This is a genomic window from Chryseobacterium sp. JV558, from assembly GCF_033712365.1.
Lineage (GTDB): Bacteria > Bacteroidota > Bacteroidia > Flavobacteriales > Weeksellaceae > Chryseobacterium.
On sequence record NZ_WJHU01000005.1, the window covers coordinates 57,672 to 173,014 of the forward strand.

The window sequence follows — 115,343 nt, forward strand, 5'->3', positions numbered from 1 at the left end:
AGGATGGAGAAACGAAAGAGATCCATGCAAAGTTTGTTATTGATTCCAGTGGGTACGGAAGAGTACTGCCTCGTCTGCTGGACCTTGAAAAACCTTCAAAATTATCTCCTCATTCTGCTATTTTTTCTCATGTAAATGATAGCAACAGAGAACCGGGAGAGGAAGGGACTTTAATTTCTTTTGACATCATTGAAACAGAAGTATGGCTTTGGGTAATTCCTTTTTCCAATGGAAATACAAGCTTAGGAATTGTAGGCCCTACTGAATATATTGACAAATTATCTGAAAACGGAGATACAGCCGAAGCTTTAAGAAAAGCTATTTCTCTTTCTGATTATTATGTAAAACGTTTTGGAGATGTAGAATTCCTTTTTGAGCCTAAACATCTGAAAGATTACTCTTGTTCGGTAAAAAGTTTATTTGGAGATGGATTTGCTTTAACGGGAAATGCATCAGAATTCCTTGACCCGGTATTCTCTTCGGGAATGGCTTTTGCCACAGAATCCGGAATGCTGGCCGCAAAACTGGCGTTAAGACAATTAAACGGAGAAACAATCAACTGGCAGACAGAATACACTGATTATATTTTATACGGAGTAGATGTCTTTACCACATATGTAAAAGAATGGTATACCGGAAATCTTCAGGAGCTCTTCTTTCACCAGCCGGAAAATCCGGACGTAAAGAAAAAGATCTGTGCTGTTTTAGCAGGGTATGTCTGGAATAAAGACAATCCTTTTGTAAAAAAGCACGATACAGTGATTAAAAACCTTGCCAACCTGATCAAACTAGAAAAACAGGAACAGCAAAACCAAGCATAAAAAAACGGTCTGAATTTTCAGACCGTTTTTTATTATTTCATAGATTTTTTGATTTCTTTTCCCAGATATCTTCCCGCGGATTCGTATACGGTAGCAATTCTTCCATATTCCATAACCTCTTCCTTACTCTGAATAAATTTATCAAATTGGTTCAGCTCCACTTCAGCCAAAACGACCGATGGATTACCGGCTTCCACCAATTTTATGGTTCCGCTTACTTGTGCTTCCATTACGATCATTCCGCCATGCCATCCGGGGGAAAGCCATTTTGTGTCTACAATTAAAGTATATTGAGCAGAACCATCTTTTTTAAATGTAACATCTTTATAGTATTTGCCTAACCCTTTTGTAAAGTAGTTGATATATTCTTCTTTTTTATATCGTTCCCATTCTCCAATCCATTTTTTCCATCCTTCTTTTCCTCTTTTCGGATTGGCAAGAACATCTTCTTTTCTATTTTCCAGATATTGAGCTTCCGTAAAGTTTTCTTTCATAAACAGTACATTGTCAAATCTAAGTTCTACATTCACTTCTTTCTGATCTTTTAAGGCTTTAAAATCTCCTGAAGTGAGTTTCATTTTCTCCTGTCCGAAAGCCATTGTCATCATGATCAACAACGTAATCAATAATAATTTTTTCATGTGTATTAGTTTTACTATTTAAGTACTCAAAGATATTTACTTTTATTAATTATTGACCACAAAAAAACGGTCTGAATTTCTCAGACCGTTTTTTGTTTTATTTTAAAGCACTTTTAATAGCTTTTCCTAATTCTTTTCCTGTTTTTTCATATGCTGCAGATATTCTTCCATATTCCATATGATAACTAACTTTACTTCCTATCCCCTCAATCTTATCACCTTGAATTTTAGCTAACACTTTAGATGGGTTTTCAGTTTCAACAAATATCAATTCTGAGGATAATTTAGCGGGCTGTGTTACAAATCCTGTCCATCCGGCATAGATCCACTTTGTATCTAGTATTAATGTGTACTTTGCCGTAACACCTTTACTGAATTTTATTTTTTTCGCTTTGCCGTTTAGTCCTTGAATAAATCTATCTAAAAAAACAGATTCTTTATGCTTTTGCCACTCTTCATCCCATTCTTTCCAGGATTCCTCGCCTTTCTTAGCCAACGTCTCTGCCTTTCTTCTTTCAAGATATTGGGCTTCAGTATAATTATCTGCCTGAAAAAGTGGCTTTTCAAATTTAAACTGAACATTTACCTCAGTCTGATCTTTCAGAAAGTCAAAATTCCCGGATTCAATATTAATTTTATTTTGGGCGAATGTTGTCGTTGCAATAGCTACAAAAAGTAGCAATAATAATTTTTTCATAGTGTATTAGCTCTAATATTTAAGCGACCAAAGATATATAAAAATGCAGATCTAGGTCTTTTTTCAGGTTTAATTTTATCTTAAATCAATAAAAGTAATTGGCTTTCTGCTGTTTGGATTAAAAACAGTTTTGGATAGAATATTAAAATCAATGATTTCAATTTTCGGGCTTACTCTCAATTTTGCCCGGAAGTGGTCTCTCACCTCATTCACAAAGCTGTCGTGTTCTTCTGTACTTAGTTTAATGATAATTTCGTCAAGACCTATTTCATTAGCCTGAATGACAATCTGATAGCATAAAATATTATTGAAGTCATTCAGAATATCATTCATTGCCGGCGGATACAGTGTTGTTCCTTTATATTTGATCATCTGCTGTTTCCTCCCTACTACAGGCCCTAATCTCATTGTATTTCTCCCACACTGGCACGGCTCATAGTGAGCTTTTACAATATCTCCGGTTTTAAATCTTAGCAAAGGGATTGCTTCAACGCCTAAAGTTGTGATTGTAAGTTCTCCACTTTCTCCTTCTTTAACCGGATTTCCGTTATCATCCAGAATTTCTGTGATAATTAATTCCGGGTGGTGATGTCCTCCGATCTGGAATTCACATTCAGTAAAGGCGGTACTCATTTCGGTAGAAGCATAGGTGGAAAAAAGTTTTATATTCCACTTTTCTTTGATCTTCTGTGAGAGAATATTATCCGTAAAATCTTGATTTTTGATACTTTCCCCAATACACACAGCTCCATACACGCTGGAATTTTTATAATCCAATCCGTGCTTTTCAGCATAATCAATCATTTTCAACAGAAAAGAAGGAACGGTAATCAAATATTTAGGTTTGTATCTGAAAATAGAATCCCATTGCAGTTCAGGAATTCCAGGACCCATTCTCACTACGCTTGCCCCCATTTTTCTTAAACCTAAAAAATAAGCAAGTCCTGCCATAAACCTTTTGTCTATGGTAGTAATCATCTGAACAACGTCTCCTTTCTGAATTCCTGCGCAGGCAAAAGAGATCGCTTCATTATAAGCAAGCCTTTCAAGATCATTATCGGAAAGCCCGAAAGTAACCGGATCTCCCAACGTTCCGGAAGTGGTACTGTAATCGACAATTTTATCTGGTGTTATGCAGAAGAAATCATGATTGTATTGCTGCAGATCATTCTTTGTAGTGGTAGGAATTCTCTGAAGATCCTCCAAAGTACGAATGTCAGCAATATGAATATTGTTTTCTTTGAACAGTTTCTGATAAAAAGGGGAATGAGTTTCAAGATAAATCAAAAGCTCATGAAGTTTTTCTTCCTGAAATAGTTTGATTTCCTGAATACCTGCTTTCTCGATTGACGGATGAAATTCCAATGATTTTAATTTTTAAAGAGCAAATTTATTTAATTAAAATTAAAAGATTTAAGTATTAAAAGATTATTTATCTCTGGAAGGTAAAGGTTTGTATGTTTGTATTTCCAGCGGTATTTATGGTTGTTACTTTTAAAGTATGAGCACCAGAACCTTTTGTACATTTTTCATCAAAAGTATAGACAAAATTATCTTTTACCCGGGCAAAGCGAAGCCATTTTCCATTCAGTTCAGCCCGGAATGAAATAATATCTCCCACTTTCGCTGTTCCTTTTAACAATAAAGAGCCACTGTTTACCAATGCCCCTTCAGCCCAACCTGATGAAACAGACGGCTGGGTATTATCTATCAATAATTTTGCTGTACCTAATCTATTGAACTGCCCTTCTGCCCTGTCACCATTCCATTTTGCTTTTACCACATTCTTATCACTGCCGTAATCAAGGAGGATAACGGCTTTATCTTTTTCTGCGGCAGTTAATTTTCTATTGGGTTTTATTTTCAAAGTATATTCGTCCTGAACCGGAATATACGGACTATGCAAAACGATACTATTTGAAACAGCATTGGGATCGGCATCCGGTTTTTCATAAGCATTGAAATTTACCGCATCATAGACTGCATTTTTGCTGAAATTAATCTCTGTATTTTCTGTGGAAATTGTTTTTCCTTCGTTAGGCATTACTGCTTTCCCTGTAGAAGATATTTTGTCTGAAGTTTTATTTAACTGAACTTTTGTTGTTAACCGACTTGCATTTCCTCTCGTATCTTTCAGTACTATTTCAATGTTATGAACTTCCTCATCCTGAAGATTGATTATCCCTGTCAAATTTGGAGTGCTGTAATTCTGAAGTTTCATCCCCGGTAAATCAGCCAAGTGCTGAATTCCCATTTTATCCCTGATGAATTTAGTATAATCTATACAGCCGTTAATATATCGGGTATCATCATAGTGTATCTTATCAATTTTAAAACTATAAATCACCTTTCCATCCATCAATAGTTCAGCATGATAAATCCCCAGATTAAAACCTTGATTGGCCTTATCTACAGCTTTAATAGCAAAACTTATTTCCGGAGAATTAACCTGAATGAGGTTAGAAGTATAAACATTTCCAGCTTTTTTCACTGCAATTCCATTCGCGCCAGGTTCATAAGTACTGAAACGTCTGTCATACCAATACAGGCCGCTGATAATAGGTGCAACAGTATCAGGAATAGCAAAACCGAAAAGTAGAGGATTAAGGCATTCTTCTGTTTTGGTATCTCTTATTTCAAAATGCAAATGCGGTCCTGCTGATCCTCCTGTATTTCCACTCAATGCAATTTGCTGTCCTTTCTCTACCGGAAACTGTCCGGGTTGAAAACTTATATCCTGCTCCCACTTTTCATCTTTGTATTGTCTTTCCTTTACATATTCATCAAGCTTATTGAAGTATTTGTTCAGATGGGCATACACGGTAGTATAACCATTGGGATGAGTAACATACACAGCATTTCCAAATCCGTAACGCTCTACTTTTATCCTGCTTACATACCCTTCTGCAGCTGCTAAAACCGGCAAATTTTCCTGGCTATTGGTTCTCAGATCCAGTCCCATGTGAAAGTGATTTGTCCTTACAGCTCCAAAATTGGCTGCCAACTGCATGGGAATATTGAGTGGATTTCTGAAATAATTCTGAGGGTAATTATTTTGAGCCTGTACAATGCTTGAGTTGATAAAGCAGACAAAAAGCATCAGTTGATAAAAGGTTTTCATACAGCATTTGGTTTTATAGGTCTATTTAAATGTACGAATTTTTAAGAGATGGTTCTATTTTTTTTCAGATTCTCACATAGAATTATGGGAAATAATTGCTAGAATTTGTTTTTAAGTTTGGGCTAAAACCAACGGAGCATTTTCGCCATTCCCAAACGAGCTAAAGCCCATTTCTATTGAACAATTTGCATAAAATTTCACATAAAAAACAGCCGGAAAAATTCACTTATTGATCATTCACCATTTGCTTTTTATCACCTCTCCCATTTATATTTCTGAAATTGAACTTTTTAATAGAATATATCGAAATAAAACATATATTATAAACCGACAAAATTTAGTAAATTTGCAGACTTAATTAATCAACGATATTGAGATATTTACAATGAGCCAATTTAAAGAATACAAAAACCTCAACCTTATTGACGTAGCAGAGAATGTAGCGGAATTTTGGAAACAAAATAAAACTTTCAATAAGAGTGTTGAGATTCGTCAGGGAAATCCTGAGTTTGTTTTTTATGAAGGTCCACCTTCAGCAAACGGTATGCCTGGAATTCACCACGTAATGGCAAGAGCATTGAAAGATATTTTCTGCCGTTACCAGACGCAGAACGGGAAACAGGTTTTCCGTAAAGCAGGCTGGGATACGCATGGTCTTCCTGTGGAACTGGGTGTAGAAAAGGAATTAGGAATTACTAAAGAAGATATTGGCAAAAAAATATCTATTGAAGATTATAACAGAGCTTGCCGTGAAGCGGTAATGCGCTATACAGACGTATGGAATACCCTTACGGAGAAAATTGGATATTGGGTAGACCTTGATGATCCGTACATCACGTACAAGTCAAAATATATGGAAACGGTTTGGTGGTTGTTGAAACAGTTATACGACAAAAGCTTGTTGTATAAAGGGTACACCATCCAGCCTTACTCTCCGAAAGCAGGAACAGGACTTTCTTCTCACGAGCTGAATCAGCCTGGAACCTACCGTGATGTTTCAGATACTACGGTTGTAGCTCAGTTCAAAGTAAAGAAAGACTCTTCAGCATTATTCAATGATGTTGACGGAGATGTTCATATCCTTGCATGGACGACGACTCCATGGACATTGCCATCCAATACCGCTCTTACTGTAGGTAGAGATATTGAATATGTTGTAGTTAAAACTTTTAATCAATATACATTTGAGCCTGTAACTGTTGTTTTATCAAGAGTCCTTTTACCTAAGGTTTTCGGTAAAAAATTTACAGAAGGTACAGATGAAGATTTTGCCAACTATACTCCGGAAACTAAAGTAATTCCTTTCAAGGTTTTAAAAGAGTTTACAGGAGAAAAATTTGTTGACACAAGATACGAGCAATTAGTTCCTTGGTTTACGCCAAACGATAATGCTGAAAATGCATTCAGAGTAATCCTTGGAGATTTTGTAACAACAGAAGACGGTACAGGTGTTGTTCATACTGCCCCTACTTTCGGTGCTGATGATGCGAGAGTTGCTAAAATGGCTCAACCTGAGATCCCGCCAATGTTGGTGAAGGATGAAAATGACAATCTTGTACCATTGGTAGATTTACAGGGTAAATTCATCAAAGGAGAGAATGTTCCTGAGGTATTCTCCGGAACCTATATCAAAAATGAATATTACGATGAAGGAACTGCTCCTGAGAAATCTTGGGATGTAGAACTTGCAATCCTTTTGAAAACGGAAAACAAGGCTTTCAAAGTAGAAAAATATGTCCACTCTTATCCACACTGCTGGAGAACAGACAAACCGGTATTGTATTATCCGCTGGATTCATGGTTTGTGAAAATGACCGCTGTAAAAGACAGACTGGTTAATTTGAACAAAGAAATCAACTGGAAGCCAAAAGCTACCGGAGAAGGACGTTTTGCCAACTGGTTGGAGAATGTGAACGACTGGAATCTTTCCCGTTCAAGATATTGGGGTATTCCGTTGCCTATATGGAGAACAGAAGACCTGAAAGAAGAAAAGATCATCGGTTCTGTAGAAGAATTATACAATGAAATCGAGAAATCAATTGCAACTGGACTGATGACTGAAAACCCATTCAAAGGTTTCATCATCGGAAATATGGCTGAGTCTAACTATGAGCTTGTGGATCTTCACAAAAATGTAGTAGACAAAGTAATATTGGTTTCTGATTCAGGAAAAGCAATGAAGCGTGAAAGCGACTTGATCGACGTTTGGTTTGATTCAGGTTCTATGCCTTATGCTCAACTGCATTATCCTTTTGAAAATAAAGAATTAATCGACAACAATAAAGCATTCCCTGCTGATTTCATCGCAGAAGGTGTTGACCAGACTCGTGGATGGTTCTATACGCTTCACGCAATCGGAACTGCTGTTTTTGATTCTGTTGCTTATAAAAATGTAATGAGTAACGGTCTTGTTCTGGATAAGAACGGACAGAAGATGTCAAAACGTTTAGGAAATGCTGTAGATCCGTTCGAAACCCTTTCTGTGTACGGACCAGATGCTACCCGTTGGTATATGATCTCGAATGCAAACCCATGGGAAAACCTGAAGTTTGACATTGAAGGAATTGACGAAGTAAGAAGAAAGTTCTTTGGAACACTTTATAATACCTATTCATTCTTTGCTTTATATGCGAATGTGGATGGCTTCAACTATTCAGAAAAAGAAGTGGAAAACCGTCCTGAAATTGACAGATGGGTTCTTTCTGAACTGAATCTTCTGATCAAAGAAGTGAAAGCTTTCTATGAAGACTATGAACCTACAAGAGTAGCAAGAGCGATCAGTAACTTTGTGAACGATAATTTAAGTAACTGGTATGTAAGATTATGCAGAAGACGTTTCTGGAAAGGAGATTATTCTGATGACAAGATCTCTGCTTATCAGACTTTATACACTTGTCTTGAGACGGTTGCAAAACTATCTGCTCCTATTGCTCCATTCTTTATGGATCAATTATATCAGGATTTAAATAAAGTAACAGGGAAAGAAAACTGTGAATCTGTACACTTAACAGACTTCCCAGTAGCTGATGAAAGTCTAATTGATCAGGATCTGGTTGAAAAAACGCATTTGGCTCAGAACATTACAAGTATGGTTTTCTCATTGAGAAAGAAAGAAAATGTAAAAGTTCGTCAGCCGTTACAAAAAGTATTGGTTCCTGTATTGGATAAGAAAACTGAAGAGCAGATTCTTGCCGTAGCAGAACTGATCAAACAGGAAGTAAACGTAAAAGAACTACAGTTAATCAATGCTGAAGAAGCATCTCACTTAATTGTAAAACAGATAAAACCAAACTTCAAAGCGCTTGGTCCTAAATTAGGAAAAGACATGAAGGTGGTAGGTGCCGAAATTAGCAATCTTACTGCAGAACAGATTTCCAGTCTGGAAAAAGAAGGAAAGATAGACGTTCAGGGATATGAGATCACTCTTGATGATGTAGAAATCTCTACAAAAGATATCCCGGGATGGACGGTAACTTCTGATGGTAAAACAACTGTGGCATTAGATTTGACATTAACCGATGAGTTAAAATCTGAAGGAATTGCAAGAGAATTCATCAACAGAATTCAAAACTTGCGAAAAGAGAAGGACTTTGAACTGACAGACAGAATTTCAATCACATTAGAAGAAAGCTCTCCTTTCCTGAGTGATATTAAGAAAAATGAGGAATATATTTCTTCCGAAGTCTTGTCAAATAAAATAGAAATTGTATCTTCACTTTCAAATTTTAACGAAATCGAAATAGATGAAGTTAATTTTAAGATAAATGTTGAAAAAAATTAACATGTAGTTATTATATTTCAAATTCCATTTCATAATTTTATTAAAAAAGAGAAAGAATATGTCAGACGAAAGAGTTAGATACAGCGATGCTGATTTACAGGAATTTAAAGCGATCATTAAAGAAAAAATAGAAAAAGCAGAAAAAGATCTTCAGCTTATCAGAGAAAGTTTTATCAACGACCAGAATAATGGAACCGATGATACCTCTCCTACCTTCAAAGCTTTTGAAGAAGGGGCAGAAACTCTGAGCAAAGAGCAGAACTCTATTTTGGCAGGAAGACAGGAAAAATTCGTTCGTGACCTTAAAAACGCTTTAATCAGAATCGAAAATAAAACGTATGGTGTTTGCAGAGTAACCGGAAAATTGATTCCTAAGGAAAGACTTTTAGCCGTTCCTCACGCTACGCTGAGCATCGAAGCGAAAAACATGCAAAAATAACCGTAAGGTTTGTAAAATACTATTGGGTTTATATTGTATTCACGGATACTTTATAAACCTAATTTTTAATGTATACCCATGAGCGAATTATTAATTTTGGGAGCTATTGTTGTAATAATATTATTGTTTTTCAACAGAGACCGGATCAAAAACAGATTCTTTCCTGAACCACAGAAAAACTATACTATTGATGACAAGTTCAATTCTGATAAACGCGACCGGGAAAAAGAGATCGACAGACTTTTAAGCAAAATGGGCAAAAACGGAGTCAATGATTTATCAGAAAAAGACAGAAAACGACTCGACGAATTATCCAAAATGTAAAAATTAAATACAAGAAATGGAATCTATTATAGTACATCCAAAAAATGCAATGGAGCTTAGTGCACTGAAAAGTGTTCTGAAAGAAATGAACATTAAGTTTGAAAAAGCTCATGTCAAAAGTTCATATAACGGACAGAAAGTGGTCAAGAAAGCCAGCGATAATAAAAATATAAAACCTGCTGCAAAACCTTCAAAACCTAAAGGACAGTAATGAAAAAGATATTAGCGATAACATTTTTAGTGTTGTTGATTGACCAGGCTTCAAAAATTTATATCAAAACTCATTTTGAACTGAATGAAAGTATTCCTGTGGTAAACGGTTTCTTTAACAAGACTTTTGTTGAAAACCCGGGAATGGCTTATGGATTTCATTTCGGAGGAATCATCGGAAAGTACTTTCTGGTAATCCTAAGAGTTTTCCTGATTGGAGGAATGGTATATATGTTTAAAAAATGGTTAAAAGATGGAGCTTCCAATTATCTTTTGATTCCTATGGCTATCATTTTCGCCGGAGCAATCGGAAATCTTATTGACGGAATGTTTTATGGGATGATCTTTGATACCGGAACTGTGTATGATGCCAGTACCGACCGATGGATTGGCTATGGAGGAATCTCTAAGCTTGTTCCTTTCGGACATGGATATTCTACCTTTATGAAAGGCTGTGTAGTAGATATGCTTCACTTCCCGGTAGTAGACTGGTACGTTCCTGAAAGCTGGCCTGTAATAGGAGGAAAACATATTGAATTCTTCAAATATATTTTCAATGTTGCCGACTCTGCCATTACGGTAGGTGCAGCATTCTTGTTAATATTCAGAAAAAAAGCATTCCCGAATGGGCTTGAGTTTTAAAAGATATATTTTCGAATGAAAAAAATAATCAAAAATATTTTTAAAATTTTCCTGCTTCTTCTGGTTGCAGGAATTATTTTTATTGCCTGGGCAAATTACAGCATCAAAAAGGACAGTGAACCTTTCGTTTCCTACAATATCGCTGATCTACCGGAAGCAAAAACGGGTCTGTTACTGGGAACCGGAAAACTTCTGAGCAACGGAATCCCGAATGCTTATTTCTATAACAGAATTGAAGCAGCTGCCAACTTATACAAAAACGGAAAAATACAATACATCATCGTAAGTGGTGATAACAGTACCAAAGACTATAATGAACCTGAAGATATGCAGCTGGCACTGATGCAGCAGGGAGTTCCACAGGATAAAATCATTTTAGACCATGCCGGATTCAGAACACTGGATTCTGTAGTAAGGGCAAAAGATATTTTCAGCCAGAAAAAGCTGGTGATCATTTCTCAGAAATTCCATAATGAAAGAGCCGTTTTTCTAGCCAGAAAAAATGGAATGGAAGCCTTTGGATATAATGCTGCTGATGTGAATAAATATGCAGGGTTAAAGACTAATATGAGAGAGTATGCTGCTAAAGCTAAAGCCTATTGGGATCTTCTTTTCGGGGTAGAACCTAAATTTGGTGGGGAGAAAATTGTGATTCCTTAATTTTTTTAGCCACAGATTACACGGATTTTCACCAATGATTGATGAGAAGATGTTAAAAGGTTGGTGAGTGGGTAGGTTTGGATGGGTTCTCCATTTAAAATGGCTAGGCTAAAGACCACCTCTATTGAATCAAGATATTTAAAGGTAACATCTTTTATCTTTTATCTTTTATCTTTTATCTTTTATCTTTTATCTTTTATCTTTCGTTATTCCCGGCAAACCTCGTAAATTTGCTATTCATTAATTTTTTAATATAAATTTTAAACAAATGTCAAGAATTCTTACCGGCATTCAAGCCACCGGAACACCCCATCTTGGAAATTTATTAGGGGCCATTATTCCTGCTATCGAACTATCCAAGCAGGAAGGAAATGAATCATTTCTATTTATTGCGAATCTTCACACGCTTACCCAGATAAAAGATGCGCAGATTTTAAGACAAAATACCTACGAGATTGCTGCGGCTTGGCTTGCTTGTGGATTAGATACTGAAAAAACATTTTTCTACAGACAAAGTGATATCGCTGAAACCTGTGAACTTTCTTGGCATTTATCATGTTTTTTTCCTTATCAAAGATTAACATTGGCCCATTCATTCAAGGATAAGGCTGACAGACTTCAGGATGTGAATGCAGGTCTCTTTACTTACCCTATTCTGATGGCTGCAGATATTTTACTGTATGATGCAGAGATTGTTCCTGTAGGAAAGGATCAGCTTCAGCATTTGGAAATTGCAAGAGATGTAGCTTCCAGATTCAACAACCAAATGGGAGAAGTTCTTGTTTTACCACAAGCTGAACTTCAGCAGGACACAAAATATGTTCCGGGAACTGATGGGCGTAAAATGTCTAAATCTATGGGAAATATCATCAATATTTTCTTACCTGAAAAAGAGCTGAAAAAACAGATCATGAGCATTGAGTCCGATTCTAAATCTTTGGAAGATCCTAAAGATCCTGAAACGGATAAAACCTTCCAGATCTATGAACTTATTGCTACTCCTGAACAAACAGAAGAGCTAAGAAATAAATATCTTGCCGGAAACTTCGGATACGGACATGCTAAAAAAGAATTGCTTGATCTTATCCTTGTACGTTTTGAGAAGGAAAGAGAAACGTTCGCTTATTATATGAATAATCTTGACGAGCTGGAAGCAAAACTACAGCAAGGTGCTGAGAAAACCAGACCTATCGCACTGGAGACTCTTAAAAGAGTAAGAACAAGCTTAGGGTTTTAATCCTGAGTTATTAATATAAGAAAGCCTTTCGTTTGAAAGGCTTTTTCTATTTATTGTCGTTTTCTGAATACTATTTTCCGTTATTCTTTGTCAGGATAAAGTAATGCATCTGATCTCCAAATTCGTAAGCAATATCCCAGCCAGAGTATTGTTTTATAATGGTTTTAATGATGGACAATCCTAATCCGGTAGACGTATGATCTGACCCCTGTTTATAGAAACGGTTAAAGATCCTGGATTTATCCAAAGGAATAGATGATCCGCTGTTTTGGAATGTTATCCGGCTATTTTCAACGATAATATTCAAAGTTCCTTCTTCATTGTTATATTTAACTGCATTTTTAAGAAGGTTAGACAATAGAATATCAGCAAGATCATGATTAAAATCTGCAACGAATTTTCCTTTCTCTACAACATTGACCTCTACTTTTTTAAATGCAATAAAATCATCATAATTCTGAACTAATTGAGCAATCATTCCATTAAAATCAATGTCTGACGTTTTATTGAACTGACTGTTTTCAATTTTGGAAAGCATTAATAAAGATTTGTTTAAGCCTACCATTCTTCTCAGATCATTTTTAACTTCAGTAAGAAAGGTCAGACTCTTTTTATCAAGGTCATCATTCTGAATCAGAAGATCAATTTTATTAATCACAATAGCCAAGGGAGTCTGAAGTTCGTGGGATGCATTTTCAATAAACTGTTTCTGTTGATAAAAAACAAGCTCGTTACGCTCAATCATTTCATTGATTTCCACATTCAATTCTTCAAACTCAGTGATCTTGTAAATCTGTTTTTCCTGTGAAAAAGGGATTCCGAACTGATATTTTTTAAGTTTATCCAAAATCAGGTAGAACGGTCTCATTGCTTTGTTCAACAGATATCCATTAACAACCACAATACTGATCACCAAAAGGATATAGAGAACACTTAATGCCGTTGTAAGATCATAAATCAATTCGTCCTCTTCTACAGTAGAAGTTCTTATGACAAGTCTCTGCTGATTTTTGAACTGATCAATAAAGTCTGCCTCAAGAACTCTGTAAGGCTGGTCTTTATCATCGTATTCCATATAATACATCTTATTGTAAAGCCTGCTTTTATTCTGGTAATCTTTAGCTTCAATGGGATTGATTTTAAATTCATTGAATCCAAAATCATTATTCTTCAGCAGCTGAGGATTCAGGTAAACAGCTTTTATGATCTGGATCTTTCTATTCTTCAATCCGTCATCCACATTGTCATGCACTTCATCCAGAATGTAAGCATAAAACAACCCTGCCCAAACTGCAATAATAAACAGCAGGATCATGATCAGGTATTTTATGGTATAATATTTTAAAGAGACTTTCATCAGATGAATTTATATCCTATTCCGTACACCGCCTGGAAATCAGCTTCTGCATTGAGTGTTTTTAATTTTTTACGAAGATTTTTAATTTGAGAATAAATAAAATCCAGACTGTCCGCCTGATCGATATAATCTCCCCAGATAGCTTCTGCCAGTGTAGTTTTCTGTAACGTTTTTTCTGGATGGATGACAAAATAATACAGCAAATCATATTCTTTACGGTTAAGAATAAGTTCTTCACTCCCAACTTTCACAGTTCTGTTCTCCGGATCGATGCTTATATTTTTATATCGGATAATATTCTCACCATCCTGATTTTTTCTTCTGATTACAGACTTGATTCTCGCCATTAACTCTGCAAGATGAAAAGGTTTGGCAAGATAATCATCAGCCCCAATTTCCAATCCGGTTACCTTATCATCTACTGAGTCTTTGGCAGAAAGGATGATCACCGGATCTTTCTTGTGCATTTTTTTGATTTCCTTTAGCAGATCAATTCCATTTCCGTCAGGAAGCATGATATCAAGTAAAATACAGTCATATTCATAAGAAATAATTTTCTCCAGCCCGTTGCTGTAATTTTCTGCATATTCCACAATGAAATGTTCTGCCTCCAGAAATTTCTGTACCGTATCTTTCAGTTCGGGCTCATCTTCTACTATTAAAATCTTCATACCTCTGGGTCTATATGCTGCGCGATTAACTTATATCAAATATAGGAAATTATAAGGAGGGAAGCCGGAGATAGGGATACACATCCGAAAGTCTACGAGAATATGATCAGTATAAGGGTTATATGATAAATTACCGATAAGATGTCTACAAAATGGAAATACTCCCTACCTTCTTTCCTCAGGTCCTTTTTCATGGATAATCTAATTTGATTTCACATTACGGCCGTCTGCATCAAAAACAAGACATAGACCGTTCATCAAATGAATTTTGTAAGCGTTATATTTTCTTTCAATAGATTCAATTACGCTGCAAGAATGGTTTCTTGTTATAAATGAAACCATATTCTTTCTAATCTGCGCAGAAGAAATCTTTCTGCCGTTGCTGTTTATTAAATTCCAGTTGACCATACTATTAAAATTTAGTGTTTATATTACTTCTGAATTAATCGTCAATTCTTTTAAAATTTCCGTTTCTGTCAAATTCAAGCTCCAATCCGTTGGAAAGTTCTGCTTTATAAGACCATCTTTTCTTTTCAATCTTGATGATGTAAGTATTGGGAAAGTTTTTCGCACTGTAATTTCTGATTGATGCCGGGATGAAACCATAGGGTAGTTTCTGATGTTTCCCATCCACTTCCTTCCAGTCTCCATTGCTGTCGAACTCCATTTTCATTCCATTGGTCAGATATACTTTATATTCGTCTACTCCATAAATCTCTCTGTCTTCTATGGCTGAGTTTACAGGTATTCCTTTAAAATGACTCCCAAGAAAGTTTTTGGCTGTTCTGGGTAACTGATTTGCATTGATCGCTCTATCCTGAGCAGAAACCAAACCTCCCATTAATAAAAACATGATCATCAATACTCCTGTGATTTCTTTTACATTTTTCATAACATTTAATTTTTCTGTCATTATTATGGAGCAAAGTTGCCAATCAATTTGGGAAAGAATTAGGAACAATTATTTCAGTAAAAAATAAGCAGACTTATGATTTCAAATACTTGGGTTTATTTCTCAATCTATAAAAACAGAAAAACCACTAAGATGATCTTAGTGGTCAATATTATATGTTGGACTTTATGGTCTTACATCTTATAAGTATTCTTTAATCTGCTGAAGATGGGTAATCGCTTTTAACCCTTCCTTCTGCTTATCTTCTTTATAAACATCAAAGAAGATGGCATCCATTCCGAAGTCTGTAGCTCCCATGGCATCTGCAATCCAGTCATCTCCAATCAGAATACTTTCTTCTTTTCTGGCTTCAGAAAGTCCCAAAGAGTACTCAAAAATCCTGGGATTAGGTTTTCTTACTCCCACGGCATCTGCACTGGTAATTGTCTTAAAATAAGGTGCAATTCCGGACAGAGTGCATTTTCTTTCCGTTACATCCTGAAATCCATTGGAAATAATGTGTAATGTATAATTCTTAGCTTTCAGATATTCCAAAACATCTTCAGCTCCTTCTACCAGTTCATTATGACTCACAATATTATCAAGGAAATTTTCTTCAAAATAAAGGGCAAGCTCTTTATTTTCTACTCCAAAATGTTTAAATGAATCATAAAAACGGTGTTCTCTCAAGTACTCCTTGCCAATAATCCCATCTCTGATTTTTTCCCATAAATCTTCGTTGATATCATGGTAAACAGAGTGAAACTCTTCAAAGTCAATATGATACTTTGAAGTAATTTCCTGTTTTTCAAAAAGTTCTTTGATGGTGAGATAGGCATTTCTGCGGTGATCCCAGAGCGTATTATCCAGGTCAAAAAAAACATGCTGCATTTTCATACAGCACAAAGTTAATCATTTTAATTTTTTAAAATTGGATAATTTTTGCTCTTACTTTTCACAATCTCAAGACTTTTAGAAAAATTAAGCAAAAAATCAATGGTTTGTTTCTTAGGTTTCAAAGTTTTCACTTTTAAAGAATCATTTTTTTTCATAGGCGAAGTATGTTTTCTTTAAAACGTGAAATTTTCCAAAATATTATCTATCTGGTTAATATTATATTATTTTCATCCATGATTTTTCTCAGGTTTATCAATGCATATCTTACTCTGCCTAAAGTAGTATTAATGCTCATATCCGTATGATCTGCAATTTCCTTGAAACTCAGCCCGTCAAAAAACCTAAGTTTGATTACTTCTTGCTGATTTTGCGGTAAAAACTGCAGCATCTTTAAAAGATCTTCCTGAATCTGATTCGTCACAAGCTGATCTTCGATATTTTCAGAAGGCTCTCTGATCAAATCAAAGATAGAGTATTCGTCAGTTTCAAAAGTAGTTTCTGAAACTTTGATATTCTTTGCTTTTGATCTGAAATGATCGATGATTAAATTGTAGGAAATCCTTTTCGCCCAAAGAATAAATTTACCTTCTTCGTTATAGCGCCCTTCTTTCAGCATAACAATAATCTTCATGAATGTATCCTGAAAGATATCGTTGGCTAAATCTTGATCATTAATTTTGTAAAAAATGAATGTAAACAGTTCTCTCTGATGTCGGTGAATAAGGGTTGACAATGCACCCTCGTCTCCTTTCTGGTAAAGGGAAATTAGTAAACTATCCGATTTTGATTTCATAACTCTTCTCAATATAAATATTTGTAGACAGGCATTCTACCAGATATTTCATCTGGCTTTTGCTGCATAAACAAAACAGTTCTAGAGTAGAGTCTCTTCTATAGGCGGTAGTACAATTATTATGATGTAAATATAATAATTTTTTAATAACTGTTAACCTATTATTAAATTTTCGAAAGAAAAATTTAATAAAAATCACTTAAACATGTCATGAATGAATACAGTAGGGATATTTAATGTAAAATTAATATTCAGACCTTTCATTTCTTTTCCATTCAATCGGGTGTCTCCGATAGGAAAAGCATAGCCTCCGGTAAGGTCCAGCATACCAAATAAAGTAACTCCTATTTTTGGGGCAATATATTTATTGGTTCCTTCTACTCCTGCTAAAAAGTAATAGGAGTGATAGAAGTCTACATTTTTTTCAAAATTTAGAAGAACATCTGCCTGCAGCTTCGGCATAATAGCAAACTTAGAATCCGCAACTCCCATCAGGGCAGATCCTCCCAATCTGTAAATCACATCATCATTTTTAAGAAAAAGCAACTTCCCTCCTACTTCACCAAAACTTTGATTTTGGTAAGTATACCCCACACTGATCATTTTATGCATGGTATATTGTGCCTTTGCTAATGTACTTAGCAAAAACAGGGAAAGGACAGCAACTACAGTTCGAAAATTCATCATCTTTCTATATTATTAAGGTGTAAAATTAAAAAAAACTGCCTTATCCAAAGATAAAGCAGCCCATTTATTATTTTTTAAAAGGAAAATTAAATTCCGAAAGCGGTTTTAATTTCCTCTACTTTGTCTAATTTCTCCCAAGTAAAGAACTCAAGATCTTTTAAAGTAAGCTCATTTTTCTGTCCTTTATTGAACGTTTTATCAGCTACATAGTGCTCTTTACCCATATGTCCGTAAGAAGCTGTTTCCTGATAAACAGGATTTCTTAATTTTAGGTTCTGCTCAATAGCATAAGGTCTTAAATCAAAAATTGCAGAAACTTTTTTAGCGATCTCACCATCATGAAGGTCTATTTTTGCTGTTCCGTAAGTGTTGATGTATAAACCACAAGGCTCAGCTACCCCAATAGCATAAGAAACCTGTACTAAAACTTCATCAGCTACTCCTGCAGCAACTAAGTTTTTAGCAATATGTCTTGTTGCATAGGCTGCGCTTCTGTCTACTTTAGAAGGATCTTTTCCTGAGAAAGCTCCTCCACCGTGAGCTCCTTTACCACCGTAGGTATCAACAATGATTTTTCTACCTGTAAGGCCTGTATCTCCATGAGGTCCTCCGATTACGAATTTCCCTGTAGGATTGATGTGATATTTAATCTGATCGTTGAATAAAGCTTTGATTTCTTCCGTCTGTTGTGCAACAACTCTTGGAACCAGAATGTTTTTAATATCTTCACGGATTTTGTTCAGCATTTCCTCTTCAGCGGCGAAGTCATCATGCTGAGTAGAAACTACAATAGAATCAATTCTGATAGGTCTGTGGTCATCAGAATATTCAATAGTTACCTGACTTTTTGCATCCGGACGAAGATAAGTGATTTCCTTATTTTCTCTTCTGATGGCAGAAAGTTCTTTCAAAATTGTGTGAGCAAGGTCTAATGCAAGAGGCATATAGTTAGCCGTTTCATTGGTAGCATACCCAAACATCATTCCCTGGTCTCCTGCTCCCTGTGCATTTGCTTTCGCTTCAAAAGATCCATCATTTACAGCTCTGTCAACTCCCTGGTTGATATCAGGTGACTGCTCATGGATAGCAGAGATTACTCCACAAGAATCTCCATTGAACATATATTCACCTTTTGTATACCCAATTCCGTTGATTACTTCTCTGGCAATGGTCTGTACATCAAGATAAGCATCAGATTTTACTTCTCCTGCCAATACCACCTGTCCGGTAGTTACAAGAGTTTCACATGCTACTTTTGAGTTTTTATCGTATGCTAAAAAATGGTCGATTAATGCATCGGAGATTTGATCGGCAATTTTATCCGGATGTCCTTCTGAAACTGATTCAGACGTAAATAAATAAGACATATAATTCTTTTGTTTTTAAAGATTTAAAAAAATAATGTTTGCGAAAAATATGAAATAAATTGCCCAGAAAAAAAGAATACTGTTTTAGCATATTTTTATAGAGGTTGCAATCAGGTCAAATTTTTCCTCGTAATAAACGTCAGCAAATTTAAGTACTATTTTCGTAATACTCAAAAATTTTGTTTATTAATTATAATTTTATTTAAATTGATGATTTCTATCACTTTAAAGCATTACCATTACTGAGGCTTAATGCTTACAAATTCTTTTGGACTTTCGTGATAATTCAGCTTAAGTTCTAAAGAAGTTTTGATAGAATGTGACAATTCATCAATTATTTTTTGCTTAAAAGTTGGCTTATAATAAATAATACTGATTTCTCGGTAAGGGAAAGGTTTTTTGAATCTGAAAACATTTTTCTTCTGTTCTTCTGAAAGCTGGCTCAGTGCAAGCTCCGGCAGAATACTGATTCCTCCTACTTTATCCACCATGTGTACCAAAGTCTGGATATTGGAAGCCAGGAAGTCTAAATTTTTAGGCTTCAATGTATTTTCCTTAAGGTGACAGATATTTTCAAACTGATTTCTAAGACAGTTTCCTTCTTCAAGCAGCCATACTTTCTCTACATTCAAATCCTCCGGAATGATGTAAGAATTCTTTTTGTTGGCTTCTGTATTGGAACTGTAAATCATCAGCTCTTCATTGAATAAGAAATCCTGATAAAACTCGTCAGCTGTATCATAAGGAGTTGAGATAATTCCCGCATCCAGTTCTCCGGCTTTTAGAGCTTTAATAATATTATCAGTTGTCATTTCTTTTACATTCATCTGGATCTTTGGATTATCTTCAAGGAATTTGAAAATTTCCGTAGGCAGAATGAAAGAAGAAACAGTAGGAATAATTCCCAGATTAAGAGTTCCTCCTAAAATATTATTCAAAAGGTTCGCTTTGTTTCTCAGCTCATTGACAGATTCTATAATTACTTTTGCCTGATCAATAATCTGCAGCCCTACATCTGTGGTACGAATTGGGTGGGTAGTTCTGTCGAAAACCTTTACATCCAGTTCATCCTCAAATTTCTGTATCATGGCACTTAACGTAGGTTGTGTAATAAAACATGCCTGGGCTGCTTTACCAAAATGTTTATACTTATCAACAGCGATAAGATACTCCAGTTGCTGAATGTTCATTTGATTAATATTATCTATTACAAAGATATAACGTTTTTGTTATTAGCAATTAAAAATTCAAGTAAATTTGATATTCATTACCTTTACACTTCGATTTAGAAAAAAGAAAAAGAATTATTCAAATCATCAATTATATGGATTCTAAAAAATTAACGTTAAGCAACGGCGCACCTTACTTTGAGCATCAGGATTCACAGACGGTAGGACCAAGAGGCCCGGTATTGCTGCAAGACTTTATTCTTCAGGAAAATCTTGCCCATTTCGTTAGGGAAAGAATTCCTGAAAGAATAGTGCACGCCAAAGGAAGCGGAGCATACGGAACCTTTACCGTAACCCATGATATCAGCCAGTACACAAAAGCAAAGCTGTTTTCGAAAGTAGGAAATTCATGCAGAATGTTTGCACGATTCTCTACTGTAGGAGGAGAAAAAGGAAGCGCAGATACCGCAAGAGACCCTAGAGGTTTTGCTTTAAAATTTTATACAGAAGATGGGAACTGGGATCTTGTAGGAAATAATACTCCGGTATTCTTTATTAAGGATGCAAAAAAATTTCCGGATTTTATTCATACCCAAAAAAGGCTTCCAAAAACCAATTTAAAAAGCGCCACCATGATGTGGGATTTCTGGAGTTTAAATCCTGAATCACTTCATCAGGTTCTTATACTAATGTCAGACAGAGGAACGCCATACGGATACAGACATATGCATGGATTTGGGTCTCATACTTTCTCTATGATCAATGATAATAATGAAAGAGTATGGGTAAAATTTCATTTCAAAACAAAACAGGGAGTAAAAAACTTCACTGATGAGGAAGCTGTAAAAATGGCAGGAGAAAACCCGGATTTCGCTCAGGAAGATCTTTGCAATGCGATTGAAAATGGAGACTTCCCGAAATGGACTCTATACATCCAGGTGATGACCGAAGAGCAGGCAAAAGATTTCAGATGGAATCCTTTTGATGTAACCAAAGTATGGTTCCACGATGACTTCCCATTGATTGAGGTAGGAGAAATGGAACTTAATGAAGTTCCTGTTAATTATTTTGCTCATGTTGAACAGTCTACTTTTTCACCAAGCAGCCTGATTAACGGAATTAGTTTCTCCCCTGACAAAATGCTGCAGGGAAGATTATTCTCCTATCCTGATGCACACCGTTACAGAGTGGGCGTCAATGCACATCAGCTGGAAGTGAACAGATGTCCTTTTGCAGTCAATAATTATCAAAGAGATGGTTATATGGCAGACTCAAGCTCTTATCAGGATAAACCCAATTACCATCCGAACAGTTTCGATGATATCAATGCGGATTCTGATTACAAAAGCTTTGAGTATGAACTAGACAGTGCTCATGTAGCGAGCTACAACAGAAATGATAATGACAGTGATCATTATACTCAACCCGGACTGCTTTATTCAAAAGCAATGGATGCGGAAGACAGAAATCGTTTGATCCAAAATATTATTGGCAGCATGCAAGGCATCAGCGGGCCGAAAAAAGATGAGATTATCAACCGACAATTATGTCACTTTTTCCGTGCCAATATTGAGCTTGGCATGAAAGTGGCTTCTCAGCTAAACGTCAATATTGATGCAAATATGATGAATCATTCCAAATAATCATATTGAATAATAAATTAAAAAAAAGGAAAAAAAAATAATATTTTTTCCTTTTTTTTGCAAAAAATTCATAATTTGCAAAGGATGATATTTTAAAGTGGAAAAATGAGTTACGACAACATATTATTAAAAAAAGAAGATAAATTATCTATCATTACCATAAACAGACCTGAAAGTTTAAATGCTTTAAATGCAAAAACAATTCAGGAAATCAGTACCGCACTGGATGAGCTTAAAGCTGACAACTCCTGCAGGGTAATTATCCTTACAGGAAGTGGAGAAAAATCTTTTGTAGCAGGTGCTGACATCAAGGAATTCAGCGACTTCGGACAGGAAAAAGCGGAAGAACTTGCAAGAAACGGACAAAATACATTGTTCAATAAAATTGAAAATATGTCTAAACCTGTTATTGCAGCCGTAAACGGTTTTGCATTAGGAGGAGGTTTAGAGCTTGCCATGGCATGCCACATCAGATATGCATCGGAAAACGCCAGACTAGGGCTTCCTGAAGTAACTCTTGGATTAATCCCGGGATACGGCGGAACTCAAAGGCTTCCAAAGCTTGTAGGAAAAGGTATTGCCAACGAAATGATCTTCTCTGCCAAAATGATCCCTGCTCAAAAAGCAAAAGAGATCGGACTGGTAAATGAAGTATATCCTATTGAAGAACTATTAACCAAAACGAAAGAATTAGCAAATACGATTGCCCACAATTCACCAATGGCAATCTCGAAGGCTATAAATGCCGTGAATTTATCTGACACGGAGAAAGGTTTTGAAACTGAAATTAAATATTTTGGGGAACTTTTTGAAATGGAAGATAAGAAAGAAGGAGTTACTGCGTTTCTAGAGAAGAGAAGACCTAACTTCTAAATCTTTTTAAAAGATTTTAATCCAAATTATTTCGAAAAAAAACAATGCTGCGGTATGAATAAGTTTGATAAAGCTTATCTAAAAATGGCTCAGGAATGGGCAAAACTCTCCTACTGTAAGAGAAAACAGGTAGGGGCTCTTATCGTAAAAGATAGGATGATTATTTCAGATGGTTACAACGGAACTCCTTCGGGATTCGAAAACTGCTGTGAAGATGGAGAAGGGAAAACACACTGGTACGTATTGCATGCTGAAGCCAACGCTATATTAAAGCTGGCTGCTTCTACTCAATCTGCAAAAGGAGCAACGTTATATCTGACGCTGTCTCCTTGTAAAGAATGTAGTAAGCTGATTCTGCAGGCAGGAATTGCGAGACTGGTGTACATTAATGAGTATTCGGATGACGATGGAATATCATTCCTGAGAAACCATAATATTGAAATAGAACAAATATCGGACTGTGAACTAAAAAAATAAGCACAAATGACTTGGGATGAAAAGATCAAAGATTTTGAAATATTTCTTCGTTTCGAAAGAAATTTTTCAGAAAACACTCTCGACGCCTACGTTCGGGACATTAAGAAATTAAAAGAGTATGCAAAAGAAGATCTGGCAAACGTCGGCCCAGAATCTATCGGTTACGAAAACCTGCAGGAATACATTTTCAATCTTTCTAAACAGAAATTCAGTGAGAGATCACAGGCAAGGTGGATATCTTCCATCAAAGCCTTTTTCAAATTTCTGCTAGAGGATGAATATCGTGAAGACAATCCTGCGGCGTTACTTGAAGGCCCTAAACTGGGATTGTATCTACCTGATACCTTAAGCCTGTCTGATATCAACAAAATTATCGCTGCTATTGAAGTCAATACAGATCTTGGAAAAAGAAACCACTGCATCATAGAGGTACTCTATGGGTGCGGACTTCGTGTTTCTGAACTGATTGATCTTAAGATTTCCAATATCAACTTTAAAGAGCAATACATCAAGGTAAATGGAAAAGGAAACAAAACCCGTTTTGTTCCTTTGGCCGACTATACCGCAGATCTGCTTGAAAGTTATATCAAAGAGGTACGTTCTAAGGGTAAAATCAATAAGAAATATGAAGACACTCTGTTTTTGAACAGCCGTGGGACATCTATGTCCAGAGTGATCGTGTTTCTTATTATTAAAGAACTTACAGATAAAGCAGGGGTTAACAAAAAAATATCTCCACACACCTTCAGACATTCATTTGCTACGCATTTACTGCAGAATGGAGCAGACCTCCGTTATATTCAGGAAATGCTGGGACATTCCAGTATTACAACAACGGAAATCTATACGCATCTGAAAACAGAAGAATTAAGGGATGTTATTTTGAGTTATCACCCGAGAAATATTAATATTGCTCAATGAAATTATTGAAATATTGCCCAAGCTGTGGCAAAGAGTCCTTACATTGGGATGGCGAAAAGAAATGGAGCTGTCCGGAATGTGGTTTTACTCTGTATAACAATGTGGCAGGCGCTGTAGCGGTTGTCATCAGATGTGGTGATGAAATCTATCTTACACGAAGAAACAGAGATCCTAAAAAAGGAAAACTAGATCTTGCTGGAGGATTCGTTGACCCTAAAGAAAGTGCAGAAGAAAGCTGTAAAAGAGAACTTTTTGAAGAACTTCAGCTTGATATCGATATTTCAAACCTGAAATACCTTACCAGCCTTCCTAACATCTATCAATACAAGGAAATTGATTACAATACTATCGATCTCTTTTATGAGTATAATGTTTCGGAAAAGTTTGAGGTAAATCTTGAACTCTCAGAGATCTCAGAAGCGGTATGGATTCCTTTACAGGAGCTAGACCTTGAAGACCTTGCTTTTGATTCTCAGAAGAGATTTTTTGAGAGCTATTTAAAGAAATAATTTTTGTAATATATTCTCTCGCAGACTTTGCAGATTAAGCAGATTGTTAGAATACAACCATTTGCCGGATCCGCAAAATCTGCGAGAGTTTTATTTTAATCTTAGAATGAATTGAACATTGAAGAATAAAGCGTTGAGAATTCTCTCAGCCTTTTCATTTTTTCAAGCATTACGCTCAAAACTAATAGGTTTCAGTTTTCAGCATTTCTTCAAAATACTGAATCAGCAATGCTCTTTCGGCTTCTGAAAGATTAGCTTCTTTATGATAAACGATATAACCAGGCATTGGCATTGCCTTGCTTTGGATAGTCTGAATAGATTTAGTAATCATATTCTTTTTCAAATCCTTATTATATGTTTCCCAGGTAGAAAAATTAAGATGTTCTCTGCCTTCATTGACATGGCTTTTTACAGACCATGAAACAGGTGCGATAAAAGCATATTTCGGATAAACGGTTTCATTGGAGTGGCAGTCATAACATGCATTTTTAAGCAGTGTTTTTACTTTTTCCGGTGCTTTCCTTGCATCAACGAAGTTCGTGGCAGAATCAACAGGCTTATTCGTCCTGTCAATAGGAAAAAACTGAATCAGGGCAAACGCTACCAATGTCCAAAATATTATTTTCTTAGCCATTTTCATCTGTTTACTTTGACGGAGTTAAAACGGCATTACCGGACTTAAATTCTTTTTTCAATACTTGTTTCGTAGCAGCAGGTTCCACAGGCTGAGAAGTTTCTGATGACGAAGCTGGAGGTGAAGTTGGAGTCGAAGCTGGTGCTGGAGTTGAAGAAGTTGATTTAGGACTGTCAAGTGTTCTGGTATCCTTCAGATCCCAATCTTCTCTTGTTTCCCACAATCCTCTTACGATCACTTTTTTATGGAAAATATAAGCATCTTCCGCAAAAATGTCATTGGCGAAATCGGCTTCATCCCAATATTTATTTCCGTTATTATCTACCAGAATTCTTACAATGTATTCCCCTGGTTTCAATATATCAAACTTTACTTTATCTCCTTTTATATATTTCTGATAAGCTATTTTATCAGAAGAATCCACCATCTGAATCCAGTAATTTGCAGCCGGAGCATTCTGAATAGAGAATTCAACGCTTCCAAACTGGTCTATTTTAGCAACATCAAAGTCAAAACGCTTTGACTGGGTATTTTTTGTATAGAATGAAGATACAGTTTCCTTAGGAACAGTAAGCTCATAGCTTTTTCCCATCACAAAATCTGATTGAACATGAATCTGATAAGGATTTGTTTCCGAAATTTTAGCAGTGAATGGTAAAGTGGTTAAGCTGTCCCCTTTAATCTTTAACGTCCATTTTGAAGGATCAATTTTATCAACAATATAATTTGATGCAATTTTCAAATCTGCCTTTGGAGCAATTGAAGTTCCGTCATTATCACTAAAGACATTCATTGCATTCTTCTTATTGTATCTGTAAAATAAAGAAACGCTGTAGGCACTATCTTTTTTCGGGCCTTTATTGTGAGTGAAGGTGAGTTTTTCATTGGCTGTCTGCCCCACATCATCTTTTACAGCATCAAACCATATTCTTACCGAGTCGGATTTTGGATTGTGTGTTATTTTAAGATCCTTTATTTTCTCATTCAGTGACTGAACTTTTACTTCGTCAGGATTTCCTTCGAATGACATTAAAATTCCGCCCGCAATTTCTTTCATATCCGAATACTTCACAGCCTTTCTGGAAGGATATACCTTTAAATTCAATCCTGAAACGGATTTTTCAACATCTATCGGATCTTTCTGGAACCCAACTTTTTCTTTTCCTGGGTCGTACATAGAGTTTCCGTTTTCATCATCAAAAGCGATAATTTTATATTTCCCCGGGGTCAGATAATTCAATTCATAATATCCATCTTCATCTACTTTTGTAATGTAGTAAGGTTTTTTCTTGTAATCCATTGTATCTTTTACCTGATACAATCCAACTACAAGTTTATTTTCCGTTGTTGTGCCCGTTTTCTTTTTGATATCCATTGCATCTTTTACCTCACCGCTGATGTAAAGATCATCCAGTTTGTCTCCCGTGGAAAAAGCAAAATTGAAATACCTCAGTATATTCGACTCATTATTATCTACAATAGAATTTCCGAAATTGAAATTATAGGTTGTATTGGCCTGAAGAGTGTCTGTCCATTGGATCAGCACAAATTTGTTGGCTATATTGGAAGGAAGAATTCTCGTTATCCCTTTAATTGGAGGTGAAATAATCAGGTTTTTATTGATATCTTTCAATGTCACATACTCATCAAAATCCAGACGGAGTTCGTGAATATCTTTTTTAACATTAATTCTTGTAGTATCAATGTTTGAACTTAAAAACCTTGGTGCTAAAGTATCCTTAGGCCCTCCAACAGGAGATCCCACTCTTGCACATGAATGTACAAGAAAGCAGATAACAAATAATAAAAGAAACCTTTTCATGAAAATGTTTAGGCAAAAATAAACATTATTCTCCAAAAACTTCCTGTCCGGAATTTAAAGTATCTTTATTGTCATGCATAACAGTATGCAGCTTCTCCTTTTGTAAAGGAAAATCTTCAAATAATCCTGATAAAGCAAGGGCTGTATATACTTTGTTTGAATATTTGTTTCCTATAGCAACAATAGTAACTTTAGATTTTAAAAGATGGGCAAATACAGAGTTTGTACCATGCCACCAGCCGTTGTGATACGTTAGCTTTTCACCATTATCAAAAATTTTCATCCTGAATCCTAATCCATAATTATTCATTCCTGCCTTTTCATTGCTGTAAGGAGCAAAAACCATCTCCATCAGTTCTGACTTCAGGAAATTTTTCGAATACATTGCTTTTGAGAAGTTGTACAAATCTCTTGGGGTAGTATATACATTTTTATCACCATAAATAAGATCCAATCTGTCCAGAGGATACAATTTATTTCCTCCATAATAGAAAGACTGTGACGCTGTAGGAATATCTTTTTCCTGGAAGATGTACGTATTATTCATTTTCAGCGGAGTGAAAACCATTTCTTTCATTGCCTGCGGGAAAGGAGTTTTTGTTACTTTCTCAATCAATAAAGCCAATAAAGCAAAGTTGGTATTACAGTACATAAATCCTGTATCGGTATCTCTTGCCAGATCAGGTTTGTATTTGATAATCATATTCAATACATCCTGATTCGTAATAAATTGTTTGGAAAGTTCTGCCGGTGCGGGCTGTATTTTGGTAATAAAATATTCGTATTTCGGAAGCCCGCTCCTTTGGTCCAACAAAGTCTGAACGGTAACATTCGGATATGGGAACCCCGGAAAAAACTGAGTAAGATGATCTGTAAACTTTATTTTCCCAGCCTCAATCAGTTTCATCATCGCCATCGCCGTTAATGTTTTTGAAACCGAAGCTACGTGCAATGGTGTATTTTTATCAATCGGCATCTGATTACCTTCTCTTCCGAAGCCTCTATAGTTTTCGTAAAGAATTTCATCTCCTTTAGCAACCAGAATTCCACCGCTAAGGTTACCTTCTTCCCATATTTTTTTGTAATACTGATCTATATAGCTTACCGTTGTCTGTTTGTTCAAAAGCTGCCCGTCACCTTTGACGAAAATACTTCCGAAGTCTACATTTCCATAGTTGGGCAGATTAGTCGTGTTTTCAGCTGAAACTTCTTTGGCTTCAGACTTTTTTTTACAGGAAAATATCGATAAAAGAACAGTTAGGATAAGTACAAAATTACGCTTCGTCATGAGATTCAAAATGAGCGGCAATTTAATAAAACTCAAAAATAAATAATAACCAAGAGAGGGACATTATGAATTATTTAACATAAATAAAAGGAAAAGTAAAATTTGACGGGGCAAAATCATAAAAAAAGCGAATTCACTTTTTGTAAATCCGCCTTTTATCTTTTTATTTTTCTTTTTCTAACAATGTGAAGCAACAATTTTATCTACAATAAATTGAGCCAGCTTTTCTTTGCTTTGATGGGTCCAGCCGGCAATATGCGGCGTAACAATTGCTTTTTCAGATTCAAGAAGGTATTTTAAATCTTCATTTTCTGTTTCAATATGCTCAAAGGAAGATTTTTCGTATTCTAATACATCCAGACAAGTGCCTTTTACCTTTCCTGACTTCAACGCTTCTACTAAATTTTTAGTTTTCACATTCTTTCCTCTTGCCGTATTGACAAAATAGAAGTCGTTTTTCATTTCTGCGATGAACGTTTCATCGATAAGATAATGTGTTTCTGAAGTCAAAGGAATATGCAGACTCAAAACCTCAGCAGACTGCTTCAATTCTTCCAGTGAAACCTGTGTTGCATATTCATCCGAAAGGCCAGGAAGCAGATCATGGAAGACCACTTTGCATCCGAACCCCGAAAGTCTTTTAGCGGTAGCTTTTCCCATATTTCCATATCCAATAAGTCCTACTGTTTTCCCCAACAATTCATCTCCTCTGTTCTCTTCACGTTTCCATATCCCGTTTTTCACCTCCAGAGAAGCAATAAAAAGTCTGTTCATGATCACAAGCAGCATTCCTACCACATGTTCTGCTACAGAATCTCTGTTCCCTTCCGGAGAATTGATCAGTTGAATTCCTAGTTTCTCAGCAACAGGAATATCAATATTTTCCATTCCCGCTCCTACTCTTGCAATAAATTTCAGATTCTTACCTTTTTCCAGAAAGTTTTGGTCTAATGGAATACGGCTTCTGATGATAATCCCATCGTAATTTTCAATTTTATCACAAACCTCATCATAAGACGATGTAAAATCCTCTTCCAAAATAAAATTCTGAGCCAAAAGCTGTTCTGTAATAAGAGGATGGTTTTTATCTAAAAGAAGTATTTTCATAGTTTAAACACAAATGTCACTAATTGATTTCACAAATAACACAAATTACAAGGTACCGTTAATCACTCTTTTCACTCCATTTTTAAACTGGATTGTATTAAAGTTGATCAACATACCAAGCTTACAATTGCTTAAACGAAGGTAGGTAAGTATCTGCGCCAGATGAATATCATGCAAAGATTCTACAGATTTTATTTCCAGCACAAATTTTTCTTCAATCAAAAAGTCAAGTCTATAGCCAACATCCATTTTCACCTCATCATAAACTAATGGCATTGGTTTTTGCCTTTCTACAAGAATATCATGTTTATTTAATTCATAAAACAGACATTCTTCATAGGCACTTTCCAAAAGTCCTGGTCCCAATGACTTATGAACTGTATATCCTGCTTCGTAAACAATTTTTGATATATCGTTTTCAGAAATATCCATTTTAATATTTTTTTTCATGTGACCTTACACAAACCATTTGTGAAAATTTGTGTAAGACATTCGTGTTTTTTGTGTTTTATAAGGATCTTACTTTTTGTCTTTCTTAGATTCCTGAGGTTCCTGGAAAAGTTTTTTAAGCTCTACAGATTCCAAAGGTTTCATTCTTCCGGAAAGGATTAATGAAAGTTCTTTTCTACGGAATGCTGCTGCAAATCTTTCTTTTTCCTCTTCTGTTTCTGGAACCATTTCCGGGATAGGAATCGGACGGTTGAACTCATCCACTGCAACGAAAGTATAAATACCTGCATTGGTGTGAATTTTCTTTTGATTGATAGGGTCATCCAACCATACATCTACATACACCTCCATAGAAGTAGAGAATGCTCTGGAAACTTTAGATTCCAATACCACTACTCCGCCTTCCGGAATCGGGTGATTGAAAGATACGTGGTTTACTGAAGCGGTTACTACTCTTCTTTCGCAGTGTCTTGCTGCAGAAATAGACGCGCAACGGTCCATTTTTGCTAAAAGTTCACCCCCAAAAAGATTTCTTAAAGAATTGGTTTCGTTCGGAAGAACGATATTGGTCATAATGGTCAGAGATTCTGACGCTTTTTTTATTTTTGCCATCTAGTCTTAGTGTTGTTTGGAACGGCCGGAACGGGTTTTACTCCTTTTCCGACAGGTTTTGCTAATGAATCTTTTTTCAAAGAATCTGAAACGGATGTTTCCGGGGTATGTACCATCACCTTAATTGTATCTTTTACAATTCTGTGGGTAGAGGTCTGTACAGAAACCTTATTGAAAGATTTCTTACCAAAAAGAAGTTCCTGCTGGGTAAAAGCCAGGTATAAAATCCCCAAAACCGGAATAATCAAAAGGAAAATCCAGAGAATAGTTTTTCTGAATTTAAAATCCTTTTCGCGGTTGACTGAAGGATTCACTTTCTCACCATTATTGATATCTGAAAATCTGATCTCTTCCAGTCCATAAAAGTCCGGACGTCCTGATTCTATTCTTTTTCCTTTGAAATGGGTATGCCCTTCTTCAATGAAGACTGTTCCAAGGTTTTGAATTTCAAGAACCTGCTCGGCCTGAAGTTTTTTCTTCCAAAAATCTGTCTGGATCTTCAGATCACTTCTTGAAGCTTCTAAGGACATCTGTTTTTGTCCTGCAATAAAAGCAGTAAGATCTTCAGCCTGTACTTCGTAGTCTATTGTAAATTCAATCTGACTGGCTGGAGGTAAGATGCTCCCGTTTTCGGAATTGATAATTGCCTTAGAATTTTTCAGTGAAAACACCCCAAAGCCTGGAACCGTGGCAGTTCCAAATTGTTTTATGTATTCTAAAATGTATGCTGAAATATTCATTTGGCAGCAAATTTATGACTTTTTCATGACTTTTTAAGATATTTAGCCTATATAAAAAAAGACTGTCGAAACAGTCTTTTGATTATTCTGTATCAAAATAGGAATACAGGTATTTAAACTTCTTTTTTTAAGCTTAACAATTATAATGAAATGGGTAAAAGGGCAAATCTGCAAATTCATTTATTTGCTTCCCAGGCCTTCTCATTATTGAATCTTCCAGCTTACACCAAACATGAAATTGGTTCCTGCCTGTGAAAAATAATAAGGCTGTCCTTCGTACACAGATCCATTGTTGACATATTTTTTATTGAAGAGGTTATTCACCAACAGTTTTAATGCAACTTCATTATTAGCAATTTTAAACTGATACTGAGCATTGAAATCTGTCAGGAAATAATCTTTAAGCTGCAGGTTGGCATCTTCTGTATTGTCCAGATATTGTTTCCCGACATACTGATTCATTAAAGCAAACTGAAAATTCTTTGTAGGGTTGAATTTCAGACTTAAATTGGCAATTACATTCGGAGAAAATGAAATCTGTGTATTTCCAAGGCTTTTGGGAAGATCTCCATTTTGAATATTAAAATCCTGATTTCTGCTCTGACTTAAGGTTACGTTTCCTGAAACCTCCCATTGTTTGGATAATTTTGCCAAAGCACCAAGTTCCACTCCTCTTCTGTAGCTCTTCCCGGAATTGGTTCTGATGAAAGCCCCTACATTATTAAGTACACCATTTAAAACCAACTGGTTAACATAGTACATGTAATAAATGTTCGCGGTAAGTGATACAATCCCGAACTGTTTTTCAAAACCGGCTTCAATGTCATGGAGCTTTTCTGCTTTCACATCGTTATTCGCCATCAGATCATCTCTGTTCGGTTCACGGTGGGCGTGGGCATAGGAAAGGAAAACTTTCCCTCCCTCAATTCTGTAATTTACCCCGGCTTTCGGATTAAAAAACAACCAGTTTTTACTTAAATCAGCTCCTTCACCATCACCAGCCATCAGGATCTTGGTATTGTAATTGATTTTTCTTAGTTGTAAATCACCAAAAAATTCAAAATTATCTACTCTGAACAAAGCTTTTGCAAAACCGGATACTTCATTCTTTATCGAGCGGCTTCTGTAATACTCACTTTCTTCAATCTGAGGAAAAAATACTCCCGTAACATTTCCGTAGTGTCTTCCGTAATATTGATTGGCTACTACTCCAACGTTCAGATCTAAGTTTTCAAACTTTCCGTAAAGTGTTGAAACCACTCCATAAAAATCATTATTCAGCCATTTTTTTCTGATAAAGTCTGAATATTTTACGGTTTGTTCACCCTCGGTCAAATCAGGTAAATTGTATCTGGAAAAAGGATCTCCCTGCTTATAGTTTTCGTAATATCCTTTTCCTTTAGTATAGTGAAATGTAGTTTCCAAATTCCATCGGTCACTGAATTTCTGCTCCCAGAGTAATTGATAATGATTCTGTCTGTAATTATCTGTTTCGTTATCATAGAAACTTACGATATTCTCCCAATTGGCATCATAAATTGCTCCTGAAACATTAAATTTAGGATCAGTCTCCCATGTTTTGCGGTCAACCCCGTTCCAAGCCTGGTAGGTTTTCTCTTTTCCACCGAAAGCCATTAAACGTAACTTGGTGTTTCCTTCTTCAAATAAAGCAGTAAAATTATAAGAATGCAGATTTGATGAAGCTCTGTCAATATATCCATCAGAATGTATATGAGTATATCTTCCCATTACGGAAAGACGGTTTTTCCAGAATTTGCCGGAACCTATCTCAGCTGAATATTTGTAGGTATTAAATGAGCCATAGCTGTCATCCGTTTTAAAATAAAACTTTTCTTCAGGATCTTTAGAAATCACATTGATACTTGCTCCGAAAGCAGAAACACCATTATTGGAAGTCCCTACCCCTCTTTGAATAACAATCTGTGAAGCAGAACTCGTTAAATCCGGAACATTCACAAAAAATGTTCCTTGACTTTCAGAATCATTGTACGGAACGCCATTCATCATTACATTAATCCCACTCCCTGAGACTCCACGAATTCTAAAACCGGTATACCCCACTCCATTTCCTGCATCTGAAGTGGAAATAATGGAAGTTTGATTTTTTAAAAGAATAGGAAGATCCTGTCCTAAGTTTTTCCCGTCTAAATCTTTCTGTACATTAATGATTTCCTTTGCTACAGGAAGTCTCCTGGTAAAGTTGACGGCTTCAATTTCTCTGACTTTCAGAGAATCCTTATTCTGAGCCTGGATAAAAGCTACAGAGCCTACGCTAAGCCCTAAAAAAAATAATCCTTTCATTCTATAAATCTTTGACATTTAATGAATAAAAGGGGATCGATAAGATATTATACAATTCAGCGCCTGATGAAGACGCATCCCTAAACAGCATTACCTGTTCCAGGTTCATTGGGTATAATCTCAGCCTGTTAAAGCACCCCTTTATTTCAGCCGCAAAATTACAAAAAATATATGAATTGAGATTCGGGGTGTGAGGTGCGGGGTTTTGAGTTACGGATAAAAAATAGAATGAAAAATAAGAATTATTGGATGAATCATTCATCATTCATCATTCATCATTCATCATTCATCATTTATAATTTTTTTAGTAGGTTTTATTATCAGCATCCACATAATAGTAGCTTTTTCCGTCTTTGGTGACTTCAAACATCTTACCCAGCTTCCAGCTAAAATTTCTTTTAATATTCGCGTATTCAAAAGGAATGATGATCTTATTGTTAACGTCAATCACTCCAAATTTATCATTATTGGAAGCAACAATCATTGGGTTGGCTACATCGTCTCCTTCCATAATGTACAGATACTGATATTGAGGATAAATCTGAAACTGCCTGTAATCTGCAGCATTCACAAATTTTGATTTTTCAATAATTCCGTAAAAGCCATTCATAGTATAAGCCTGAAATAGCTGCTGTTTATATTCTTCGAAGATGCATTTTCCAAAATCGGCTTCTTTGAACTGGTATACTCTCTTTCCAGACTGGTCTACCCGGTAAGAGATCATATCTTTTTCTACTGTAGCATATTCTTTTGTTCCAAATTTTCTAACCTTTTCATTAGGTGAATTCAGAAGGTTGCAGTCTTCGTAAAAAAATACAGCAATGTGATATTCTGGCTGAATAATAAATTTCCCATTCTGGTTAATATACCCAAACTGATCACCTTTCTTTTTAGGAATCAAAACCGGAAGATCTTTATTGATCACCACCAAATCAGGATTAGGCTTATTGGCTGCAGTCCCTTTCTTAACCATAGTTTTAGCCCCTTTTTTCACTGTTACTTTCTTCACAGATTTAGTCTGTGAAAAAACGAAAACCGAAGTAAAAATGCATAAAACATTCAGGATATTTTTCATATTCGCCATATGTCTACAAAAATATGACCAAAAATAGATATTATAAAATTCATATTTATAAAGAATCTAAATAATTTCGTTTCTATAAAATATTAAAAATTCGTAATTTTGGGAACATTTTGAATTGTTTGATAATTTTAAAAACTTTTAAAAAAGTGTAGATTATGCTGACTTTATTCGGTTAATGTTGCATCAAAATGCGAGAACTCAAAATGTCATTAACTGTATTTGTACAGACCGGTAAAGAAGAAGCAGGCCTACCTTTAATGTTGAAAGACCTTCTATTATGAATATTTATAAGGATTACATCAAAGAGATTGAAGAAAGAAAAACCCAAGGGCTTCATCCAAAGCCAATTGATGGTGCTGAATTACTAAGCGAAATCATTACACAGATTAAAGATTCAGGTAATGCTGACCGATCGGATTCTCTTAAATTTTTCATTTACAACACGCTACCCGGAACAACAAGTGCGGCGGGAGTGAAAGCAAAATTTTTAAAAGAAATTATTCTGGGTGAATCCGTAGTAGAAGAAATTTCTCAGGCATATGCTTTTGAACTATTATCTCACATGAAAGGCGGACCTTCTATTGAAGTATTGCTGGATCTTGCTTTAGGTAATGATGCAGCTATTGCTAAAGAAGCGGCAAACGTTCTTAAAACACAGGTTTTCCTTTATGAGGCAGATACAACCCGTCTGAAAGAAGCATTTGACAGCGGTAACGAAATTGCAAAAGAAATTCTAGAAAGCTATGCAAAAGCTGAATTCTTTACCAAACTGCCGGAAGTTGTTGAAGAAATCAAAGTAGTAACATTCATCGCTGGTGAAGGAGATATCTCTACAGATTTACTTTCTCCTGGTAACCAGGCTCACTCAAGATCAGACCGTGAACTTCATGGTAAATGTATGATCACTCCTCAGGCGCAGGAAGAAATTAAAGCTTTACAGGCACAGCATCCTGATGCAAGCGTTATGCTTATCGCTGAAAAAGGAACAATGGGTGTTGGTTCATCAAGAATGTCAGGAGTAAATAACGTTGCTCTTTGGACAGGGAAACAAGCAAGCCCATATGTACCATTTGTAAACATTGCTCCAATTGTAGGAGGAACAAACGGTATTTCTCCCATCTTCCTTACAACAGTAGACGTTACTGGAGGTATTGGTGTTGACCTTAAAAACTGGGTAAAGAAAGTTGACGAAAACGGAAACCCAATTCGTAACGAAAATGGTGATATCGTTCTTGAAGAAGCTTATTCAGTAGCAACAGGAACTGTTTTAACAATTAATACAAAAGAAAAGAAATTATATAACGGCGATAAAGAACTTATCGACCTTACTAAATCTTTCACTCCACAAAAGATGGAATTCATCAAAGCGGGCGGATCTTACGCTATCGTATTTGGTAAAAAACTACAGACCTTTGCAGCTCAGCTTTTAGGAGTTGAAGCTCCTGCTGTTTTTGCTCCATCAAAAGAAATTTCTCACGAAGGACAAGGACTTACTGCTGTAGAAAAAATATTCAACAGAAACGCTGTTGGAACTACTCCAGGAAAAGTATTACACGCAGGTTCAGACGTTCGTGTAGAAGTTAATATCGTTGGATCTCAGGATACGACAGGTCTTATGACTTCTCAGGAATTGGAATCTATGGCTGCGACAGTGATTTCTCCAATTGTAGACGGTGCTTACCAGTCAGGATGTCACACCGCTTCAGTATGGGATAAAAAAGCTCAGGCTAACATTCCTAAACTAATGAAATTCATGAACGAGTTCGGTCTTATTACAGCCCGTGACCCGAAAGGTGAATACCATGCAATGACTGACGTAATTCACAAGGTTCTTAACGACATCACTGTAGACGAGTGGGCAATCATCATTGGTGGTGACTCTCACACAAGAATGTCTAAAGGGGTGGCTTTCGGAGCTGACTCAGGAACAGTTGCTCTTGCATTAGCTACAGGTGAGGCGTCTATGCCAATTCCTGAATCTGTGAAAGTAACGTTCAAAGGAAACATGAAAGAACACATGGATTTCCGTGATGTAGTTCATGCCACTCAGGCTCAGATGTTGAAGCAGTTTGGAGGAGAAAACGTATTCCAGGGTAGAATCATTGAGGTTCACATCGGAACACTTCCTGCTGACCAGGCATTTACTTTTACAGACTGGACTGCTGAGATGAAAGCAAAAGCTTCTATCAACATTTCTGAAGACAATACTTTGATTGAATCACTGGAAATTGCAAAAGGCAGAATCCAGATCATGATTGATAAAGGTATGGACAACCATAATAAAGTTCTTCAGGGATTAATTGACAAAGCTGATCAAAGAATTGCAGAGATCAGATCAGGAGAGAAACCTGCTTTGACTCCGGATGCAAACGCTAAATATTATGCTGAAGTAGTAGTAGATCTTGACATAATCGTTGAACCAATGATTGCTGACCCGGATGTAAACAATGATGATGTATCTAAAAGATATACACATGACACCATCAGAGATCTTTCTTACTATGGAGGGGAGAAAAAAGTAGACCTTGGTTTCGTAGGATCTTGTATGGTTCACAAAGGAGACCTTAAGATTGTTTCTCAAATGCTTAGAAACATTGAAAAACAACAAGGGAAAGTAGAATTTAATGCTCCTCTTGTAGTAGCAGCACCTACTTATAACATCATTGATGAACTGAAGGCAGAAGGAGACTGGGAATTATTAGAAAAATATTCAGCTTTTGAATTTGATGATAATGCTCCAAAAGGAGAAGCTCGTGTTGAATACAAAAACGTAATGTACCTTGAGCGCCCTGGATGTAACCTTTGTATGGGTAACCAGGAAAAAGCGGCTAAAGGAGATACTGTATTGGCAACTTCTACACGTCTTTTCCAGGGAAGAGTAGTTGAAGATTCTGAACGTAAAAAAGGAGAATCTCTGCTTGCTTCAACTCCGGTTGTTGTTTTATCTGCTATTATTGGAAGAATTCCTAACATTGATGAGTATAAAGCAGCTGTTGAAGGCATTGATCTTACAACTTTTGTACCTTCCATTAAAGAATTAACAAGTACAAGCGCTCACTAATAGAAGCAATACAATAAGTCGTAAGACTATTGAAAATTATATAATTGGAAGATTTTAGTCCTTTAGGATTTAAAATCTTCCAATTTTTTGTTTAGAATGTTTCTATTTTAAGATGAATACATTTTTTTTCTGATAAAATCTTGAAAATAGAATCTATTTTTTCTTAAATTGAAAGTTATAAAATCTCTTGAAATTATAGTCAAAACCGTCCTGTTTATAGATTATAGGAACGTTTTTTGATGTATAAAGAAATGATTTTTCTTTTTCAAACATCAGAGAAAGAAGCATTAAACGGAAAAAGAACAAAATTAAAATACGATATGACTTTTGATATTGATATGATCAAAAAAGTGTACGAGCGTTACCCTGAAAGAATTGCTGCGGCAAGACAAATCGTGGGAAAACCTCTTACCCTTTCAGAAAAAATCCTTTATACCCACCTTTGGGAAGGAAATGCTACACAAACCTATGAAAGAGGAAACTCTTATGTAGACTTCGCACCAGACCGAGTAGCAATGCAGGATGCCACTGCACAGATGGCCCTTTTACAATTTATGCAGGCAGGAAAAGCTAAAGTTGCTGTTCCTTCCACTGCTCACGCAGATCACCTGATCCAGGCGAAAGTAGGTGCTGATAAAGATTTACAGGAAGGTATCAACAAAAACTCTGAGGTATTCAACTTCCTGAGTTCTGTATGTGATAAATACGGAATTGGATTTTGGAAGCCGGGAGCAGGTATCATTCACCAGGTTGTATTGGAAAATTATGCCTTCCCTGGAGGAATGATGATCGGTACAGACTCACACACCGTAAATGCAGGAGGACTGGGAATGGTAGCTATTGGTGTAGGAGGTGCTGACGCAGTAGACGTAATGGCAGGAATGGCCTGGGAGCTTAAAATGCCTAGACTTATCGGGGTAAAATTAACCGGTAAAATGAACGGATGGACTTCCGCAAAAGATGTCATCTTAAAAGTAGCCGGAATCCTTACTGTAAAAGGAGGAACAGGCTGCATCGTAGAATATTTCGGTGAAGGGGCAGAATCTCTTTCTGCTACCGGTAAAGGAACTATCTGTAACATGGGTGCTGAAATTGGAGCTACAACTTCCACTTTCGGATATGATGATTCTATGAGAAGATATCTTGCTGCTACCGGAAGACAGGATGTGGTAGATGCTGCTGATACAATTGCTGAGCACTTAACGGGTGATGCGGAAGTATATGCAAACCCTGAACAATATTTCGATCAATTAATAGAAATCAACCTTTCTGAACTTACACCTCACTTAAACGGACCTTTCACTCCAGATTTAGCGACTCCGGTTGCTGAATTCAGAGCTAAAGCTGAGGCTAACGGATGGCCTTTAGAAGTTGAGTGGGCTCTTATCGGTTCTTGTACCAACTCTTCATATGAAGATTTATCAAGAGCTGCTTCTATCGTAGAAGATGCAGTAGCAAAAGGAGTAAAACCAAAAGCTATTTTAGGAATCAATCCAGGTTCTGAGCAGGTGAAATTCACAGCGGAAAGAGATGGTTTCTTAGATTCTTTCAGAAAATTTGAAAACGCAAGAATCTTTACCAACGCCTGCGGACCATGTATCGGACAATGGGACAGAGAAGGAGCAGAAAAAGGAGAGAAAAACTCTATCATCCACTCGTTCAACAGAAACTTTGCCAAAAGAGCTGACGGTAACCCGAATACTCATGCTTTTGTAGCTTCACCTGAAATGGTAGCAGCTGTTGCTATCTCTGGAAGATTAGATTTTAATCCGATTACAGATACTTTAACGAACCAGGCTGGTGAACAGGTAAAACTTGATGAGCCTAAAGGTTTTGAACTTCCTGAAAAAGGTTTTGCGGTAGATGACAACGGATATCAAGCTCCATCAGAAGATGGTTCAAGCGTTGTTGTGAACGTAAGCCCTACTTCAGACAGACTTCAATTGTTAGAGGAATTCCCGGCTTGGGATGGCAAAAACATTGAAGGTGCTAAAGTATTGATCAAAGCATTCGGAAAATGTACCACTGACCACATCTCTATGGCCGGGCCATGGTTGAAATACAGAGGTCACTTAGACAATATTTCAAACAACATGTTGATAGGAGCTGTAAATGCTTACAACATGGACACTAATAAAGTTAAAAACGAACTTACCGGGGAATACGGTGAAGTTCCGGCTGTGCAGAGAGCTTACAAAGCGGCAGGCATTCCAACAATCGTAGTAGGAGACCAGAACTATGGTGAAGGTTCTTCAAGAGAGCACGCTGCAATGGAGCCTAGACATCTTGGGGTAAAAGCTGTATTGGTAAAATCATTTGCGAGAATCCATGAAACCAACCTTAAGAAACAAGGAATGCTTGGAATCACTTTCGCTAATGAAGCTGATTATGACAAAATCCAGGAAGATGACACGGTTAACTTCTTAGATCTTGATCAGTTTGCACCAGGAAAACAATTGACATTAGAATTCGTACATGCTGACGGAACTAAAGATATTATCACAGCAAACCATACTTACAACACTCAGCAGATTGATTGGTTTAAGGCAGGTTCTGCCCTTAACCTTATTAAGAAGCAGGAAAAATAATTAATTGTTAGATTAATATAGAGGCGGCTTCAATAGAAGTCGTCTTTTTTTATTATCATACCAAAAATTCCTGCTAATAAATTCAATAGGAGCAGACTTTAGCCCGCTTTTAAAATTATAAATGCATCTGGCCTTAGCCAAAACTTACAATTTTACTATAATCTATCCAGAAGACCTGCCCTATAACTCTCTCCGATAGGGATTTCGAACTCGGGAAGAATAACTTTTTTAGCTCCAATACTTTTGATTTTATCCAGATTGACAATAAAGGACTTATGAATCCGCACAAATTTTTCAGAAAGCTGGTTTTCCATTGATTTAAGAGTATCCAAAACGATATACTCATCACTTTCTGTCCGGATATTGACGTAGTCTTTGATGCTTTCAACATATAAAATTTCATTGAAACCAATGCGATGCCTTTGCCCGGAGGATTTCACAAAGAAATGGGTATTTTCCTCCTGTGGAAATGAAAACCGTTCCTGGACTTTCATTACGCTCTTCTGAAATCGCTCAAATGAGATCGGCTTTAGAAGATAATCAACAATATTATGTTCATAGCCTTCCAAGGCATATTCTGAATAAGCCGTTGTCAAAATATACTTTTGATCAGCTCCTACGATCTTCATAAAATTGATTCCTGTAAGCTCCGGCATCTGAATATCCAGAAAGATGAGGTCTGAATCATTTTTCTGAAGATATTCCAAAGCAAGAATAGGGTTCTCTGTAGAAAAAACCAGCTCAAGAAAAGGTATCTTCTCTACATAATGTTCAAGAAGAGATATGGCCAATGGCTCGTCATCAACGATGATACATTTTATCTTATTCATCCCTTAAATCAATTTTTAAATCTACAATAAATTCCGTTTCCGAATCTTTGATCTCAAGCTGATGTTTAGGATATAATATTTCTAATCTTTTTTTCACGTTCTGAATTCCTATTCCAGAAACAATATCTTTCATTTTCTGGGCTTTAAAATTTGAAAGATAAAAATGCAGAACCTTATCATGATCTGAGATTTTCATTGCAAAACCTTTATCCCGGAAGTCGCCATGTTTAAAGGCATTTTCAACAAAAGGAACCAACAGCATCGGGGAGATCTTAAGATGAGGATATTGAATATCTTTTTCTATACGCAATAGTTCCGGATTTCTGATTCTAAGTTTCTCCAAAGCAATAAGACTGTCAATATAACCAATCTCTTTATCCAGAGAAATAAAGTCTTTTTCGAGATCTTTTGTACTATATCTCAACAATTGTCCAAGTTCTTCAATGGCAGGCAATGCTTTATCCGATTTTTGATAGACAAGGGAATAGATATTATTTAAGGAATTAAAAATAAAATGAGGATTGATCTGGGTTTTCAGCGCCTGAAGTTCTGCCTGTTTTTTTTCAATCAGAAGTTGCTTTTTATCATTTTCAGCAACTCCATATTTCTCCACGATCCATAGAATCCCAGCAATGAAAACCGTCAGTGAAGCATTGTAGATATTATCGGTCAAATAATATAAAAGTCCGGTATCTTTATTATAGTTTCTGAAACCAAGGGTAATAGGAAGCAGTACTTCTTCAATTCCATACCGAATTACACCAAAGCTTAAAATAGAGATCAAAAAAACTAAAACGGCAGAATAAAGTTTCTCCAGATTTAATACCTTCGGAATAATAACCAGATACAAAAGGTAAAAAGTAGAAATTTCAGTAATAGAATAAGTAAAATTCAGCACATACGTTTGAAGTCCTCTTCGCTCAGGAAAAAAGAAATAAGGTGTAATGTTGTTTCCTATAAAATTGAAACTCCAATAAAAAATCTGAAGCCAGATAATTTGCTTTTTATTCATATTCAAATATAAATCTCTACACACAATTCATCAACACTTTTCGATAAAAAGCTGTTTTTTTCCGATGAAACTATTTTGATATGCATAATCATGCCCTTCATCTAAACGCTATTTCTCTTCAAAGAGCCTTCTTATACTTTTGTCAGAGAAATCTTAACACAATCATCATTTAATCTGTCATTGATAACCTATGAAAAAGCAACTTTTATTTATAACTACTCTTGTTTGTTCTTTTATAACAGCACAAACAAAAGATACCGTCAATATCAACACAATTGAAGCAGTGGCAGTGAATGGTAAAAAAGTTCTGGTAGAGCGTAAAGTAGATCGTCTTGTTTATAATGTTCAGAATTCTATGCTTTCACAGGGAAGTTCAGGAACTGAAGTTTTGGCAGGAACACCCTTACTTCAAGTGGACGAGAACAAGGGGTTACTTTCTATTGCCGGAAAAAATGGAGTTTCTGTAATGGTGAATGACCGTATGCTTAATCTTTCCGGATCTGAGCTGATGAATTATCTTCGAAACCTTCGTTCTGAAAATATCCTGAAAATAGAAGTAATCACCACTCCTCCTGCCAAATATGAAGCTCAGGGAAACAGTGGAATTATCAATATCGTTCTTAAAAAGAATCTAAACCTTGGATGGAGCGGCTATCTGAATACGAATTATATTCAAAAAACATATGCTGCTTTCACTAGTGTGGCGGGAGTCAATTATCAGAATGAAAAAATTAAAGCTTCTGTAAAAGTGCTGGGCTATGACGGAGATAAAAGATCAATAGAAAAATATAATATTATCGGCCAAAACTCTTCCGTAAGTAAGGATGATAGAAGGGATATGAATGACGGACTTGGCCTGAATGCTAATTTTGATTATTCCCTTACGAAAAATTCCAATATCGGTCTGGTATATGATATAACGAAGGGGCATACCAATATGGATATCAATTCTAAGCAAAACTATTTCACCGGAAACACTCCCACTTTACAAACAGATACAGATTCCAAACACCGTTCTGCTTTCACTTCCCAAATGCTGAACCTCTATTTTGATCAGAAATTTGGAGAACATAAGCTAAGCTTGGGCGCCAATTATTATGGAAACTTACCCGATACGGAAGTTAATTTTACAACAAGAAATATCGCCAGCAATTCAATGCAGGTCGTGAAAAATCTTTCTTCGGTAGATTATAAAATTTATTCCGGACAGGCCGATTTAACTTTAAACTTCAAAAAAATACAGCTGGAGACCGGGGCAAAATACAGCCAGTTTTCTAATAATTCAGACATCGGATATTTTAATTTCACCAATGGGAATTACATTATAGATCCTGAAAAAAGTAATCTTTTTGATTATAATGAGAAGAATTATGCTGCTTATATCAGTGCCAGCAAAGATCTTGGTGAGAAATGGTCTGTGAAGGCAGGACTTCGCTATGAATATTCACAAACCAATGGTTTTTCCCAAACTACACAATCTAAATCCGATAATAATTATGGGAAATTTTTCCCTACAGCCTATCTTTCTTACAAAGCCAATGAAAATAACCAGTTCAGCATTAATTATTCCCGAAGAATCAACCGTCCTTATTTCCGGGCTTTAGATCCGTTCCGATGGTATTCTAATCCGAATACCTATTATTCAGGAAATCCTAGCCTCCAGCCCTCTTTCAATCACAATATTGAATTGAATTATATTTTTAAAAATAAATTTTCTGCCAATCTTTATTATCAGAGAACAACGAATAATTTTGACCAGATTTCCTTCTTAAACGGAATTGATCTTACCAGTACCTACGAAAATTACTACAATCAGGATAACTACGGGATCAATCTCAACTACACGGATACATTTTTCAAAATCTGGGAAAGTAATATCTCCACTTCGTTCAGTTATAATGAGACTCAGATTACCAGATTTAACCTGGTTCCTAAAAACGGACAGTCATTCTATTATTCTCTCAACAATACTTTCCAGCTGAATAAGGCCAAAACATTCCTTTTATTTGTCAATTACTGGCAGAATCTGCCTTCACGTGACGGATACACTGCAGCAAGAAACAGTGCCAGTATTGATGCAGGAGTAAAGATGAGCTTCGTAGAAAAAGCATTACAGGTCAATCTTTCGGTGAGTGATATTTTCAGACAGTCCGGATATAAGGCAGATATGTACTTTACGGATAATACACAGTCATTCGACAACTATTGGGATGCCAGAAGAATGACTCTAAGCATTACATACAACTTTGGAAATCAGAAAGTAAAATCGAACAAAAGAGACGTGAATTTTGAAGAGAAAAACCGTGCTCAATAATTGAATACAAACAAAAAATAATAATACTATGAAAACCATTATTTATATTTTCTTATTATGCCTTTCTACATCTGTTTTTGCTCAAACAAAGCCTTCAGATTATTTTAAAAATCCAAAGACTAAAGTGCTGGTTGTAGGTTCCTTCCATTTTGATTATCCTAACCTTGATGCTCTTACAACCAGCAAGGAAGATCAGGTAGATGTACTTTCACCAAAAACGGCAAAAGAAGTTACCGAACTGGTAGATTATATCAAAAAATTTAAGCCCACTAAAATTGCAATTGAAGCATGGCCAAACTGGAATGCCAATCAAAAACTTAAAGAATACAGCGAAGGCAAACTCCGGGACAAAAGAGATGAGCGGTATCAGCTTGCTATGAGGATCGCCAATGAACTTAAAATCAAAGAACTGTTCAGCATTGATGCGGAATCTATTTGGGATGATCTTCAGAAGCAGTTTGGGAAAAAAGATTCTACGTTTTTTAACAACCTCAGCAAAGATTATGATTTTAGAAGTGATGATGCGCTTTCCCAACAGTTTAATAATTTCTTCAAGAGTTCTGAACCTAAGAATTTCAAATCGCTCTTAGACACTTTTATTTATATGAATTCAAAAGAAAGTCATCAATACGGATATGGTGCCTATCTTAGCGGAGATTTTAAACTAAGAGAACATGATGGTGCCGATATGCTTGCCCTTTATTGGTACAGCAGAAATCTGAGAATGTTCCGCAATATTCAAAACATACCACACAACAGCGAAGATAGAATTCTTGTGATTGCAGGAAATGGCCATGCGGCGGTATTACGACAACTTTTTACTTCTTCAGCAGAATACGATTTTATTGAATTTTCTTCATTGAAATAAAGAAAGTTATAAAAATAACTATACCAAAAAAATTATTTTTTATTGCTAACAGAATATAAAAAAACAGAGAAGACATCTCTGTTTTTTTATTAAATTTTCTAAGCTTTACTTGTTAGAATCTGAATTCAACTCTTGCAAATAAAAACCTTCCGCCAATACCGTACTGAGAAACCTGTCTGGAATATACAAACTGGTTATCAGCCGTTAATGAACTTATATTCGGACTTTTGGACGGTAATATATTCAGTATGTTATTGCTTCCGATCGTTGCTGAAATATTCTTGTTAAAATCATATCCTACAGATAAATCTGTCACGAAGCGGTTATTAAGAACAAAATGCTCTGTACTTCCTGTTACTCCGTCAAAATTAGCATCTAAAACATCTGCATCAGTCACTTTACCAAAGAAAGAATTACGTAATAGGAAAGTAAATCCGGAAACTCTTAAAGTATTAGACAAAGTAGCTTTTACGCGCGGTACAGCTTCTTCAAAATACACTCTATTAGGTTCTGAGAAATAATTATCAATCTGACTTATCAATTTAGGCGACGCATGAATATCTCCGATTCTTTTGGTCTGATTAAAATTGATTCCCAAATTATTTTCCAAAGAAATCCCCGATGAAATATTTGAATTCTGAGAAATGGTAATATCCAAACCTTTTGTCTGAGAATCTACCGCATTGGCAAAGAAGTTGGCAGCACTTGCTCTTGCAAGATCAAAAGCACTTTGCAGAACAGCCTGATCGGAACCTGGAGTAAAACTACCATCAGGACGATAGAAAAGATCTGTAAGCACTACCCTGTCTTTAATCTTTATTAGATAAGCATCTGCCGTAAAAGTCAGTCTTAATGTCGGAATCTTCCAGGTAATTCCTGTGCTGTAAGATTGTGAAGTCTCCTGTTTTAATTTTGGAATCCCTAATGCCTGTGCTGCCTCAGAATTATTCCTGAAAGTACCTACCTGTGTTGTTTTCCCCTGCTGAATTAATGTAGAAGTGGAACTATAGTAGATCTGAGCCAATGAAGGCGCTCTAAATCCTGTGGAAACAGCACCTCTCCAGTTCAGATTGGGAGCCAGTTTTACATTAGTAGCCACCTTATAATTGAATGTAGACCCGAAGTCTGAATAGTTCTCATATCGCAAAGCTCCTTCCAACAGCCATCCGTCAGTAACCTCCAGCTCTGCATCGGCATAAGCCGCGATACTGTTTCTATTTCCTGATACTGCATTTTCCGGACTGAAACCTGGAAAAACCTGTGCTCCTGCTGGTCTTATTTTCCCAAAGAAATCAGTTACTTTTTCATTTTCAGGAGTTTTTGCTGTTACTATACGTCCATAAATGTCGTAAGAAGCATAAGAATTTTCTTTTCCAGCATTTACTTTATAATTCTCGTGTCGATATTCTCCTCCGAAAGCGAGGTTCAATCCTTTCAGCACATCATATTTTTTAGAGAAATCCAGGTTGACAGTATTTTGTGAAAACTCAGATCCTCCCGCATCAAAGGTTCTTGGAGATCCGTCTGTGAGTGATGCATTAAAAGTATTTACCACTCCAAAACCAAAGGTATTTTTCCCGAATGTATTACTGAAATCCACATTCCAGCCATTCCATTTTCCTTTAATTCCGGCAGCAAGAGAATAATCGTTTACAGCTGCTTCAATCTGAGGAAGGTATCCGTTGGGAGTAACTGCATTAATGTTTCTTTCCGTATTCGGAAGACGGTAAAATCCCCCGGCATTTCCAAGACGATAACTATAACCACCAAAAGAGTATACTTTCCAATCATCATTCACAGGAATTTCAGAGTTGAAAAAGAGCTGCCCAGACTGTAGTTTAGACTGCCCTGCTCTCAGACTGAAGTCTTTTCTCTCTAATCCTCTGTAATTAAGTTCCTGGGATGTAAAATCTTTACCCAATATTTTTTGAAGATCGGAAATACTGCTGGCTCCCGAAATCTGATTTTGAAAATCAGGGGCAAAATAGTTTACCTTGGCTGCATATTGCTTAACAGTATTAATAATCTGCTGGGTGTTGGAAGTGTTGGTAATGTTTTTATACAAGCCGTCAATATTCACTCCATCCTGTGATGCTCTGTAATTAATAGCATTATAAGCATTGAAAATATCCCCTTCCCTTACTCCCGCTCTTGAATAAGGATCGCGGTACTGAGCAGAACCCGTAATGTTAATAAATCCGGTTTTTCCTATTTTCGCTCCATAATTAAGATCTACAGAAATAGTCTGTCCGTCCACTCCTCCGGAGAAATTATTGGCAACAGGAGAAGCATATCCTCCCAGAAACACCTGTCCGGAAAGTCCTAATCTTTTCTTCAGTCCAAGGTTGACAACTCCTGCAATGGCATCCGAGCCATATTGGGCGGAAGCTCCGTCTCTTAAAACCTCTATTTTATCCAAAGCAAAGGCCGGAATAGCGTTAAGGTCAGTTCCCACAGAGCCTCTTCCCGGCGTAAGGGTAACATTAATCAATGAAGACTGATATCTTCTCTTCCCATTGAGCAAAACCAAAACCTGATCCGGTCCCAATCCTCTTAAAAGAGCGGGATCTACAAAATCAGTTCCGTCATTGACGGTATGTGATGTGGATGAAAATGAGGGTACAATATAATTTAAAGCCTGGCTGATATTGTTCGTCGGGCTTTGTTTTAAAATTTTTGATATGTTAATGATATCTACCGGAACGGGTGTATCCGTTAATGATCTTCCGGAACCCCTTGACCCCAGGATCACCACATCTTCTATTTTTTTCGATTGTAAAGTATCCGTCTGTGCGTAATAAAATGTAGAAATAAGCGCAAAAGAAGGAATAAATATTTTTGTTTTGAAATTATGCATGTTGTTGGTTGTTTACTTTTGTTGTTAAAAATTGTTTTTTGAGCAATACAAATCCTGTAGCCTTAATTTTAAGGTTACCATTGATGATCGGAATGTTTGTATTATTTTTTAGAAATAGAAAGTGCTAGCAACAACAACACATGCGCATATAGAAATGGCATGAAAACATATTGGAATAATGAAGATTCACTTCATGATCCGAAGAATAAAAAATTACTGATGGAATGTGATTTCCCTTGTCTTTAAACATTTGGTTTTAACTTTAAAACAAAAATTCAAGATGGGAGAATGATAGAAATGATAAACATTTTTTCCGGAAGATCCGGCTTATCGATTGCAGCACCTTGCTTGTTTTTGCAGGTTGCTATCCCATCTAGAGATTCTTGATAATTACCCGGCAAAGATATAATTATTTCGGAAATAAAAAAAATTTTAGCTTAATTTTTCGATTTTCACAATTTTAACGTAACAAATTATCTTTTTCAGCGTCTAACCGGATATCAGTAAAAACATTATGAAAAAAACGATTTTCGCTTTATCCTTACTAGGCTCTGTTTTTGTTTTCTCACAGGAGAAAGGTAATAAACCTCAGGAGAAACAAATTGAAGGGGTAGTTATCACCAAAACTAAAAAAGCCGTTGAACAAAAGGCAGACCGTACTATTTTTGACTTTTCTGAGCAGCCTCAGCTGAATAACGGAAACGTTCTGGAAGGGATCAAAAAACTTCCGGGACTTGTATCTACCGACATCGCAGGGATGATGTATCAGGGGAAAATGCTGGAAGTATATCTTAACGGAAGACCTTTGAATATCACTTCCAATGAATTGAATTCTTTCCTTGAAGGAATGCCAGCCAATTCTGTAGAAAGAATTGAAGTGATTACGCAGCCCGGTGCAGAATTTCCTGCCACTTCCGGAGGTGCGATCATGAATATTATCACCAATAAAAATGCCAATAAATATTTAACAGCTACTTATTCAGGAAATTACTCTTTCACGAATTATGATAAATACAGAAGCAGAACGACCAATTCTGTTAATTTAAATGCAAGAAATAAATATTTCGGATGGCAGTTGAATGTAGGTCAAAATTACCGTGAGAGTATGCTTAATGGCCAGCAGGATGAACTTTTGAAAAGTCATACTGACCGATATGGGCGTGGATATTTTGCAAAATCAGGATTGACGTTTGATTTGGGTCAGGACAGATTATTATTAAACTACGATATTTATCACAACAATAACGACAATTATACTTTAAGTGACGGGCATGGGGATTTACCTTTTCAGAATAATCCAAAGGATTTAAGAGAAGCTTTTTATACTTCTTCGGATGTAGCTCATACCAATAGTTTGAGACAGGAAGCAGTGGTAACCTATCAGAAACGTTTTGCTGACAAATCTCAAAAGCTGGATTTCCAGTTGGGTTACACGAGATCGAATAGTAAATTTTCTCAGGACAACTTCTTTCAAAATGGCACATTTGCAGCGGCTCCAAATCCGCCAATTAACAGTGCAATGAGTGGCTTAAAAGATATTCTGAATAACGAATCTGTAATGAATATTGCTAACTTCAAAGTAGATTATGCCCAGCCTATCAAACTTCTTGATGGTGGAAAGGTAAGCTTCGGAGGATTGTATGAAAGACAGGATTATGATACGGAAAGCTTTGGATTAACCAATCTTGAATATCAAAGACAAACAGCTTCTACCTATTTAGAATTTCAGGCTAAACTGAAAAAGTTTGATTTCACATTGGGTTCCCGTGCTGAAAACTATGATATTTCCGGGGTAACAAGATATTTTGATAAAGATGCAAAGCTGGTGGAAGCTAATTTGATTCCTTTCAATAAATTTAAGCTTTTCCCGAACGCAAGTGTGCAGTATAACATGATGAACCAGGTTTATATTGCTGCGAATTATAACAAAAAAATCAGTTTACCAAGTATTTCTGCCCTAAACCCGAATAACGTAACGTTCTCCGGACCAAGTACGGAAGTAAATGGTAACCCGAATCTACAGCCTACTATTTTTGACAATTATGAAATAAAAGTATCGGCTTTTGATTATGCATTTATTGGGTATAGCGTAAGTTCGGCAAGCAATCAGGTAGCACAGATCATCCGAAAAGACGGAAGAAAACTCTATAATGAGCAGGTGAATATTTCAAATATGAAAATTCACAATTTCAACGTGGGTCTACCGGTTCCTTTTATGATTTTCAGCAAACCTTTGAGTGAGATTATGAAGTTTGATTTCAATCCTGATAAAATAAACTTCATGTATTTATATGCCGGTTATCAGAAACATCAAATCGATAATCTGGACAATAAAGGTTTCTGGATTTTCAATATCATGACTCAGATTCTTTTGCCTAAAGACATCAAAATGACAGCCAATTACAGCTATCTGACTCCAAAGGCAGGGTACTTTTATTTTACAGCAGAGAAACCATTCAACAACTCTCTTGATATTACGTTGACAAAGAAGTTTATGAACAACCGCCTGACACTTTCTGTTTTTGCGAATGATATTTTCAACGGACAGATGATGCAGGTACGTTCTAACCCGCCATCAGGAACTCCTGTAATGATCAGCAGTAAATATGATACGAGAAATTTCGGATTTTCTATCAACTATAAAATTCCGACAAGAAATAAACTGGCAAAAGAGGATCCAAATATCCTTAACCAGACTAAAAAAGAAGATAACGGTGGTGTAATGCAGCAGGCACAATAATTCTTTAAGATAAAGTAAAAGAGGCGGCACCAATGGTGACCGCCTCTTTCTATTGATATTAAAATGGTGTTATTTGTGAAAATATTAGTGATATTAGTGTTTATATTACATCAAAAATCAATCGTCTGAAATCTCCAATCCAGCGTATCCACCAGTGTCAATTGGTCTAAACTCACCGAAAGATCTGTGATAATTTTCAACGTCTGAAGCGCCATCATACTGCCTATGATTCCAGGAAGAGCTCCCAAAACACCAAGACTGTCGCAATCCGGCATATCTTCATCGGAAGGAGGTTCCGGGAACAGATCTCTGAGGTTTTTACTTCCTTTATGATTGAACACAGCAACCTGGCCTGAAAATCCTAAGATACTCCCATAAATCAGAGTTTTTTTCAATTTCACACAGGTATCATTCACCAGGTATCTTGTAGAAAAATTGTCTGAGCCATCCACAATAATATCATATTGAGAAATGATTTCTTCGGCATTATTTCTATTGATTTTTTCCGCAATTCCTATCAATTTAACCTGATGATTAAGCTCTTTTACAAATGTTTCAGCGCTCTTCACTTTGGATAACCCTACCCTATTTTCAGTATGAATGATCTGCCGGTTCAGATTATGAAGTTCTACATGATCAAAATCTGCAACTCCCAGTGTTCCTACTCCTGCAGCGGCCAGATATTGTATGATTGGACTTCCCAACCCTCCGGCTCCGACAACAAGGACTCTGGAAGACATTATTTTCTTTTGTCCTTCCAATCCTATTTCTTCAATAAATATCTGCCGGCTGTACCGTGAAAAATGATCTTCTTTTTTCATACTTTATGATAATTGAACCATTAAGATTTTTTAAGCTTATAAGAATAGTTAAGGTGAGCTTCGCTTGAAAAAGATACTGTCTTAAAAATCTTCGATTTCTCTTAATTCAACTTAACTTCTTCAAAATTCTTAATGTTTAAAAATTTTAAAATCCACTGTACACGGAATCCCAATCTTTCATCACGGGATCGTAGCCTGCTTTTTTGATCATGAGTCTGATCTCATCCATACTTCGTTCGTCACTGGTTTCAAACTGTTCCAGAGATTCTTTATCTACGGCATAACCTCCCGGATTGGTTTTTGAGCCTGCACTCATGGCTGTAGCCCCCAGAGATACTATATTATTTCTGAACACTTCATTTTCCCTTGTAGAAATGGAGATTTCAAGGTCTTCATTCCAGATTCTGTAAGCACAAATGAGTTGAAGCAGATCTTTGTCTTCCATAATAAAATTGGGTTCAATGATTCCTTCTGCCGGTCTGAGCCTTGGAAAGGAAACCGAAAACTTACTTTTCCAGTACTGTTTCTGAAGATAATCAATGTGTAAAGCATTAAAAAAACTGTCAACTCTCCAATCTTCAAGCCCCAGCAAAACTCCAAGCCCGATTTTATGAATTCCAGCTTTTCCTATTCTATCAGGTGTCTCCAGACGGAAATCAAAATTGGATTTCTTTCCTTTTGGATGGTATTCCTTATACACATCCTGATGATAAGTTTCCTGGTATACCAGCACAGAGTGTACTCCTTCTTCATGAAGCAGCTTGTATTCTTCCTCCATTAAAGGCTGAACTTCAATGGAAATATTGGAAAAATGAGGTTTTAATTTACGAACAGCGTTCTGAAAGTAAGGAACTCCTACTATCTTATTGGCTTCACCACTTACCAGCAATACATGATTCACACCCATAGATTTCAGTACTGATGCTTCTATCATCAGTTCCGTATCAGAAAGTGTTTTTCTCTTTAACTGGTTATCAAGACTAAATCCGCAATAGGTACAGATATTCTGGCATTCATTACTGAGATACAGCGGAGCATAGAGCTGAATGGTTTTTCCGAATCGTTTTTGGGTAAGCGCCTGTGTCATTCCTGCCATCAGTTCCAATTCCCGGGATGCGGCTGGTGACAAAAGATTCAGGAAATCATCAAGGGTTTTATTCTTTTTCTGAAGACTGGATCTTACATCATACAGACTTACTTTTTCAAGCTTATCTTTTATCTCTTCCCATTGATAGTTTTCAAAAATATCTTTAAAGCTTTTCATGATTCCGGTTTATTCAAATAAAAACGAGGTGAGCGGACTTGAAGCTTCGGCATGGTTCGCAATAGCTCCCAACCCGGATTCAAAGGCTCTTCTTCCGGCAATAACTCCTTCTTTAAAAGCCACAGCCATATTAAGCGGATTTCTGGCAACAGCAATGGCGGTATTTACCAAAACAGCATCTGCTCCCATTTCCATAGCCTTTGCAGCATCTGATGGCGCCCCGATTCCTGCATCTACCACTACGGGAACATTACTCTGGCTGATGATTATTTCCAGAAAGTCCTGAGTTCTTAATCCTTTATTGGTTCCAATAGGTGCTCCCAAAGGCATTACTACTGCTGTTCCAGCATCTTCAAGACGTTTGCACAATACAGGATCAGCATGGATGTAAGGCATTACTACAAATCCTAATTTGGCCAATTCTTCTGTCGCGTATAACGTTTCAATAGGATCTGGTAATAAATATTTCGGGTCCGGATGAATTTCCAGTTTTACCCAGTTGGTTTCCAGCGCTTCTCTGGCTAGTTGTGCAGCCAACACTGCTTCTTTAGCAGTTCTCGCTCCGGAGGTATTGGGCAAAAGATGAACATTGGTTTCTCTTAATGAATCAAGCAGATCATCTTCACTGGATTGGGCATCAATTCTTTTTAGTGCCATGGTCACCATATCGGTTTCTGATGCGATGACAGACTGTACCATATCTCTGAGACTTCCGAATTTTCCTGTTCCTAAAAACAGTCTTGATTCAAATGTTCTTCCTGCTATTTCTAATTTCTGGTTGTTCATATCATTACTTTTTTTAATTCATTAATAATAGTCGGCTGCTTTGTAATAATCCCGGATACAGCAACACCGTAAATTCCGATCTTCTGTAACTGCAAAATATCTTCAAGAGTAACACTCCCGATTGCAAATATTTTAGGAATGTCAATTGATTGTTCTTTTAATCTATTTATGATATCCTGATACCCTTCAAACCCAAGAACGGGACTTAATTTTTCTTTGGTTGTGGTAAATCTCAGTGGTCCCAAACCAATATAATCACAAGATTCATTGATTCTCTGGATTACATCTGAAAGAGTATTGGCTGTTCCCCCAATGATTTTATTTTCGCCTAAAATCAATCTGGCTTCGTTTATAGAGCTGTCACTCAATCCCAAATGCACTCCATCAGCATCTATTTCTTTAGCCAGCTTTACATCGTCATTGATGATACAAACCGTCTGATATTCTGTACAAAGCTGTTTTGATATTTCGCAAAGATTAATTAATTTATTTTCAGGAGCATTTTTCCATCTTACCTGTACCCATTTGATTCCGTTATCAAGGGCTTTTCGGATATGAAGTTCCTGTTCTTGTATTGTGTTCCCTTGTGATATGTATTGTAATTTTTCCATATTTATAATGAATGCGTTCCCAACAAAGAGGAATTGCTTTTTAAAAATTTTTCGATGTATAATTTCCCCTGTTTGCAGGCTGTTTCCATATTTTTCCCTTTAGCTAGTTCTGCTGTAATGGCGGAAGATAAAACACAGCCAGAACCATGTTTAGGAAAACAGATTTCATGATCATCTTGTGGATGCAGAAGGATTTCTTTTTCCTTTTCAACTAAAACATCCGTTCCCAAAAGGTCTTTCCTATGCCCTCCTTTGATCATTAATGAACATCTATCAGTATCCGGTAATAGATTATTTTCCTTTAAAACTTTGTATTCATTATAATTGGGAGTTATTAAACTGAGTTTATTAACAGTCTCTTTCAATTGAGGAAGTGTTTCAAGATCAAAAAAGGTAAATTCAGAAGTACTTTTCAAAACCGGATCCCACACGATTTTTGTTTCAGGATTACCAGTCTTTACCGTTTCTATAATTTTAGCCAGAAATTCGGCATCCTTTACAATTCCGATTTTCACTGCTGAAACGGGATAATTTCCCATCAACACCTGAATCGCCTTAGTCACTTCATCCAATGGACGCCATTCCAGACTCAGACATTCTGAAGCTGTTTGCAATGTCAATGCAGTACACACTCCCAGTCCCATCACTTTTGATTGTTCAAAGGTTTTACTATCTGATAACAAGCCTGCTCCACCACTTGGATCAAAGCCTGCAACACTTATGACATAAGGACGTTCCTGCATTTTTTGAATACTTTTAGAGGTTCTTCACTTTCCCAAATGACGCCTAGCAAAGCAACTCCATCTACATCTGATTTAAAAACTTCTTGAATATTATCCTGATGAATTCCTCCTAAAGCAATCAGTTTTACATTCGGATTATTCCGCTGTTGTATTTCTTCTTTAATAGTAGAATCCATTCCATATCCTTTTTTAGAGATACTTGGAAAGAACGGGCTTATAAAAGCATAATCCCATTCTTTTTCCAATGTATTGTAGGTTGTGATATCATGTACTGAGGTTGACATTGTATTTTCTTCGGCAAAAGATTTACATCTCTCTTCCGCCCGATCAGCCTCTCTGAAATGAAGTCTTGAAATATGATATTCTTTTCCAAGATCAAAATGAGTATGCAGCACCAGCTTTGGATAAAAAGCTTCATCAATCTGAGTGATGAATTCAATCATTTCGTTGCGACTGATCCATGGTTTACGGATGTGAAGCAAATCAAGCCCCTCCTGAAACATCTGATTAATAATATTAGTTTCGTTTGGAACCATCAGCTCAGGAGTGATGACGAGGATCATATATAAATTTCTTTTCCTTTTTCGATAAATTCCTGAGACTTATCAAACATCCCTTTTTCTGCAGATTCACGGATTTCCTGAGTAATTTTCATCGAACAGAATTTTGGTCCACACATAGAACAGAAATGAGCTATTTTGGCTCCTTCCGCCGGAAGTGTTTCATCATGATACGCTCTTGCCGTCTCAGGATCCAAAGAAAGATTGAACTGATCTTCCCATCTGAATTCAAATCTTGCTTTACTTAATGCATTGTCTCGGTATTGTGCCCCCGGATGTCCTTTTGCCAGGTCTGCCGCATGGGCTGCCAGTTTATAAGTAATTACCCCTACTTTTACGTCGTCTCTATTCGGGAGCCCTAAATGCTCTTTCGGCGTTACATAACAAAGCATTGCACAGCCAAACCACCCGATCATGGCGGCCCCAATTCCGGAAGTGATATGATCATACCCCGGAGCAATATCGGTAGTCAAAGGACCTAAGGTATAGAACGGAGCTTCATGGCATTCTTCCAGCTGCTTTTCCATGTTTTCTTTAATCATATGCATCGGAACGTGTCCAGGGCCTTCAATCATTACCTGTACATTGTGCTTCCATGCTATTTTTGTCAGTTCACCTAAAGTTTCCAGTTCTGCAAACTGAGCGGCATCATTGGCATCTGCAATAGATCCTGGACGAAGACCATCTCCAAGAGAGAATGCAACATCGTACTTCTTCATGATCTCACAGATCTCCTCAAAATGAGTATATAAGAAACTTTCCTGATGATGAAACAAACACCATTTAGCCATAATAGATCCTCCTCTGGATACAATTCCGGTTACTCTGTTGGCTGTCAAATGAATATATCTTAATAAAACTCCGGCATGGATCGTAAAATAAGAAACACCTTGTTCTGCCTGTTCAATCAGGGTATCTTTAAAAATTTCCCAAGTCAGATCTTCTGGAACTCCTTTTACCTTTTCCAATGCCTGATAGATGGGAACAGTACCAATTGGAACCGGGCTGTTTCTGATGATCCATTCTCTTGTTTCGTGAATATTTTTTCCGGTTGAAAGATCCATAATGGTGTCGGCTCCCCATCGGCAGGCCCATACCGCTTTTTCTACTTCTTCATCAATACTGGATGAAACAGCACTGTTTCCAATATTGGCATTAATTTTCACAAGGAAATTTCTTCCGATAATCATCGGTTCACTTTCCGGGTGGTTAATGTTATTGGGGATAATTGCTCTTCCTGCTGCTATTTCGTCTCTTACAAATTCCGGAGTAATCTTACTTTTCGGAGTGTTCGCTCCAAAGCTGTGTCCCGGATGTTGGAAAGCCATTTCTTTTGATACAGATTCAAGCTGTTCTATTCTTTGATTTTCCCTAATCGCTATATATTCCATTTCCGGAGTGATGATTCCCTGCTTTGCATAGTAAAGCTGGGTCAATTCTTTTCCTTCTTGTGCAACTTTAGGTTTATGATCATAAGAAAACCGCAGTTCATCCAAACGCGGATCTGCTAAACGAGCTTTTCCGTATTCAGAGGTAATCCCGTCCAGGATATTCACATCATTTCTGTCCAGAATCCATTGCTCTCTGATTCTTGGAAGCCCTTTCTGGATATCAATGACTGCATTTTCATCCGTATAAGGACCTGAAGTGTCATAAATGGTTACCGGAGCATTATGTTCAAAGCCGCCATTGGTCAATTTGGTCGGGCTAAGCTGTATTTCACGCATTGCTACATTGATAGGGTGTATTGTTCCCTCAACATAGATTTTCTTTGAGTTCGGAAATGGCGAACATGTAATGGAGTGAGCCATAAGTATTGGTATTAAATATGAGAATTAACCGCCTTGAGTGGCAGTAATGATTAAAACTGAATCGTTGTTATTAAGGAGTGTTTCTGCCCAGACTGACAGCGGAATAATACGGTTGTTGAGGGCTACAGCAATGCCTTTCTTTTTTCCAGGCAGCTCAATAGCCAATAATGCTTCCAGGTTTGCAGGAAGTACATCAAATGTTTTTCGGGTGTGGTTGATTATAAGTTCCATTCCTAATAATTTAAAATATACTTTAGGAATGGCTATCATTGTACAATAGAATGTACAGCAAAAGTCATCTACTTTTCCCTACGCTGGTATAATCCAGATCAGGTTCAAAGGGTAAAGTCTCAGTCTGTTCATAACAGACACCCCTAAAGTTTGGGACGAAGTTAGACATTATTTTGAAATAAGCAAAATTGATTTTTGCTTGGAATGAAAAAAGACCATCTCGATTTTGAGACAGTCTTCACTTTTATTTTAAATAGTTCGTTAGTAAAAAAGCTTCAGGCTTCCATCAGAATTATATTGATTAGTCCAATTTGATTGGTTCAGAAAAAATTCGGAGCTATAAGGTTTATACTCTTTCGAAATTCTTCTTTGAGGATTATTTTTTGATAATGAAAAGTAGAAATAATCTTCAAAAACACCTAAGTTCTTAAATGGATTTTGTGCAGAATCAAAGTTATCAAATGTAATTTCATTCGTAATGTAAGCATCAATATTATTATGCTTTTCAGTTTTAGTTGCCTTTTCTAAATTTCCTGAATTATTATAGATAAACTTTTCTAAGTATGTCAAAATATAATCTTGTGGATCAGTCGGATCGTATGGAACATTAGGATATTGAGTTAAAATTTCAATTAACTTTCCTGAAGTGTCATAAGTATAGGTCAAATACTTATCCATATATGAATTATTAACCTGTGGAATAACTACTTTAATAACTCTGCCTTGATTATCAAACTCAAGTTTCCTTTCATTCAATTGAACATTAAATGATGGATCTGAGCTATAATTTCCTACAACAGCTGTATTTCCTGTATAAGATATTTTAGTATAGATCAGATTTGTAAATCGGTCCGGAGCCCCCGAAGCTCCTGTCAACTTCAAAATTCCTCCTACTTTTTTACTAATTCTTCCCTGAGCATCATATTCGAACATATAATTTTGTTCCAATCCATTAAAGACAGGCGACAAAAAAGGATAATTCCATGCTATTTTACTTGTATTTTCAGTAATCATCTGTTGTGAATTATCAACTGGCATTTCATCATTGTCTGAACAAGATGCCATAACCAGCAATGTGGTTAATAAAAGTGATTTGAATTTCATGTTATAGTTTTTGTGATATACTTATTCTTCACAAGCTCTCCAGATTGCATCATTTTGCGGTACGGGAGCTATGATTTCAATGTTTTCTTTCGTTACCGGATGAATAAATTCCAGTTTTCTAGCATGAAGATTGATTCCTCCATCCGGATTGGAGCGTGGCGCTCCGTATTTCAGGTCTCCTTTGATTGGAACTCCTGTTTTGGATAATTGTGCTCTGATCTGATGGTGTCTTCCTGTTTCAAGATCAATTTCAAGAAGCTGATAATTATCCAGAGTTTTGATTACATTATAGGTCAGAATCGCTTCTTTTGCACCTTCAGTAGCTTTTGGAAAAACAATGGCTTTATTATTTTTTTCATTTTTCATTAAATAATGTACCAATCTCTGCCTTTGTGGAATCATTTCTTTCCCTACAACGGCCCAATACGTTTTTTTTATCTCCCGGTTTTTGACCATCTGCGTAAGACGGGAAAGTGCTTTGGAAGTTTTTGCATAGATCACCAACCCAGAAGTAGGACGGTCTATACGATGAACCAAGCCGAGAAAAACATTTCCCGGCTTAGCATCTCTTATTTTTATAAAATTCTTGATAGTTTCTAATAGTGATTCGTCTCCGGTTTTGTCCCCCTGTACAAGTTGACCTACCTTTTTATTGACCACCAGAAGATGATTGTCTTCATATATAATCTGCTCCTTCATAATGTGTCGTTCTATCTTCTGTTTCTATTGGACAGTGAAAGAATAATCCCCGCCAGAAGACCAACAGTCTTTACGGCTGAAAGTTTTGATCCTTCCGGTATAAATGCACCTAATACACAAATTACAGCGGCAGCATACATTGCATAGACAAAATTTTTGTTGCTAAGCAGCGGAGCCTGAATAAAAAAGCTGGCTCCTATCAAAACATAGAAAACCTTTCTTGAAAGTAAGTGATTGATTTCCGGGGAAAATAAATTAAACCATCCTACAGCAAGACAAATCAGTGCTGCGATAGATAATATTCCTTGGATAGATTGTTGTTGATTCTGCATGGATTAATAGCTTTCGTTTTCGTTTGGAAACTCTACACTCTTCACATCTTTTACATATTGAGCTACAGCTCCTGTAATTTCTGTGTAAAGGTCAAGATATCTTCTTAGGAATTTCGGACTAAAACCTTTGTTCATTCCTACCATATCATGATATACCAAAACCTGTCCGTCACAATCTGCTCCGGCACCGATTCCGATAGTAGGAATAGAAATGCTTTCTGTAACCTTTTTTGCTAATTCTGCAGGTATTTTTTCCAATACAACAGAAAAACAACCTAATTCTTCTAAAAGTTGTGCATCAGCGATCAGTTTTTCAGCTTCTGCTTCTTCTTTAGCTCTTACTTTATACGTTCCGAATTTATAAATAGACTGTGGTGTTAATCCCAAATGTCCCATTACCGGAATTCCGGCATTGATGATTTTTTTGATAGACTTGGAAATTTCTTTTCCGCCTTCAATTTTCACAGCATGCGCTCCACCTTCCTTCATCATCCTTACCGCAGATTCCAATGCTTTTTCAGGATTACTCTGATAAGTTCCGAAAGGTAAATCTGCTACCACCAAAGCTCTGTCGGTTCCTCTTACCACACTTTGCGCATGATAGATCATTTGATCCAGCGTAATAGGTAATGTAGTTTCAAAACCAGCCATTACATTCGCTGCAGAGTCTCCAATCAAAATAGCATCTACTCCACCTGCATCTACCATCTTTGCTGTGGTAAAATCATAGGCCGTAAGCATTGTTATTTTTTCCTTGTCGAATTTCATTTTACGCAAGGTTTCAGTCGTAACTTTTTTAATTTCAGAGTGAACAGACATAATTTATCTATTTTTAAAAGTTAAAAAGTCGGCCTTCGGCCGACTTAAGTTTTTGTATGATTTATAAAACTACGTGACCGAGTTTCATGAGTTTGTCGTGATTTAAGATCTTGATATTTCTTCCGTCCACTTCAATCAGGCTATCCTGTTTAAATTCTGAGATCAGACGGATGGCACTTTCTGTAGCGGTACCAATGATATTGGCAATTTCTTCCCTTGTCAATGAGATCTTAATAAAACCTTCAGGATCTACTCCCAGCTTCTGTTCCAAAAGCAGCAGTATTTCTGCCAGTCTTTCTCTTACCGTTTTCTGGGCAAGGAAAGTAATGGTATTTGAAGATTCTCCTAATTCGTATGAGATTTTTTGAAGCATTACGAAAGACAGCTGTGGGTCTACTTCCAGAAGATACATGAAAATATCTGCTGGCAAAAAAACACACTCAATATCTGTCATAGCTTCTGCTTTGGCCTGGAAATTTTCCCCGCAAAGCAAAGAACGATAGCCGATGATATCCCCTTCTTTGATAAATCTTAAAATTTGGTCTTTCCCGAACGCTCCTGATTTCGAAAGTTTGGCAGCACCTTTTTCCAAAACAAAAACTCCTCTTGGAGTTTCACCATCCTCGAAAATGGTATCGTGTTTCTGAAAACTCAGTTTCTTTTTGCCATTAATGTATTTTTCAAAATCTGCGCTAGAAAGTCTTTCTTTAAATGATTTATCATTAAAAACTCTGGCGAACCTCTCTTCAATTGCTATCTGTTGTTCCTGCGGCATTTTATATGATATTTATCACAAAAATAGAACTTTTTAACGCGATAAACAAAAAAATTTGTTATAATTTTGTAGTTCAATATTTTATGGGGTGAGCGAGAACTGTTTTCATTGTGGTCAAGGGATAGAAAAAGAGAGAATTTTATTTGATGAAAAGACTTTCTGTTGTAATGGATGTAAGTCTGTTTACGAAATTCTAAATTTAAATAATTTAAGCAATTTTTATGAGCTTAATAAAGGGGCAGGAATTCGTCCGAATGATGAAAATTCTACCCAATTTGATTACCTGGACACACCGGAAATTTTTGAAAAAGTCACTGATTTCTCTGAAGGCAACACCAGTCTTGTTACATTCAAGATCCCTGTAATTCACTGTTCTTCGTGTATCTGGCTATTGGAAAGTCTTCATACTTTACATAAGCACATCAAATATTCTCAGGTAAACTTCACTAGAAAGACCTTACAGATCTCATTCAATCATAACGATCTGAAATTAAGCGAACTCGCTAAATTTTTAACCAACCTGGGGTATAAACCCGTCATCAGTCTTGAAACTGCTGATAAAAATGAAGATCATCTCGACAAATCTTTATTGGTAAAATTTGCCATTGCTGCCTTTGCTTTTGGTAACGGAATGTTCCTTGCCTTCCCTGAATATATTGGAGGTGAAGATTATTGGATGGAGCATTATAAAGGCTTATTCAGAACCTTGATATTCCTGTTGGCAACACCCGTTGTATTCTACTCAGCTTCAGACTATTATAAATCCGCATGGTACGGTTTAAAAAATAAGATTGTCAACATTGATGTTCCGATTGTCTTAGGAATTTTCGTACTATATGGAAGAAGTATTTATGAAGTTGTAACAGATTATGGTCCAGGATATTTCGATACCCTTTGTGGACTTTTATTCTTCATGCTTCTCGGGAAAATTTTCCAAAAAAGAACATACAGTGCTCTTTCATATGACAGAGATTACAAATCTTTCTATCCGATTGCCGTAACAAAAGTTGATTTTGAAGGAAAACAGGATAATATTTTACTGTCTGAAATAAAAGTTGGCGATAGAATTCTAGTTAGAAATCAGGAAATCATCCCCGTTGATGGAATTTTGATCAACGGAGAAGGAAATATTGACAACAGTTTTATTACCGGAGAAAGCGAAAGTATCAGCAAACAACCCGGAGATAAAATTTTCGCAGGAGGAAAACAGGTTGGATCTTCTTTAGAGCTTGAGGTGATTAAAAACGTAGATCAAAGTTATTTAACTCAGCTTTGGAATAAAGAAGCATTTAAAAAACACGAAACAGGACTTGATACGTTAACAAACAACGTCAGCAAATATTTCACATTCATTATTTTAGGTATCGCTTTAGTCGCTGGAACTTATTGGTATTTTATTGATTTAAATATTATGTTCCAGGTAATTTCTGCGATCCTGATTATCGCATGTCCTTGTGCACTTGCTCTTTCTGCACCGTTCACTTTCGGACACATTATGAGGATTTTAGGCCGAAATAAGTTTTATGTAAAAGATACTTTAACGATTGAAAAAATCGCGAAGCTTGACACCATTGTCTTTGATAAAACCGGAACCATTACCCACAGAAAAAAATCAAACATTAAATATGAAGGTTCAGAGATCAACGAATTTGATTCTCTGAATATTAAAACGTTATTAAAAAACTCCAACCACCCGCTTTCAAAATCATTGTATGAATTCATCGAAGTAAATGATGATTATTTCCCAGTAGAGAATTTTGTTGAAATTTCAGGAAAAGGATATGAAGCAAGCGTAAGGGGAAACCAGTATAAAATCGGCTCTGCCCGTTATAACGATCAGGAACCTAAAAATCTTGAAACGGCAGTTCACATTAGTAAAAACGGCCAATATTTAGGCAAATTCATCTTTAAGAATGAGTACCGTCCGAAACTGAGAGAACTTTTCACAAAATTAACCCACTACAAAATATTTATCCTGAGTGGAGATAATTCTTCAGAAGAAAATCAACTTAAGGAGCTTATCCCAAATTACAAAGGAATGGCCTTTAATCAGAGTCCGGAAGACAAACTGAATTATATTAAAAACCTTCAGGATCAGCACATGAAAGTAGCGATGCTTGGAGATGGTCTCAATGATGCCGGAGCTTTAAAACAAAGCAATGTAGGAATTGCAATTGCTGATGATACCAACAGTTTTACACCATCCTCTGATGTGATTATGAACGGTGATAAAGTGGTTACACTAGACAATTACCTGAACGTTTGCAAGGGGTCTATCACCATTGTGAAAATGACATTTATAATCAGTTTTCTGTACAATATTGTTGGTTTAAGTTACGCTGTTACAGGCCATATGCATCCGCTCTTCGCTGCAATCATCATGCCAATCAGTTCGATCACTGTGGTTACCTTTACTACACTTTCAACATGGATTTTAGGTCGGAAATATTTCAAAAAGCGGGCTTAAAAGCCCTTATTTAGACTGATTTTAAATTAGCTGAAATCGTCTTTTCGTGATGAAAGTCATTATTTTTCACTAAATTTGAACCCCGAAAATAGGTTAATTTTGTTGTCCAATGGATATTCTATATTTAATGATCCTCTGCAGTGTTTCTTTAGCTGCGATTTTCTTGGTCGTATTTATAGTGTATGCCCGAAAAGGACAGTTTGAAGATGATGAATCTCCGGCTGTCAGAATCCTTTTTGATGATGAAAAAGTCAAAGAAAATGATGAAGCAGGCAACAAAAATAAAGACGAGAAAGAAATAGGAGAAAATAATAAAAATTGAGAAAAATAGTGAATAGTTGATATGGAAACACAGAAGTTTAGTTATGACAATAGTATTGTCCGTGCGTTCCTTTATGCGACCTTAGTTTTCGGTCTTATAGGGTTTACGTTCGGGCTTACGGCGGCATTAATGCTTTTCTACCCTGAATTACCTGAATTCTTTTTCGGGACAGATGACACAACCATCAAAAGTTTGGCATCAGGAAATATTCAAGGGTTGATAAACACTCATGGTGCATTTGGTTTTGGTAGAATCAGAATGCTGCACACCAACACCGTAATCTTTGCATTCGTTTGTAACATCGTTTACACGGGTATTTATTACTCATTACAGAGATTATTAAAAACAAGAATGTACAGTGACACCTTGTCTTGGTTACATTTCTGGACTTGGCAGTTTATGATCGTTGCTACGTTCGTTACATTCTTTATGGGGATCAACACCTCTAAGGAATATGCTGAACACGAGTGGCCGATCGACATATTGATCGCATTCTCATGGATCATTTTTGGTATCAATATGTTCCTGACTATTTCAAAGAGAAGAGTGAGACACCTTTATGTAGCCATCTGGTTCTACATTGGTACATGGATTGCGGTAGCAATGCTTCACATCTTCAACAACCTTGAAGTACCTTTATCTTTCACAGGCTGGAAATCTTATTCAGCATATGCAGGGGTAAAAGATGCTATTGTACAGTGGTGGTATGGACATAATGCGGTTGCATTCGTATTGACGACTCCGGTTCTAGGTTTAATGTATTACTTCCTTCCGAAGGCTGCAGACAGACCGGTATTCTCTTATAAACTGTCTATTATTCACTTCTGGTCATTAATTTTCGTATATATCTGGGCTGGTCCTCACCACCTTCAGTATACAGCTCTTCCAGCTTGGGCTCAGGCGGTAGGAACAGGGTTCTCTATCATGCTTATTGCACCATCTTGGGGAGGAATGTTAAATGGTCTTCTTACCTTAAGAGGAGCTTGGGATAAAGTAAGAGAAAATCCTATCCTTAAGTTCTTCGTAGTAGCTGTTACTTGTTATGGTATGGCAACTTTTGAAGGACCGCTTTTAGCAACTAAAAACATCAACAAAATTGGTCACTTTACAGACTGGGTTATCGGTCACGTACACTTAGGAGCTCTTGGATGGAATGGTTTCATGGCATTCGGGGTTATCTATTATTTGGTACCAATTATGTGGAGAACAAAAATTTGGTCTGTAAAATTAGCTAACTGGCATTTCTGGTTAGGTACTTTAGGAATCATTTTCTATGCAGTACCAATGTATATTTCAGGATTCACGCAAGGATTAATGTGGAAGCAATTCAACCCAGACGGAACATTATTATGGAAAAACTGGTTGGATACTGTAACGGCTATTATCCCTTACTTCAAAATGAGATTCGTAGGAGGTTTATTCTACATCTCAGGATCTATCCTAATGATCGTAAACGTAATTGCTACGGTAAGAAAAGGATCGTTCCAGAAAGAAGTTCCAGCTGAAGCACCTGCATTGGCAAACATCAGTAAGAACAGAAAAGAAGGAGAAGGTACTCACCTTTGGCTGGAAAGAACTCCGGTATTATTAGGTATTTTATCTTTCATCACAATATCTATTGGTAGTTCAATTGAAATCATTCCTACACTATCTCTTAAGAAAAGTGTACCTACGATTTCAGCGGTAAAACCATATTCACCACTTGAACTTGAAGGTAGAGATATTTATATCCGTGAAGGATGTAATGCTTGTCACTCTCAGATGATCAGACCGTTCAGAGATGAGATCACAAGATTCAATGGTAAAAACGGACAATACTCCAAAGCTGGAGAATTCGTATACGACAGACCATTCTTATGGGGTTCTAAAAGAACAGGACCGGATTTACATAGAGAAGGTGGTAAAAACCCAAGTTCTTGGCACTTCAAACACATGTATAACCCAAGATCTACCTCTGCAGGTTCTATCATGCCTCGTTACCCTTGGTTAATTGCTACTGACTTAGACAGAACTAAGATGGTAGACAAAATGAAGCTGATGAAAAATGTATTCGATGTACCTTATACTAAGGCTCAAATCGATTCTGCAGACAAATGGGCTAACAACCAATCGGCAAAAATTGTAAAAGATATCTTCTCAGAAGCAAATGACGTAAAAGAAAATTATGCTAAGAGACCTCAGGGAGAATTAGAGAAAAAAGAAATTGTAGCTCTTATTTCTTATCTTCAGAGATTAGGAACAGATATCAAAACAACTGAAATCAAAACAGCAAGTAATAACTAAAAAACATTAAAAGGCTCATACTATGATTCCTCAGAACTTTAAAGATATATTATCCAATACAGAAAACGCTGGTTTCTACCAGACGCTGGCTCTGATTTTCTTTATGCTGTTCTTCGTTGCTTTGGTAATTTATGTTTTTAGCAGGCCTAAAAAATATTACAAAGAAGAAGAAGAGGCTCCTCTTGGGGATGAAGAAGATGATGATTTTAATTTAAAAAATTAAACTATTTTTTATGAAACAAAGAACACCTGTTGTTATAAACATCTTAATAATAATCGGACTTTTAATAGTTTTTTATTATTTATTTGTACAGAGCTACGCGTTCCTAGCTTCGCCTTACTTCTGGGGAACTGTTGTGATCGCTGCTATCCTTGCCTATATCCATGGCGCAATTGGAGATCTGATTGAAAACAACAAATTCAAGAAATTATCTCCAGAGGAAAAAGCTGCTTATTTAGCTGAAAAGAAAGTACCTTTCTTAAAAAGAATGTATTTAGCTGCATTCAAGAAGCAATCTGAAACTGAAGAAAAAGATATCCTTATCGACCACGGTTTCGATGGCATCATGGAGCTGGATAACCAGTTACCAAAATGGTGGGTAGGTTTATTCTATTTTGGGACCGCTTTTTGTATTGTATATATTGCTGCATACTCATTCACAGACTTCGCTCACCCGTTAAGCGAATATGAAAAAGAATATAAAGAGCAGTTAGCTAGTATTGAAGAATACCAAAAAACTCAGCCTCCTGTAACAATAGAAACAGCAAAATACTCTGCTGATAATATTGCAGAAGGTAAAGAATTATTCAAAACAAACTGTGCATCTTGTCACAAAGAAGACGGTAGTGGAGGTATTGGACCAAACCTTACTGATAACTACTGGATCAACCAGCCAGAAAAGACATTATTTAAAAATGTATTCCATATGGACTGGAATGGTTCTCCTACTAACCCTGCGATGAGAGCATTTGGTAAAAACGGAGAAGTTTCAGGTGCAGAGATTGAAAAGATTGCAGCGTATGTATATCACATCAATCAAGAGCAACCACCAGTGACTCAGGCTCAAGGAGGAGCAGCTCCTCAAGGAACTGAAGCACATTGGGAAAAAGAATAATTTAAAAAATTAGAAACATATGAAAAAAACATAATTTGTTATTAGATTAAAATAGTAACGAATTATGTTTTTTCTTTTTTAAAACCTATTACATATGTCAGACATAGAAGAAATAGAAGTACGCGGTGGACAGGGACAGGTTCTGGACCCTGAAACTTACAGAGATTCTATAGGGACAATGGAGCAATCCGGAAAGAGAAGATGGGTATTCCCCAGAAAACCTAAAGGGAAATACACCAACTATAGAAACATTGTAAGCTATCTATTATTAATTATTTATTTTTCTTTACCATTCATCAAAATCAATGGTAATCCATTATTATTGTTCAATGTCATAGACAGAGAATTTTTCATCTTTGGACAGCCTTTCTATCCACAAGACTTTTTTATCCTCACTTTAGGTGCTATCGCATCTTTGATCTTTATTATTGTTTTTACGATTGCGTTCGGAAGAATTTTCTGCGGGTGGATTTGCCCTCAGACAATTTTTATGGAATCGATCTTCCGTAAAATAGAATATCTGATTGAAGGTGACCGAAACAGGCAGATGAAGCTGGACAGACAGGAGTGGAATACTGAGAAGATCTGGAAGAGAAGTTTAAAATGGACTATTTATGTCATTATTTCATTGGTCATTACCCACTTTATGTTTATGTATATCGTAGGATATGAAGAGGTATTTAAGATTGTTGGTGAAGGGCCATTTGCACATCCTACCAATTTTATTGTAATGATTCTTCTTGCTGCTGCATTCTACTTTGTTTTTGCATGGTTCAGGGAGCAGGTTTGTACATTAGTATGTCCTTATGGAAGACTTCAGGGGGTACTGATTGATAAAGATACAATCAATGTTTTCTATGACTTCAAAAGAGGAGAAAACAGATCAAAATGGAGAAAAGGTGAAGACCGTAAAGCTGCTGGCAAAGGAGATTGTATCGACTGCCATCAGTGTGTAGTGGTATGTCCTACGGGAATTGACATCAGAGACGGGCAGCAATTGGAATGTATCAACTGTACAGCCTGTATTGATGCCTGTGATGAAGTAATGGAAAAAGTAGGTCTTCCGAAAGGATTGATCCGATATGCTTCTGAAAACGAAATTGAAAAAGAAACTCAGTTTAAGTTTACAGGAAGAATGAAAGGATTTACCGTATTCTTATTCCTTCTTGTAGGGTTCTTAGGATATCTTCTCTACAGCCGTGGTGAAATGGAGGCTAAATTCATTAAACCGGCAGGGAGTACATTCTTTGTAAAAGAGGGTAAAATTACCAATACTTATAATTATACTTTCCTTAATAAAACAAACGAGAAAAAAATCGTTACCATCAAAGTAATCGATCCGGTACATGGTGAAATCACTTACAGTGCATCCAGTAAAATTCAGGTAGACCGGGATAAAATCTCTAAAGGGACTATTAATATCAGTTTCCCGGAAGATGAAATGAAACTATCCAAACAGAATATTACAATTGGCGTTTATGATATGAAAGGAAAACTGATTGATTCATATCAGACTTATTTTGAAGGGCCATTTAAACTGCAATTTTAATTAGAAAAAAATGAAGAACTTTAGTTGGGGACACGGTGTTGTAATTGCATTATTTGCATTCATAGTTTTTATATTATCAATGTTATTTCTTTTTCCAAACGGACAGAAGAACTCTGAAATGGTAACAGATAATTATTATGAAGAGGAGTTGAAGTATCAGGATGTCATTGATGCAAAGAAAAAGGCAGATGAATTACCAGAAAAACCTGTATACAGCCAGGATCCTAAGGGAATTAAAATTACTTTTCCAAAAGATTATAATAGCTCAAATACTACGGTAAAATTTGTTTTAAACAGAACCGACGACCAGAATTTAGATATCAAAAAATCTGTACAGCTTGATGCCAGCCAGTCTTTCATAATCCCTTCACAGGTATTGAAAATGGGTAACTATACACTAAGACTGAGTTGGACAACAAATAAAACAGACTACAGAATGGATTATGATGTGATATGGAAATAGGACTTATTGTATCGGCTATTGCGTTAGGCTTTGCTTCCGGTTTTCACTGTATCGGAATGTGCGGTCCTATTGCCTTGTCGATGGGATTGACCAAAAAACAGGCTGCCAACTTCTATCTTCAGAACCTTACTTATCAATTCGGAAGAATATTCACCTATTCTTTATTGGGTGCTCTCCTCGGAATTATAGGACAAGGATTTGAAATGGCCGGCTTTCAGAAATATCTGACCATTGCGGCAGGAGCTCTTCTGATTATTATGGCTGTGTTTTCATTTGGAGGAAAAGATTTTGCTTCAAAAATTCCATTTCTTTCCAAGTTTTTATACAGTGTAAAAATGAACTTGGGAAAGTTGCTTCAAAAAGCAGATTACCGTTCCAGATTTACAACAGGTCTTCTTAATGGCTTTTTACCATGCGGAATGGTTTACATGGCTCTTACGGCAAGTCTTGCAGGCGGAGGAATATGGCAGGGAGCGTTATATATGGCTTTATTTGGTCTTGGAACCCTTCCGTTCATGTTTGCTATCGTTTTAGCCGGAAACCTCATGAATCAGGCTTTCAGGGTAAAGGTTTTGAAAGCCGTTCCTGTAATTATGATCATTTTAGGAGGATTATTCATTCTAAGAGGTCTTGAGTTGGGAATTCCTTATGTTTCCCCAAAAGCGGAAGCGATGACAATCTCTAAAGATCCAAACGGGGCCGTTAACTGCCATTAATTTGTATTTAAATCAACCATGAAGAAAACCATTGTCTTATTTCTGATAAGTCTTTTTACATTGCAATCCTGCAATATTAATACTGAATTAATCTACCATAAAGATGCAGCTTCATCTATAATTACTGATATTGATACCAGAGAATTTATGGCTGAGATGCAGGCTATGACACCAGATTCATTACAAGAAGATAAGTTCAAGGATATGGACAGATTTCCAACAATCTGGACGAGCATGTATGATATGTTAAAAAAAGAAGGAAAACTGAAAACTGAAAATCAGGATACTATTAAAATCCTGAAAAAGTTTTTTTTGAAATCTGTAAAAGAAGATAATAAACCTGTTCCTATTGGCTATTCCTTCAAAATGGACCATATCACGCCAAATGATTATGAATTAATTAAAAATTTTAATAAAGACGAAAAGCTGCCTTTTGATCAAAACTTACTAAATACCTGGGATGGAAAAACATTAACTATTAATACAGATCTTTTCAATGTTAAAAATATTGAAGAAGTTCTTCAATCTAAAGGTTCAAAAGAGGAAACTCAACAAATGGAAGGAATGATGATGATGTTTTTCAAAAATATAGGAACAACACTAAAATTTGAAAATAAAATAAAGTCAATCACAGGTAAACATGACTGGCTGAAACAAGTTGATGACCATTCGGTGAGAATAGAATATGATCTGAAAGCCATGTATGATAAGGATACAAAACTCAAAAATGCTGATAAAAAAATAATCATCATTACAGAATAAAACAAAACCCACCGAAATCCGGTGGGTTTTTATTATATAATAAATTAACTGATTAATTTAGTTAATTACTTCAAATCTTGCATATTCTGCAATTTTCTTAGGAAGTTTAATTCCTTCTGCTGTCTGATTGTTCTCTAGCAAGGCAGCCATAATTCTTGGTAATGCCATTGCAGATCCGTTCAGGGTGTGAACCAATTGAGATTTACCATCTCCTTTGTAACGACACTTCAATCTGTTAGCCTGGAACGTTTCAAAGTTAGACACAGAGCTAACTTCCAGCCACATTTCCTGAGCCGCACTCCATACTTCAAAATCATAAGTCATAGCAGATGCAAAACCAGTATCACCACCACAAAGTCTTAATACTCTGAATGGAAGCTCAAGATCTGTAAGAATTTCTTTGATATGCTCTACCATTTCTTCCAAAACAGCATAAGAGTTTTCAGGCTTTTCAATTCTTACGATTTCTACTTTTTCAAACTGGTGAAGACGGTTCAACCCTCTTACGTGGGCACCATAGCTTCCCGCTTCTCTTCTGTAACACTGAGAAAATGCTGTATTCTTGATTGGAAGATCTTTCTCTTCAAGCAATACATCACGGTAAAGGTTCGTTACCGGAACTTCTGCTGTAGGAATCAGATATAGTTTATCTTCGTTGATATAATACATCTGTCCTTCTTTATCAGGCAGCTGTCCGGTTCCAAATCCAGATGCTTCATTCACAACGTGAGGAGGATTCACTTCTGTATATCCTTTTTCTACGTTTTTATCTAAGAAATACTGAACCAAAGCTCTCTGTAATCTGGCTCCTTTTCCTAAGTAAACAGGAAAACCTGCCCCAGCAATTTTCACTCCTAGTTCAAAATCGATAAGGTTATATTTTTTAGCCAGTTCCCAGTGAGGAATAGCTCCTTCACCAAGACCTTCTACCGGATGAGACTGAAAAATCATTTCGTTATCATCAGCAGAAGCTCCGCTCTTTACCAATTCGTTTGGAATGTTCGGAAGCTGGTACAAAATATTCAGTAAGTCATTTTCCTTAACTTCTAACTGGGATTTCAATTCTGAGCTCGACTCTTTGTATTGTGCTGTTTTAGATTTTGCAGATTCCGCTTCTTCTTTTTTCCCTTCTTTCATCAAAAGCCCGATTTCTTTCGAAATTTTGTTGATTTCGGATAGCTGGGAATCTAGTTCAAACTGGATTCTTTTTCTTTCGTCGTCGGCAGCGATAGCCTCGTCTACCAACTCAAGATTTTTGAATTGTCTTTTCTTAAGACCTTCTAAAACGCGTTCTTTATTGTCGCGCAAAAAATTGACTTGTAACATTTTATTTAGATGTTAAATATTAGATGTTTAGCTCATAATAAGCAAACAGTTGTACAAATTTAAAAATTATTTTGTGATAGTAACGGTATTTATCGAAGTTGGTGTGTCAGCATCTTTTGAAAATACTGGAACTTTGTTATACAAAACTTTTGAAACCTGGAATACCGTTGGTGTATTACGATACTGAATTTCCAAAGTATCAATCACATTATCACTTACATTAGTACTTTTTGTATACGTAATTCTCATTCTGGAATAATAGGAATTTCCTGTTCCTGGATTATCAGGACTTATAGAATCCAGCCTTCTTCTTTTTGCTCCTGCCAGATACTCCATATAGAATAAAGAATCCGTTGTCATTCTTAACGAAAAACTTACCGGAGAAATATCTTTGGTTCCAAACATATCATTTACCGAAAATCCAGTATAAGATCCTGTCTTTTTACTGTTCAGAAGATCCTGTCCAGTACTGCTTTTCACATAGATATTAAGTAACTGATCTATTCTCTGCAAAGAATCGTCATCACTTTTACAACTTACAAGTGCAAAAACCGCAACAAGTATGCCCCAAAAATATTTCATCATAACTACAAAGGTAAAATATTAATCTTTAGGCTGCTTCTTTATTTTTCAAAATATTTCTGATACCACAGTTCAAAAGTAACCAGCTGCCATATTTTCACCCAATCATATTCATGTTCCTGGTGATTCCACCACCCATCTATCACTGCGGCATTGAAAAAATTTCTTTTCTTTAAACTTTCAAGATTTTCAACAATAAAATCTCTTACTTTTTTTTCGTTTTTAATAAAGTAATGAACCGGAAAGGAAAATCCTTTTTTAGGCATATTCAAAACTTCTTCCGGAAGATATTTTTCAGCGGTTTTACGCAGCAACGGCTTATTCTTAATTCCATTAAATCTAATATTCTCAGGCAAAGAAGCTACATAATTGATCAGACTGTTACTCAGGTAAGGGTAACGAAATTCCACGCTATATTTCATCGCACTCAGGTCATCACGGAAAACATGATGGGATGACAGCGAATATTTCATATCATATTCAAAATATCCGGAATAGCTTTTTGCTTCCGAAGCATGGTATTTTGAAAGCTTTGAATCAATTTTACTGTAAATATCCGGTTGTATGAGAGCTTTAGCTTCAAGAGGCATCATGCTGATCTGGCTCTGTCTGAAAAAATCAAACATATTATCCTGAGAGAAATAATTTTTTACCCGTTGCGAAAATTTATCTTTCGTAAAAATAAAAGGTCTTACAAAATTAAAATTTCTCATCAGCAGCCATCTATTCAGCTTCAGAGTATGGGAATAACCGCCGAAAAGCTCATCCGCACCATTTCCACTTAATACCACTTTAAAATTTTTATCATGTGCGTATTTTGCCGCATTGATCAAGACTTCAAAGCTGCTGTAAGGTTCTTCAAAATGCTGGATGTTTTCCTTAAGCTGCTCCAGTGCTTCTTCATCGCTCACCTCCTTTATCTCATGCGACACTCCAAAATGTCTGGCAGCCAGAGAGGCATTTTTCACTTCTTCTTCAGAAAATGGATAAGATATGGTGTATGTGTTGATATTAGGGTTAAAAGGTTTTGATTTTGAAGCGATTAAGGTAGAATCTATTCCTCCGCTCATCATCACGGCTACAGGAACATCTGCATATAATTGTTCTGCTATACTTTCAGAAAGCAGCTCATCTATTTTTCTTACAGCTTCTTCTTCCGAAATATTTTTCGTAGAAGGAGAAGGCAGTGTCCAGAATTTCTCTTTGGTAATTTTCTGATCTTTTAAATCAATAGTCATAAAAGAAGCTGGTTCCAGCGATAAAATATTCTGAAAGCAGGTTTGCGAAGCCAACGTAGTCTGAAAAAGAAAATTGGTGTACACGCCATTCCAATTGATTTCAGGTTTTACAAATTCATTTTTTAGCAATGCTTTTATTTCTGAGCCCCAAACTAATCCGTCTTTACTCTGATGATAAAAAAGAGGCTTCATTCCTACTCTATCTCTTGCCAGTATAAGTTTTTGACTGGAGAGATCAACAATACAGATAGCAAACATTCCATCCAACTTAGCAAAAGCTGAGTTTCCCCACTCCTGATAAGCTTTGAGAATAACTTCAGTATCAGAATTGCTATGCAAGAAATGTCCTAAAGACTCAAGTTCTTTTCTTAATTTTTTAAAATTATAAATCTCTCCGTTAAAGGTGATAATAATTTGCTCATTCTCCGAAAGCATGGGCTGATGTCCTTTTTCAGATAAATCAATAATGGATAATCTGCGGAAGCCCAAAGCAATTTCAGAACTTCTATCCTGTAAAACCGGAAACTGTTCTTTAATTTTGGGGGTAGAATCCTTTCCTGAAAAAGAAATTCCCTGGCCAGCATCATACAGCCAGAGCCCTTCATCATCCGGTCCGCGATGTTTGACCGCCTGATTCATTTCCAGAATATTTGTAGAGGAAATACTTTTATGAAATGAATAATAACCGCTGATTCCGCACATAAGATGACTTAATAGATTTGTAAAAATAGGAAAATGACTTTGTTTTCTGTACCTGAACAGAATAAATTATTTTTTCAGAAATTTTTCTTTTAAAAGCTGAATTTCCTCTTTTGAAATCATATAATCTTTCAAACTGAATGTGGTAGAACTATAAAATTTCCGGAACAGCAGAAACGCTGAAACCAAATATGACGATGTGGTTGCAAGACAAGCCCCCAAAATTCCCCATCTGGGTATTGCGATGAAAGAAAAAACGACTGTAACAACCAATCCAACTATTGATTTTACATTGAGAATTTTTAGTTCTCTCATTCCTGAAAAGTAATGCCCTACCATATCACTTACTGCAATGGCAAAAATTCCGGGAGATAAAAGGAGCATGATTTCTTTAGTATTTCTGAATTCTTTTCCGAAAATCATTTCATAGACCTGTGACGGAATGATAATGATTCCCAGTACAAAACCTATCATCAAAATGAAGGTCAGTTTTAAAGAATCTTTGGTTTTCTCTACAGATTCTTCCCTGCTTTTACTATTGACTACATCTGAGTATAAGACTACAGCAATACTGCGGGTAATCGTCCATATGGCTTCGGAAAAAGTGACCCCGATCGAAAAGATTCCTACGCTGGCAATGCCTTCAAAATATTCTAAAAAATAAAAGGAAAGTCTATAGTTCAGAAACTGGACAAAAGCGCTCAGCTGGGTTTTCCAGCCATATTCAAACATATTTCTGGCAACATCTTTACAGAATGATATTTCGGAAATATTACATTTTTTAATGATTTGAAAAAAACTGGTCAGGAAAAGAAGTGCAAGACACCCAATTTGTGCCAGAAAGTATACTGAAACATCTTTCTTTCCAAACAGATATACCAATATTCCGATAAATATGATATGTATAAGCTGTTGTAAAACAGTATAAACATTAAACTTCCTAATATCCTGTTTTCCAATAAACAAACTAATATTTGTGGATAACAATGAAGAAAAAATAGAGATCCCAATAAGATACAAAAGGTACTCACTTTGAATAGAAGCCAGACTGAATAAAAACGGGATTAAAAGCCCGGTCAGAAGAGACCACAAGTAGGCAAATAATAAAACTTTTTCTATTTTAAACCTGGAAGCAAAATAAGAAGCACTGCTTCCTGAAAAGATACTGCTGAAAAAACTCACAGCAGCAGCATTAGCTACTACAATAGAGATAGTTCCCTTTCCTTCACTTCCCCACATATTCGTAGAATAGATCACCAACCCGAAACTCAGGATCAGAATAAGAAAACGTGAGATAAAAGTTTTAATAATAGTAAGCTGCATAGCGATTATTTATCAATAGATCTTTTCACAAAATCAACAAAGGAATTTTTTATCGTTCCCCAATTGTATTTTTCTTCAAATTCTTTCCTGGCATTAAGAGCATGCAACTGATACAGCTCCGGGTTTCTTCTATAATTGAGAATTAGTTCTGAAATGGATTCTGCATTCTGCGGATCTACCAGACTGCCAAATGAAAGTGTACCCATATGCTTTCGGATTCCCTTCAGATTTGAATAAATGACAGGCTTTCCTACCCCCATAAAGTAAAACAATTTGATCGGCAGTGAGTGATTGTTTTCAAAATTGATTTCCCGCAGGTCAAAACAGATATCTGCATCTGCCAATGCTTCTGTAAACCGTTCAAAAGCAGTAGGTTTTCTGATTTCGATATCATCAAAAGAATATTTTTTCAATAATGCCGAAAAATAGAGGTCATCACTTTCCTGTACTGTTGATCCGATAATCAGGATTTTAATATGGATTGCGGGAACTTTTTGACGGAGAAGATCTACAGCTTTAAAGAAATTATCAATTCCTTTATCTTTAGAAATCTGACCTGTATAACAAAGGGTTATGGTATCAGAATTAAGTTTTTTGATACTTTTATTGATGTAAACAGAATCCGGATAATAAGGAAGAATCATTTGCTTTTTGAAACCAAAAAAATACGCTAAAGGAAACTTTTTGGTAGTTTCACCAAAAATAAAATGGGTACTTAAAAATCCTGCATACCACTGGATAAGAGAAAATTTAACGGCCTGAAAAATTGCAGCCAGAAAACCATACCCTTCAAGCATTGACATGGAAGGATACCACTCTGTAACATCATAGATACAGCTTGCATTATGCTCTTTTACAAATTTCTTTGAAGCCACTACTGCCAGAGGTTCGGAGCAGATAATAGTCTGGGGTTGAAAATTATCACAAACCTTACGAAAGGTCTCCATTTTCTTTTCTATACTTTCTTCCAGAACGGCGTAAGATTCTATTTCAATTCCGTCAATAACTCCTTTATACTCTGCATATAAACTGCATATTTTTACTTCATACCCATTATCTCTAAGAGCCTTTGCCTGATGGTAAAAAATACGGTCATCATTATAGCTGTGGGATGTCGTTAAAAAAAGTACTTTAGGCATTAATCATACTCGAATCTATGCAAATATACATTAAAACAAAAAAGTGAGAAACAGGTTCTCACTTTATGATTATTCAGCTGTATAAGCTTAATAGCGTTTATTTTATAGAAGCCGCCCAGCTTTTCTCCAAAGGAAGAAGGAAGTGGCTCAAAAAGTCAAGGTACGTATTTTTTGAGAAGTCAAAAACCTGGATATCATCTGAAAGTTCTCCGTTTCTCAATTTCGTTTTAAAATCAATCAGCTTTAAGGTCTTCACTTCATCATTTTCTACAAAACTGGCTTTCATTCTGTCGAAAAGACCCAATTGATATTCTTCATCAATTTCTCTCATTACCTTTCCTAGAGCATCAATGCTGCATCCTGAAGCCATTTCTTTTTCTTCATCTACACACACCACAATAAACTGATTCTTTTCAATTTTAAATGAAGAAGAAAGCGGTTTTCCATGAGCAGCCCATGTCGCAAGGAAATCAAATAGTTTTTCGGTAATAGCTTTTGCTTCTTTAGTTTCAAAAGGTCTTGAAGCCGGGTATATAATGACTCTGTAGTCGTTGGTTTCTACAATACTAGATTCTTCGATTTTCATAATGTAAGTATTTATTTTTCAATGAATTATACAATCACTTTCAAGTCTTATTATTGAACAGCATCGTGATTTCAAATCCTTATCATCTTAAAGACAAAATTACGCAATTTTCTCGAGTTTGAGATCATTGTATTTTTTGCTCAATACATAGAGCATCATAATGAAAAGCGGAAAAATAAACGGAAAGAAAAATCTCAATGCCGCCGACTGTGGAAAGAAAAAGAATTTGATGTACACATTCACCAGGAAAAGGACTGAAATCATTCTTACCCATGCATCTTTGGAGCGCCAGAAGATTACTACAATCATGATGGTTACAGATAAAGTCACTTTTTTAAAGTAGATAATCTTAATATAAATAATACTCAGATAGTCTTTTAAACTGACTTCAATGGGATGTGTGGAAATAATAGGTCTTCTGTCGATAAAAGTATCATAAAAAACGTCTTTCCATCCGGGATAATGATAAAATTTAATGATTGCCAGGTACATCAGCAAAAGTACTGTGCCCTGTGCAATAAGGGAAACATCTATTTTCTTTTCTCTAAAATAGTAAAAGAAGATAACAGCGATAATATATGTCAGGGTAAATGTAATATAATCCGGACGTATAAAAGTGATTGTAAAAAGAAGCACAAACATGCCCCATTTGCTCCATTTTTTGATCAAACCAATAATAAAGATCAGAATAAACTGAAAAATGAACATATCCGGTGTGGAAACTCTGGACATATATGTCATTGGCGGCAAAAGCATAGCAGCAACCGTTAACCCTATTGCAAGCCAGTATTTCTTCGGAAACAGGAGTTTTAAAATATAAAAGAATAATAAACCTGAAAAAAAGTAAGAAATAAGACTGGTAAACAAGACGGCCATTGGAGAGGTAAGTCCCAGTTTATAAAAAAGAGTTATCACAAGAATATACCCTACTTTGATTTGAAAATAGGGTAATTGTTCTGTAAAAGATTGTGTATTTTTTACGAAATACTGCCTGGGAATATCCCACTGCTTTATTCCGATAATGTCTGTATAATGTTCTACAGGAGCCTCTTTTTTTATTTCTTCATAAGTGATGATTCGAACTTTATCTGGTGAATTCGGGAACTCAGAAGTATACATACTTCCTAAATAACCCGGCATATCCCAGTCATATACTCTATTTTGGTAATTCCAGAATGTAAGAGCTGTAAGTATCGAAATTATAAACAAAAAGGAGAGTCTCCATTCTAACTTCATAAACCTGTATAAGATTACAATTATAAATCTTCTGCTTCAGCAAGAAGTTCAACAATATCTTTTACAGCAACTTCGTCATTCTTGTTAAAATGTTTTACACCATCCGTCATCATGGTATTACAGAAAGGACATCCTGTAGCAATTACCTTAGGTTCAAAAGATAAAGCTTCTTCTGTTCTTTCTACATTGATATCTTTTTTTCCTTTTTCAGGCTCTTTAAACATCTGTGCTCCTCCTGCTCCACAACAAAGACCGTTGGTCTTGCAACGTTTCATTTCTACAAGTTCTGCATCCAGCTTTTCAAGCAGCATTCTTGGAGCTTCATATTCGTCATTGGCACGTCCCAGATAACATGGATCATGGAATGTTATTTTTTTCCCTTTGAATGCTCCTCCTTCTATTTTCAGTCTCCCTTCTTCCATTAAGGTTTTAAGGAACTGAGTATGGTGTACAACGTCAAAGTGGCCACCTAAGCTTGGGTACTCATTTTTCAGAGTATTGAAACAGTGTGGACAAGCCGTTACGATTTTCTTTACTTCGTAAGCATTCAGTACTTCAATATTGGTAAGGGCCATCATTTGGAAAACGAATTCGTTTCCTGCTCTTTTTGCAGGGTCACCGGTACAGCTTTCTTCCTGTCCCAACACTGCAAATTCTACCCCTATCTTATTTAATATCTTGCAAAATGCTTTTGTAATTTTTTTTGCACGGTCATCAAAGCTTCCCGCACATCCAACCCAAAATAAAACTTCCGGGGCTTTTCCTTCGGCAGCATATTCTGCCATTGTTTTTATATTGAAATCCATTTCTTTTTCAATTTGAAAATGTGAGAATTTGGAAATTTGAAATGATGCAGACTGGTATCAATTCAAATTTTCAAATTGATTATTTATCTAGTTTTCCGATGCCCAGTTCAGGCGGTCGGCCTGATTGTACTGCCAAGGGGCTGCATTGTTTTCCACATTGGTCATCATCAGATTCAACTCCTGTGGAGCAGCAGACTGTTCCATCACCAGGAATCTTCTCATCTCAAAAATAATGGAAAGTGGATCAAGCAATACAGGACAAGCATCTGTACATGCATTACATGTTGTACAAGCCCAAAGTTCTTCTTTTGTGATATAATCGTTCAGCAGTTTTTTACCGTCATCAACGAATTTTCCGTTTGCATCAATATTTCTACCTACTTCTTCAAGCCTATCTCTTGTTTTCATCAGGATCAGTCTCGGAGAAAGTTTTTTACCGGTAATATTAGCTGGGCACACTGAAGTACAACGTCCGCATTCTGTACATGAATACGCATTCAGCAGCTGTACCTGGTTCAGATCAAAGATATCTTCAGCACCGAATTTAGAAGGTACATCAGCTTCAGCTCCTTCAGCTGGTGCAGCATAAGGATCTGCGTTAGGATCCATCATTAGTTTGATCTCCTTTGTTACAGAGTCAAGATTATTGAATTTTCCTTTTTTATCAAGATTTGCATACCATGTACTTGGAAATGCAAGGATAATATGCAGGTGCTTTGAATAATAAAGATAGTTCATGAAAAAAAGAATTCCTACAAAGTGGAACCACCAGGCTCCTTTCTCTGTGAACATCAAAAATCCACTATCAAAATTAAAGACTTCTAAAAATGGAACCAAGGTCATTTCACTGATCGGGAAGCTTCCATGTTCAGGAAAAACACCTCTCGCCTGTAAAATAAAATCTGAAGCATTCATCATAAAGAAAGCCATCATCAAGGCAAATTCAATGATCAAAATCCAGTTTGCATCATTTTTCGGCCATCCGAAAAGTTCTTTCATGGTCAATCTTTTCACTCCGTAAAAATTTCTACGGATAAAGAAAATAACAACCCCAATCACGACTAAAAGTGCTAAAACTTCTAATGTTGCTGTGAAAAAATTATAAAATGTATGTCCGAAAATACTTGATAAGAAACGATGCGTTCCAAATATTCCATCAACAACTATTTCTATTAATTCGATATTAATAATCACAAAACCTACATATACAAAAAGGTGTAAAACTCCAGCAACAGGACGTGCCGTCATTTTACTTTGTCCCATGGCTACACGAGCCATCGTTTCCCAACGTTCTCCTTTTCTGTCGTTTCTATTGATTTCATGACCTAATCTGATATTTCTATAGATCTTCAGCAGGCTTTTGGCAAATAAACCAAATCCGGCCACTAATAAAATCAGGAAAATAATGTTATCGATGTACTGCATAAGGTGTATTAGTCTTTATTATTTTTACCGAATACCGAGAAGTTGATATATCTCTTCGGGTTCGCTTTCATATCTTCGATTAATGTATTAAGGTTGGAAGAAGCTGAATTCAGGTTATTGTAAAGCTGATCGTCTTTCATCAGTTTACCTAAACTTCCTTCTCCTTTGTCTATCCCACCAATCACCTGATTCAGTTTTCCTACAGTAGCATCAAGATTCGCAATAGTTGCGTTCAACTGTTTAGTATCAATACTCTGAGCCAGATTTCCGTATTTATCCAGGGTCACTTTTCCACTCTGCATGGTAAGACTTGCATCATCCAATACTTTCTGCAATTTAGGGTCATTGTGTCCTACCAGGCTGTTTACACTTCCTGCTGTAGTCTGCAATGCACCTACCGTTTTGTTAAGATTGGATAATAAAGCTTTTATTTCAGCTCTGTTTTGGGCATCAACAAGCAAATTGGCATTAGCCATTAAAGAGTCTACTCTGTGTAGAACTACCTGCAGCTGATCTTTTACCGGACCTACCTGAGAAGAAAGGCTTCCCAATGTTCCCAGTTTGAAAGCACCTTTCAGGGTATCACCGTCTTTTGCAGTCGGGCCCCCATACATAAGGTTTACTCTCATTTCTTTGCCGGACATTAATCCTGGTTCAAAGATTTCTAATGATGAATTTTTTGAAAATTCAAATTTGTTATCTACTGTAATTTTTACAACAAAATTAATTTTACCGTCTTTTGAGGTTAGAGGAATAATTTTATCCACCTGACCTACTTTCAATCCGTTGATAGAAACCGCAGAAGACTGTGCCAGACCTTCTACATTATCATATTTTGCGTAAAATATATTGTCGGTAGTAAAAAGGCTTTTCCCTTTCATAAACTGAAACAACACCACAAAACCTACAATAGCCAGAAGTGTAATCACACCAGCTTTTAATTCTTTACTGAACTTCACTTGCTAATTTTTTCTAATAAGCAAATATAACACATTTTAAATAAATCCTTTCCAATATTGTTCTGCGTTAAATACAAAAAAAGCGACAAAAAATTTTGTCGCTTTTTATATCATTGAAATGAATTTCTTATTGTTGCTGATTTCCAAGTTTACCCCAGATCTCGATTCTAAAATCTTCAATATCTGCGTTATCCTGAAGACTCTTCATCCAAGCCTGTCCGAACATTCCAGAACTTCTCTGAGTAAGAGACTCTGTAAACTGCTTAAGATCACCAGGCTGTTTGTTTACCGTTTCTGATTTCTTGATCAAAACATAAACTCCTGTTCCACCTTCAACCGGGTTGGAAAGCTTACCTTTTGTAACACCGAATGCTGCACCGGCAACTTTAGGTTCCATTGCACCAGCTACTGAAGGATTCAATAGGTTTACCTGAGCAGACTGTTTTGGAGCTGCAAATAATTTAGCAATCTGATCTAAACCAGAAGCTTTTGCTGCTGTAATTTTATCAGAGATTTGTTTTGCAGCCAATTTATTTTTAACGATAGTTTCAATCTGATCTCTTACAGATTCCGGATCAGCAAGACCTGCATCTTGTTTTCCGTTTAGATAAACTACAATTTTATCACCTGTTCCATCTACAGTAAATAGTTCAGTATCTCCTTTAGTTCTTTTCTTATCGAAAGCCCAAGTAAGAATTTCTGCATCTTTTTCAGTACCTAAGCCCTGAATTTGCCCTTCAAATCTTTTTGCTACTTTTGGATTAGAGAACTGGTAATTTCCTTTTTTAGCAATATTCACGAAATCGTTGAAAGATTTCCCTTGAACCTGCTGAATGAATTTTCTTGATTTTTTGTCAGATTCAGCCTCAGTAGCATCTGAAGGTTTAATTGCTTTCACAAGGTTGGCAACTTTATACCCCATTGATCCTGATTTTTTATCTTCAATATTGATGATATGGTAACCGAACTGTGTTTCTACTACGCCTGTAGCTCCTTTAGGATTGCTTGCAAGGTAAGCAAGGAATTCAGGAACGAAAGGTGTTTCCGGAGTTGTCCATCCTAAGCTACCTCCCTGAGCTGCAGAATTCGGATCGCTGGAAAGCTTAAGGAATTCTGTAAATTTAGCAGGAGCTGCTTTTACAATAGCACCGATAGAGTCTGCTAATTTCTTAGCCTGCTCTTTAGATCTTGTTACTCCTTCACCTGCAGGACTTCCTTTGAATGCAATAAGGATATGTCTTGATAAAGTAGAATCTGAAGCTTTTTTACCAACAAGTTTAGAAACTACATAAACGTCTTGCTCTTTATAAGGACCAAAAGTCTGACCTACAGCTGCTGCAGTGATCTGATCTTTGATTGTTGGAGGCAATTGTGTAGGATTCATATACTGAGGGTTGAATGGCGCATCAGAATTTGCCATTACAAACATAGAATCGTTTTTCGTATTCTGGAAGTTTTCAGTTCCTCCGCTTGCATCTGTACCTCCTGAATATAATTTTGTAATTTCTTTCAAGGTTGCTGCATCATCTGCCGCGCTAGGTTTTGATGGAAAATATACGACACCGATATTTCTGCTTGGTTCAGCTTTGAACATTACAGGGTGCTTCTGAATGTAGTCTGCAAGATCCTGTGTTGTAACATTGATCTTTGTTTTCTGAAGATACGCTGCATAATCCACTTTCACAAAGTCGATATCTGCAAGCTGATCTCTCTGCTTCATCAATTCTTCTGCTTCTTTCTTACCGGTAGTGATACCCGCTGAAATATTGGTAAACACCTGTCTTGCCATTAGTCTATATTCAATCGTCTTTTTAGTTTTCAACCATTGATTATATCCTTCAGGATTGGTGTTTTTTAATGTTTCAATTTCTTTTTTAAGCTCTTGAGTTTTAAAGTTACCTTTCTCATCAAAGAACTGTTGATTCTGGGCAAACATCTGATCGTACTGGATTTGATTCCAGAAATAATCGTCAGTCATTTCAAAGCCTAGTTTCTCAAACTGTTGTTTGATAAGTTTAGATTGTACAAGTAATTGCCAAGCCTGCTCTTCAAGACCCGTTTTCGGACGACCTTGTTGTTCAGCCTGCTGTTGCAACACGAAAAGCTGATCATTGAACTCTTCGCGGGTGATTTTCTCACCATTTACTTTTCCTAAAACGTCAGGATTCTTACCAAAAACCTTGTCGATACTATCGGGGTTCACAAGGAACGCCAAAAGCGCTAAGGCTATTACTCCCATTAAAAGCCAAGGCTTACTCCTAATCTGTCCTAAAATTGCCATTTTATAAATTATAGTTTTTTATCAGTTTGCGAAAATACACATTTTTAAGAAATTACAGAAACAGAACTGCTTTATTTTGATTTTTTATATTAAAGATTATTTAAAAAAGGAAATTTTGACCGTATTTTTAAGTAAAAAACAAATGGCATAAGTATTGTGCATTTTTAGAATATTATAATATGCCACCCGTTTTCAGAGCATATTGTAAAAAATTCCTTTAACGATAAAAAACGAAAATGACAATTTGTCATTCTATTGAGTATGATAGAATTTGAAGATATTAGTTTAGAAGAAATGATCAGTGACGGATTTGATATCGTAACTGAAGAAATCAATCTTTCCGACTTCGCTGAGACTGATAAAAATTCCGAACAGAAAATATTCCCTATACTTCCCGTAAGAAATATGGTCATGTTCCCCAATGTGGTAATTCCTATTACTGCCGGGAGAAAAACCTCGATACAGCTTCTTGAGGAAGCACAGAAGAACGGAGATTTCATTGGAATTGTAAGCCAGAAAAATTCGGATATGGAACAGCCTGCCGAAAAAGATATTTACACAACAGGTACCTTAGCAAAGATCATTAAGATCATCAAGCTTCCGGAAGGAAATATTACGGCAATCACAAAAGGCTTTCATCGATTCAAGATTAAAAAGATCATTGAAAATCAGCCTTATTTCCGAGCAGAAATATCAAAATTAAAAGATACACGTCCTAAGAACCAGGAGGAATATGAAGCTTTGCTTGAGAACATCAAGGATCTTGCTTTAAAGATCATTGAACTGGATCCGAATATTCCTAATGCAGCAAATTTTGCGATCAAAAACATTAATAATAATGACGATCTTCTGAATTTCATCTGTACCAATGCTAATTTTTCTTCAATAGCAAAACAAAAGCTTCTTGAAGAGAAAAACCTGATGATAAGAGCTAATCAATGCTACGAAATGATGCATGAGGATTTCAGAAAACTGGAATTAAGAAACCAGATTCATCAGAAGACCTCAAAGGATCTTGACAAGCAGCAGAGAGAATATTTCCTGAACCAACAGATCAGAACCATTCAGGAAGAATTGGGCGGCGGACCTGAAAGTGATGTTGAAGATCTGCTTACCAAGGCTAGAACCAAAAAATGGAGTAAGGAAGTAGAGGAGCATTTCCAGAAGGAAATCGGCAGACTACAGCGTCAGAATCCTAATTCTCCGGACTATAATGTACAGAGAAATTATCTGGATTTCTTTACAGATCTTCCTTGGGAAACGTATACAAAAGATATTTTTGATATTGCAAAAGCTGAAAAAGTGCTTGATAAAGCCCACTTCGGACTGGAAGACATCAAGAAAAGAATCCTGGAGCACATGGCTGTTTTAAAATTAAAAAACAACATGAAGTCTCCTATTCTATTGCTGGTAGGACCTCCGGGAGTTGGTAAAACCTCTTTAGGAAAGTCTATTGCAGATGCTTTAGGAAGAAAATATGTACGATTATCTTTAGGCGGCCTTCATGATGAGAGTGAAATCCGTGGACATAGAAAAACGTATATCGGTGCTATGGCGGGAAGAATTTTACAGTCTATCAAAAAATCCGGTACTTCAAATCCGGTAATCGTTCTTGATGAGATTGATAAAATTGCGCAGGGTCTGCATGGGGATCCAAGTTCAGCATTACTAGAAGTTCTTGATCCTGAACAAAATAAGGCTTTTTATGACAATTTCCTTGAGATGGGTTACGACCTGTCAAAAGTGATGTTTATTGCGACAGCCAATTCACTTTCAACGATACAGACTCCTCTTTTAGACAGAACGGAGATCATTCAGATTGCCGGTTATACTTTGGAGGAAAAGATTGAGATTGCAAAAAGACACTTAATCAAGAAACAGCAGGAGGAAAATGGTCTGGATGCAAAGTCATTCAAACTTGGAAACGCAGAGCTTAAGCATATTATAGAAGCACACACTTCAGAAAGTGGCGTAAGAACTCTAGAGAAAAGAATTGCTGCCATTGGAAGATGGGTAGCACTTCAGACTGCTTTGGTAAAAGAATATGATCCAAAAATTTCTGTTGAAAAAGTAGATGAAATTCTTGGGGTTCCAAGACCGAAAAGTTTATCTGAAATCACTGGAGTTCCCGGAGTTGTAACAGGTCTTGCCTGGACAAGTGTAGGAGGAGATATTCTTTATATTGAAAGTATTTTAAGCAATGGAAAAGGTTCTTTGACAATGACCGGAAACCTTGGAACGGTAATGAAAGAGTCTGCAACGATTGCCTTGGAATATATCAAAGCTAAGCATGACGAATTGGGAATTCCTCAGGAGGAACTGGACAAGAAAAATATTCACGTACACGTTCCTGAAGGGGCAACTCCTAAGGACGGACCGTCTGCAGGTATTGCCATGCTTACTTCAATGGTTTCTTCTTTTAAAAACAAAAAGATAAAACCCCACCTTGCGATGACCGGAGAAATTACTTTAAGAGGAAAAGTACTTCCTGTAGGAGGAATCAAAGAAAAACTTCTTGCCGCTACAAGAGCAGGAATCAAAGATGTTATTCTTTGTGAAGCCAACAGAAAAGATGTGGAAGAGATCAAAAAAGACTATTTAAAAGATCTAAAAGTACATTATGTCAGCAGAATGGAAGAAGTCATTGACATCGCCATTGAAGAATAAAACAATTTATAACATATTAACTTCTCAATAAGGAAACACGTTCTGAGTACCAGAGCGTGTTTCTGTTTTTATAAGTAAATGCATCCTTATCCATCTTGCATGGAATAAAATTTGATGCAATAGAAGAAAATTTCAAAGGATTGAATAAAAAATTTTTCAATTCAGAGGGGTTTTCATATTTTTATTCCACACTGCAGATTTTTAGATTATGAATTTTCTTAGACTTCCTTTCCTTATCAAGCTTACGCTCGTGATTATTTCAATCATCGGTCTTGGCTATCTTCTGGCGTTAGGACAGAGTATTTTAGCTCCGTTTTTTCTTGCCTTCCTTATGGCTATGCTATTTTTGCCAGCCGCTACCTTCATGGAAAGAAAGTTAAGATTTCCAAGATCAATGTCCACAATGACCTCAGTATTCACTATGTTGATTATTTTAGGTGGGATCATTTATTTTTTCACCAATCAGCTATCGGATTTTAGTAAGGATCTTCCTCATCTCAGTGAGCAGTTTACTACTGTTTTCAATGGTCTGCAGCACTGGGTTTCCAAAACATTCAATGTGAAGGTGGATGAACAGGTAGATTATATCAACCAGGGATTGAGTAAGCTTCTGTCTTCTTCAGGTGCTATTTTAGGTTTTACTTTTGGAATTTTCTCTACCGGATTTGGCTTTATAATATTTTTCACCCTGTTTTTTATCTTTATTTTAAATTACAGAAGGCTTTTAAATAATTTTATCGTTACTGTTTTCAACGAAAGACATAAAGCAAGTGTACAGGAAGCTGTAAATGAGATTCGTATTATGACCAAGAAATATATCTTCGGACTTTTTCTTCAGGTGATTATTGTATCTGTTCTGACTTCAATTCTTCTTACAATTCTAGGTGTGAAATACGCCATTCTTTTAGGAGTTCTTACCGGATTATTAAATGTGATTCCTTATCTGGGAATCTTTATTTCACTTTTAATTTCCTGTTTTATCGCTTTTGCAACCTCTACCCCTTCAACCTGTATTTATGTTGCTTTAGGATATATTGCAATTCATGCTGTAGATGGAAACATTGTCCTTCCATTTGTAGTGGGTTCCAAAGTAAAGATCAATGCTTTATTTTCCTTTATCGGTATTCTTTTGGGAGAGCATCTTTGGGGAATTGCAGGAATGTTCCTGTGCATCCCGGCCATTGCTATTATAAAAATCATCTGTGAAAGAGTGGAAGATCTCAAACCTTGGGGAAGATTACTCGGAGAAGAACAGAAACCCAATAAAAAGAAGAAAAGTTATAAGATTTCTAAGAATATTACGCTGAAGGAAATGGACTGATCATGGGTAATGAGTAATAAATAATATTACTTTGGAAATTTGAACTTTAAATAAAAAAGACTGCCTTTTTCAAGACAGTCTTTTTTTATTTTCATTATGGAAGAGCGCAGTAAGGGCTCATTCCGTTTGGACAGGTTTCTGTACATAGAATATTAGCTTGAATATCCGGGCAGTATCCATAATCCGGCCCTGGCGGCGTTCCACCTCCACCTCCACCTCCTAAACAAGGATCTCCAGGTGGAATTTTACATGGACACCCGATTGGGCCAATATCGCATTTTCCAATTCCGCCTCCCCCTTGGATTTCTCTTAAATCCGTACGGTTCAATTTTTTAAGATTTTTTAGCATGATGTATTAGTTTTAATTTGCTTTTCGAAGATATACAATAAAATTATACAATAGCACTAATTAACGTACATTAACAATTGATTCTATATTTTATGTTAAATAAAATCCAAAATATCCTATTTTTATTTTACATTTGATATTAAATCATCAATCATGAAAATAGTAAAATTCATTGTATGCTTACTTTTCGGGCTTATGTTTATTAATGCCGGACTAAACAAGTTTTTTAATTATATGCCCATGGAGAAACCCACTCCGGAGCAAATGAAACTCTTCGCTGCTTTTGGAGAAATCAGCTGGCTGATGCCTTTAGTGGGTATTGTAGAGGTAATTGGCGGCCTTCTATTTATTTTTCCAAAAACAAGAGCGTTAGGAGCCATTGTTATTTTACCTGTCATGGTAGGAATTGTTACCCACGTTTTCACTATGGATAAATCTCCGATGGGGATGGGTATTGCCGGGGTAATGTTTCTTATCAACCTTTGGATGTTGATTGATAACAAAGAGAAGTATAAACATTTAGTTTCATAAGATTACAGATAATAGGTTGCAGGTCGCATTACCTACAACCTATTATTTGATTTCTGCCACCTATCCTCTACACAAAAGCACTGAATCCTGTAATCGATCGTCCTACGATGAGCGAGTTGATTTCTTTTGTCCCTTCGTAGGAATAAATTGCTTCGGCATCAGCTACAAATCTGGCAACATCATATTCCAGAAGAATTCCGTTTCCTCCCAGTACTTCCCTTGCTCTGGACACAATATCTCTCGTTCTCAGGGTACAGAAAACTTTCGCCAAAGAGGCATGCTCATCTTTTAAAATTCCTTCATCCTGCATTTCCGATAGTCTGAAAACCATAGTCTGCATCGCAGTAAGATTGGAGAGCATTTCTACCAAATGCCCCTGAATCATTTGAAATGAAGCTATAGGTCTTCCAAACTGTTCTCTTTTTCGGGTATAATCCAGGGCACTTTCATAAGCTCCACGTGCACATCCGGTTGCCATCCATGCCACTCCTGCTCTGGTCATTCTCAGTACTTTCCCAGTATCTTTAAATGAGTTGGCGTTCTGCAGACGGTTTTCTTCAGTTACGAGACAGTCTTTTAAAGTAATCAGTCCGTTCTGGACAATCCTTAAAGCCATTTTCCCTTTAATCTTTTCTACGGAATATCCCGGATTGTCTTTTTCTACAATAAATCCTTTCACTTCTCCGCTGTCCAGATCCCTTGCCCAGATAATGATAAGATCTGCAAAAGTGGCATTACCAATCCATTTTTTCTGACCATTCAGAACCCAGCCTTCAGGTGTTTTTTTACAGGTTACGGTGAGACCGCCTGCTGCTCCTGATCCTACTTCCGGCTCTGTAAGCCCGAAAGCGCCTATTTTTTCAAACTTCTGCATCTGCGGAAGCCATTTTTGTTTCTGTTCTTCTGAACCACAGATATAGATAGAACCCATTGCCAACCCGGATTGTACCCCGAAAAATGTAGCAATAGAGGCATCTATTCTTGCCATTTCCATCGCAATAACTCCTTCCATCAGAAAAGGCATTCCCGGACAACCGTAGCCTTCATAGGTCACTCCGCAGATATCCAGTTTTTGGAATTTTGGAATCAATTCAAAAGGAAATTCATCTCTGAGCCAGTAATGATTGACCAGAGGTTTTACTTCTTTTTCCATGAAAGCTCTTACTTTAAGCTGAATTTCACGCTGTTCGGGAGTAAGAGTATGGTAGATATCATAAAAATCTCCGTCAATAGGCGGAAGTTCTTTCTTTTTCTTTTCCGGATCCAGCATTTTCATGAGCCCGGAAAGTTGTTTATCATCCAATTTTGAAAAATTGTGCATCAGTTTTGGTAAATCCACCTTTTTAGAAATGGTACTCAACTGATCAAAATCTATAGATGTGAATAGTCCTATTGCGTTTCTGATTTTGGAAAAGGTATTTGACATAGTGATAGATTGTAGTTTTGGTTTGTAAAAGATAAGCAAAAATTGCTCCGAAAGCAAAGTATGAAGCGCTATCCTATTTTACAAAACACTTAATTTCAATTAATTAAAAGAGAATATTCCGTTTACAAGTTTTTTACTTTTGATTTTCAAGCGTTACAAAAGATTCTGGCTGAACTTTGACTCAAGGAAAACAACAAAAATCAACGCTATGAAAACGACTTACATTAAATTATCTCTATCCGCTGTACTTTTATTAGGAATTTATTCATGTAAAAAAGGAGAAGTTGCTGAAACAGATCTTAATGCTTATGCTACAACAGATTCAGCCTCTGCTATTGTTTCAGACAGTATTTCATCTGTAGCCGATATGAAGGTCAAGGACAAACAGTTCATCAAGACAGCAGATGTCAGCATGGAAGTAAAAGATGTATATAATGCAACTATCGCCATTGAAAAATCGGTTCAGGAACTTGGAGGTTTTGTTACCAACAGCAATCTTCAAAGCAATGTAATTTCTGAAGACACTTACAACACTTCCAATGAAGAAGCTATGCTGGTTAAAAAATACCAGTCGGAGAATAGAATGCAAGTGCGTATTCCTACTGAAAAGCTGGGTGAACTTTTAACAGCAATCAATACAAACAAATTATTTCTGAATTCAAGATCCATCAATGCGGAAGATGTGACAGCCAACATTAAATATTCTGAACTGGAAGGAAAAAGAAATCAAAAAACCTCTGACAATATCAGCAAGCTGAAAACAAATAAAGATAAAGTAACGCTGGATGATGAGAATATGTCTGAAGGAAATCTCCAAAAGCTGGCAAGCATGAATATGACGGACGACTTGAAATACAGCACCATTGATATTTACATCAAAGAACCTCAATTATGTATTGCCGAAATTGCCGTTGCCAACACCACGAGTATTGATAATAAATATAAATACAATTTCATCTATGATGCAAAAGATGGCTTTGTCTATGGTTTTTATCTGATTCAGAGAATCATAGTTGCCCTTATCAACATCTGGCCAATCCTATTAATTGCAGCTGCTGTGATCTATTTCCTAAGAAAAAGAAAAATTTCAAAACCTGAACAACCAAAGATTCAGTAATAAAAAACCCTACTAACCAATTGGTTATCACCATAATTTTAGATTTTACAGCCTCCTGTTTTCGGGAGGTTTTTATTTTTTTGAAAAAAAACTGTAACGATTGTAACGCCTGCTTTACCTACTCTTTAAAAGAACAGAAAAATCAAAAAAATTAATACTATGAAAAATTTAATAAAACTTGGATTCGCAGCATTATTATCATTGAATTCTATGACAGCCAATGCACAGAGCAGCACCACCAGCAAAGACAACAGTCTGCTATGGGAGGTTTCCGGGAACGGTCTTTCTAAGCCTTCATATATTACCGGAACTTTTCATATCTTATGCAGTAAAGATTTTGAGATCAAACCTAAGGTGTTGAAAGCTCTTGAAAAATCTGACAACTTTGTCATGGAAATCAATTATACAGATCCTGCTGAAATGATGTCACTACAAAAAATGTATCAGAAGACCGATAAAAAGATCTCTGATCAGCTTTCTCCGGAAGAAGCCCAGGAACTGAATACCATTCTCGCCAATTACGGAACGGATCTGAAAAGCGTAGATTCTTCAAATCCCCAAACTCTTTATGCCCTGCTTTCCACCAAAGCGATCCCTTGTCCCCAGACCGAAATAAAGCTTTACGAAATGGAACTCCTTCAGAAAGCTATAAAAGATAAAAAAAGCATTAAAGGACTGGAAAAAGTAGACGACCAAATGAAATCCATCAGCGAAGCCTATGATCTGAAAAGTACCATCGCACAACTGAAAATGGGTAAAGAATATGAAATACTGTTCAGACAGATGATTGAAGCTTTCAAAAATGAAAATGTACAATCGCTTTACAGTCTTTTTAAGGATAAAAGATTTATGAATGCTCAACAGGAAAAGGCAATGCTGACCAACAGAAATCAAAACTGGGTAAAGATAATGCCAGAAATGATGAAAAAGGAAAGCTCTTTCTTTGCGGTTGGCGGATCTCATCTTATGGGTGAAAACGGCATCATCCCTCTTCTTCAGTCAAAAGGCTATACGGTAAAACCGGTGTCAAGTTTATAACAGTAACCAAACCATGAAATTATTGTGAGTAATCCAACTGAAACCGCTTTTTTAAAGCTCGTCAACCAGCACAAGGGTATTTTATACAAAGCCTCGCGGATCTATGCAGATTCTGTAGAAGACCGGGAAGACCTGCAGCAGGAAATTCTTATCCAGCTTTGGAAGTCTTATCAGAATTTCAAAGGAAACAGCGAATTCTCTACCTGGATGTATCGGGTTGCCATCAATACCGCTATTACTTTTTTAAAAAAGGAAAAACAGCGATCCAATAACCATACAGATGCTCCCCATCATTTTGAAGTACAGCAGGAGGATTATAATCCCACAAAGGACAGGCAGCTGGAAATCTTTTACAGTGCCGTTCAGGAGCTGAATTCCTTAGAAAAAGCCGTCATATTTTATTTCATGGAAGGAATGTCACATAAAGAAATTGGAAACAATTTAGGGCTCAGCGAAGGCAATGCCCGCGTAAAACTCAACAGAACAAAAGAAAAAATACAGCAAATCATAAAAAAATCAGGTTATGAATTTTGATCAATTAAAAGAACAGTGGAATAAAGAAGACAGCAATGTCCATATTCCTGACACCATAGAACAGTTAAAAGAAAGCAAACACCCTATAGAAAAGATTCAAAAGAGCATGAAAAAGGAATTTCCTGCACAGGTTCTTTCCATCATACTTATTGGTTTCTTCCCACTGCTATTCCAATTTCCGCCTTCACAGTATACCATTTATTATATATCTTATACTTTATTGGTAGTAGTATCCTGTTATTATTTATTTGGATTTTATCAATTTTACAAACAAGCGGAACTTTATACCGGAAATACAAGAAACAGTCTGTGGAAGATTTACCACGAACTCAAATTAAACATGGAAAGATACCAGTCGTTTGGATTCTTGTTACTTCCCCATTTTCTAATAACATTAGGCTTAGTGGCATTTAATCTTTTGGAGAAAAAAGGTGAATCGTTAGCGGATATTTCTCATGAACATCAAATATCTCTTATTTTATTAGTATTGATAGGCGTTCTTTCTGTTGTAGTAAGTATTATTTTATGGACAAAATATTTTTACGGGCCTAGCGCCAAACAATTGGAAAAGATCCTGAATGAAATGGAAGAATAATTAAACCACTCTTTATAAACAGTAAAAATGAAGTCTCAGAGAATATCTGAGGCTTTGTTCTTTAAAAAAACGTTATTTCTCACGTTCAAATTTATCTGAGGTTTTATTTTTCCGTAAATTTGCAGATCAGAAATAAATCATTATGGATTATGGGCTATTTTCAGCCGATACATGATTTTCTGAACGATAAAAATTCTGTAATATGCTATTAAAAATAAATCCAACACAAACCAATAGCTGGAAAGCACTTGATGAACACTTCGGTGGAAACGACTTTGACCTTAGAAGCCTTTTCCATTACAATCCGAACCGTTTTAATGAGTTTTCCCTGCAAAAGGACAACTATCTTTTTGATTATTCTAAAAATTTAATCGATTCAAGAACAAAGGATCTTTTATTACAATTGGCTGAAGAAAGCCAGTTAAAGGATGCCATTTCTAAAATGTTCTCCGGTGATAAAATAAATGAAACCGAAGGAAGAGCTGTTCTTCATACAGCACTAAGAGATTTCTCGGACCGTGAAATTCTTGTAGATAGCGAAAATATCAAGCCACAGATTAAAAGAGTTCTTGATCATATGAAATCTTTTTCTGAGAAAATCATTTCAGGAGAACATAAAGGTTTTAGTGGAAAAGAAATCACAGATGTAGTAAACATCGGGATCGGAGGATCAGATTTGGGTCCTGTAATGGTTTGTTCAGCATTAAAGCATTTTAAAACAAGATTAGACGTTCACTTTGTTTCCAATGTGGACGGAAATCATATCGCAGAAGTGGTGAAAAATTTAAATCCTGAAACTACTTTATTCATCATTGCTTCCAAGACTTTTACGACTCAGGAAACAATGACGAATGCAAACTCAGCAAAGGACTGGTTCCTGAAAGCCGGAAAGCAGGAGGATGTAGCAAAGCATTTCGTAGCTTTATCTACTAATATTGAAGAAGTTAAGAAGTTCGGAATTGCTGAAGAAAATATTTTTGAGTTCTGGGATTGGGTAGGCGGAAGATATTCTCTTTGGAGTGCGATCGGACTAAGCATCGTACTTTCTGTAGGATATGAAAACTTCGAGCAGCTTTTAAGGGGTGCTTATGATACTGATCAGCATTTTCAGACTGCTGATTTCTCTGAAAACATTCCTGTATTAATGGGACTTCTGGGAATCTGGTATCGTAATTTCTATGCAGCAACAACATATGCCATCTTACCTTATTCTCAATATCTGGACAGGTTTGCCGCTTATCTTCAACAGGGAGATATGGAAAGCAACGGAAAATGTGTGGACAGAAACGGTGAATTTGTAGAATATGAAACAGGGCCTATCATCTGGGGAGAACCAGGTACAAACGGTCAGCACGCTTTCTACCAGTTGATTCACCAGGGTACAGAATTGATTCCTGCAGACTTTATTGCTTATACAAAAAGCCCGAACAAAGTTTCTGATCATCAGGATAAACTATTAGCGAACTTTTTCGCGCAGACTGAAGCTCTTGCCTTCGGAAAACTAGAAGAAGAGGTTGAAGAAGAGCTTAGAAATGCAGGAAAATCTGATGAAGAAATAGACAGATTGATCAATTTCAAAGTCTTCCACGGAAACACACCTACTAACTCTATATTATTCAAAGAATTAACTCCTTTTTCATTAGGTCAGTTGATCGCGTTGTATGAGCATAAAATTTTTGTTCAGGGCGTGATCTGGAATATTTTCAGCTTTGACCAGTTTGGAGTGGAACTAGGAAAAGTATTAGCCAACAAAATCCTTCCTGAGCTTGAGAACAATGAAGCAGTAAGCTCTCATGACAGTTCTACCAACGGATTGATCAGTTACTATAAAGAAAATAAGTAGTAAGTAAAAAGAAAGTAAAAATAAATCTATAAAGTAAAAAAGTAAAAATGGCAGAAATTCTTGACGGACTTAAAGTATCCAAAGAAATAAAAGCAGAGATCAAGGTTGAAGTAGACAAAATTCTCGAAAGCAAAAAAAGAGCACCGCATTTGGTAGCTATTCTTGTAGGAAATAATGGAGCAAGCAAAGCCTATGTCAACTCTAAGGTGAAAGACTGTGAGGAAGTAGGATTTCAATCCAGCTTAATCAAATTCCCAAGTACAGTTGCAGAATCTGAACTATTGGAAAAAATTGACGAGCTTAATAAATCTAAAGCAGTTGACGGATTTATCGTTCAGTTGCCTTTACCAGACCAAATTGACCAGGAAAAGATTATCAACGCAATTGATCCAAGAAAAGATGTAGATGGTTTCCACCCTGAAAACTTTGGAAAGATGGCTCTTGAAATGGATACTTTCTTACCTGCAACTCCTTTCGGTATTTTAACATTACTGGAAAGATACAATATTGAAACTAAAGGGAAAGACTGTGTAATTATCGGAAGAAGTAAAATTGTAGGAAGACCTATGAGCATCCTGATGGGAAGAAAAGATTTCCCTGGAAACTCTACCGTTACCCTTACACACTCTTACACAAAAGATATTGAAGAATATACAAGAAAAGCAGACATCGTAATTACCGCTTTGGGAGATCCTCACTTCTTAAAAGGAGACATGATCAAAGAAGGAGCAGTAATTGTTGATGTAGGTATTACAAGAGTAGATAATGACTCTCCAAAAGGATATTACCTTGCAGGTGATGTAGATTTTGACAGCTGTGCAGCTAAAGCAAGCTGGATTACTCCGGTACCTGGAGGAGTAGGCCCAATGACAAGAGCGATGTTGATGAAAAACACCATCATTGCTTACAAAACTTCGGTCTATAACGACTAATTTTAAGATGAATAAAGAAGAAGATATTTTATTAAAAGAAGGTAAAATGCTCCCTGTAATGGAGCATTTTTACACTTTACAGGGAGAAGGAGCCCACACCGGGAAAGCCTCTTATTTCATCAGACTTGGAGGCTGCGATGTTGGCTGTCACTGGTGTGATGTGAAAGAAAGCTGGGATCCGAAACTCCATCCTTTGATGAATGCAGAAGAAATTGCAGAAACAGCTGCCAAACATTGTAAAACAATTGTTTTAACAGGTGGTGAGCCATTAATGTGGAATTTGGAGATATTGACCTCCAAACTGAAGGAACTGGGATGTACAGTTCATATCGAAACTTCAGGAGCTTATCCTATGAGTGGACACCTGGACTGGATCACTCTTTCACCAAAGAAAACAGGGCTGCCTAAAGAAGAGATCTATCAAAAGGCCAATGAGCTTAAAATGATTATTTTCAACCAGCACGACTTCTCATTCGCGCAGGAACAGGCTTCAAAAGTTTCTGAAAACTGTAAGCTTTATCTACAAAGTGAATGGAGCAAAAGAGATGAAATGTATCCTAAAATCACAGATTTCATCCTGGAACATCCGGAATGGCAGGCTTCAGTTCAGACTCACAAATATCTGAATATCCCATAAAAAAGCTTAAATTAGCTGGGATTATCCGTTATAATACCGATAGATGCAGAGAATTCGATACTCTAGATACCTGAAATCGATCATTATGTTGCTTGACCTCATGGTTATTGCATCTATCTTCATATTCTTTTTTATAAGCAGAAACGAAAGTTTAAAATACCATAAAGAAACCTGGTATCAGAATTCCTTTTCTCTGATTCTGTTGTTTTTGTTCTGGGTGCTTCTGAGCGGTAGAACAAAAATATACAACATTCCGAGAAACCTTACTTATACCTTGTTTCTTGAACGCCTTTTAATCCACTTCCTCTTTTTTATACTTGGTGTCCTGCTTATAGGAAAGGTGAGTAAAAATGTATTTTTCAATTCGGATATTTACTGGCTTTCATTTTACCTTTTTGTTTTCATCTTCCTAGTAAAATCATTTATTTATTTCGCGATCAAATACTTACGATCCCTTGGTGCCAATTACAGGAACGTAATGTTTTTAGGAGACAGCCTCTCCACAGAGATCCTGAAAAATATTTTTACAGACCGTAAAGACTACGGATACAGGATATTTGAATATGAAAATTCTGACATTAATATCAACGAACTGGTTGCTTTCTGGAAAAAGAACGGGATTCATACCCTGTTTTTATCGATGGAAAACAATTATAGTGAGGAGATTCAGAATGAAATTTTCAAATTGGCTGAGGATAATAAGATTCACATTTCATTGATTCCAAGTATTACACAAAGCGATTTTTTCCTGTATGATCTCGGATACATTCAAACCCAGCCGGTACTCAACCAGGCAAGATATCCATTAGATTATTATTCTAATTTTCTGATGAAAAGAACGTTTGACATTATATTTTCTGTTATTATACTGGTTTTTATCTGCTCATGGATATTCCCTATCATTGCGGTTTTAATCATGACAACTTCCAAAGGTCCTGTATTTTTTCTTCAGAAAAGATATGGCTTCCATGAAGAGGTTTTCAATTGTTTTAAATTCAGAACAATGATTGTGAATGATGAATCCACAACCAAAACCACATCGGAAAATGATTCAAGAATTACCAGGATAGGTAAGTTTTTAAGAAAAACCAGTCTTGATGAACTTCCACAATTCATCAATGTCCTGAAGGGTGAGATGTCTGTGGTGGGACCGCGCCCTCATATGCTTTCTGTTGATAATTATTATAAACCAAAAATCGGGAGATACAGCTTAAGAAGTATGGTAAACCCGGGTATCACAGGATTGGCACAGGTAAATGGGCTTCGTGGTGACTTTGGTGATGTGGAGGTAGAGATGAAAAAAAGGGTTCTGGCTGATACTTTCTATGTAAGAAACTGGAGTTTTGTACTTGATCTTGTGATTATTTTAAAAACCGTTTTATTGGTTATAGGAGGAGATAAAAACGCAAAATAAAGAACAGGATAAGGTCAATATTGAAATAATTTTAACACAAAACCAGGCTTTAGTCTTATTCTCGACTCTAGCCCAATTCAATAAAAAAGTCTAATTTAGCAGTATGTTAAAAAAGTTTTTCACAGCAGTAGGGGAATACATGATCCTCTTGGGAAAATCCCTGCAGAAACCTCAGAAAATGAGGGTTTTCTGGAAGCTGTTCATGAGAGAAATTAATGATTTGGGAGTAAATTCTTTCGGACTTGTCATCTTCACTTCCATATTCGTTGGAGCTGTAGTGGCTATTCAGATGTTCAACAACTTTGATGCTTCTTCTTTTCCTATTCCGCCTTCATTTGTAGGATATGCTACGAAAGCGGTTTTGGTATTGGAATTTGCACCTACCATTATCAGTCTTATTCTGGCGGGTAAAGTAGGCTCTTATATTGCGTCCAGTATTGGAACAATGAGAGTTTCCGAACAGATTGACGCATTGGATATCATGGGAGTCAACTCACCCAATTTTCTGATACTTCCTAAAATCATCGCCTGTATGTTATTTAATCCCCTTCTTATCGCTATCAGTATCGTTTTTGGTATTGGCGGAGGTTATATTGCTGGGATTTTAACAGGAAACTGGACAGAAAATGATTATATCGTTGGTATTCAAATGTATATGCCTAATCTGTTTATTTACTATGCATTTAGTAAGACTATAGTTTTCGCTTTTATCATTGCAACGGTTCCTTCTTATTTCGGATACAATGTAAAAGGAGGATCACTGGAAGTAGGTAGAGCCAGTACGCAGGCAGTGGTATGGACAATGGTATTCATTATCATTTCTGAATTAATTTTAACCCAATTAATATTAAGCTGATGATTGAGGTAAAAGATCTTAAGAAAAGTTTTGATGATGTTGAAGTATTGAAAGGAATTTCAACTTCATTTGATAAAGGAAAAGTAAACTTAATTATTGGGCAGAGTGGTTCTGGTAAAACCGTTTTTTTAAAAAGTTTATTGAATGTTTATATGCCATCTTCGGGAGAAATCTTATTCGATGGTAGGAATGTAAACACCATGAACAGGGAAGAAAAACAACATCTTCGTTCAGAAATCGGAACGGTATTCCAGGGAAGCGCTTTATTTGATTCCTTAACTGTGGAAGAGAATATCATGTTCCCTCTGGACATGTTTACCAACCTTACGTACAGAGAAAAAAAGAAAAGGGTTTTCGAAGTAATTGGAAGGGTACATCTGGACAAAGCCGGAAGAAAATATCCTTCTGAAATTTCGGGAGGGATGCAGAAAAGGGTAGCAATTGCCAGAGCAATTGTCAACAATCCCAAGTACTTATTTTGTGATGAACCCAATTCCGGGCTGGATCCGTATACTTCAAAGATAATTGACGATCTTCTTTATGAGATCACCAAAGAATATAATACAACAACCATCATCAATACTCATGACATGAATTCTGTAATGACAATTGGCGAGAAAATTGTATACCTAAGACTGGGAATCAAAGAATGGGAAGGGAATAAAGACATCCTGATTACCGCAGGCAATAAAAATCTGATTGATTTCGTTTATTCTTCAGAACTATTTAAAGAACTGAGAGAATATTTACTTGAGAATAATAAAACGATTGAAACTTCAAATACAAAAATAGACGATAATGAAAAAGGTACTTAGTATAGCGTTAATAGGATTTTCAATGTGGGCTTCTGCACAGATTTCACTGGCTGGTAAGGCTAACTTAATTTTTCCTACCGGCTCACCTTCATGGTCCAATATTAAAGGAACTGTGAATGATGCCATTGACGGAACAGGTAAAAACAATGTAGGTTTTAATGTGGGACTTTCTTTAAAAGTGGGTCTTCCTACTTCATTGTTTGTGATGCCGGAAATCTATTATACTCACTTCAAAAATGAGTTTACTACAGAGAACACTACTTTTGATGTTAAAAGCAACCGTATTGACGTTCCGGTTCTTTTAGGCTACAACCTTTTAGGAAATATGCTGGGGGTCTTTGTAGGACCTGTTGGAAGTTTTAACTTAAATAAAGACAATACTTACAACGACTTCAAAGAGAATGCTAAAAATGACTTTACAGTAGGATACCAGTTTGGTGCTCAGCTTGAAATCAAAAAATTTCTTGTAAATGCAAGATATGAAGGTGCTTTCAGTAAAGATGAAAGAAACTTCATCAACAAAGTTTCCGGTTCAGAAATCAGATATGATAACAGACCTAACCTATTTATGGTAGGTTTAGGATATAAATTCTAATCAGATATCAAAATAATAAATAAAAACCCTCAAATTTAAATTTGAGGGTTTTTATTTTGATCTTCAAGTTCAGCCTGGCGCTTTGCAATGTCTGCAGCCTGTTTTTCAAGCTCTTCTTTGTCTTTCTGCAGCTGTTTGAATTCTTTTTTCTTCTGGTCCGCTTTTATAGCGCTTCCTTTGCTTACATACCCTACCATTCCTCCAATGATAAGCCCTATCCCCACTCCTGCCATGATTCCCATAATATGGGAAATTTTTATTTGTTCTACAGCAAAGTCAGTAGTTAAATAAAAAAGCAATGCAGAAACAGCTAAAAGTATAAGTCCGGTAATTGATAAACTCTTCATAATATTGTGTTTAGGTGGTTACATAAAAAAGGCCCTATCAAATTTACTAAAAATTTAATAAGGCCTTATACAAGATTAAAATTCTAATTATATTTTTCCTCCCGCAGCCTTATAATATTCTAAAGCTTTCGGAAGATCTTTATTGATATCTGAAATTCTTGTTTCCGGATTCGGGTGGGTAGATAAGAATTCAGGTTGTCTTGCTCCTGTAGATGCCGCTTCCATTCTGTTCCAGAAAGGGATTGCTGCTCTTGGATCATATCCTGCCATAGACATCAGGTAAAGCCCCATTTCATCTGCTTCAGATTCCTGACCTCTTCCGTATTTCAATAAAGCCACTTGTGAACCAATAGGATATACCTTCTGGAAAACACTTGCCCATTGTGAATTTGAGATTGTTCCTCCCAGGATAGCACCTCCGTACTGGGCTACCATTGCCTGAGAAATTCTCTCGTTTCCGTGGCCTGCCAGTGCGTGAGAAACCTCATGCCCCAGTACTACGGCAAGTCCGTTATCGTCTTTTGTTACCGGTAATATTCCGGTATAAACTGCTACTTTACCACCAGGCATACACCAGGCATTCAGCTCACTGCTTTGCAGAAGATTAAATTCCCAGCTGTAGCTGGCAAGATCTGCTGATCTTCCTATACTCTGATAGTATCTTTCTGCTGCACTTTTAATTCTGTTTCCTACATTTACCACTCTCTTTGCATCTGCCGTACCGGTAATCACTTTACCTTTAGACAATGTCGTCTTGTATTCCTGCGAAGACATTGTTAAAATTTCTGAGTTGTTGGCCAGCTGTAAAGATGATCTTCCTGTAATTGGGTTTGTAGTACAGGCAACAGCCAACAGAGCAATAGCTCCCATTCCTAATAGATGTGTAACTTTCATAGTTTGAGTGTTAATAATTCAACCTTAACAATTTTTATTCCAAAATATTTGAGAAAGAATATATTTGCATACATTTTGCTGTTTAAATTTAATAATTATCTCATTATGAAAAAGTATATTTCTTTACTGATGATTTTTGGATTCCTGTTCTTATTTCAGAGCTGTGCATCACAGGGTTCATTAGACTCGAAAACAGTGGATACATTAATTGATTCCCAAGAATTTACATTCCACGCAGAAAGAGCCAATCCTACAAATTATGATGTTATCAATGTCATGAACTCAATGCCTAATGCTACTGCAACGAGAATACTGAATCTGAACGGAGATTATACCATTGATGTGAGTAAAAACACGCTGGATGTAGTGCTGCCATATTTCGGAAGATTATTCAATCCAACCTATGGAAATACAAGCGATAACAGCTACAGATTCACCTCAAAAGATTTTACAGTAACTAAAACTCAGAATAAAAAGGGAAAATGGACTTTAAAGTTCAAGCCTAATGATGTAAGAACCGTTGATGAAATGAATATTGAGATCTTTAAAAACGGTAAAGCTTTCGTTTCTATGAGAAGTAATGACAGACAGCCGATTAGCTATGACGGCTATATCTCTAAAACTGAGGTAAAACAGGAAAAAGAGAAACCTTAATCCCTGTTTTCTTTCGATAAAAATTTTTCAACAAATAATTTTGCTTCAGTACTTGGATTGGAAACCATAGCTGAAGCATTTTTTTTGTGCATATGATAAGCTTCTTCCACGGCATTGCTCTTCTTCATCAGGGATAAAATATATTCCTGAACCCAATATTCAAATCTCTTTTCTGCCTGCTGAACACGAATTTCTTCAAAACGTCCGGTTTTCTTTTTCAGATCAATAAATTCAAAAATTGTATCATAAACATTCTGCAATCCTTCATTGTACAATGCAGAACCTAATAAAACAGGAATTTTCCAGCCTTTTTCTTTAGGTGGAATAAAATCCAGGGCTCTTTTTAATTCCAGTCTTGTATTTTTTGCTTTCTGAAGATTATCCTGATCTACTTTATTGATAAAAATAAGGTCTACCATTTCCATGATGCCGCGCTTTATCCCCTGAAGTTCGTCTCCGCCTCCAATGATTTTAAGGAATAAAAAAACATCAGTAATATCAGCAACAAGGACTTCCGACTGCCCTACTCCTACTGTTTCTATTAAAATATAATCATATCCTGCAGCTTCACAGATCATCATCGTTTCAAAAGTAGTATTGGCAACTCCACCCAGAAAACCTGAGCTTGGGGAAGGACGTATGAAAGCATTTTCTTCTTTGGAAAGTTCTTCCATCCTTGTTTTATCGCCTAAAATGCTTCCTTTATTGATTGCTGAACTCGGGTCGATAGCAAGAACAGCTACTTTTTTACCCTGAGCAATCACCAATCGGCCAAAGTTTTCTATAAAAGTAGATTTTCCGGCACCGGGAACTCCTGTTACTCCTACCCTCACAGAGTTTCCGGTAAATGGCATAATCTTCTTCAAAAGTTCTTCTGCCTGTACTCTGTGCTCTGCTTTTTTACTTTCAACCAATGTAATAGCTTTTGCAATCAGGCGTTTGTTTCCTGACTGTATTCCGTCTATTAGCTCTTCTGTAGAAAATTTCATTGACTCAAAATTAATAATTAAAATGGGAATGATCAATAGCCGGCTCATAATGATGAGATAAAAGGCTTAAATTATCTTCACTGGGAATTACCGATTTTTCTTAAATTCAATTTTTATTTCTTCTAAATTAAAACTACAACACCCTGTATCAAGGGCTTAAGGAATTTATTACATTTGTTATATATCAAAAGAAGAAACATGAAAAAAATCATCGCTGCGGCATCGTTTACTGCTATTTTGCTGGTTTCCTGTACGCCGAAAGCTGCTACATCCACTGCTACTGCAGGAACGTCCACGTCTACTGCAGAACAGATTGCCCAAGGGAAAACCATTTTTGAAAACTCTTGTGGAAGATGTCATAAGTTACCTGATCCTGCTTCACACAATCCTGTACAATGGGTAGGAATCATGAATTCTATGGCTCCAAAGGCAAAATTAACGGATGAACAGCACCAATGGGTTTATGATTATATTGTTTCTGTGAAGAAGTAATCATCAAAATAAAAATAGGTATGAAAAAACTCATCTTAACCGGTATCGCAGCATCAGTATTTCTGGTATCCTGCGGACCAAAAAGTGTGGCTGTAACAGGGCCAAAGTATACCTCATCTGAGCAATTGGCGCAAGGGAAAACCGTTTTCGAAAATTCCTGTGCAAAATGTCATAAACTGCCAGAACCAACGAAGCATGACGACAAGGGATGGATCAACACGTTAAGCAGAATGGCTCCCAAAGCTAAACTGACTGATGACCAACATCAAATGGTGTATGATTATCTGATCTCTGTCAATAAAAAATAAGCTTTCAATTGAAAGCTTATTTTTTTGTTATGGTTTGAAAATAGATTATTCTGCCTTTTTTACGGTTCTTGTTCTGGTTACCTTTCCTTTGACCAGCTTTTCTCTGTCTTCAATTATTTCAAGTGCTGCCCGGCTGTAAGCAAATTTTTTAGCTTCTTTAAGGGTTCCTAAAGCCTGTTTATATTCAAAGTTTCTTTCCTGCAGAAGAGAAAGACAGTTCAGAATTTCCGATTTGTCAATTCCTTTTAGCTTTATAGCAAATGTTATCAATTTTTCTGCTTCCTTATAATCTTCATTATTCAAAAGACATTCGATGTAATATTTGGGAGTATTGACATTTCCGATGTTACTCTGCATGGCTTCATCAAAGTATTTCTTTGCCGTTTCATAATCTTTCAGTTCTTCGGAATATACTCTTCCCATCAGACAAAGACTATCTGCATCTTCAGGTTCGTAAGACAGGGCATAGTTCAGCGCATCCATACATTCGGAAAGATTGAATGGAAAATAGTCTAGTGCTTCAAAATAATATTTACTTTTAGTTAAGGTCATTTTTGTAGTTTTTAAGGTCATTTTTCAAGACATTTCTCTGTTTTTTGAATGTCTTGTCTTCGTAATTCTTTTTAAAATCAGTTCCTGAAAATGTACGCACCGGATTTCCACGTTCTACCTGCATTTGGAGAGACCACGTTTCTTTCAGCTTTCTTTCCAGCCGCTGAATATAAACCGCCATTACCTTTTCTTTTAATCTGATAACAGAAAGTTTTTTATTCTCCAATTGTGAACGTGAATCCTGTACAAAAACGGTTTCTTTAGTAGGAATGTGAGTGGCACGCACCGCTGTATTCACTTTGTTTACATTCTGCCCGCCACTTCCCTGGCTTCTCGCTGTCTGGAACCGGATATCTTTTTCGTTGAAATCAATCATTTTTACATCTTCCAATTCGAAGATTCCGATAAACCAATTGCTTCTTTTGTGCAGTTTTCTGAAGGTACTTTTTCCTATCCAACAAACAGTTCCCAGCCAGCTTTTAAGAAACAGGTTTACCTCTTTACCTTTTAAAAGTAGGGTTACTGATTTCAGTGTCAGATTTTCATCACCGCTCTCACGATGAATAATTTCGTATCCTATTGTATTTTGTTTGGCCTCTTCAAGAAAAGTTTTCAAAACCTTTGCGGCTACCCATTGGCATTCTAAAGGTCCTCTTCCTGAAGAGATTTGTATTAATTTTTCCATTTTTTACGTCGGCATTTTGCTTAATAAGGAATGTCCTACCGGATCTATCCCCTTTTGTAATAAATCTTTTGCAGCCATCACTGCCCAGCATTTGTCACTGGAATGAATATTTCTGTAAAATGAAAGTAAAACATCAGGCTTCACAACGGTAAAGCCATCCGTTTCAATAGTTTCAAGATCATCTCTTTCAAAAAAATCTATGGTAATTCTATGGAACTTATCATTTTCCAATTCTACCGTTTTCTCGTACCTGCGAAAATTTTCCTCACTCGGCAGATGATCATATCGGGTCCAGACTTTCTGAAATCCTTCCTGCTGAAGAATGATAACCACGTCTGCTACATTTTCCTTTTTTACAAAAACATCAATATCTTTATGGTCGTGAGCATGCTTGTATTCTGTATGTCCTTTTTCTGACATAAAATGCCATGCCCAGCCTCCTGATATAATGATTTTATCTTTTAATCTATTTAAAATTTCGAGCCCCAACCGGATTCTGAATTCCGGCCAGACTTCACCGTATCTTTTTATGTTATGTGGTGCTCCCATTTTTTTGTTTTTTAATTGAACATTTTAAACCTTACAGGCTATTGAAGCCTATAAGGTTGTAAAGTATTACATTGATTATCTGTCCATTCTCACAATTCTCGGTTGGAATGTCCCCAGAATATCTACCAGTTCACTCTGTGCATTCATCACTTCGTTAATGTCTTTGTAGGCCATAGGTGCTTCTTCAGCATTTCCGCCCATCAGGGTGACATTTTTCAGTTTCAGTTCTTTTTTGATATCATGCTGAGTGAAAAGGGTTCTGCATGCTCCTCTTGAGTGTGCTCTTCCCGCACCGTGAGATGCAGAGTTCAGTGCTTCAGGATTTCCTTTACCACGAACGATGAATCCTTTTGCCGTCATGGATCCTGGAATTATTCCCAATTCATTCTCATTGGCAGGTGTTGCTCCTTTTCGGTGAACAATCACTTCTTTTCCGTTATGAATTTCTTTCCAGGCAAAGTTGTGATGGTTCTCAATTCTGGCTTTTACTCTTCCACCAACAGCTTTTACCAGCCTTCTGTGTATATCATCATGACAGGCTGAAGCATAATCTCCGGCGAGATTCATTGCTGTCCAGTATTCCAGTCCAAGATGTGTACTAAGGTCCAGCCAGGCGAAGTTTTGGGCTTCTTTTGGTAATGGACATTGTTCTGTCGCTACTCTTGAGTAATATTGAGCGATTTCTGCTCCGAGACCTCTTGAGCCACTGTGAGAAAGGATTCCCAGATATTTTCCTTTTGGCAGACCAATCTGCTCGTCTTCTTCGGTGATTTCTACTTCTCCGAATTCTACAAAGTGATTTCCTCCGCCTGAAGATCCCATCTGTTTGATAGCTTTTCCTTTTAATCTCCTTAAAATAGGGATCATATCGAATGTATCCCTGTCGAAGATCTCGTGATCTATATGAGATTTGTGCGTCTCATACATCCCGAATTTTGTATGTTCGGCAAGAGCTTTTTCATATTTATCTCTTGCTCCTTCAAGATATGAAACCGGTGTATCCAAAATACTGAGGCTCATTCTGCAGCCAATATCCATTCCTACTCCATAAGGGATTACCGCATTTTCCACGGCAAGAACTCCGCCTATTGGAAGTCCATAACCACTGTGGGCATCGGGCATTAATGCTCCTTGTGTAGAAATAGGCAGTTTCAAAGCAGTGTATAACTGATTTTTTGCCTCTTCAGAGATATTGTTACCAAAAATCTGAAATGAAGCACGCTGTGAATTCAGCATCCGTTTTTCCGTTTTTCTGGATGAAAGCAGGGTTTCTGCAATTTGTCCGAAAGTCAGATCTTTTTCAAATTCTACTGGATTCAGCAGGATTTCCTTTAAAAGAGCTTTTACATGGTGAATATTCTTCGTTGCAAAATTTCTTTTCATGACTTCCAATGCTACGTTTACGCTTTGGTTATTTGGATAGCCCAGTTTTAATATATCTTTTCCTTTTAGTTTTAAATTTCCCATTGTTTTTGTTTTAAATAACAGTTGGACTCATAAGTCCTGTAAGTTTTCTGCAATCTCTGTTGCAGACATTGTGCAGGTAATATATTTCCTGCTTTTGATAAGTGGAATATCTTCTCTTTTTCTTCTCCATGGGTATGATCTGCCATAAATTGTTTTGTGGATAATTCCTACAATTTTATGCTGTCCTAAATAATCTCCCAGTTCTGCACACTCTTTTTCCAGTTCAAAGTCTACAGGTTTATAATGGGTAATCATATTGGGTCTTGTACGCAGGGTAAATCTCCAGGGTTCAATAAATTCGTAGTAAGGAACATAAGACTTCCGGGCCGGGCAATATTCTTCCTGTTTCAAAAAATACTGTCTTTCTCTTGTTGTAAGTCCCAGCTTCGGGTCATTCCAGGAATATGAAGAAATATGTTTGAGTTTCTGTGCTCTTTCTACATATATTCTTCGCCCAAATTTTCTTTTCTTTTTCAAAAACTGTCGGCTTTCTGAATACATGTAGGTATTAATTTTCTTCAATATTCCTTCATAGAAATCTCCGTCTTTGGATCTCTTTACATCTTCCCTTACGGCAAAGAATCTTACAAAACCTCTTTGATAAGGTTTATCCAAAGGTATCCATGGAATATTTCGTCTGATATCCCAAAGTTCATCACTACGTCGATATTTTTTTCTTATCTGTTTTTCTACATCTTTTCTAATTGTTCTTTTTCTGCTTCTCACGCTTCTCAGGCGAGAAAACAGAAGGTTATCATTTTCCATTGTTTACAGAAGTATGATGTGAGATTATAATTTTTTTTCTCACATAACTTTTAATCAACTAAAATAATAGTTGAATGGATTAATAATAGACAGAAACAGTGCTGAGGGATATACCTCATCCTATTTTGTCCTTAATGACACTAAAAAAGATTTCGGGTAAACTTGGGAGTTTGAAATATTGCGCAATAAAAAACCCAAAATCTCTGCGACTTCGGGTTTTGATATTGTAATGTACTATTATTCTAAGAATGTACCAAACCGCGAAGCCTTACCACCATAAGTGGCAATCCAACTGTAGAATTCTGTTTAGTTCTGAACATTGCTTCGTCGTTTTTTAATTGGTTAAACTTGATTTTCAGGTGCAAATATATAAATTTTTCTGATAATCAAAATATTTTTTTCACTTAAGGTGAATAATACTGAGAAAAATGGCATCAATCACTTTGGTCATTCGCTTGGTATCTAACGTTTCCAAAGTATCGGTAATTTCATGATAATTTTTGTTTCTAAAGAAAGAGGTGTCGGTGATCATGAGTGCCGGGAAATCGAAATTCCAATAATTCAGATGGTCAGAATAGTCTATTCCTGCTACAAATTTGGGCGCTGAAAAGGTTTCTGTTTTGATCTGTCCTGAATCTTTGAAATTTCCTATAAAGTTTCTTACAAAAGAGCCAGCTCCACTGAATTCTTTAACCAAAGTAATAAAATCACCTTTATCACCGTATATCCATGAAAGAGCACCTACAGGAAAGCTCTGAGAACCTTTTTCATCTTTAAAATAGCCAATCATTTCTACACTTGCCATTCCATAGACATCGATCTTGTTATCTTTTAAATATTTTGCGTGGACATAACTTCCCATATTTTCAGTCCTGAAATAAGGAGGTTCTTCTAAGGTGTAGGCAACAAGATCTACTCTGTACTTCAGCTTCTGTTCTTTAAGCATTCTTGCCAACTCCAAAAGGGCTGTAACTCCGGTAGCATTGTCATCTGCACCCTGCTGGTCTCCGCAAACGTCGTAATGAGCTCCAATGATGATCCGTTTCTTGTTTTCTGTTCCAAAGGAAGTCATTACGTTCTTATATATTTTCCCGTCTACTTTATATTCCTGGTAAACGGTGCTGTCACCATAGGTATTGAAAGTTTGATGGATATAGTCTGCAACCGCATTCAGCTGTTCTATATTTTTATGATTTCTAAATTGCGGGGTTTGGGTAAGTACTGTTAAATGTTTTTTAACCAAAGAAGTATCTGCAATGACTTTAGAGCTTTGTATAGATTCATTTTTCTTCCCTGAAGCTAACAGAAAAACACCAGCGATAATAAATAAGCCTACAAGAAGAAACAGTTTTCTCTTTGTAGGCTTTATTATATTTTTCAGATTCATAGATTGCGTTTTAATTTCAAATTGAAATTAAAGCTTTTCTGTTTATTTTTCTAAAAATCTCTCTAAAATTTCTACTGCACATTTCGGAAGGTTGGTTCCAGGTCCGAAAATAAAGTCTGCACCGTTGGCATAAAGGAATTCATAATCCTGTTGAGGAATTACTCCGCCTACCACGATGGTGATATCATCTGCTCCCAGTTTAGATAGTTCTTCCACTACCTGAGGAACTAATGTTTTGTGTCCTGCAGCCAATGAAGAAACTCCTAAAATGTGAATATCATTTTCCACTGCTTGTTTAGCGACTTCTTCCGGTGTCTGGAACAACGGAGCAACGTCTACGTCAAATCCCATATCGGCAAATGCTGTTGCTACTACTTTTGCTCCTCTGTCATGGCCATCCTGCCCCATTTTAGCAACCATGAGTCTTGGGCGGCGTCCTTCTTCTTCTTCAAATTTCTGAGTCAGATTAAGGGCTTTTTCAAAGTATTCGTTTTTACCGGCATTCATTGCGTATACACCAGAGATTGTTTTAATATTTGCTTTATATCTTCCAAAGGTTTCTTCCATAGCATCGCTCATTTCGCCAAGCGTAACTCTTCTTTTCGCAGCTTCGATACATAATGCGAGAAGGTTTCCTTTTCCTGTTTTAGCACTTTCACGGATCTCATTCAGGATCTGTTCTACAGCATCAGCATTTCTCTCTGTTTTGATTGTGTTTAATCTCTCTATCTGCTTTCTGCGAACTTCTGTATTATCAATGTCCAAGATTTCTATCTGATCCTGTTTTAATGAAGATTTGAATGAATTTACTCCAATAATGAATTCTTCTCCACTGTCGATCTTAGCTTGTTTTTTAGCGGCAGCTTCTTCAATTCTCATTTTTGGAATTCCGGCTTCGATGGCTTTGGTCATTCCTCCTTCCTGCTCTACCTCATTGATATACCTCATCGCTTCTTCGATCATTTGCTGAGTAAGGCTTTCCACAAGGTTACTTCCTCCCATTGGATCTACAACATCACATATTCCGCTTTCCTGCTGAAGAATGATCTGAGTATTTCTTGCAATTTTTGCAGAATAGTCTGTAGGAAGAGCAATGGCTTCATCCAGTGCATTGGTATGGAGAGATTGTGTTCCTCCTAAAGCCGAAGACAAAGCTTCAATGGCTGTTCTTGTAATATTATTGAAAGGTTCCTGCTCTGTCAGAGACCATCCGGACGTCTGAGAGTGGGTTCTCAATGCAAGAGACTTTGGATTCTGAGGATTAAACTGTTTTAAAAGGGTTGCCCAAATATATCTTGCAGCACGCATTTTAGCAATTTCCATGAAATGATTCATCCCGATTGCCCAGAAAAAAGATAGTCTTGGGGCAAAATCGTCTACATTCATTCCTGCTTTAATTCCTGTTCTTACATATTCAAGACCATCTGCCAATGTGTAGGCCATTTCAAGAACCGGTGTAGCACCCGCTTCCTGCATGTGGTATCCGGAAATAGAAATAGAGTTGAATTTTGGAATGTTTTGCGAAGTATATTCAAAAATATCTGCGATGATCTTCATTGAAGGCGCAGGCGGATAAATGTAAGTATTTCTTACCATGAATTCTTTCAAAATATCATTCTGAATAGTCCCTGATAATAACTCCTGCTTTACACCCTGCTCTTCTGCTGCAACGATATAGAAAGACAAAATAGGAAGTACCGCTCCATTCATGGTCATGGATACTGAAATCTGATCCAATGGAATCTCATTGAAAAGGATTTTCATATCTTCCACAGAGTCGATAGCCACTCCCGCTTTTCCTACGTCTCCTACTACTCTTGAGTGATCTGAATCATACCCTCTGTGAGTTGCCAGGTCAAATGCTACAGAAAGACCTTTCTGACCTGCAGCAAGATTTCTTCTGTAAAAAGCATTGGATTCCTCTGCAGTAGAAAATCCTGCATACTGACGAACTGTCCATGGTTTTTGAACATACATCGTGGAATACGGTCCTCTCAGATAGGGTGCAATTCCTGGAGAAGTCTGCGTTAATGATTCATCTTTTACATCTTTTTTCTCATAGGATGATTTAAGTTCAAGCCCGTCTTTTTCAAAATTGTAAATCTCTCTTTCCTGAGGTAATACATTAAAATCCGGTTTTTTCACAGAAATTGTCTTTCGCATTCCAATTATTTTTGTCCCCGTAAAGTTAATTTTTTTGAACGAAACATGAAACTTCTGTTAACGTTCTGTTTTTCTATATTTTAACTAAAGAAAAAGGCCGGACAAATGCCCGGCCTTTCGTATTGTTATATCGTCTGCTTATTTTTTGATAAGCTTCGTATTGTAAGTATTTTTGTCATCTTTTATGGTGATCACATACATACCTTTGATTAATGAAGCGACATTAATTCTTTGTCCATCAATCTGACCTTCCTGAGCTAATCTTCCGTCAGCAGTGTAGATTTTGTAATCTGCCTTACCTTTAAGGTTTTTCACTTCTACGAAAGTATCTGCAGGGTTCGGATAAATTGAAATTTCAGATGATTTAACGTCTTTTGTTTCATTTACCGCAAGAGTTTCTGTAATTTTTACAGAGAAATCTTTGAATGAACCTTGTGAAATAACTCCACCTCCCTGTACTGGAACTGATGGGCTGCCACATGGCCCTGTAGCTGCATTAAAGAACGTATTTGCCACTCTCATTCTTAGGAGTTTATCTCCTGCATATGCAGTAGCAGGTACAGTGAATACCATTGTCCCTGTATATTGTCCATTTGCAGGAGGAACAGTTGTTTTAGTACCTATTTTCTCTGAAGCTTCAAAAACTCCGTTTCTGTTAAAGTCAATCCAAACTTCCATTTTGTCATTATAACCTGCTGTGTTACCAACATTGAAATATGACAGCGTATATTGTGTTCCCTTGGTTAAATTAATCTGTTTAGTTGCATCTTCAGTAAAATCCTGATAAGTACTGAAAATAGTTTTATAGGTTAATTGAGAATACGCTAAGTTCGCTAAGTTTAATTGAGCTAAACCACTGTTAAAGCTAAAGCTTGCAAAGCTATTTCCACCTGTTGTCATTAAACAATAGTCCAAACCAGTTCTTAAGCCTTTTGTTTTGAATGCATAAGTAGAAGAGAACGTTCCAGGAACTGTATTCACTACTGCAGCCACCTGAACTTCATAATTAGTCTCATCTTCAAGAGAACTCAATGATACAAAATTAGTAGCACTTGTAGTATTTGTCCAGTTAGTCTCCCCCAGTTTTCTATATTTAATAGCATATGTAGCACCTGGTACACTATTCCATCCAATAGTACCGGATGTTTTCAAAATCCCTGCAGCTATTGAGCCTACCCCTGTTGGAGCATCTGTAGTTGACGTAGGAGCAGTTCCAACTATAACCTTAGGAGATACCGCATAGAATACATTTCCAATGGCAGAAATTCTCAATTTAACAGGACCTGTTAAACCTGAAGGCATTTGAGCTGTATAACTTCCTGTGTTAGGAGTAGAAGCTACAAGTTCTGTCCATGTTGATCCGTTAACAAGATCTGTTGTATATTCAATTTTTACATTAGTCGCATTATAAGGTGCAGCATTGGTATTGGCTACATCCCATGAAATGGTATTAGTCGCATTATTATATAATGTTGTATTATCAATAAGACCATTAAATTTGAAAGGTCCGTCATTGGTAACAGTTACTGTAGTTTCAGCAGATACCAGCATTGGCTTAGCAGCATTCTCATCTCTAACAGTTACTGCATATTTAAGTACTCTTGGAATATAAGAAACTGTTTCCCATTTAGTTTTATCAGTTAAAGATCCTCCCATTACTACAGGAAGACTTGGGAAGTATCTTCTTCCACTTGCTGTACCAAAATAAGATCTTGTTAAAGCTCCTTGAGCACTATATCCCCAACCGCTGTCTCCTGAGATTGAGTTGTAAGAATCAACGCTATCATATTGTTCCCAAGTATATTTAATAGGATCAGTATCTGTAGCTGCAGCATCAAGATAATATGCTGTTCCTTTTGGAATACTGTAAGCAGGAAGAGCTGAAATTACCGGAGCGGTATTGGTTGTTATATTTTCTGATGTTCCGCATCCAGGCTTGCTGTCTAAGCTATTAAGAATCTGATTAACGGAAGAATAATGAAAATAAGCATCAGTAAAATCCTGAACATTATCTCCTGTAATTCCGGCATACCCCATAATAGTAGTTCCTCCTCCTGGCTCAATATTTACTCCTGAACCTTCTGAAACATGCGAGAAAGTATGGTTACCTCCCAGCTGATGTCCCATTTCATGAGCAGCATAGTCAATATCAAAAGAATCCCCTACAGGGTTTGTATTCTGTGTAAATGCAGATCCTTTTGCTAATGAAGTAGGTGTGGCAGGATCAACACATGTAGATCCGATAGAACCAGCATTTCCATTACCTCCAGAAGCATTGAAAACATGCCCCATATCGTAATTAGCATTTCCTACCTCGCTTGTTAAAGTTTGTTGAAGCTGTAGATTTAAGTTTCCAGTATAAGGATCATTTGCAGGATCTGTATAGATAATATTTTGAAGATCCTGAATAATCAGTTTTATTGCAAAATC

Annotated in this window: 106 protein-coding genes, 1 pseudogene and 2 riboswitches (2 of these 109 cut by a window edge); of the genes and pseudogenes, 44 read left to right on the forward strand and 63 right to left on the reverse strand. The window is 36.5% G+C overall.

The window, feature by feature from the left end:
• A protein-coding gene (locus GFU89_RS17515; protein WP_318848366.1) for an NAD(P)/FAD-dependent oxidoreductase crosses the window boundary here: on the forward strand, nt 1-821 show its 3' portion. 436 nt of this gene lie to the left of the window's left edge; 821 of the gene's 1,257 nt are visible here — the last part of the coding sequence; its start codon lies beyond the left edge, outside the window; the stop codon is at nt 819-821.
• Nucleotides 822-853: 32 nt separating this feature from the next.
• On the opposite strand, the gene GFU89_RS17520 is transcribed toward GFU89_RS17515, so the two are convergent.
• The 4 genes from GFU89_RS17520 to GFU89_RS17535 form a co-directional block, all read right to left on the reverse strand.
• Nucleotides 854-1,462, reverse strand: coding sequence for a hypothetical protein (locus GFU89_RS17520; RefSeq protein WP_318848367.1), 609 nt, complete (start codon nt 1,460-1,462; stop codon nt 854-856).
• A 97-nt stretch (nt 1,463-1,559) separates the two neighbouring features.
• Nucleotides 1,560-2,159 (reverse strand): hypothetical protein, encoded by a 600-nt coding sequence (locus GFU89_RS17525; protein WP_318848368.1) that lies wholly within the window; start codon nt 2,157-2,159, stop codon nt 1,560-1,562.
• Nucleotides 2,160-2,234: 75 nt separating this feature from the next.
• Nucleotides 2,235-3,524, reverse strand: a complete 1,290-nt coding sequence (locus GFU89_RS17530; RefSeq protein ID WP_318848369.1) for a phenylacetate--CoA ligase family protein — start codon at nt 3,522-3,524, stop codon at nt 2,235-2,237.
• A 67-nt stretch (nt 3,525-3,591) separates the two neighbouring features.
• Nucleotides 3,592-5,280, reverse strand: a complete 1,689-nt coding sequence (locus GFU89_RS17535; protein WP_318848370.1) for a M23 family metallopeptidase — start codon at nt 5,278-5,280, stop codon at nt 3,592-3,594.
• A 385-nt stretch (nt 5,281-5,665) separates the two neighbouring features.
• Here GFU89_RS17535 and ileS point away from each other — a divergent pair, with 385 nt between their 5' ends.
• The 7 genes from ileS (at nt 5,666) to trpS (ending at nt 12,573) form a co-directional block, all read left to right on the forward strand.
• On the forward strand, nt 5,666-9,061 hold the full coding sequence (ileS, locus tag GFU89_RS17540) for an isoleucine--tRNA ligase (RefSeq protein ID WP_318848371.1): 3,396 nt from the start codon (nt 5,666-5,668) through the stop codon (nt 9,059-9,061).
• Nucleotides 9,062-9,119: 58 nt separating this feature from the next.
• Nucleotides 9,120-9,500 carry a TraR/DksA family transcriptional regulator gene (locus GFU89_RS17545; RefSeq protein WP_002983772.1) on the forward strand — a complete coding sequence of 127 codons (381 nt, stop codon included), beginning with the start codon at nt 9,120-9,122 and terminating at the stop codon, nt 9,498-9,500.
• A 78-nt stretch (nt 9,501-9,578) separates the two neighbouring features.
• On the forward strand, nt 9,579-9,824 hold the full coding sequence (locus tag GFU89_RS17550; RefSeq protein ID WP_318848372.1) for a DUF6576 domain-containing protein: 246 nt from the start codon (nt 9,579-9,581) through the stop codon (nt 9,822-9,824).
• 16 nt (nt 9,825-9,840) lie between these two features.
• Nucleotides 9,841-10,035: a DUF2683 family protein gene (locus tag GFU89_RS17555; RefSeq protein ID WP_318848373.1), complete on the forward strand. Its 195-nt coding sequence runs from the start codon at nt 9,841-9,843 to the stop codon at nt 10,033-10,035.
• Complete coding sequence (locus GFU89_RS17560) at nt 10,035-10,676, forward strand: lipoprotein signal peptidase (RefSeq protein WP_318848374.1); 642 nt, start codon at nt 10,035-10,037, stop codon at nt 10,674-10,676. The genes GFU89_RS17555 and GFU89_RS17560 overlap by 1 nt, the downstream gene beginning before the upstream one ends.
• Nucleotides 10,677-10,691: 15 nt before the next feature.
• A complete protein-coding gene (locus GFU89_RS17565) occupies nt 10,692-11,336 on the forward strand; it encodes a vancomycin high temperature exclusion protein (RefSeq protein ID WP_318848375.1) in 645 nt (214 codons plus the stop codon).
• A 268-nt stretch (nt 11,337-11,604) separates the two neighbouring features.
• Nucleotides 11,605-12,573: a tryptophan--tRNA ligase gene (trpS, locus tag GFU89_RS17570; RefSeq protein WP_318848376.1), complete on the forward strand. Its 969-nt coding sequence runs from the start codon at nt 11,605-11,607 to the stop codon at nt 12,571-12,573.
• A gap of 70 nt (nt 12,574-12,643) precedes the next feature.
• On the opposite strand, the gene GFU89_RS17575 is transcribed toward trpS, so the two are convergent.
• The 10 genes and pseudogenes from GFU89_RS17575 to GFU89_RS17620 all read right to left on the reverse strand — a co-directional run bounded on the left by GFU89_RS17575 (nt 12,644) and on the right by GFU89_RS17620 (nt 20,427).
• On the reverse strand, nt 12,644-13,930 hold the full coding sequence (locus GFU89_RS17575; RefSeq protein WP_318848377.1) for a HAMP domain-containing sensor histidine kinase: 1,287 nt from the start codon (nt 13,928-13,930) through the stop codon (nt 12,644-12,646).
• Nucleotides 13,930-14,601, reverse strand: coding sequence for a response regulator transcription factor (locus GFU89_RS17580; protein ID WP_318848378.1), 672 nt, complete (start codon nt 14,599-14,601; stop codon nt 13,930-13,932). Before GFU89_RS17580 ends, GFU89_RS17575 begins: the two co-directional genes overlap by 1 nt.
• A gap of 201 nt (nt 14,602-14,802) precedes the next feature.
• A pseudogene (locus tag GFU89_RS17585) lies at nt 14,803-15,012 on the reverse strand (PepSY-like domain-containing protein); the annotation flags it as partial.
• A 31-nt stretch (nt 15,013-15,043) separates the two neighbouring features.
• The gene (locus GFU89_RS17590; RefSeq protein ID WP_318848380.1) at nt 15,044-15,493 is read right to left on the reverse strand and encodes a PepSY-like domain-containing protein; all 450 of its coding nucleotides are present in this window, start codon (nt 15,491-15,493) and stop codon (nt 15,044-15,046) included.
• A gap of 201 nt (nt 15,494-15,694) precedes the next feature.
• Nucleotides 15,695-16,390, reverse strand: a complete 696-nt coding sequence (locus tag GFU89_RS17595; protein ID WP_318848381.1) for a YjjG family noncanonical pyrimidine nucleotidase — start codon at nt 16,388-16,390, stop codon at nt 15,695-15,697.
• 20 nt (nt 16,391-16,410) lie between these two features.
• Nucleotides 16,411-16,545: a hypothetical protein gene (locus GFU89_RS17600; RefSeq protein WP_318848382.1), complete on the reverse strand. Its 135-nt coding sequence runs from the start codon at nt 16,543-16,545 to the stop codon at nt 16,411-16,413.
• 47 nt (nt 16,546-16,592) lie between these two features.
• Nucleotides 16,593-17,183, reverse strand: coding sequence for an RNA polymerase sigma factor (locus tag GFU89_RS17605; RefSeq protein ID WP_318848383.1), 591 nt, complete (start codon nt 17,181-17,183; stop codon nt 16,593-16,595).
• Nucleotides 17,184-17,378: 195 nt separating this feature from the next.
• Entirely contained in the window at nt 17,379-17,870 is a 492-nt protein-coding gene (locus GFU89_RS17610; RefSeq protein ID WP_318848384.1) for a hypothetical protein, read from the reverse strand.
• A gap of 86 nt (nt 17,871-17,956) precedes the next feature.
• A complete protein-coding gene (gene metK, locus GFU89_RS17615) occupies nt 17,957-19,237 on the reverse strand; it encodes a methionine adenosyltransferase (RefSeq protein WP_318848385.1) in 1,281 nt (426 codons plus the stop codon).
• Nucleotides 19,238-19,476: 239 nt separating this feature from the next.
• Entirely contained in the window at nt 19,477-20,427 is a 951-nt protein-coding gene (locus GFU89_RS17620) for a LysR substrate-binding domain-containing protein (protein WP_318848386.1), read from the reverse strand.
• Nucleotides 20,428-20,561: 134 nt separating this feature from the next.
• Between GFU89_RS17620 and GFU89_RS17625 the strand changes: the two genes are divergently transcribed.
• The 5 genes from GFU89_RS17625 (at nt 20,562) to GFU89_RS17645 (ending at nt 24,829) form a co-directional block, all read left to right on the forward strand.
• Complete coding sequence (locus GFU89_RS17625) at nt 20,562-22,049, forward strand: catalase (protein WP_318848387.1); 1,488 nt, start codon at nt 20,562-20,564, stop codon at nt 22,047-22,049.
• A gap of 105 nt (nt 22,050-22,154) precedes the next feature.
• Complete coding sequence (locus GFU89_RS17630) at nt 22,155-22,922, forward strand: enoyl-CoA hydratase-related protein (protein ID WP_318848388.1); 768 nt, start codon at nt 22,155-22,157, stop codon at nt 22,920-22,922.
• A 54-nt stretch (nt 22,923-22,976) separates the two neighbouring features.
• Nucleotides 22,977-23,399, forward strand: coding sequence for a deoxycytidylate deaminase (locus GFU89_RS17635; RefSeq protein ID WP_076356921.1), 423 nt, complete (start codon nt 22,977-22,979; stop codon nt 23,397-23,399).
• Nucleotides 23,400-23,405: 6 nt separating this feature from the next.
• Nucleotides 23,406-24,320, forward strand: coding sequence for a site-specific tyrosine recombinase XerD (gene xerD / locus GFU89_RS17640; RefSeq protein ID WP_318848389.1), 915 nt, complete (start codon nt 23,406-23,408; stop codon nt 24,318-24,320).
• Nucleotides 24,317-24,829: an NUDIX hydrolase gene (locus GFU89_RS17645; RefSeq protein WP_318848390.1), complete on the forward strand. Its 513-nt coding sequence runs from the start codon at nt 24,317-24,319 to the stop codon at nt 24,827-24,829. Before xerD ends, GFU89_RS17645 begins: the two co-directional genes overlap by 4 nt.
• 181 nt (nt 24,830-25,010) lie before the next feature.
• Here the strand turns inward: GFU89_RS17645 and GFU89_RS17650 are convergent, their stop codons facing one another.
• From GFU89_RS17650 to GFU89_RS17690, 9 genes are all read right to left on the reverse strand, one after another.
• Nucleotides 25,011-25,469, reverse strand: a complete 459-nt coding sequence (locus tag GFU89_RS17650; protein ID WP_318848391.1) for a heme-binding domain-containing protein — start codon at nt 25,467-25,469, stop codon at nt 25,011-25,013.
• Nucleotides 25,470-25,473: 4 nt separating this feature from the next.
• Nucleotides 25,474-27,285: an Ig-like domain-containing protein gene (locus GFU89_RS17655; RefSeq protein WP_318848392.1), complete on the reverse strand. Its 1,812-nt coding sequence runs from the start codon at nt 27,283-27,285 to the stop codon at nt 25,474-25,476.
• Between the two features lie 25 nt (nt 27,286-27,310).
• Nucleotides 27,311-28,573, reverse strand: coding sequence for a serine hydrolase domain-containing protein (locus tag GFU89_RS17660; RefSeq protein ID WP_318848393.1), 1,263 nt, complete (start codon nt 28,571-28,573; stop codon nt 27,311-27,313).
• Nucleotides 28,574-28,750: 177 nt separating this feature from the next.
• Entirely contained in the window at nt 28,751-29,680 is a 930-nt protein-coding gene (locus GFU89_RS17665) for a 2-hydroxyacid dehydrogenase (RefSeq protein ID WP_318848394.1), read from the reverse strand.
• Between the two features lie 45 nt (nt 29,681-29,725).
• Nucleotides 29,726-30,112, reverse strand: a complete 387-nt coding sequence (locus tag GFU89_RS17670; protein ID WP_318848395.1) for a GxxExxY protein — start codon at nt 30,110-30,112, stop codon at nt 29,726-29,728.
• Between the two features lie 87 nt (nt 30,113-30,199).
• Nucleotides 30,200-30,742, reverse strand: a complete 543-nt coding sequence (locus GFU89_RS17675; protein ID WP_047381641.1) for an acyl-CoA thioesterase — start codon at nt 30,740-30,742, stop codon at nt 30,200-30,202.
• Nucleotides 30,730-31,482 carry a hypothetical protein gene (locus tag GFU89_RS17680; RefSeq protein WP_318848396.1) on the reverse strand — a complete coding sequence of 251 codons (753 nt, stop codon included), beginning with the start codon at nt 31,480-31,482 and terminating at the stop codon, nt 30,730-30,732. The genes GFU89_RS17675 and GFU89_RS17680 overlap by 13 nt, the downstream gene beginning before the upstream one ends.
• A 204-nt stretch (nt 31,483-31,686) precedes the next feature.
• Nucleotides 31,687-33,804: a TonB-dependent receptor gene (locus GFU89_RS17685; RefSeq protein ID WP_318848397.1), complete on the reverse strand. Its 2,118-nt coding sequence runs from the start codon at nt 33,802-33,804 to the stop codon at nt 31,687-31,689.
• Between the two features lie 304 nt (nt 33,805-34,108).
• Nucleotides 34,109-34,879, reverse strand: a complete 771-nt coding sequence (locus GFU89_RS17690) for a WG repeat-containing protein (RefSeq protein ID WP_318848398.1) — start codon at nt 34,877-34,879, stop codon at nt 34,109-34,111.
• A gap of 286 nt (nt 34,880-35,165) precedes the next feature.
• Between GFU89_RS17690 and GFU89_RS17695 the strand changes: the two genes are divergently transcribed.
• Both GFU89_RS17695 and GFU89_RS17700 read left to right on the forward strand, forming a co-directional pair.
• On the forward strand, nt 35,166-37,949 hold the full coding sequence (locus tag GFU89_RS17695) for a bifunctional aconitate hydratase 2/2-methylisocitrate dehydratase (protein ID WP_318848399.1): 2,784 nt from the start codon (nt 35,166-35,168) through the stop codon (nt 37,947-37,949).
• A gap of 320 nt (nt 37,950-38,269) precedes the next feature.
• Nucleotides 38,270-40,537, forward strand: a complete 2,268-nt coding sequence (locus GFU89_RS17700; protein ID WP_318848532.1) for an aconitate hydratase — start codon at nt 38,270-38,272, stop codon at nt 40,535-40,537.
• A gap of 155 nt (nt 40,538-40,692) precedes the next feature.
• Here the strand turns inward: GFU89_RS17700 and GFU89_RS17705 are convergent, their stop codons facing one another.
• Nucleotides 40,693-41,367, reverse strand: coding sequence for a LytTR family DNA-binding domain-containing protein (locus GFU89_RS17705; protein ID WP_318848400.1), 675 nt, complete (start codon nt 41,365-41,367; stop codon nt 40,693-40,695).
• Nucleotides 41,360-42,379 (reverse strand): sensor histidine kinase, encoded by a 1,020-nt coding sequence (locus GFU89_RS17710; protein ID WP_318848401.1) that lies wholly within the window; start codon nt 42,377-42,379, stop codon nt 41,360-41,362. The genes GFU89_RS17705 and GFU89_RS17710 overlap by 8 nt, the downstream gene beginning before the upstream one ends.
• A 190-nt stretch (nt 42,380-42,569) precedes the next feature.
• On the opposite strand from GFU89_RS17710, the gene GFU89_RS17715 reads away from it, so the two are divergent.
• Nucleotides 42,570-44,693 carry a TonB-dependent receptor domain-containing protein gene (locus GFU89_RS17715; RefSeq protein WP_318848402.1) on the forward strand — a complete coding sequence of 708 codons (2,124 nt, stop codon included), beginning with the start codon at nt 42,570-42,572 and terminating at the stop codon, nt 44,691-44,693.
• A gap of 28 nt (nt 44,694-44,721) precedes the next feature.
• Entirely contained in the window at nt 44,722-45,561 is an 840-nt protein-coding gene (locus GFU89_RS17720) for a DUF5694 domain-containing protein (RefSeq protein WP_318848403.1), read from the forward strand.
• 112 nt (nt 45,562-45,673) lie between these two features.
• On the opposite strand, the gene GFU89_RS17725 is transcribed toward GFU89_RS17720, so the two are convergent.
• Nucleotides 45,674-48,418, reverse strand: a complete 2,745-nt coding sequence (locus GFU89_RS17725; RefSeq protein WP_318848404.1) for a TonB-dependent receptor plug domain-containing protein — start codon at nt 48,416-48,418, stop codon at nt 45,674-45,676.
• 297 nt (nt 48,419-48,715) lie between these two features.
• Nucleotides 48,716-48,813: riboswitch (SAM-I-IV-variant riboswitch) on the reverse strand.
• 119 nt (nt 48,814-48,932) lie between these two features.
• On the opposite strand from GFU89_RS17725, the gene GFU89_RS17730 reads away from it, so the two are divergent.
• Nucleotides 48,933-51,158: an outer membrane beta-barrel family protein gene (locus tag GFU89_RS17730; RefSeq protein WP_318848405.1), complete on the forward strand. Its 2,226-nt coding sequence runs from the start codon at nt 48,933-48,935 to the stop codon at nt 51,156-51,158.
• Between the two features lie 110 nt (nt 51,159-51,268).
• Here the strand turns inward: GFU89_RS17730 and GFU89_RS17735 are convergent, their stop codons facing one another.
• The 13 genes from GFU89_RS17735 to GFU89_RS17795 form a co-directional block, all read right to left on the reverse strand.
• Nucleotides 51,269-51,979, reverse strand: coding sequence for a HesA/MoeB/ThiF family protein (locus tag GFU89_RS17735; protein WP_318848406.1), 711 nt, complete (start codon nt 51,977-51,979; stop codon nt 51,269-51,271).
• A gap of 145 nt (nt 51,980-52,124) precedes the next feature.
• Entirely contained in the window at nt 52,125-53,243 is a 1,119-nt protein-coding gene (gene thiH, locus GFU89_RS17740; protein ID WP_318848407.1) for a 2-iminoacetate synthase ThiH, read from the reverse strand.
• A 9-nt stretch (nt 53,244-53,252) separates the two neighbouring features.
• Nucleotides 53,253-54,029, reverse strand: coding sequence for a thiazole synthase (locus GFU89_RS17745; protein ID WP_318848408.1), 777 nt, complete (start codon nt 54,027-54,029; stop codon nt 53,253-53,255).
• On the reverse strand, nt 54,026-54,640 hold the full coding sequence (locus GFU89_RS17750) for a thiamine phosphate synthase (RefSeq protein ID WP_318848409.1): 615 nt from the start codon (nt 54,638-54,640) through the stop codon (nt 54,026-54,028). The genes GFU89_RS17745 and GFU89_RS17750 overlap by 4 nt, the downstream gene beginning before the upstream one ends.
• Nucleotides 54,641-54,642: 2 nt before the next feature.
• Nucleotides 54,643-55,383: a hydroxymethylpyrimidine/phosphomethylpyrimidine kinase gene (locus GFU89_RS17755; RefSeq protein WP_318848410.1), complete on the reverse strand. Its 741-nt coding sequence runs from the start codon at nt 55,381-55,383 to the stop codon at nt 54,643-54,645.
• Nucleotides 55,359-55,946, reverse strand: a complete 588-nt coding sequence (locus GFU89_RS17760; RefSeq protein WP_318848411.1) for a thiamine phosphate synthase — start codon at nt 55,944-55,946, stop codon at nt 55,359-55,361. The genes GFU89_RS17755 and GFU89_RS17760 overlap by 25 nt, the downstream gene beginning before the upstream one ends.
• Nucleotides 55,943-57,754: a phosphomethylpyrimidine synthase ThiC gene (gene thiC, locus GFU89_RS17765; protein ID WP_318848412.1), complete on the reverse strand. Its 1,812-nt coding sequence runs from the start codon at nt 57,752-57,754 to the stop codon at nt 55,943-55,945. Before thiC ends, GFU89_RS17760 begins: the two co-directional genes overlap by 4 nt.
• A gap of 24 nt (nt 57,755-57,778) precedes the next feature.
• Nucleotides 57,779-57,985 (reverse strand): sulfur carrier protein ThiS, encoded by a 207-nt coding sequence (gene thiS, locus GFU89_RS17770; RefSeq protein WP_318848413.1) that lies wholly within the window; start codon nt 57,983-57,985, stop codon nt 57,779-57,781.
• A 58-nt stretch (nt 57,986-58,043) separates the two neighbouring features.
• Nucleotides 58,044-58,140: riboswitch (TPP riboswitch) on the reverse strand.
• A gap of 106 nt (nt 58,141-58,246) precedes the next feature.
• Nucleotides 58,247-59,089 (reverse strand): hypothetical protein, encoded by an 843-nt coding sequence (locus GFU89_RS17775; RefSeq protein ID WP_318848414.1) that lies wholly within the window; start codon nt 59,087-59,089, stop codon nt 58,247-58,249.
• A 21-nt stretch (nt 59,090-59,110) separates the two neighbouring features.
• Nucleotides 59,111-59,788: an RluA family pseudouridine synthase gene (locus tag GFU89_RS17780; RefSeq protein WP_413228604.1), complete on the reverse strand. Its 678-nt coding sequence runs from the start codon at nt 59,786-59,788 to the stop codon at nt 59,111-59,113.
• Between the two features lie 11 nt (nt 59,789-59,799).
• On the reverse strand, nt 59,800-60,120 hold the full coding sequence (locus GFU89_RS17785) for a hypothetical protein (RefSeq protein ID WP_318848415.1): 321 nt from the start codon (nt 60,118-60,120) through the stop codon (nt 59,800-59,802).
• A 3-nt stretch (nt 60,121-60,123) separates the two neighbouring features.
• Nucleotides 60,124-60,939, reverse strand: coding sequence for a 3-methyl-2-oxobutanoate hydroxymethyltransferase (panB, locus tag GFU89_RS17790; protein WP_103232094.1), 816 nt, complete (start codon nt 60,937-60,939; stop codon nt 60,124-60,126).
• A gap of 61 nt (nt 60,940-61,000) precedes the next feature.
• A complete protein-coding gene (locus GFU89_RS17795; RefSeq protein ID WP_318848416.1) occupies nt 61,001-61,714 on the reverse strand; it encodes a Crp/Fnr family transcriptional regulator in 714 nt (237 codons plus the stop codon).
• Nucleotides 61,715-61,802: 88 nt separating this feature from the next.
• Between GFU89_RS17795 and GFU89_RS17800 the strand changes: the two genes are divergently transcribed.
• From GFU89_RS17800 to GFU89_RS17840, 9 genes are all read left to right on the forward strand, one after another.
• Complete coding sequence (locus GFU89_RS17800; RefSeq protein WP_318848417.1) at nt 61,803-64,181, forward strand: heavy metal translocating P-type ATPase; 2,379 nt, start codon at nt 61,803-61,805, stop codon at nt 64,179-64,181.
• 109 nt (nt 64,182-64,290) lie between these two features.
• The gene (ccoS, locus tag GFU89_RS17805) at nt 64,291-64,503 is read left to right on the forward strand and encodes a cbb3-type cytochrome oxidase assembly protein CcoS (RefSeq protein WP_318848418.1); all 213 of its coding nucleotides are present in this window, start codon (nt 64,291-64,293) and stop codon (nt 64,501-64,503) included.
• Nucleotides 64,504-64,524: 21 nt separating this feature from the next.
• Nucleotides 64,525-66,786 carry a cytochrome-c oxidase, cbb3-type subunit I gene (gene ccoN / locus GFU89_RS17810; RefSeq protein WP_318848419.1) on the forward strand — a complete coding sequence of 754 codons (2,262 nt, stop codon included), beginning with the start codon at nt 64,525-64,527 and terminating at the stop codon, nt 66,784-66,786.
• A 22-nt stretch (nt 66,787-66,808) separates the two neighbouring features.
• Nucleotides 66,809-67,009: a cbb3-type cytochrome oxidase subunit 3 gene (locus GFU89_RS17815; protein WP_077419481.1), complete on the forward strand. Its 201-nt coding sequence runs from the start codon at nt 66,809-66,811 to the stop codon at nt 67,007-67,009.
• A 10-nt stretch (nt 67,010-67,019) separates the two neighbouring features.
• The gene (locus GFU89_RS17820) at nt 67,020-67,901 is read left to right on the forward strand and encodes a cbb3-type cytochrome c oxidase N-terminal domain-containing protein (RefSeq protein ID WP_318848420.1); all 882 of its coding nucleotides are present in this window, start codon (nt 67,020-67,022) and stop codon (nt 67,899-67,901) included.
• A gap of 94 nt (nt 67,902-67,995) precedes the next feature.
• Nucleotides 67,996-69,450: a cytochrome c oxidase accessory protein CcoG gene (gene ccoG / locus GFU89_RS17825; protein ID WP_318848421.1), complete on the forward strand. Its 1,455-nt coding sequence runs from the start codon at nt 67,996-67,998 to the stop codon at nt 69,448-69,450.
• Nucleotides 69,451-69,460: 10 nt separating this feature from the next.
• Nucleotides 69,461-69,913: a FixH family protein gene (locus GFU89_RS17830; protein ID WP_318848422.1), complete on the forward strand. Its 453-nt coding sequence runs from the start codon at nt 69,461-69,463 to the stop codon at nt 69,911-69,913.
• The gene (locus GFU89_RS17835; protein WP_318848423.1) at nt 69,904-70,629 is read left to right on the forward strand and encodes a sulfite exporter TauE/SafE family protein; all 726 of its coding nucleotides are present in this window, start codon (nt 69,904-69,906) and stop codon (nt 70,627-70,629) included. Before GFU89_RS17830 ends, GFU89_RS17835 begins: the two co-directional genes overlap by 10 nt.
• Nucleotides 70,630-70,647: 18 nt before the next feature.
• Nucleotides 70,648-71,391, forward strand: coding sequence for a hypothetical protein (locus tag GFU89_RS17840; RefSeq protein ID WP_318848424.1), 744 nt, complete (start codon nt 70,648-70,650; stop codon nt 71,389-71,391).
• A gap of 57 nt (nt 71,392-71,448) precedes the next feature.
• On the opposite strand, the gene serS is transcribed toward GFU89_RS17840, so the two are convergent.
• The 11 genes from serS to GFU89_RS17895 form a co-directional block, all read right to left on the reverse strand.
• The gene (gene serS, locus GFU89_RS17845; RefSeq protein WP_223601371.1) at nt 71,449-72,717 is read right to left on the reverse strand and encodes a serine--tRNA ligase; all 1,269 of its coding nucleotides are present in this window, start codon (nt 72,715-72,717) and stop codon (nt 71,449-71,451) included.
• A gap of 66 nt (nt 72,718-72,783) precedes the next feature.
• On the reverse strand, nt 72,784-73,302 hold the full coding sequence (locus GFU89_RS17850) for a hypothetical protein (RefSeq protein WP_318848425.1): 519 nt from the start codon (nt 73,300-73,302) through the stop codon (nt 72,784-72,786).
• Nucleotides 73,303-73,340: 38 nt separating this feature from the next.
• Nucleotides 73,341-75,239, reverse strand: coding sequence for an asparagine synthase (glutamine-hydrolyzing) (gene asnB, locus GFU89_RS17855; RefSeq protein WP_318848426.1), 1,899 nt, complete (start codon nt 75,237-75,239; stop codon nt 73,341-73,343).
• A gap of 66 nt (nt 75,240-75,305) precedes the next feature.
• A complete protein-coding gene (locus tag GFU89_RS17860) occupies nt 75,306-76,559 on the reverse strand; it encodes an oligosaccharide flippase family protein (RefSeq protein ID WP_318848427.1) in 1,254 nt (417 codons plus the stop codon).
• 5 nt (nt 76,560-76,564) lie between these two features.
• Nucleotides 76,565-77,698: a glycosyltransferase gene (locus GFU89_RS17865; protein WP_318848428.1), complete on the reverse strand. Its 1,134-nt coding sequence runs from the start codon at nt 77,696-77,698 to the stop codon at nt 76,565-76,567.
• Nucleotides 77,699-77,795: 97 nt separating this feature from the next.
• Nucleotides 77,796-78,284 carry a hypothetical protein gene (locus tag GFU89_RS17870; RefSeq protein WP_318848429.1) on the reverse strand — a complete coding sequence of 163 codons (489 nt, stop codon included), beginning with the start codon at nt 78,282-78,284 and terminating at the stop codon, nt 77,796-77,798.
• Between the two features lie 99 nt (nt 78,285-78,383).
• Nucleotides 78,384-79,520, reverse strand: a complete 1,137-nt coding sequence (locus tag GFU89_RS17875; protein WP_318848430.1) for a hypothetical protein — start codon at nt 79,518-79,520, stop codon at nt 78,384-78,386.
• Between the two features lie 20 nt (nt 79,521-79,540).
• Nucleotides 79,541-80,326: a (Fe-S)-binding protein gene (locus GFU89_RS17880; RefSeq protein ID WP_318848431.1), complete on the reverse strand. Its 786-nt coding sequence runs from the start codon at nt 80,324-80,326 to the stop codon at nt 79,541-79,543.
• Between the two features lie 87 nt (nt 80,327-80,413).
• On the reverse strand, nt 80,414-81,751 hold the full coding sequence (locus tag GFU89_RS17885) for a (Fe-S)-binding protein (RefSeq protein WP_318848432.1): 1,338 nt from the start codon (nt 81,749-81,751) through the stop codon (nt 80,414-80,416).
• A gap of 8 nt (nt 81,752-81,759) precedes the next feature.
• Nucleotides 81,760-82,710, reverse strand: a complete 951-nt coding sequence (locus GFU89_RS17890) for an MlaD family protein (protein WP_077419466.1) — start codon at nt 82,708-82,710, stop codon at nt 81,760-81,762.
• A gap of 127 nt (nt 82,711-82,837) precedes the next feature.
• Entirely contained in the window at nt 82,838-84,991 is a 2,154-nt protein-coding gene (locus GFU89_RS17895; RefSeq protein ID WP_318848433.1) for a peptidylprolyl isomerase, read from the reverse strand.
• Nucleotides 84,992-85,252: 261 nt separating this feature from the next.
• Between GFU89_RS17895 and lon the strand changes: the two genes are divergently transcribed.
• Together lon and GFU89_RS17905 are read left to right on the forward strand one after the other, a co-directional pair.
• Nucleotides 85,253-87,658: an endopeptidase La gene (gene lon / locus GFU89_RS17900; RefSeq protein WP_318848434.1), complete on the forward strand. Its 2,406-nt coding sequence runs from the start codon at nt 85,253-85,255 to the stop codon at nt 87,656-87,658.
• 208 nt (nt 87,659-87,866) lie between these two features.
• Nucleotides 87,867-88,979, forward strand: coding sequence for an AI-2E family transporter (locus tag GFU89_RS17905; RefSeq protein WP_318848435.1), 1,113 nt, complete (start codon nt 87,867-87,869; stop codon nt 88,977-88,979).
• Between the two features lie 94 nt (nt 88,980-89,073).
• Here GFU89_RS17905 and GFU89_RS17910 read toward each other — a convergent pair whose 3' ends face one another.
• Nucleotides 89,074-89,328: a bacteriocin-like protein gene (locus tag GFU89_RS17910; RefSeq protein WP_318848436.1), complete on the reverse strand. Its 255-nt coding sequence runs from the start codon at nt 89,326-89,328 to the stop codon at nt 89,074-89,076.
• A gap of 153 nt (nt 89,329-89,481) precedes the next feature.
• Here GFU89_RS17910 and GFU89_RS17915 point away from each other — a divergent pair, with 153 nt between their 5' ends.
• Complete coding sequence (locus GFU89_RS17915) at nt 89,482-89,859, forward strand: DoxX family protein (protein ID WP_318848437.1); 378 nt, start codon at nt 89,482-89,484, stop codon at nt 89,857-89,859.
• Nucleotides 89,860-89,926: 67 nt separating this feature from the next.
• On the opposite strand, the gene GFU89_RS17920 is transcribed toward GFU89_RS17915, so the two are convergent.
• Nucleotides 89,927-91,285 (reverse strand): acyl-CoA dehydrogenase family protein, encoded by a 1,359-nt coding sequence (locus tag GFU89_RS17920; protein ID WP_318848438.1) that lies wholly within the window; start codon nt 91,283-91,285, stop codon nt 89,927-89,929.
• A 208-nt stretch (nt 91,286-91,493) separates the two neighbouring features.
• On the opposite strand from GFU89_RS17920, the gene GFU89_RS17925 reads away from it, so the two are divergent.
• The 11 genes from GFU89_RS17925 (at nt 91,494) to GFU89_RS17975 (ending at nt 101,661) form a co-directional block, all read left to right on the forward strand.
• Nucleotides 91,494-92,402, forward strand: a complete 909-nt coding sequence (locus GFU89_RS17925; protein ID WP_318848439.1) for a DUF4349 domain-containing protein — start codon at nt 91,494-91,496, stop codon at nt 92,400-92,402.
• Nucleotides 92,403-92,561: 159 nt separating this feature from the next.
• Complete coding sequence (locus GFU89_RS17930) at nt 92,562-93,440, forward strand: TraB/GumN family protein (protein WP_318848440.1); 879 nt, start codon at nt 92,562-92,564, stop codon at nt 93,438-93,440.
• A 24-nt stretch (nt 93,441-93,464) separates the two neighbouring features.
• Nucleotides 93,465-93,974: an RNA polymerase sigma factor gene (locus GFU89_RS17935; protein ID WP_309436617.1), complete on the forward strand. Its 510-nt coding sequence runs from the start codon at nt 93,465-93,467 to the stop codon at nt 93,972-93,974.
• On the forward strand, nt 93,964-94,569 hold the full coding sequence (locus GFU89_RS17940; RefSeq protein ID WP_318848441.1) for a hypothetical protein: 606 nt from the start codon (nt 93,964-93,966) through the stop codon (nt 94,567-94,569). The genes GFU89_RS17935 and GFU89_RS17940 overlap by 11 nt, the downstream gene beginning before the upstream one ends.
• Nucleotides 94,570-94,771: 202 nt before the next feature.
• Complete coding sequence (gene pgi / locus GFU89_RS17945; RefSeq protein ID WP_318848442.1) at nt 94,772-96,412, forward strand: glucose-6-phosphate isomerase; 1,641 nt, start codon at nt 94,772-94,774, stop codon at nt 96,410-96,412.
• Nucleotides 96,413-96,459: 47 nt separating this feature from the next.
• Nucleotides 96,460-97,344 (forward strand): bifunctional 5,10-methylenetetrahydrofolate dehydrogenase/5,10-methenyltetrahydrofolate cyclohydrolase, encoded by an 885-nt coding sequence (locus GFU89_RS17950; RefSeq protein WP_318848443.1) that lies wholly within the window; start codon nt 96,460-96,462, stop codon nt 97,342-97,344.
• Nucleotides 97,345-97,351: 7 nt separating this feature from the next.
• The gene (locus GFU89_RS17955; protein WP_318848444.1) at nt 97,352-97,981 is read left to right on the forward strand and encodes a 7-carboxy-7-deazaguanine synthase QueE; all 630 of its coding nucleotides are present in this window, start codon (nt 97,352-97,354) and stop codon (nt 97,979-97,981) included.
• Between the two features lie 43 nt (nt 97,982-98,024).
• Complete coding sequence (locus GFU89_RS17960) at nt 98,025-99,395, forward strand: exopolysaccharide biosynthesis polyprenyl glycosylphosphotransferase (protein ID WP_318848445.1); 1,371 nt, start codon at nt 98,025-98,027, stop codon at nt 99,393-99,395.
• A 103-nt stretch (nt 99,396-99,498) separates the two neighbouring features.
• A complete protein-coding gene (locus GFU89_RS17965) occupies nt 99,499-100,251 on the forward strand; it encodes an ABC transporter permease (RefSeq protein ID WP_318848446.1) in 753 nt (250 codons plus the stop codon).
• Nucleotides 100,251-101,066: an ABC transporter ATP-binding protein gene (locus GFU89_RS17970; protein ID WP_318848447.1), complete on the forward strand. Its 816-nt coding sequence runs from the start codon at nt 100,251-100,253 to the stop codon at nt 101,064-101,066. The genes GFU89_RS17965 and GFU89_RS17970 overlap by 1 nt, the downstream gene beginning before the upstream one ends.
• Complete coding sequence (locus tag GFU89_RS17975) at nt 101,050-101,661, forward strand: outer membrane beta-barrel protein (protein ID WP_318848448.1); 612 nt, start codon at nt 101,050-101,052, stop codon at nt 101,659-101,661. Before GFU89_RS17970 ends, GFU89_RS17975 begins: the two co-directional genes overlap by 17 nt.
• A 35-nt stretch (nt 101,662-101,696) precedes the next feature.
• On the opposite strand, the gene GFU89_RS17980 is transcribed toward GFU89_RS17975, so the two are convergent.
• Both GFU89_RS17980 and GFU89_RS17985 read right to left on the reverse strand, forming a co-directional pair.
• Nucleotides 101,697-102,008: a hypothetical protein gene (locus GFU89_RS17980; protein WP_318848449.1), complete on the reverse strand. Its 312-nt coding sequence runs from the start codon at nt 102,006-102,008 to the stop codon at nt 101,697-101,699.
• An 87-nt stretch (nt 102,009-102,095) separates the two neighbouring features.
• Complete coding sequence (locus tag GFU89_RS17985) at nt 102,096-102,902, reverse strand: M48 family metallopeptidase (protein WP_318848450.1); 807 nt, start codon at nt 102,900-102,902, stop codon at nt 102,096-102,098.
• A gap of 105 nt (nt 102,903-103,007) precedes the next feature.
• On the opposite strand from GFU89_RS17985, the gene GFU89_RS17990 reads away from it, so the two are divergent.
• Nucleotides 103,008-103,556, forward strand: coding sequence for a DUF4251 domain-containing protein (locus GFU89_RS17990; RefSeq protein ID WP_318848451.1), 549 nt, complete (start codon nt 103,008-103,010; stop codon nt 103,554-103,556).
• On the opposite strand, the gene meaB is transcribed toward GFU89_RS17990, so the two are convergent.
• Entirely contained in the window at nt 103,553-104,545 is a 993-nt protein-coding gene (meaB, locus tag GFU89_RS17995) for a methylmalonyl Co-A mutase-associated GTPase MeaB (RefSeq protein ID WP_318848452.1), read from the reverse strand. The two genes, GFU89_RS17990 and meaB, sit on opposite strands and share 4 nt — an antisense overlap.
• Nucleotides 104,546-104,743: 198 nt before the next feature.
• Between meaB and GFU89_RS18000 the strand changes: the two genes are divergently transcribed.
• Together GFU89_RS18000 and GFU89_RS18005 are read left to right on the forward strand one after the other, a co-directional pair.
• Nucleotides 104,744-105,037: a cytochrome c gene (locus tag GFU89_RS18000; RefSeq protein ID WP_318848453.1), complete on the forward strand. Its 294-nt coding sequence runs from the start codon at nt 104,744-104,746 to the stop codon at nt 105,035-105,037.
• A gap of 20 nt (nt 105,038-105,057) precedes the next feature.
• The gene (locus GFU89_RS18005) at nt 105,058-105,345 is read left to right on the forward strand and encodes a cytochrome C (protein WP_318848454.1); all 288 of its coding nucleotides are present in this window, start codon (nt 105,058-105,060) and stop codon (nt 105,343-105,345) included.
• A gap of 45 nt (nt 105,346-105,390) precedes the next feature.
• Here the strand turns inward: GFU89_RS18005 and GFU89_RS18010 are convergent, their stop codons facing one another.
• From GFU89_RS18010 to GFU89_RS18045, 8 genes are all read right to left on the reverse strand, one after another.
• On the reverse strand, nt 105,391-105,897 hold the full coding sequence (locus tag GFU89_RS18010; RefSeq protein ID WP_318848455.1) for a hypothetical protein: 507 nt from the start codon (nt 105,895-105,897) through the stop codon (nt 105,391-105,393).
• On the reverse strand, nt 105,884-106,582 hold the full coding sequence (gene prfH, locus GFU89_RS18015; RefSeq protein ID WP_318848456.1) for a peptide chain release factor H: 699 nt from the start codon (nt 106,580-106,582) through the stop codon (nt 105,884-105,886). The genes GFU89_RS18010 and prfH overlap by 14 nt, the downstream gene beginning before the upstream one ends.
• Nucleotides 106,583-106,585: 3 nt before the next feature.
• Nucleotides 106,586-107,131: a hypothetical protein gene (locus GFU89_RS18020; protein WP_318848457.1), complete on the reverse strand. Its 546-nt coding sequence runs from the start codon at nt 107,129-107,131 to the stop codon at nt 106,586-106,588.
• A 75-nt stretch (nt 107,132-107,206) separates the two neighbouring features.
• Nucleotides 107,207-108,598, reverse strand: a complete 1,392-nt coding sequence (locus GFU89_RS18025) for an RtcB family protein (RefSeq protein ID WP_318848458.1) — start codon at nt 108,596-108,598, stop codon at nt 107,207-107,209.
• A gap of 27 nt (nt 108,599-108,625) precedes the next feature.
• A complete protein-coding gene (locus GFU89_RS18030) occupies nt 108,626-109,363 on the reverse strand; it encodes a hypothetical protein (protein ID WP_318848459.1) in 738 nt (245 codons plus the stop codon).
• Nucleotides 109,364-109,763: 400 nt separating this feature from the next.
• Complete coding sequence (locus GFU89_RS18035; RefSeq protein WP_318848460.1) at nt 109,764-110,750, reverse strand: M28 family peptidase; 987 nt, start codon at nt 110,748-110,750, stop codon at nt 109,764-109,766.
• 42 nt (nt 110,751-110,792) lie between these two features.
• Nucleotides 110,793-112,913, reverse strand: a complete 2,121-nt coding sequence (gene scpA, locus GFU89_RS18040; protein WP_318848461.1) for a methylmalonyl-CoA mutase — start codon at nt 112,911-112,913, stop codon at nt 110,793-110,795.
• A 138-nt stretch (nt 112,914-113,051) separates the two neighbouring features.
• A protein-coding gene (locus GFU89_RS18045) for a reprolysin-like metallopeptidase (RefSeq protein ID WP_318848462.1) crosses the window boundary here: on the reverse strand, nt 113,052-115,343 show its 3' portion. Its footprint extends 723 nt past the window's final position; 2,292 of the gene's 3,015 nt are visible here — the last part of the coding sequence; the start codon falls outside the window, past its right edge; it ends in the stop codon at nt 113,052-113,054.

Excerpts from the sequence above, each read along its gene's own strand:
- GFU89_RS17520 (WP_318848367.1), bottom strand. The coding sequence starts at position 1,462 with ATGAAAAAATTATTATTGATTACGTTGTTGATCATGATGACAATGGCT.
- GFU89_RS17525 (WP_318848368.1), bottom strand. The coding sequence starts at position 2,159 with ATGAAAAAATTATTATTGCTACTTTTTGTAGCTATTGCAACGACAACA.
- GFU89_RS17535 (WP_318848370.1), bottom strand. The coding sequence starts at position 5,280 with ATGAAAACCTTTTATCAACTGATGCTTTTTGTCTGCTTTATCAACTCA.
- ileS (WP_318848371.1), top strand. The coding sequence starts at position 5,666 with ATGAGCCAATTTAAAGAATACAAAAACCTCAACCTTATTGACGTAGCA.
- GFU89_RS17545 (WP_002983772.1), top strand. The coding sequence starts at position 9,120 with ATGTCAGACGAAAGAGTTAGATACAGCGATGCTGATTTACAGGAATTT.
- GFU89_RS17550 (WP_318848372.1), top strand. The coding sequence starts at position 9,579 with ATGAGCGAATTATTAATTTTGGGAGCTATTGTTGTAATAATATTATTG.
- GFU89_RS17555 (WP_318848373.1), top strand. The coding sequence starts at position 9,841 with ATGGAATCTATTATAGTACATCCAAAAAATGCAATGGAGCTTAGTGCA.
- GFU89_RS17560 (WP_318848374.1), top strand. The coding sequence starts at position 10,035 with ATGAAAAAGATATTAGCGATAACATTTTTAGTGTTGTTGATTGACCAG.
- GFU89_RS17565 (WP_318848375.1), top strand. The coding sequence starts at position 10,692 with ATGAAAAAAATAATCAAAAATATTTTTAAAATTTTCCTGCTTCTTCTG.
- trpS (WP_318848376.1), top strand. The coding sequence starts at position 11,605 with ATGTCAAGAATTCTTACCGGCATTCAAGCCACCGGAACACCCCATCTT.
- GFU89_RS17575 (WP_318848377.1), bottom strand. The coding sequence starts at position 13,930 with ATGAAAGTCTCTTTAAAATATTATACCATAAAATACCTGATCATGATC.
- GFU89_RS17580 (WP_318848378.1), bottom strand. The coding sequence starts at position 14,601 with ATGAAGATTTTAATAGTAGAAGATGAGCCCGAACTGAAAGATACGGTA.
- GFU89_RS17590 (WP_318848380.1), bottom strand. The coding sequence starts at position 15,493 with ATGAAAAATGTAAAAGAAATCACAGGAGTATTGATGATCATGTTTTTA.
- GFU89_RS17595 (WP_318848381.1), bottom strand. The coding sequence starts at position 16,390 with ATGAAAATGCAGCATGTTTTTTTTGACCTGGATAATACGCTCTGGGAT.
- GFU89_RS17600 (WP_318848382.1), bottom strand. The coding sequence starts at position 16,545 with ATGAAAAAAAATGATTCTTTAAAAGTGAAAACTTTGAAACCTAAGAAA.
- GFU89_RS17605 (WP_318848383.1), bottom strand. The coding sequence starts at position 17,183 with ATGAAATCAAAATCGGATAGTTTACTAATTTCCCTTTACCAGAAAGGA.
- GFU89_RS17610 (WP_318848384.1), bottom strand. The coding sequence starts at position 17,870 with ATGATGAATTTTCGAACTGTAGTTGCTGTCCTTTCCCTGTTTTTGCTA.
- metK (WP_318848385.1), bottom strand. The coding sequence starts at position 19,237 with ATGTCTTATTTATTTACGTCTGAATCAGTTTCAGAAGGACATCCGGAT.
- GFU89_RS17620 (WP_318848386.1), bottom strand. The coding sequence starts at position 20,427 with ATGAACATTCAGCAACTGGAGTATCTTATCGCTGTTGATAAGTATAAA.
- GFU89_RS17625 (WP_318848387.1), top strand. The coding sequence starts at position 20,562 with ATGGATTCTAAAAAATTAACGTTAAGCAACGGCGCACCTTACTTTGAG.
- GFU89_RS17630 (WP_318848388.1), top strand. The coding sequence starts at position 22,155 with ATGAGTTACGACAACATATTATTAAAAAAAGAAGATAAATTATCTATC.
- GFU89_RS17635 (WP_076356921.1), top strand. The coding sequence starts at position 22,977 with ATGAATAAGTTTGATAAAGCTTATCTAAAAATGGCTCAGGAATGGGCA.
- xerD (WP_318848389.1), top strand. The coding sequence starts at position 23,406 with ATGACTTGGGATGAAAAGATCAAAGATTTTGAAATATTTCTTCGTTTC.
- GFU89_RS17645 (WP_318848390.1), top strand. The coding sequence starts at position 24,317 with ATGAAATTATTGAAATATTGCCCAAGCTGTGGCAAAGAGTCCTTACAT.
- GFU89_RS17650 (WP_318848391.1), bottom strand. The coding sequence starts at position 25,469 with ATGAAAATGGCTAAGAAAATAATATTTTGGACATTGGTAGCGTTTGCC.
- GFU89_RS17655 (WP_318848392.1), bottom strand. The coding sequence starts at position 27,285 with ATGAAAAGGTTTCTTTTATTATTTGTTATCTGCTTTCTTGTACATTCA.
- GFU89_RS17660 (WP_318848393.1), bottom strand. The coding sequence starts at position 28,573 with ATGACGAAGCGTAATTTTGTACTTATCCTAACTGTTCTTTTATCGATA.
- GFU89_RS17665 (WP_318848394.1), bottom strand. The coding sequence starts at position 29,680 with ATGAAAATACTTCTTTTAGATAAAAACCATCCTCTTATTACAGAACAG.
- GFU89_RS17670 (WP_318848395.1), bottom strand. The coding sequence starts at position 30,112 with ATGGATATTTCTGAAAACGATATATCAAAAATTGTTTACGAAGCAGGA.
- GFU89_RS17675 (WP_047381641.1), bottom strand. The coding sequence starts at position 30,742 with ATGGCAAAAATAAAAAAAGCGTCAGAATCTCTGACCATTATGACCAAT.
- GFU89_RS17680 (WP_318848396.1), bottom strand. The coding sequence starts at position 31,482 with ATGAATATTTCAGCATACATTTTAGAATACATAAAACAATTTGGAACT.
- GFU89_RS17685 (WP_318848397.1), bottom strand. The coding sequence starts at position 33,804 with ATGAAAGGATTATTTTTTTTAGGGCTTAGCGTAGGCTCTGTAGCTTTT.
- GFU89_RS17690 (WP_318848398.1), bottom strand. The coding sequence starts at position 34,879 with ATGAAAAATATCCTGAATGTTTTATGCATTTTTACTTCGGTTTTCGTT.
- GFU89_RS17695 (WP_318848399.1), top strand. The coding sequence starts at position 35,166 with ATGAATATTTATAAGGATTACATCAAAGAGATTGAAGAAAGAAAAACC.
- GFU89_RS17700 (WP_318848532.1), top strand. The coding sequence starts at position 38,270 with ATGACTTTTGATATTGATATGATCAAAAAAGTGTACGAGCGTTACCCT.
- GFU89_RS17705 (WP_318848400.1), bottom strand. The coding sequence starts at position 41,367 with ATGAATAAGATAAAATGTATCATCGTTGATGACGAGCCATTGGCCATA.
- GFU89_RS17710 (WP_318848401.1), bottom strand. The coding sequence starts at position 42,379 with ATGAATAAAAAGCAAATTATCTGGCTTCAGATTTTTTATTGGAGTTTC.
- GFU89_RS17715 (WP_318848402.1), top strand. The coding sequence starts at position 42,570 with ATGAAAAAGCAACTTTTATTTATAACTACTCTTGTTTGTTCTTTTATA.
- GFU89_RS17720 (WP_318848403.1), top strand. The coding sequence starts at position 44,722 with ATGAAAACCATTATTTATATTTTCTTATTATGCCTTTCTACATCTGTT.
- GFU89_RS17725 (WP_318848404.1), bottom strand. The coding sequence starts at position 48,418 with ATGCATAATTTCAAAACAAAAATATTTATTCCTTCTTTTGCGCTTATT.
- GFU89_RS17730 (WP_318848405.1), top strand. The coding sequence starts at position 48,933 with ATGAAAAAAACGATTTTCGCTTTATCCTTACTAGGCTCTGTTTTTGTT.
- GFU89_RS17735 (WP_318848406.1), bottom strand. The coding sequence starts at position 51,979 with ATGAAAAAAGAAGATCATTTTTCACGGTACAGCCGGCAGATATTTATT.
- thiH (WP_318848407.1), bottom strand. The coding sequence starts at position 53,243 with ATGAAAAGCTTTAAAGATATTTTTGAAAACTATCAATGGGAAGAGATA.
- GFU89_RS17745 (WP_318848408.1), bottom strand. The coding sequence starts at position 54,029 with ATGAACAACCAGAAATTAGAAATAGCAGGAAGAACATTTGAATCAAGA.
- GFU89_RS17750 (WP_318848409.1), bottom strand. The coding sequence starts at position 54,640 with ATGGAAAAATTACAATACATATCACAAGGGAACACAATACAAGAACAG.
- GFU89_RS17755 (WP_318848410.1), bottom strand. The coding sequence starts at position 55,383 with ATGCAGGAACGTCCTTATGTCATAAGTGTTGCAGGCTTTGATCCAAGT.
- GFU89_RS17760 (WP_318848411.1), bottom strand. The coding sequence starts at position 55,946 with ATGATCCTCGTCATCACTCCTGAGCTGATGGTTCCAAACGAAACTAAT.
- thiC (WP_318848412.1), bottom strand. The coding sequence starts at position 57,754 with ATGGCTCACTCCATTACATGTTCGCCATTTCCGAACTCAAAGAAAATC.
- thiS (WP_318848413.1), bottom strand. The coding sequence starts at position 57,985 with ATGGAACTTATAATCAACCACACCCGAAAAACATTTGATGTACTTCCT.
- GFU89_RS17775 (WP_318848414.1), bottom strand. The coding sequence starts at position 59,089 with ATGAAATTCAAATCACTTTTATTAACCACATTGCTGGTTATGGCATCT.
- GFU89_RS17780 (WP_413228604.1), bottom strand. The coding sequence starts at position 59,788 with ATGAAGGAGCAGATTATATATGAAGACAATCATCTTCTGGTGGTCAAT.
- GFU89_RS17785 (WP_318848415.1), bottom strand. The coding sequence starts at position 60,120 with ATGCAGAATCAACAACAATCTATCCAAGGAATATTATCTATCGCAGCA.
- panB (WP_103232094.1), bottom strand. The coding sequence starts at position 60,939 with ATGTCTGTTCACTCTGAAATTAAAAAAGTTACGACTGAAACCTTGCGT.
- GFU89_RS17795 (WP_318848416.1), bottom strand. The coding sequence starts at position 61,714 with ATGCCGCAGGAACAACAGATAGCAATTGAAGAGAGGTTCGCCAGAGTT.
- ccoS (WP_318848418.1), top strand. The coding sequence starts at position 64,291 with ATGGATATTCTATATTTAATGATCCTCTGCAGTGTTTCTTTAGCTGCG.
- ccoN (WP_318848419.1), top strand. The coding sequence starts at position 64,525 with ATGGAAACACAGAAGTTTAGTTATGACAATAGTATTGTCCGTGCGTTC.
- GFU89_RS17815 (WP_077419481.1), top strand. The coding sequence starts at position 66,809 with ATGATTCCTCAGAACTTTAAAGATATATTATCCAATACAGAAAACGCT.
- GFU89_RS17820 (WP_318848420.1), top strand. The coding sequence starts at position 67,020 with ATGAAACAAAGAACACCTGTTGTTATAAACATCTTAATAATAATCGGA.
- ccoG (WP_318848421.1), top strand. The coding sequence starts at position 67,996 with ATGTCAGACATAGAAGAAATAGAAGTACGCGGTGGACAGGGACAGGTT.
- GFU89_RS17830 (WP_318848422.1), top strand. The coding sequence starts at position 69,461 with ATGAAGAACTTTAGTTGGGGACACGGTGTTGTAATTGCATTATTTGCA.
- GFU89_RS17835 (WP_318848423.1), top strand. The coding sequence starts at position 69,904 with ATGGAAATAGGACTTATTGTATCGGCTATTGCGTTAGGCTTTGCTTCC.
- GFU89_RS17840 (WP_318848424.1), top strand. The coding sequence starts at position 70,648 with ATGAAGAAAACCATTGTCTTATTTCTGATAAGTCTTTTTACATTGCAA.
- serS (WP_223601371.1), bottom strand. The coding sequence starts at position 72,717 with ATGTTACAAGTCAATTTTTTGCGCGACAATAAAGAACGCGTTTTAGAA.
- GFU89_RS17850 (WP_318848425.1), bottom strand. The coding sequence starts at position 73,302 with ATGATGAAATATTTTTGGGGCATACTTGTTGCGGTTTTTGCACTTGTA.
- asnB (WP_318848426.1), bottom strand. The coding sequence starts at position 75,239 with ATGTGCGGAATCAGCGGTTATTATTCATTTCATAAAAGTATTTCCTCT.
- GFU89_RS17860 (WP_318848427.1), bottom strand. The coding sequence starts at position 76,559 with ATGCAGCTTACTATTATTAAAACTTTTATCTCACGTTTTCTTATTCTG.
- GFU89_RS17865 (WP_318848428.1), bottom strand. The coding sequence starts at position 77,698 with ATGCCTAAAGTACTTTTTTTAACGACATCCCACAGCTATAATGATGAC.
- GFU89_RS17870 (WP_318848429.1), bottom strand. The coding sequence starts at position 78,284 with ATGAAAATCGAAGAATCTAGTATTGTAGAAACCAACGACTACAGAGTC.
- GFU89_RS17875 (WP_318848430.1), bottom strand. The coding sequence starts at position 79,520 with ATGAAGTTAGAATGGAGACTCTCCTTTTTGTTTATAATTTCGATACTT.
- GFU89_RS17880 (WP_318848431.1), bottom strand. The coding sequence starts at position 80,326 with ATGGATTTCAATATAAAAACAATGGCAGAATATGCTGCCGAAGGAAAA.
- GFU89_RS17885 (WP_318848432.1), bottom strand. The coding sequence starts at position 81,751 with ATGCAGTACATCGATAACATTATTTTCCTGATTTTATTAGTGGCCGGA.
- GFU89_RS17895 (WP_318848433.1), bottom strand. The coding sequence starts at position 84,991 with ATGGCAATTTTAGGACAGATTAGGAGTAAGCCTTGGCTTTTAATGGGA.
- lon (WP_318848434.1), top strand. The coding sequence starts at position 85,253 with ATGATAGAATTTGAAGATATTAGTTTAGAAGAAATGATCAGTGACGGA.
- GFU89_RS17905 (WP_318848435.1), top strand. The coding sequence starts at position 87,867 with ATGAATTTTCTTAGACTTCCTTTCCTTATCAAGCTTACGCTCGTGATT.
- GFU89_RS17910 (WP_318848436.1), bottom strand. The coding sequence starts at position 89,328 with ATGCTAAAAAATCTTAAAAAATTGAACCGTACGGATTTAAGAGAAATC.
- GFU89_RS17915 (WP_318848437.1), top strand. The coding sequence starts at position 89,482 with ATGAAAATAGTAAAATTCATTGTATGCTTACTTTTCGGGCTTATGTTT.
- GFU89_RS17920 (WP_318848438.1), bottom strand. The coding sequence starts at position 91,285 with ATGTCAAATACCTTTTCCAAAATCAGAAACGCAATAGGACTATTCACA.
- GFU89_RS17925 (WP_318848439.1), top strand. The coding sequence starts at position 91,494 with ATGAAAACGACTTACATTAAATTATCTCTATCCGCTGTACTTTTATTA.
- GFU89_RS17930 (WP_318848440.1), top strand. The coding sequence starts at position 92,562 with ATGAAAAATTTAATAAAACTTGGATTCGCAGCATTATTATCATTGAAT.
- GFU89_RS17940 (WP_318848441.1), top strand. The coding sequence starts at position 93,964 with ATGAATTTTGATCAATTAAAAGAACAGTGGAATAAAGAAGACAGCAAT.
- pgi (WP_318848442.1), top strand. The coding sequence starts at position 94,772 with ATGCTATTAAAAATAAATCCAACACAAACCAATAGCTGGAAAGCACTT.
- GFU89_RS17950 (WP_318848443.1), top strand. The coding sequence starts at position 96,460 with ATGGCAGAAATTCTTGACGGACTTAAAGTATCCAAAGAAATAAAAGCA.
- GFU89_RS17955 (WP_318848444.1), top strand. The coding sequence starts at position 97,352 with ATGAATAAAGAAGAAGATATTTTATTAAAAGAAGGTAAAATGCTCCCT.
- GFU89_RS17960 (WP_318848445.1), top strand. The coding sequence starts at position 98,025 with ATGCAGAGAATTCGATACTCTAGATACCTGAAATCGATCATTATGTTG.
- GFU89_RS17965 (WP_318848446.1), top strand. The coding sequence starts at position 99,499 with ATGTTAAAAAAGTTTTTCACAGCAGTAGGGGAATACATGATCCTCTTG.
- GFU89_RS17970 (WP_318848447.1), top strand. The coding sequence starts at position 100,251 with ATGATTGAGGTAAAAGATCTTAAGAAAAGTTTTGATGATGTTGAAGTA.
- GFU89_RS17975 (WP_318848448.1), top strand. The coding sequence starts at position 101,050 with ATGAAAAAGGTACTTAGTATAGCGTTAATAGGATTTTCAATGTGGGCT.
- GFU89_RS17980 (WP_318848449.1), bottom strand. The coding sequence starts at position 102,008 with ATGAAGAGTTTATCAATTACCGGACTTATACTTTTAGCTGTTTCTGCA.
- GFU89_RS17985 (WP_318848450.1), bottom strand. The coding sequence starts at position 102,902 with ATGAAAGTTACACATCTATTAGGAATGGGAGCTATTGCTCTGTTGGCT.
- GFU89_RS17990 (WP_318848451.1), top strand. The coding sequence starts at position 103,008 with ATGAAAAAGTATATTTCTTTACTGATGATTTTTGGATTCCTGTTCTTA.
- meaB (WP_318848452.1), bottom strand. The coding sequence starts at position 104,545 with ATGAAATTTTCTACAGAAGAGCTAATAGACGGAATACAGTCAGGAAAC.
- GFU89_RS18000 (WP_318848453.1), top strand. The coding sequence starts at position 104,744 with ATGAAAAAAATCATCGCTGCGGCATCGTTTACTGCTATTTTGCTGGTT.
- GFU89_RS18005 (WP_318848454.1), top strand. The coding sequence starts at position 105,058 with ATGAAAAAACTCATCTTAACCGGTATCGCAGCATCAGTATTTCTGGTA.
- GFU89_RS18010 (WP_318848455.1), bottom strand. The coding sequence starts at position 105,897 with ATGACCTTAACTAAAAGTAAATATTATTTTGAAGCACTAGACTATTTT.
- prfH (WP_318848456.1), bottom strand. The coding sequence starts at position 106,582 with ATGGAAAAATTAATACAAATCTCTTCAGGAAGAGGACCTTTAGAATGC.
- GFU89_RS18020 (WP_318848457.1), bottom strand. The coding sequence starts at position 107,131 with ATGGGAGCACCACATAACATAAAAAGATACGGTGAAGTCTGGCCGGAA.
- GFU89_RS18025 (WP_318848458.1), bottom strand. The coding sequence starts at position 108,598 with ATGGGAAATTTAAAACTAAAAGGAAAAGATATATTAAAACTGGGCTAT.
- GFU89_RS18030 (WP_318848459.1), bottom strand. The coding sequence starts at position 109,363 with ATGGAAAATGATAACCTTCTGTTTTCTCGCCTGAGAAGCGTGAGAAGC.
- GFU89_RS18035 (WP_318848460.1), bottom strand. The coding sequence starts at position 110,750 with ATGAATCTGAAAAATATAATAAAGCCTACAAAGAGAAAACTGTTTCTT.
- scpA (WP_318848461.1), bottom strand. The coding sequence starts at position 112,913 with ATGCGAAAGACAATTTCTGTGAAAAAACCGGATTTTAATGTATTACCT.